Genomic DNA, 115,343 nt, shown 5'->3' on the forward strand with positions numbered 1-115,343 from the left:
CTCTTGATCAGGTCGGTGGCGGCCCGGCCGACGATCCGGTGCCAGCCGTCCGGGCCGACCGTCGCCACGTCGCCGGTGCGGAACCAGCCGTCGGCGGTCCGGGCGGCGGCGTCGGCGTCCGGCCGGTTGAGGTAGCCGTCGAAGAGCGTCTCCCCGCGCACCTGCAACTCGCCCATGGCGTCACCGTCGGCGGGCAGCGGGGCGCCGTGCTCGTCGACCACGCGGGTGCGCACGCCGGGTAGCGGCACACCCACCGTGCCCGGCCGGCGCGGACCGTCGGCGCGGGCGCTCACCGTGATCAGCGTCTCGGTCATCCCGTACCGCTCGACCGGCCGGTGCCCGGTCAGCCCGCCGAGCGCCGCGAAGACCGGCTCGGGCAGCGCGGCGCTCCCCGACACCAGCAGCCGGGCGCCGCGCAGCGCCCGCGCCGCCGCCGGTTCCGCCGCGATCCGCGACCAGATCGTGGGTACGCCGAAGTAGAGCGAGCCGCCGGCTGCCGCGTACCGGTCGGGGCGGGGCCGGCCGACGTGGCGCAGCCGGCTGCCGACGCGCAGCGGGCCGAGCACGCCGAGCACGAGCCCGTGCACGTGGAACAGCGGCAGCCCGTGCGCCAGCAGGTCGTCAGGTGTCCACGCCCAGGCGTCGGCGAGCCCGTCCAGGCAGGCGGCGACCGCGCGACGGGACAGCACCGCGCCCTTGGGCGCGCCCGTGGTGCCGCTGGTGTAGAGGATCAGCGCGGTGGCCGCAGCGTCCGGCTCGGGGTGCCGGGTGTCCGAGCGCCGGGTCAGGTCCACCGGCACGACCGGCAGGGGCGCGGAACCAGCGCCGGGCGGCGTCACCAGCGCCTCGGCCCCGGAGTCGCGCAGGATGTGGTCGCGTTCCACCGGCCCGGCGTCCGGCGGCACCGGCACCACCGCCGCACCGGCCAGCAGCCCGCCGACCACGCCGACCACGGTCTCCAGGCTGGTTGTGGCGGGCACCGCGACCCGCCGGGCCCCGCGTAGCTCGTCGGCGACGGCGGTGGCCGCCCGACGCAGCTCCACCCAGGACATCGACCGGTCGTCCACCCGGACCGCGTCCGGACGTTCGTCGGTGGACTCGGCGAGCCAGCTCAGCAGCGCCACGAATGCCCCTCTCCGGCCACCGCCGACGTCGGCTCCCGCGCCGGCCGTGGCGGCCGACCTCACACGCCCTGACCGTATCGGCCCCCCAAGCGGAACCACCACCCCTACGCGCTCCGCGCCCCCGGCTTTGGGTGCACCCGTTGTTGCTATGACGACAACGAGTGCACCCAAAGGGCGCCGGACCAGAGCGCTCCGCCGTGCGCGGTGGCAGCGGCCGGTTCGGCGGTACGGGCGGCCGGGCGATCACGCTCGTGGTGACCGTGCTGCGCTTCCCGCCGGGCGGGGCGGACGTGCGGGCCCGGTGGTTCGACCGAGCCGGGTCAGAGCGTCTCGACGAGCCGGAAGCGCTCCAGCACGGCCGGCGTGTCGTCGTCCACGGTGAACGCCGGGTCGCCGAGCCACCCCCGGTAGTCGCCGCCGTGCCAGTAGCGCTCGTGCCCGGCGCGCCAGTCGGCGACCGACTCGTACCCCTCGCCCTCGTCGCGGGCGTGGTCGAGGTCCACGTCGCCGACCCGGGCGACGCGGACCTCGACCACCTCGATCACCGCCACCGGCGCGCCGGCGGAGTCGACCACCGCGAACCGGGCGCCGACCTCCGGCAGCGCCTCGCCGTCGATCTCGTAGTCCTGGAGCAGCCCGGTGGTGCTGGTCTTGGTCCCGTCGAGCACGGCGGCGACCAGCTGGTCGCGCAGCGGGCCGGGGAAGGCGAACTCGGCGATCGGCAGCTCGGCGGCGGTCATGGCGGGCAGCCTAGCCACGGCGGCGGTCAGCGGCGAGGCGATTCCGGAGCCGGCAGTCGCCGGCCCAACCAGTCCAGCAGGACCGCCTCGTACTGCGCGCTGACACCGGCCAGGTCCTCGCGCTCGTCGAGCGTGGGCGCGTGGTCGCAGCCGGTCAGCCGCGCCACGGTCAGCTCGGCGTCGCGGGCCGCCCGCCGCCACACCGCGAGGCTCTCCTCGATCGGGACCCACGCGTCGGTCTCGCCGTTTGCCGGGCAGTCAACCACGCCGCCCGACGTCCGGCCGTCCCGCGCCGCCGGAGGACCGGCATGCTGCGTACCCTGGCCCGGTACGCCGAACCTCGACCGTGGAGCGCCGATGAACACCCGTACCGCCCGGCCCGCCGACGTGCCCGCCCTGGTCGACCTGATCGAGTCGGCGTACCGGGGGGACCGCGCCCGGACCGGCTGGACCCACGAGGCCGACCTGCTCGACGGGCAGCGCACCGACCCGGAGATGGTGGCCGCGGCGGTGGCCGGCCCGGACGGCGTGGTCCTGGTGGCGGAGCGTGACGGACGCCTGGTCGCCTGCTGCCAGCTGGAGCGGCGCGACGACCACGCCTACTTCGGCATGTTCGCGGTCGCGCCGGCCGAGCAGGGCGGCGGGCTGGGCCGTGAGCTGCTGGCCGGGGCCGAGCGGTTCGCCCGGGACCGCTGGCACGCCGGCGAGCTGCGGATGACCGTGATCGTGCAGCGCGAGGACCTGATCGCCTGGTACGAGCGGCGCGGCTACGTCCGCACCGGCGAGCTGAGCCCGTTCCCGTACGGCGACGAGCGGTTCGGTCTGCCGCGCCGCCCGGACCTGGCGTTCGAGACGCTGCGCAAGAAGCTCGGTTGAGCGGGGACGCTCAGGCGAAGGCGAAGTAGCGCAGCCACAGGTACGGCATCGCCAGCCCGACGGTGACCAGGGTGACCAGCAGGCCGTAGCGGGTGAACTGCCAGAAGGTGATCCGCTGTCCGGCGCGTTCGGCCAGGCCGAGCACGACGACGTTGGCCGAGGCGCCGACGGCGGTGGCGTTGCCGCCGAGGTCCGCGCCGAGCGCCAGCGCCCACCACAGCACCCGCGACTGCCCGCCGCCGCCCTGGGCGTGCACGAGATCCGCCACGACCGGGCTCATCGTCGCCACGTACGGGATGTTGTCGACGATCGCCGACAGCACCGCCGACCCCCACAGCAGCACCAGCGACGCCGGCAGCAGCCGGCCTTCGGTGGCGTTGATGGCGGCCTGCGAGATCTGCTCGACCACGCCGGTGTTGACCAGCGCGCCGACCATGATGAACAGGCCGGCGAAGAACACCAGGGTCGGCCACTCCACGTCCCGGCTGACCTCCCCGGCGTCGAGCCGGGAGAGCGCCAGCAGCAGCAGCCCGCCGAGCAGCGCGACCACCGCCGGTTCCAGGTCCAGCACGGTGTGCAGCACGAACGCCACGGTCACCGCCGCGAGCACGGCCAGTCCGAGGATCAGCAGCCGGCGGTCGCGGATGGCGTCGCGCTCGCGCAGGGCGGCGATCTGCGCGGCCCGCTCCGCGTCGTAGCGGAACGCGTCGCGGAACATCAGCCGGCACAACCCGAGGAAGACCACGAGCAGCAGCACCACCAGCGGCGCGAGGTGGACCAGGAAGTCGTTGTACGACAGCCCGCCCCGGCTGCCGATGATGATGTTCGGCGGGTCGCCCACCAGGGTGGCGGTGCCGCCGATGTTCGAGGCCATCGCCTCGGCGATGAGGAACGGCACCGCCGGCACCCCGAGCCGTTCGCAGACCAGGAACGTCACCGGGGCGATGAGCAGCACGGTGGTGACGTTGTCGAGCGCCGCCGACGCCACCGCCGTGATCAGCACGAGGATCACCATCACCCGGTACGGGCGGCCCCGCGCCCGCTTCGACGCCCAGACCGCCACGTACTCGAAACCGCCTGTGCGTTTGAGTACGGAGACGATGAGCATCATGCCGATCAGCAGGAAGATCACGTTCCAGTCGATGCCGGACTCTTCGGAGAAGAAGGCGTGCCCGGCGTCGGTGGCGCCGATCAGGAACATCACCGCCGCCCCGCCGAGCGCGGCGGCGACCCGGTGGATCTTCTCGGTGGCGATCAGGACGTACGCGACGGTGAAGACGGCAACCGAGGCCCAGGCCAGCCCGGTCATGCGGCCAGCATCCGGTCGAGCAGGGCGTCCAGGGTGATGCCGCCGATCATCGGCTCGCCGCGGGGCGCCACCGCCACCAGCGGGCTGAGCCGCTGCGCCATCACGGCGGCGACCTCCAGCACCGTCGCCTGCGGTTCGACCACCGGCGGCTCCGGCCGATCGCGGGGCAGCAGGTCCCGCACGGTCCGACCTTCCGCTCCCCGGAAGAACACGTCGGCGGTGGGTTCGTCGATCATCCGGGCCAGGGTGGGGTCCTCCCGGCAGTAGCCGGGGATCACCAGGCGCAGCACCTGCGCGCCGGGCAGGACGCTCACCGGGCGCTCCCGGTCGTCGACGACGATCAGCCCGGGCAGGTTGTTGTCCGCCAGCAACCGGGCCGCCTCCAGCACGGGCGAGGACAGCGTGATGGAGGGGAACGGGACAGCCAGGTCTCGGGCTCGCACGATGACTCCTGCCGCAGCTTCGGAACACGACGGTCAACTACCGGCCGGCTTGCCGGCACGCCGGTGCTCACCCTAGTCGCCCGTTCGGCGCCGCCTCGGCGTACCTCTGGTGATCCTGCCGGTGCTCAGGCCCGGGTGTCGGGATCGGTGTCGCCGGCCGTCGTGGTGCCGGTCGGCTCCGCCGCCTCGCCGTCGGGCCCGGTCGGTGGCGTCGTCGGCGGCTCGGTCGTCCCGGTGGGATCGGCGGTCGGTGGGGGCGGTGTCGCCGACTCCGACGGGGTGGCGGAGCGCGACGGGCTGGTGGACGGCGACGGCGTGGCGGAGTGCGACGGTTCGTCGCTCGCCGGGCCGGACGGCTGGGGATCGGCGGTGGGCTCGCTGTCGGGCATGGCGTCGGACGGCGGAGCGTCGGCCCGGACCGGCTCGGTGGTCGGGGGCGCCTCGGGTCGGGACGGGCCGGTCGCGGAGCGGGTGTCGCCGATGGTGACGATCGCGGACCGTCGGCACGGCACGCCGCCGACCGCGAACGAGTCGGCGGCGGTGCCGGTGCGGTCCGTCCAGGTGCCCCGCAGCGGGAGCCGCGTCGTGCCGGCCCGGTCCACCGTGACCGGCAGGCGCACCTGGCGACCCGACTGCCAGCGGTCGAGCGGCGCGGTGAGCCGCTGGCCGGGGGGAAGCCGGAAGGACAACACCGGCTCGCCGGCCGGTCGCGGCCCGCTCACCTCGACGGTGACGTCGGCACCGAACGTGCCGTCCGTCGCCCGGTCCGACGACCAGGCGACGGCACACCCGAACGGCGCGGCGGACGGCAGCTCCGCCGCGCCCTCGGCGGCGTCGCCGGTCGAGGAGAGCCCGGGCAACTGGGCGGCGAGCACCGCGCCCGCCAGGGCGACCGGCAGGCTGCCCACCAGCAGCGCCCGGCGGCGTCGCGAACGGGCGGTCCCGGTGGCCACCGTCGGAGGGGCGGCCGGGTGGCCGGCCACGGCGGGCCGCATCCGCGCCTGGGGGGCCGCGACGGTCGCGCCGAGCCGGCGGGCCACCTCGTCGGCCGTCGGCCGGTCCCCGGCCTGCGGCGCCAGGCAGGCCCGTCGGAGGCCGTCGACGGCGTCCGGGACGCCGTCGACCGGGAGGTCGGCGAGGTGGTCGTCGCGTTCCGGCTCGTCGGGGCGCACCGGGCGGCGCCCGGTCAGGCACTCGGTGAGCAGCAGGCCGAGGGCGTAGACATCGCTGGCGGGCACGGCGACCTCGCCGAGCAGTTGCTCCGGCGCCATGTAGGCGGGCGTGCCCCGGATCTCGCCCCGACCGTTCACGGTGTCGGCGCCGACCGCGAGCGCGATCCCGAGATCGACAAGCTTCGGCCCGGCGGGCGACAGCAGCACGTTGCCCGGCTTCAGGTCACGGTGCACCAGGCCGGCGGCGTGCACGGCGGCGACCCCGGCCGCGACCTCCGCGCAGACCCGGACAGCCCGCGGCCAGTCCAGGGCCCCGTCGCGGCGTAACGCGTCGGCGAGCGTCTCGCCCTCGACGTATTCCAGCACCAGGAAGGGCAGCCGGCGCAACCCGGCGGTGCGGGCCTCGCCGTAGTCGTAGACGGCGGCCACGTTCGCATGGTTCAGGCGGGCTGCCGCCCGCGCCTCGGCCCGTACCGCGGCCCGCCACCAGCGGTCGTCGGCGGCGTCGGAGTCGAGCAGCTTCACCGCTACGGTCCGCCCGAGGAGTTCGTCGACGGCGCGCCAGACGATCGCCGTTCCGCCCCGGCCGATCTGCTCGACCAGCCGGTAACGCCCTGCCAGCACCCGCACGCTCACCCCCCGGCGGTCTCGTCGGCCGCGTCGGTCGCTGCCCCCGGGACCTGCGCGGCGACGGGCCCGGGTTACGGCAGTGCTACCCCGGACACGGTAGCCGGAAACGGGGTGACGGCGGCACCCCCGGCGGGTCGGGTCACATCGGGCCGAACGGGCGCGTGACCCGTGCGACAAGCTTCTTCGGGGCGAGCACGCAGTAGCTCTCGGTGAGCAACTCGGCGACCTCGGCCCAGTCCGTCCGGCCGTCGAGTGCCATGCCGACCACGTCGGCGCCCCACCCCGGCTTGAAGAACGGCGGACCGGCGGCGATCAACCCGGCGATCTCGTCGCCGGGGGAGCGGAACGTCAGCGCGCAGATCGGCTCGCCGGTCGCCGCGGCCCGCGCGTACGCCGCCTGGTGGTCGGGGTCGACGGTGAGCACGTGGGCGAACGTGCGCGTGCGGACCCGCCAGCGCGTGCCGACCCAGGCCGGCTCCTCGTAGGTCTCCGGCAGGCCGAGGCAGACCGGCCGCAGCCGGTCGAGGTAGGCGGGGGGTACGTCTCCGGGCCCGGTCATGCGCGCAGGGTAACGACTCGCACCGACATTCCTCGGCGGCCGGCGTGGCGACCCCGCCGCCACCTGCGCCTACGCCGATTGTCGTACCCGGGGAGTACGACAGCGATGAGTTTCGGCGCGGCGCACGGTCGGACCTGGGGAACCATCGAATGGAGGACGAGACGTGACGACGACACGGGTACTTGTGGGCACGCGCAAGGGCGCGTTCATCCTGACGTCCGACGGGCGGCGCGGCGACTGGACGGTCGACGGGCCTCACTTCGGCGGCTGGGAGATCTACCACCTGACCGGTTCGCCGGTCGCACCGGAGCGGCTCTACGCGTCCCAGTCCGGCGGCTGGTTCGGGCAGCTCATCCAGCGCTCGGACGACGGCGGCCGGACCTGGACGCCGGTCGGCAACGACTTCGCCTACGCCGGCGAGGTCGGGGAACACCTCTGGTTCGACGGCACGCCCCGACCGTGGGAGTTCAAGCGGATCTGGCACCTCGAGCCGTCCCGCCACGACCCCGAGACGGTCTACGCGGGCGGCGAGGACGCCGCGCTCTACCTGTCCACCGACGGCGGTGAGAAGTGGTCGGAGCTGACCGCGCTGCGCCAGCACCCGACCGGCCCGTCCTGGCAGCCCGGCGCCGGCGGCATGTGCCTGCACACGATCATCCTCGACCCGACCGACCGCGACCGGATCTACGTCGCGATCTCCGCCGCCGGGGCGTTCCGCAGCGACGACGGCGGCGCGAGCTGGCTGCCGATCAACAAGGGGCTGCGCTCGGGGGAGATCCCCGACCAGGATTCCGAGGTCGGCCACTGCGTACACCGCCTCGCCCAGCACCCGTCCCGGCCGGACACACTGTTCATGCAGAAGCACTGGGACGTGATGCGCACCGATGACGCCGGCGCGAGCTGGCGGGAGGTCAGCGGCAACCTCCCGAGCGACTTCGGCTTCCCGATCGCGGTGCACGCGCACGAGCCGGAGACGGTCTACGTCGTGCCGATCACCAGCGACTCGCTGCACTACCCGCCGGAGGGCAAGCTGCGCGTCTACCGCAGCCGCACCGGCGGCGAGCGGTGGGAGCCGCTGACCGAGGGCCTGCCGCAGTCGCACTGCTACGTCAACGTGCTGCGCGACGCGATGGCGGTCGACACGCTCGACCCGTGCGGCATCTACTTCGGCACCACGGGTGGCCAGGTCTACCACTCGGCGGACGACGGCGACACCTGGGCGCCGATCGTGCGCGACCTGCCCGCGGTGCTCTCCGTCGAGGTTCAGGTGCTGCCGTGATCCGGGTCGTGCTGCCGGCCCACCTGAAGAACCTGGCGCACGTCGCCGGCGAGGTCCGCGTCGAGGTGGCCGGGCCGCCCACCCAGCGCGAGGTGCTCGACGCGCTGGAGGCGGCGTACCCGATGCTGCTGGGCACGATCCGGGACCGGCGCAGCGGCGAGCGCCGGCCGTTCGTCCGCTTCTACGCCTGCGAACTGGACCTGTCGAACGAGCCGCCGGACGCGCCGCTGCCCGAGGAGGTGGTCGCCGGCAAGGAGCCGTTCATCGTGCTCGGCGCGATGGCCGGCGGCTGAGCGCCGCGCGTCGGGGAACCAGGTCCGGCGCGGTCACGTCTGACGAACCATGACTGGCAGAACCCGGACCGTCGGATGGGCGATGGTCGCCGCGCTGACCCTCGCCGGATGCACCGCGCACCCGTCCGCCCCACCGCCCCGCGACCGGGGCGGGCCGGCGGGCGGGCTGCGACTGGTCGCCTTCGACTCGTGCGACGAGGCGCTGAAGCAGCTGCGGAGCGCCGCGAAGGCCGCGGTCGGCCCGTGGGGCTTCGGGCCGGACGGCGACGTCGCGCCGTTCGCCGCCGCGGAACGCGCCTCCGCGGCCGGCGCGGCGAAGGACGCCGCGGGCGCGTCCACGGGCGGCTTCTCCGGCACCACCGTGCACGAGGCCGGGGTGGACGAGCCGGACCTGGTCAAGACCGACGGGCGGCGGATCGTGACGGTCACCCGGGGCGTGCTGTCCGTGGTGGACCCGGTGAGCCGCAAGCTCACCGGGCGGCTGGCGATCGATCCGCCGTCCGCGCAGCGGTTCTCCGGCGGTGACGCCGGCCTGCTGCTGCACGGCGACCGGGCGCTGGTGCTGCTCCCCGCCCGGTGGGTGGCCAAGCCCGCCACGTCGAAGGGTCGACCGGCCCCGAGCGCACCCGAGGCCCGACTGGTCCTGGTGGACCTGGCCGGGCCGCCGAAGGTCGTCGGCGACTACCGGATCGACGGCAGCCTGGTCGACGCCCGGCAGGTCGGCGCCACCGCCCGGGTGGTGGTCCGCTCCACGCCCCGGCTGGCCTTCGCGCCGCCGCCCAACGGCACGGACGCCAGGCGTACCGCCGCCAACCGCGCCGTCATCGCCAGGGCGACGCTCGACGACTGGCTGCCCCGGTACGAGGTTCGCGAGGGTGGCCGCACGACCGGCGGGCGGGTCGGCTGCGACCGGGTCAGCCGGCCGGCCGGCTTCTCCGGCGCCTCGATGGTGACCGTGCTCAGCTTCGACCTCGCCGCGACCGTCCTCGGCACGGGCGACCCGGTGACCGTCGCGGCCGACGGCGACACCGTCTACAGCAGCGGCCCGCGGCTCTATCTCACCAACGACCGGCGTTGGTGGCGGGCGGGCACGTCGTCGGTCCGGCCGGCGGAAACCACCGAGATCTACCAGTTCGACACCCGCTCGGGCACGCCGCGCTACGTGGCCGCCGGCTCGGTGCCGGGCTGGCTGATCAACCAGTACGCGCTGTCCGAGTGGAACGGTCACCTGCGGGTGGCCACCACCACCGACGACGGCAGGCGTCGCGGGACCGACTCCACCTCCGGGGTGTACGTGCTGCGCACCGACGGCGCGAAACTCAAGCCGGTCGGCCAGGTCACCGGGCTGGGCCGCGGTGAGCGGATCTTCGCGGTGCGGTTCCTCGGCGAGAGCGGATACGTGGTGACGTTCCGGCAGACCGACCCGCTCTACACGGTGGACCTGCGCGATCCCGCCGCGCCCCGGGTGACCGGCGAGTTGAAGATCAACGGGTATTCCTCGTACCTGCACCCGGCCGGGGACGGCCGGTTGTTCGGCGTCGGGCAGGAGGCCACCGACCGGGGTCGGGTCCAGGGCACGCAGGTGTCGCTGTTCGACGTCGCCGACCCGGCCCGGCCGACCCGGGTCGCCCGGCACCACGTCGCGCAGGGCTGGTCCGACGCCGAGTCCGACCCGCACGCGTTCCTCTACTGGGCGCCGGAACACCTGCTGGTGATCCCGGTGACCCGGCCCGGCGTGGCCACTGACCGGGCCGGCGGCGGGGTGGGCGCGGGTGAACCGGGCACCGGGGCGCTGGCGCTGCGGGTCGGCGACGGCGGGTTCACCGTGGCCGGCACGGTCGAGCACCCACCGGCCCTGACCGACGGCGTGGACTGGACGCGGATCCGCCGGTCGCTCGTGGTCGGCGACGTGCTCTGGACGGTCTCCGACGCCGGCCTGAAGGCGACCGGCCTGGCCGGCATGACGACGCTGGCCTGGCTCCCCACAACCTGACCGCCGACCGACCCGACCGACCCGGCCCGGAAAGCTGTGTCGGGAGGCCGGGTCAGGGGGTCGGCGCCGGGCCGGTCGAGTCGCGGACGATGAGCGTGTGGCCGGTGGAGCGCCGGCGCGGCCGGGTGGCCCGGGGCTTCAGGGCGAGCTGCAACGCCGTCCGTCCCATCTCGGTCATCGGCAGCCGCACCGTGGTCAGGCTCGGCGCCAGGTCGGCGGCGACCGACACGTCGTCGAACCCGACCACGGAGATCCGCTCCGGCACCGGGATGCGCCGGGCCCGCAGCACGGAGAGCACCCCGATCGCCATCGCGTCGTTGAGCGCGACGATCGCGGTGCTCTCCGGGTGGGCGCCGAGGATCCGTTCGGCCGCCACCCGACCGCCGTCGCGGGTGAAGTCGGAGTGCACCACGGCCATCTCGTCGGGGGAGTGGCCGGCGGCGACCAGCGCGGCCGTCACCCCGGCTAGCCGGTCGGCGACGGTGGTCAGGCCGGGCGTGCCGGCCGCCACCGCGATCCGGCGGTGCCCGAGGGCGAGCAGGTGCGCGCCGAGGGCGTGGCCGCCGGCCTCGTTGTCCGGCACCACCGCGTCCACGCCGAGCGCGTGTCGCCCGACCACGGCGACCCGGCCGCCGCCGCGTTGGAAATCGGCCAACTCGTCGCGGGCCTGCGCCTCGACACCCGGGTCGTCGTAGCCGGAGCCGGCGATCAGGATGATGCCGACCCGCTGGGCGATCAGGTGCCGCAGTTGGCGCAGCTCGTTCTCCGGGTCGCGGCCGGAGTGGGCGATCTGGACGAGGAGCCCCTGCTCGGCGGCGACCTCGATGACTCCGCTGGCGATCTCGGAGAAGTAGGGGTCGTCGATCTGGTGCACGATCAGGCCGACCGTGGAGGTGGCGCCACCGGCCAGGGTGCGGGCGTACGGGTTGGCGACGTAGCCCAGCTCCCGGGAGACCTGCCGGACGTGCCGGGCGAGTTCCTCGCTCACGCCGTCGCGGCCGGCCAGGGCGCGGGAGGCGGTGGCGAGGGACACGCCGGCGCGTTCGGCGACGTCGGCGAGGCGCAGCCGGGGACCGGGTCGGGGCATCGACAAACTCCTGGAAGGCCATTGATCCGCGCCGCGCTCTTGCCTGGGGCGTGCCGACAAGCATAGGGTACGAAAGCGCTTACGTAAGCGCTTTCGCAGCTTGGTGATCCACCTTCGACACCACCTCACACCGACGAAGGGAGCACCACCACCATGAGAAGACCTCAGACGGCCGCCGCGGCGGCCACCACCGCGCTGGCGCTGGCACTCGTCGCCGCCGCGAGCCCGGCCACCGCCGACCGGCCCGGACCGCCCGACGTCCACCCCGCCCTGCGGTCACACCTGGTCGCCTACTACGACTTCGACCACCCGGTCCCCGGCGATCCCGCGCTGGAACGCGACCAAGGGCGCTCCGGCACTGAGATCGAGCTGGTCAACGGCGGCGCGGCGATGCGGGTGCCGGACCGCGCGTACCCGGGCAGCGGCCGGGCGTTGCAGACCCGGCAGATCGCGCCGGCGGCCACCGGCAACGACGACTGGAAGGCGGGCATCTGGTCCGCCAGCGGCGTACGCACGCTGCGCCTGTTCGCCGCGACCGGCGGCACCACCGTGATGGGCTGGTTCAAGCGCGAGATGGACGGCCCGGCGCTGAACTCCACCACCGCCGACCCGACGGACCGCTACAACGCCATCGGCCTGGCCGGCGTGCTCACCGGCGACTCCGACGGGCACGGCGTGCGCGCGCTGCTCGAACTCATCGACGTCAACGGTGAGCTGCGGCTGGTCGCGCTCGGCCGGCGCGTCGACGGCGGCGCCTCGCAGACGTTCGCCGCCCGGGAGGACTGGCGCACGCTGCTGCCCAAGGGCACGTGGGTGCACCTGGCCGCCACGTACGACTTCACCCGGGGCACGATGGCGCTCTACCGCGACGGCCGCCCGGTCGACGGCTTCTACACCACCGCCGGCGACCCCTGGCAGCTCGACGGCCCCGGCCCGCACGTCACGAGCGCCACCGACCCGCGTGGCATCAAGCTCGGCGGGAGCTTCCCGCAGGACACCCTCGAACGCAATCCCTGCGACTGCCGGATGGACGGGCTGATGTTCCTCGACACCGTCGTGCCGGCCCGCGACATCGCCGCGCAGTACCGGCTGATGAGCCGATGACGCGCCACCGCCCGACCGAGAAGGAGAACCGCGTGTCCCACCGCCGTGGCAGCGCCGGCCGGCTCCGCAGAGCCGTGTTGACCGCCGGCGTCACCGCCGCCACCCTCGTCCTGTCCACAGTGGTCGGCGCGCCCGCCCAGGCCGCCGGGGCGGTCTACGACCCGATCCCGGCCAGCCCCACCCAGTCCCGCCTCGGGCTGGTGCTCCAGGAGTACGCCAGCTTCCCGCAGTCCACCCCCAACCCGGCGCCCGTCGACGAGCGCCTGAACCGTAAGGCCCGGATCAACACCATCAGCGAGCTGCCGGACCGTTCCGGCCGCCGCGCGGTGCCCGACCTCAACGGCAACCTCTATCTCGTACGCGACGGGGTGCCGCACGTCTACCTCGACGTGGCCGCCACCTTCGCGCCGCAGTTCTTCTCCGGCCGCGGCCTCGGCCAGGGCTTCGGTTACGTGGCGTTCCACCCGGAGTTCGGCCGCAACGGTCGCTTTTACACCATCCACACCGAGCAGGCCACGCTCGCCACCCGGACGCCCGACTACGCCCAGCCGAACACCATCTACCAGGCCGTCATCACCGAGTGGACGGCGAGCGACCCGGCCGCCGACACGTTCGCCGGTACCCACCGGGAGCTGCTGCGCATCGGCTTCGCCGGCCAGATCCACGGCGTTCAGGAGATCAACTTCAACCCGACCGCGAAGCCGCGCGACCGGGACTACGGGATGCTCTACCTCGCCGTCGGCGACGGCGGCCAGGGCTACCGCAACGGCGACCCGCAGAACATGGGCCTGCCGCACGGCAAGCTGCTGCGCATCGACCCGCGCGGCGCCAACGCCCCCAACGGCCGCTACGGCATCCCCGCCGACAACCCGTTCGTCACGCGCGCCGGCGCGCTCGGCGAGATCTACGCCGTCGGCTTCCGCGACCCGCACCGGTTCTCCTGGGACCAGGCCACCGGAAAGATGTACCTGGGCCACATCGGCGAGCACGCGGTCGAGTCCATCTACGAGGTACGCGCCGGCGACAACTTCGGCTGGAGCGAGCGCGAGGGCAACTGGGTGTTCGACAAGACCGCCACGAACCCGTGCGACAAGCTCTACCCGCTGCCGGCCGACGACGCGACGTACGGCTACACGTACCCCGTCGCCGCGTACGACCACGACCCGGCCGCGGACTGGAACTGCACCTCGGACGTCGGGGTCGCGGTGGCCGGCGGGTTCGTCTACCGGGGCCGGACCCTGCCGGCGCTGACCGGCAAGTACGTCTTCGGCGACCTGGTCGACGGCCGCGTCCTCTACACCGAGGCGAGGGAGATGCGGCGCGGCCGGGGGCTCGCCGAGATCCACCGCCTCGCGCTGTACACGCCCGCCGGTGACCTGGTGCGCATGCAGGACCTGTCCGCGCCCGGCGCGCCCGGCGACCCCAACCGGGTCGACCTGCGCTTCGGCACCGACGCGGCCGGCGAGCTCTACCTGCTGGCCAAGGCCAATGGCACAATCTGGAAGGTGGTCGGCACGAAGAAGGTGGCGGACGGCGACGTGGGCCGGACCCGGGTGACCAACACCGGCGGCGCCGGGAACTGGGCGCCGCGGACGCCGTCGAAGTGGCGGTTCGAGGGCAACCAGGTGATCCTCGCCGAGGCCGGTGACGCGCCCGAGGGCCCGCGGCGTCCCTTCGAGTACGCGGTGCTGACCAAGGGCCCGGCCTGGACGTCGGTCCGGATCGACGCCAAGGTACGCCTCGACACCCCGGTCGAGGTGACCAACCGCGACGTGATCATCGTGTTCGGCTGGCAGTCGGACACGCAGTACTACTACGCGCACCTGTCCACCGACAACACGATCTATCCGCACAACGGCATCTTCAAGGTGGACAACGCCGACCGCGAGCGCATCGACCACCAGTGGAACGGCCGCTCCCGGGGCGCGAACCCGGCGGTCACCGACGCGAAGTGGCACGACGTGCGGGTGGTGCACCTGCCCGCCACCGGCGAGATCGCCGTCTACGTCGACGGGCACTCCGATCCGTTGATGACCGCGAGGGACACCACGTTCACCTCGGGTCGGGTGGGCTTCGGCTCGTTCGACAACGAGGGTCGCACGCGGAACCTCACCGTGACCGGCAAGCCGGCCTGACGCACCCCCTCCGCCGCGCTGATTCACGGAAACCGTGGCTATTCCGTGGGGGATGGCCACTGTTTCCGTGAATCGGCGGGGTCGGTGAACGCGCGTGGTAGGCAGGGTGGTGACGGAACGCGCGACGGGAGGAACTGCCATGCCGACGTTCATCACCATTGGGTACGGCGACCAGGCGGGCTACGACCGCACCGACCCCGCCGTACGCGACGCGGCGCACGCGCACGACGAGCGGCTGCGGGCGGCCGGGGTACGGATGGGCGTCGCCGGCTCGCCGGTGCAGGTGCGCAACCACGACGACGCGGGCACCGACATGCGCGACGGGTCGTTCCTGACCTCGGCGCTTCCGGTCGGCGGGTTCGCCGTCATCGAGGCCGCTTCGATGGAGGAGGCGATCGAGATGGTGTCGAGGACCCCGTGCGCGGTCGCGCACGGCGTGGTCGAGGTGTGGCCGCTGCGGGACACGCCCTAACCGAGCCGGCGCAGGGCGGCGTCCACGGTGTCGTCGGGCCTGCTGTTGAAGGCGATCGCCGCGCCCGGCGCGTGCCGGTGCACCAGGTTGATCACCTGCTCGAAGAACGCCAGCAGCGGCTCGTGCTTGCGGATGCCGCCGCCGATCACCACGCAGGCGTAGTCCCGCCGGGTCAACGCCGCCGCGATCTCCCGTTCGGCGTCCGCGTCGGTCGCGGTGAGACACAGGTCGGCCTCGATCCCGTGTTCGGCGAAGCGGGCGTGGCCGCGCGCGATCGCGGCCACCACCGGCTCCGGGTCCCAGCCGGGGATCCGGACCGGGTCGAGTCCGATGACGAGCACCGGGCCGTGCGCCATGGGTCCTCCTCGGGTGCGACGGTTCGTCCGACCATCACACCCCGTCGACGGTGGTCCGGCCAGCCCGCCACCCGGTTTGATTTTTCGTTGCCCCGGGCAATCAGTCGGTCGACTCGTACCCCCGTGGAAGGGCGGCAACCATGCACGTCGGCGGCATCGTCTCCGGCATCATCATCGGCCTGGTCATCGGCGCGGCGGGCCGGCTGGTCGTACCTGGCAAACAGAACATCCCGATCTGGCTCACCCTGGTCATCGGCGTGGTCGCCGCACTCCTCGGCACGGCCGTCGCCGGCGCGCTCGACGTGGCCGACACCAGCGGCGTCGACTGGATCGAGCTGCTGATCCAGGTGATCTTCGCCGCGGTCGGTGTGGCCATCGTCGCCGGCACGTACGGCCGACGGCGACTCTGACCCGACCGCACCCCCGGGCCCGCGTGACGGCGGGTCCGCGCCCGGACCCCGGCGTCATGCCGGGGTCCGCTCCGCGGTCGATACGGCATAGGCCGGACGTGATCGGCGCGGCGCCGGTTGCCGGCACTGTGTACGCTGCGGCTTCGGCGAGGACGCGCCGACGTCCCGGCCGCGGAGCCTGATCGGGAGGTACGCATGCCTCGACGTGCGGTCGTCGGCGTGACCGTGCCGCTGGTGATCCTGGCGGTGGCGCGGACCCTGCTCACCGAGGAGAGCCGACCCGATCCACGCGCGTTCCGCAGGTACGAGCCGCCGGGCGAGTTGAACAAGGCCGAGCGTGACTACGTGAGCTGGGCCCAGAGCCACATCGCGGCGGTGGTCGGCGTGGCACGGGTCCGCTCGATCCGTTACCAGTGCGTCGCCGTGGCGTCGGGCGTCTCGGCGCTCGCGGTTCCGTTCGCGCTGGCGGTCTCGGCGCCCACCTGGGTGCCGGCGGCACTCGGGCTCCTCGCCGCATCCGGCCAGCTCGTGCAGGGGATCGTCCGTGACCGCGAACAGTCCATGCTCGGTCACCAGCAGGCGGTCAGGCTGCAACGGACGTTGCGCGTGTTCCACAGCGAGTCGGACGAGTCGCAGTCCGCGCCGGAGGTCAAGCGGCGGTTCCGCGCCTTCCGCGACGCGTTCGAGACGGCCAAGGAGGAGTACGGCGCACCGATCCTCGACGTCCGCCGCCAGGAGCCACCCCCGATCGTGGGGACCCGCACTCCCTGACGGAGCCGGCCGGGACGCCGCGAGCGTTCCGCCCGGGCCGGTTTCTCAGGAAGGGACGGCGGCGAACGGGCCGCCCGGGCCGAACGCCAGCGCGGCGAAGCGCTCGCCGATCCGGCGGTCCGCGACCGGGTCGGGGTGCAGCTGGTCGGGCAGCGGCAGTTCGGCGAAGTCCGCCTCCCCATACAGCTCCAGCCCGTCCAGGTAGTGCAGGTGCGGGTCCTCGGCGGCCCGGGCGGCCACGATCCGGGCCAGTTCCGCGCGGATGACCCGCAGGGTGAGCTTGCCGGCGGCCTGGTCGGCCGGGTCACCCGTGGCACGGAACTGGAGCGTGCCGGTGCTGAGGTCGGCGGCGCCGGGGCCGGGCGTGTCCTCCTGCACCGGGCACAGGATCGACGAGACGACGAGCAGCGGGGTGTCCGGGTGCCCCTCGCGGAGGGTGTCGAGGAACCCGTGCACCGCCGGGGTGAACGCGCGCAGCCGCATCACGTCGCTGTTCACCAGGTTGATGCCGATCTTGACGCTGATCAGGTCCGCCGGGGTGTCCCGCATCGCCCGCGCGGTGAACGGGTCGAGCAGCGCGCTGCCGCTGAACCCGAGGTTGACCAGCTCGACTCCGGCGAGCCCGGCGGCGATGGCGGGCCACGTGCCGGTGGGGCTCTCCGCGTCCGAGCCGTGGCTGATCGAGCTGCCGTGGTGCAGCCACACCCGCCGGCCGCGGTCGCCGACGGTCTCCACCGGCGCGTCGGTGCGCAGTGCCACCAGTTCGGTGATCTCCCGCTGCGGCAGCCAGATCTCCACCTCCTTGTCGCCGGCGGGCAGGTCGGTGAAGCCGACCGTGGCGACCGGACCCGGCTCGTTGGTCACGGCGCCGGTGGTCAGGTCGATGGCGAGCACCTTGCCGCCGCCGGCCGTGCCCTGGCCGGCGAGGCGCCCGTCGACAAGCAGGTCGTAGCGGCCGTCCGGGCGCGGCGGCGCGCCCCGGTAGACCATCTTGGTGGCGAGCACGTCCAGCTCGACGACGGTGGCGCGGGTGCGGAACAGCAGCCGTACGCCGGACGGCATCGCCTCCGCCATCGCCACCTGCGGGTCGGTGTTCTGCGCCCGGGCCCGGGCGGGCAGCCGGTGCGGCAGCACGCCGTGCGCGGTGGTCTCCAGGTCGAGCGCGCCGCGCAGCAGCTCGGGGGTGATCGGCGTGGTGATCGAGGGGTGCGGGGAGGTCATGATCCGATCGTGGCGCAGCTACCCGCCGGACGGCCACCTGTTTTGCCCGACAGGCCGGACTTGTGCGGCGAGCCGGCCGCCCGCCTCGCGCAGCCAGCGGCCCGGGTCGGCCAGCGCCGACGCCGTCGACCCGGCCAGCTCGACGAGCGACACCGCCGCCGTCACCGGCTCCGGCGGCGCCGCGCCGAGCTGACCGGCGACCACCTGCACGGGTACGCTGGCGGCGGCGGCCGTGTCGAGCAGTGCGCCGACCACCTTGCCGCGCAGCGACGTCTCGTCGAACCGGCCCTCGCCGGTGACCACCAGGTCCGCCCCGGCCAGTGCCTCGGGCAGCCCGGCCAGCTCGGCGACCGCCGCCGCGCCGGGCACGATCCGCGCGCCCCAGAGCGCCGCCAGCCCGTACCCGGCGCCGCCGGCCGCACCCGCGCCGGGCTGGTCGGGATCGCCGCCGGCGGAGTCGGCGAGGCGGCGCAGCGCGGCGTCCAGCACGGCGACGTCGTCCGGGCCGGCGCCCTTCTGCGCCCCGAACACGACGGCGGCGCCGGCCGGCCCGGTCAGCGGCGCGGTCACGTCCACCAGCAGCCGCACCCCGCCCGGCGGTGGTGGACGCAGTCCGGCGCGGTCGAGGTATGCCAGCCCGGCCAGCGCGGCGCCGCCGAGCGGCAGGTCCCGGCCCTCGCGGTCCCGCAGCCGCAGCCCGAGGGCGCGCAGTGCGCCGGTGCCGCCGTCGGTGCTCGCGGACCCGCCGAGACCGATCACGAGCGCGGTGGCCCCGGCGTCGAGCGCGGCGGCGGCGACCGCGCCCAGGCCGTAGGTGTGCGCGTGCCGGGGGTCGGGGCCACGCAGCAGCGGCAACCCGCTGGCGCGGGCCAGCTCCAGCACGGCGGTGCACCCGCCGGCGGTGCCGACGCCCTGCCCGGCGACCTGGTCCTCCGGCAGCAGCAGCCAGCCGGCGTCGACCGGCCGCCCGTCCGGCCCGGGCACGGTGGTGGTGTGCCAGACCGCGTCGGGCCGGGCGGCGGCGAAGGCGTCGAGCGTGCCCTCGCCGCCGTCCGCGAGCGGCAGCAGCCGTACGTCGTCGTCGGGCCGGCGGGCCCGCCAACCGTCCGCGACGGCGCGGGCGGCGTCGGCGGCGGCGAGCGAGCCCTTGAACGAGTCGGGCGCGACGACGACCCGCATCAGTCGGCCAGCACCAGCTCGACGTAGCGGTCGGCCATGGTGGCGAGGACCTCGTCCGGGTCGGTCGCCCACACCTCGGCGTTGAAGATCTCCACCTCGGTGTCCCCGGTCCAGCCGGCCGCCTCGACGGCCCGGCGCAGCGGCGGGAAGTCGATGTGCCCGTCGCCCATCATGCCGCGACCCAACAGCACGTCGGCCGGCAGCGGGGTGAGGAAGTCGCAGACCTGGAAACTGGCGATCCGCACCCCGGCGCGGGCGATCTGCCGCCACACGTCCGGATCCCACCACACGTGGAACGTGTCCACCACGACGCCGACCTGCTCGGTCGGGAACGCCTCGGCCAGGTCCAGCGCCTGCCCGAGCGTGGACAGCACCGCCCGGTCGGCGCAGTACATCGGGTGCAGCGGCTCCAACGCCAGGCGCACGCCGCGCTCGCCCGCGTACGGGGCCAGCTCGGCGAGCGCGTCGGCGACCCGGTGCCGGGCCCCGAGCAGGTCACGGGAGCCGGGCGGCAGACCGCCGACGACGAGCACCAGGCAGTCGGTGCCGAGCCCGGCGGCCTCGTCGATGGCGCGCCGGTTGTCGACGAGCGCCTCGGCCCGCGCGCGTTCGTCGACGGCGGTGAGGAACCCGCCCCGGCACAGCGACGACACCCGCAGCCCGGCGTCCGCGACGAGCTTCGCCGCGGCCGGTACGCCGATCTCGGCGACCGGCTCACGCCACAGCCCGATCGCCGGGATGCCGGCGCGCACGCAGCCGTCGACCGCCTCCCGCACCGACCAGCGCTGCGTGGTGCGCTGGTTGAGCGACAGCTTCGCCAGTCGCGGGTCGGCGGTCATCCGGTCACCCCCGCTACGGTCAGGTAGCCGCGCATCCGGTCGGCCGCCAGCTCCGGGTCGAGCAGCAGCCCGGCGGCGTCGGCCAGCCGGAACGTCTCGACCAGGTGCGGGACGCTGCGCCCGCCGTGCAGGCCGCCGACCATGGTGAAGCCCGGTTGCCGCCCGTTCAGCCAGGACAGGAACGCGATGCCGGTCTTGTAGTACGGCGTGGGCGCGGCGAACACGTGCCGGGACAGCGGCACGGTCGGGTCGAGGACCGCCCGGAAGCCGGCCGGGTCGCCCGCGTCGAGCCGTTGCAACGCCGCCGACGCGGCCGGGGCGATGGCCGCGAACGCGCCGAGCAGCGCGTGGCTGGACCGGGCGCCGTCGCCTTCGATCAGCTCCGGGTAGTGGAAGTCGTCGCCGGTGTAGACCTTCACCGTCGGCGGCAGCAGCTCCCGCAGCCGCACCTCCCGCCCGGCGTCCAGCAGCGACACCTTCACCCCGTCGATCACGTCGGCGTGGGCGTGCACCAGCGCGACGAACGTCTTGGTGGCGTCGTCCAGGTCGGTCGAGCCCCAGTAGCCCGCGAGGGCCGGGTCGAACATGTCGCCGAGCCAGTGCAGCACCACGGGCGCGCCGGCGGACCGCAGCACCTGCTCGTAGACGCGCCGGTAGTCGTCCGGTCCGGTGGCGAGCGCGGCGAGGTGCCGGCTGGCCATCACCACCGCGACCGCGCCGCACTCCTGCACGTACGCGACCTGCTCGGCGTACGCGGTGACGACCTCGTCGAGCGTGTCGGGCACGGCGGTGAGCTGGTCGGTGGCCGCCCCGGCGACGATGCGCCCACCGCAGGCGGCGGCCTCGGCGGCGCTGCGCCGGATCAGCTCCTGGGTGGCCGCCCAGTCCAGCCCCATGCCGCGCTGCGCGGTGTCCATCGCCTCGGCCACGCCCAGCCCCCAGGACCAGAGGTCGCGCCGCACCGCGAGGGTGGCGTCCCAGTCCAGCCGGGCCGGGGCACCGGGGGCGTTGTCGGCGTACGGGTCGGCGACCACGTGCGCCGCCGCGTACGCGATCCGGCTGGCCGGCGGCGCGGCCGGCCGCTGCCAGCCGGCCGGTTCCCGCAGGGTGAGCGTCTCGACGCCGCCGCCCCGGGTGGGCAGGGTGATCCGCGCGGTCACCTGTCGATCTCCCCGATCTCGATCCGCCGGCCCTCGCGGGCGGAGCGCAGCCCGGCCTCGGCGAGCTGCACACCGCGCACGCCGGCGAGGAAGTCCCACGGGAACGGCTCGTTGTCGACGACGTGCCGCAGGAACGCCTCCCACTGCACCTTGAAACCGTTGTCGTAGTCGGCGTTGTCGGGCACGGTCTGCCACTGCGCGCGGAACGGCTCGGTGACCGGCAGGTCCGGGTTCCACACCGGCATCGGGGTGGCGCCGCGGTGCTGGATGCGGCAGTCGCGCAGCCCGGCGACCGCGCTGCCGTGGGTGCCGTCGACCTGGAACTCGACCAGTTCGTCCCGGTAGACCCGCACCGCCCAGGACGAGTTGATCTGGGCGATGATGCCGCCGGCCAGTTCGAAGATGCCGTACGCGGCGTCGTCGGCGGTGGCCGGGTAGGTGACGCCGTTCTCGTCGACGCGCTCCGGGATGTGCGTGGCGGTGACGGCGGTGACGGCGGTGACCTCGCCGAAGATCTGCTCCAGCACGTAGTGCCAGTGCGGGAACATGTCGACGGTGATGCCGCCGCCGTCCTCGGCGCGGTAGTTCCAGCTCGGGCGCTGCGCGTCCTGCCAGTCGCCCTCGAACACCCAGTAGCCGAACTCGCCGCGCACCGACAGGATCCGGCCGAAGAAGCCGCCGTCGACGAGCCGCTTGAGCTTGCGCAGGCCGGGCAGGAACAGCTTGTCCTGCACCACGCCGTTCTTGACGCCCCGGGCGGCGGCGAGCCGGGCCAGCTCCAGCGACCCGTCCAGCCCTTCGGCGAGCGGCTTCTCGGTGTAGATGTGCCTGCCGGCCTCGATCGCCGCCCGGATCGCCTTCTCCCGCTGGGCGGTCACCTGCGCGTCGAAGTAGATCTGGTGGCTGTCGTCGGCGAGCGCCGCGTCCAGATCGGTGGTGTACGAGGTGAGCCCGTGCCGGGCGGCGATCTCGGCGAGCCGGGCCTCGTTGCGGCCCACCAGGGTCAGCTCCGGCCAGATGCGGCTGCCGTCGCGGGCGGGCAGTCCGCCCTGCTCGCGGATCGCGAGCAGGGATCGGACGAGATGCTGCCGGTAGCCCATCCGTCCGGTCACGCCGTTGAGGATGATCCCGATAGACGTGCGCTCCACGTGTGTGTCCTTCCCAGTGCTCAGTCGGCCGACGTCGTCGCGCCCAGCAGATCGCGGATGCGTTCGGTGACCCGGGCGAAGACCGGGTCGGACATGGTCCGGCCGTAGTCGCGTTCCGCGGGCAGGTCGACGTCGATGACCTCGGCGACGGTGCCGGGTCGAGGGGTCATGACGATCACCCGGTCGGCGAGGTAGGCGGCCTCGGCGATGGAGTGGGTGACGAGCAGGACGGTGGTGCCGGTCTCCCGCCAGATGCGTCGCAGCTCGACGTTCATCTGTTCCCGGGTGAGCGCGTCGAGCGCCCCGAACGGCTCGTCCATCAGCAGCACCGGAGGGCGGTGCAGCAGCGCGCGGCACAGCGCCACGCGCTGCTGCATCCCACCGGACAGCTCGTTCGGGTACGCGTCCTCGAAGCCGGTCAGCCCGGTCATCGCGATCAGCTCGTCCACCCGGGCGCGGGCCTGCGCCTTGGGCATCCGGCGCATCTCCGCCTGGAGCAGGATGTTGCGCCGGGCCGAGCGCCAGTCCAGCAGCGCGGCGCGCTGGAAGACGTACCCGATGTCGCGGCGTGGCCCGCGGACGTCCTCGCCGTCCAGGCGGACCTGGCCGGACGTCGGACGCAGCAGCCCGGAGACCAGCTTCAGCAGCGTCGACTTGCCGCAGCCGGACGCGCCGACGATGGCCACGAACTCGCCGGGGGCGATCCGCAGCGTCACGTCGCGCAGCGCCGTGGTGTCCTTCTTCTTGGTGCGGAAACGGACCGCCACCTGGTCGATCTCGACCGCGGCGCCGGTCGCCGTGGCGTCCGCGGCGGCAGCGGCGGTGGGGTTGCCGACCGTCATCGCGTTCATCCCTTCGGGGCGAAGCTCGCGTCCCAGTAGGACGCGGGCGACTCCGCCTTGCTGATCACGCCGGAGTCGGCGAAGACGGAGATGGTCTTCTGCCAGTCGGCCTCGTCGTTGACACCCGGGGCCATGGACTTCGTGGCGTCGGTGTGCAGCAGTTGCAGGGTGGCGTTGAACTGGTCGGTGAGCACCTTCTCCGAGGGCAGTTGCTGGGACGCGCCGGCCATCGCCGCGACCGCGCCGGCCGGGTCGGACTGGGCCGCGGTCCACGCCTCGCTGCTCGCCGCCACCATCCGCTTCACCAGGTCCTGCTTGTTCTTGATGGTGTCGGTGGAGGCGATCAGCCCGTTGCTGTAGAAGTTGAGCCCGTGCTCGGCGAACTTCAGGTACGACACCTGCTTGCCGGCCTTCTCCTGCATGGTCGGGCCCTGGTCGCTGGCGAAGCCGAGCAGCGCGTCGGTCTTGCCCGACATGACCGCGGCCATCTTGCCGGCCGGGTCGGTGTTCTGGAGCGTGACGTCGCCGGCGGAGAGGCCGTTGGCCTTCAGGAACGCCGGGAACGTCTTGCTCAGCGCGTCGCCGGCGGTGGAGGCGATGGTCTTGCCCTTGAGGTCGGCCGGGGCGTTGATGTTCTTGTCGGTGAAGAACTGCACCGACGACGGGGTGGTCTGGAGGAAGACGCCGACGCTCCTGACGTCCATGCCCTGGCCGACCGCGGCGAGCAGCGCCGGGGTGTCGGCCCAGCCGAAGTCGGTCTGCCCGGCGGCGGTGGCCTGGACGGTCTTCTGCGAGCCCTGCCCGGCGTTGATGGTCAGGTCGATGCCGTGCTTGGCGAAGATGTCCTTCTTCTGGCCCAGGTAGAACGGGGCGTGCTCGCCGTACGGGTACCAGTTGAGCGTCAGGGTGACCTTGTCCTTGCCGTCGGCGCTCTTGGCCTGCTCGCCCCCGGAGGAGGAGCCGCAGGCGGTGACGGAGATGAGGAACGCCGGCAGCAGCGCGGCGGTGAGGAAACGCTTCTTCATCTGCGGATGACTCCGTTTCACATCGTTGTGGTGGTGGCGTCGGTGCGGCGGCTGGCGTGCCACGGCAGCAGGACGTGTTCGAGCAGTTCGACGACGACGAACAGGACGACGCCGAGCAACGACATGACGACCAGCCCGGCGAACAGCGTCGGGGTGTCGAGGTTGCCGTTGGCCTGCAGGATCACGTAACCGAGGCCCTCGTTCGCGCCGACGAACTCGCCGACCACGGCGCCGGTGACGGCCATCGTGGCGGCGACCTTGAGGCCGGCGAACAGGTGCGGCAGGGCGGCCGGGAACCGGATCTTCCGGAATGTCTGCGCGGGCCCGGCGCCCATGGTGGCGGAGAGTTGCAGCATCTCCGGGTCGATGGATTTCAGGCCGGTGACGGTGGAGATGACGATCGGGAAGAACGCCATCAGGACCGCGACGACCACCTTCGGCGACAGCCCGAAGCCGAGCCACACCACGAACAGCGGCGCGATCGCGATCTTCGGGATGACCTGGGCGAACAGCAGCAGCGGGTAGAGGCTCTTCTCGACCGTGGGGGAGTAGACCATCACCACGGCCGAGAACACGCCGACGGCGATCGCGATGACGAAGCCGAGCACCGTCTCGTAGGTGGTGATCCAGGTGTGGTGGGCGAAGTAGCCGGGTTGCGCCCGCACCACGTCGAGCGTGTCCGCGGGCGAGGGGACCAGGTACGGCTTGACCAGGTCGGCCGCGGTGACCACCCACCACAGGACGAGGATCGCCGCGAGGACCGCCGCCGGGCGCCAGGTGCGTGAGGCGAACCGGAGCGTGGCGGCGCCGGGCCGGCGCGTACGGCGGGCGGCCGGGGCGTCGCGTCCGGGCGGGCTGGTCCGTCCGGGCTGCTCGATGGTGCTCTGCGCGGCCATGACCCTCCGTTCTCGGTGGGGCCGAAACCCGGTGAGGTCGGGAATCGACACTGAATGCGCTTTCAGTAAGCGCTTTCAGGGTGTTACCGTAACCACGCCGAAACGAGCAGGTCAAGACGTACCGCAGGGGGAAAACGATGCAGCCACGGACGCACGTGACCCTGGAAGACGTGGCCAAGGCCGCCGACGTCTCGCTTGCCACGGCCTCCCGCGCGCTCAACGGCATGCGGGTCACCCCGCAACTGCGGGACCGGGTCCTCGCCGCCGCCGCGCACCTCGCCTACGCCCCCAACGCGCACGCCCGGGCGCTGGCCGGCGCCTCCCACCGCACCGTCGGCGTGATCTGCCACGACGTCACCGACCCCTACTTCGCCGCCATCGCCGGCGGCGTCATGCGCGTCGCCGGCGCCAACGACCTGCTGGTCATGCTCGCCAGCACCTTCCGCGACCCGGAACGCGAGATCGCGTACGTGTCGATGCTGCGCGCCGAACGCGCCCCGGCCATCCTGCTGGTCGGCTCCGGCTTCGAGGACGCCCGCTGGGAACGGGCCATGGAGGCCGAGCTGAAGCCCTACCTCGACGGCGGCGGCCGGGTCGCCGTGGTCAGCCGACACCGCAGCCTCAAGGTCGACAGCGTGCTGCCGGAGAACCGGGCCGGCGCCGCCGCCATGGCCCGCGCCCTGCTGGAACTCGGCCACCGCCGCTTCGCGGTGCTCTCCGGCCCTCGCGCGCTCACCACCGTCGCCGACCGGCTCGGCGGTTTCCGCGACGAACTGGCCGCCGCCGGCGTCCCGCTCGACCCGGCGCACGTCGTCGAGGGGCCGTTCACCCGCGACGGCGGCTACCAGGCGATGACCGAGCTGCTCACCCGCGGCCTCGACGCCACCTGCGTGTTCGCGCTCACCGACGTGATGGCCATCGGCGCGTACGCGGCGCTGCGCGACCACGGGCTGTCCGTGCCCGCCGACGTCTCCGTCGCCGGGTTCGACGACATCCCCATCGTCCGCGACCTCACCCCGCCCCTGACCACTGTCGCCCTGCCGCTGCGCGAGCTCGGCGAGAAAGTGATGGAGATGGCACTGACCGAGAACACCGGCCGCCGCCGGCGGATCCTGCGCATGACCGGCGAGGTCGTCCTCCGCGCCAGCACCGCCAAGGTGGGCGCGTGACCGCGCTCGCCGGCCTCACCGTCGACCGCGTCGACACGTACGCGGTCGCGCTGCCCACGATCCGCTCGTTCGGCGTCTCCGGCGGCGCCGTCGCCGTCGCCGGCACCCCGAGCATCCGCGTGCTGGTCAAGGTGAGCGCCGACGGCATCACCGGCTGGGGCGAGGCCACCCCGATCCCGGCCTGGACCTACGAGACCGCCGAGTCGATCGTCACCACCGTCGACCGTTACCTCGCCCCGGCGATCCTCGGCCGCCCCGCCTGGGACCTCGACGGCGTCACCACCGCCTTCGACCGGGCCGTCAACCGTGGCTTCACCATCGGCGCGCCGCTGGCCAAGGCCGCCGTCGACATCGCGCTGCACGACCTGCTCGGCCGCGCCCTGGGCGTCTCCGTCGGCGTGCTCTGGGGCCAGCGCCGCCGGCACACCGTCGACCTGGGCTGGATCGTCGCCGGGCAGGACGCCGCCGAAGTCGCCGACGCGGTCGCCGAGGGACGGGCCGCCGGCTACCGGGCGTTCAAGGTCAAGGTCGGCCTGCACACCGAGGCCGAGGACGCCGCAGTGGTCCGCGCCGTGCGCGACGCCGCCCCCGACGCCGCGCTCTGGGTCGACGCCAACCAGGCGTACACCTCCGACGCCGCGCTGCGGATGGCCCGCCGCCTGGCCGACCTCGACGTCACCGCGTTCGAGCAGCCGCTGCCGGCCAACGACGTCGCCGGGCTGCGCCGGCTGCGCGCCGCCTCACCGGTGCCGGTCGCCCTCGACGAGAGCCTGCGCCACCCCAGCGACCTGGCCACCTTCGTCAAGCTCGACGCCGTCGACGTGGCCATCGCCAAGGTGCAGCGCAGCGGCGGGCTGACACTGTCCCGGCGGCTGTGCGCGCTCGCCGAGGACGCCGGGGTGCGGCTGATGGGCTCCGGGCTCACCGACTCCGACCTCGGGCTGGCCGCCTCGCTGCACCTGTTCGCCGCGTACGGCATCGACACCCCGGTCGATCTCAACGGCCGGCAGTTCCTCACCTCCTCCTACGCCACCGGCGAGACGGTGCGGATCCACGACGGGGTGGCGACCGTGCCCACCGGGCCGGGCCTCGGCGTGGACGTCGACGAGTCGGTCGTGCGCGAGCTGGCCGTGGACGTGCTCGCCCGGCGCTGACACGGGCCGGTAGGGTGCCGCCATGATCGAGGACGCGGCGTGCCGTTGACCAATCCGTGGCTGGCCGGGCCGACGCCGACGAAGGAGCTCGACCGGGAGCGCCTCGAGGAACGCATCCTCAACCTGCTGTCCGCGCAGAACATGTGCGTCCTCGCCACCGCCGGGCCGGACGGGCCGCTGGCCACGCCGGTGCGCTACTACCCGCTCGACTTCACGTTGATGTTCACCGCCGCGCCGCGCTCGCCGAAGATGCGCAACATCGCCGCCGACCCGCCCGTGTCCGTCGGCGTCTTCGCGCCGCTGGTCGGGCTGGCCAGCAGTCGCGGCGCGCAGGTGTTCGGCGCCGCCCGGGTGCTCGCCCCGGACCATCCGGACCACGCCCACCACTGGTCGGCGTTCCGCTGGCAGAACGAGCACGCCGAGCGGGGCCGATCGCTGACCGAACCGCCTCAGGAGACGCTCGTGCTCGTCGAGGCGGAGCGGATCGTCTACACCGAGCACTGGCTGCGCCGCGAGGGCTACGCCCCGCGCCAGCACTGGCACCGCTGACCCCCTGCCCCGCTGCTCCTGGCTGCTCTCGCTGCCCTCGCCTCGCCTCGTCGCTGCCCTCGCCTCGTCAATCTTGGACTTGTGATGCCAATGTCTGCGGCTTGTGCACCTTGTGCGAGGTGCCACAACTCCTAGATCGACGGGCGCGTCCGCGACGCGGGGTTCGGTCGAGGGCTGCGCTGCCCCGGTGTAAGCGTCGCCGCCGGACTGACCGGGCTGACGGGCTGGCCGGCTGGACGCGGTGGGCCGCCGGCCGGGTCTGTGGCATGCTCGGGCGGTGGCCAGCTACGACGTCGCCCTCGTCCTGCTCGTCGACCCGTCCGGCGCGGTCCTCATGCAGCACCGCGACGGCAACGCGCCGGTCTCGCCCCACCAGTGGAGCCTGCCCGGCGGCGGCATCGAGCCCGGCGAGACACCCGAGCAGGCCGCCCGTCGCGAGCTACTTGAGGAGACCGGCCTGACCGCCGGGGAGCTGCACCTGTTCTGGAGCGGTCCGCGCCCACACGAGGAGGGCTTCCCGCACACCGTCACCGTGTACGTGTTCCGGGGCGCCACCGACGCACGGCAGGAGGACGTGGTGCTCGGCGAGGGCCAGGCCATGGTCTTCATCCCCCGCGACCAGGTGCTCGATCGGGAGCTGGCGGTCAGCGCCGCGAAGGTCCTGCCGCTGCACCTGGCCGACGGCCGGTAGCCGGCGACCCGCCGCGACTCGGTCCGCCGGTGGCCCCGGTCCTGAGGACGGCAGGGGCCGAGGGTGCCGATTCCTGTCCTACAAACTTGATGGCGTGAATGACTCAGGCGACGCCGGACCACACGCGGGCGCGCTGAGTCACCCGTGCCGTCACGTTTTCAGGCATCGGGAAGCAGCCGGTGGTGGGCGCGTACGCCGCGGCTGCGCCTGCGCCACGGCTGATCACCTGGGGTGGCGGCGGCGCTGCGGATCACCTGGGGTGGCGGGCGGTGCTGCGGATCAACGCGCCACCAGCAGGTCCAGCGCGTCGGTCATCGGGCCGGCGTCCACCCGCGCGGCCTCGCGCAGGCGCACCACGCCCGCGGCGTACTCGTCGTCGGTGATCAACTGGAGCGGGGTGTGCGCCTCCCGGCGCAGCATGCCCGCCGCCTCCCACAGCGACGCGGCGGTGACCTGCGGGACCGGCACCACGGACGCCGCGGCGAAACCGGCGTCGGCGAAGGCCGCCTCGACCTCGGCGACGCTCGGGTAGGTGTCGAGCACGCGCACCGCCTCCGGGAAGAAGCGGAACAGCGTGATCGCCTCGTGCCGGCCGGCGAACGCCGACCGGATGAGTACCGGCCCGCCCGGCCGCACCACCCGCCGTAGTTCCCGGGCCGCGGCGGCCAGGTCGGGCACGTGGTGGATGACCGTGGAGAGCCACGCGGAGTCCACGCTGGCGTCGTCGAGCGGGAGGTGCGCCGCGTCCCCGGCCAGCACCGGACGGACCACGCAGCGGGCCCGCATCGCCGCCGACGGTTCCACGGCGACGACCTCCAGCCCGGGGAACCAGGTGGTGAAGCGTCGCGCCCAGCTCCCGGTGCCGGCGCCCAGGTCGAGCAGCCGCAGACCCGGCCGTGGGGCGAGGTGCCGGGTGACGGCGTCCCGCCAGGCGGTGAGCCCGTCGTCGCTGAGGTGGCGGGTCGCCGCGAAGGCTTCCGCGTCGGTGTCGTCGTACGCGATGCGCGCCATGCCGCAAGCCAACTATCCGGCCCGGACGCGCGGCAAGCGTTGTGACGAACGGCGCAGACCCGGTGTGGTCCACCGCGCGTACGGTCGAATCCATGAGCACCGACGTCGATGTGCGGGCGTGGCTGCGCGACCGGGGAGCCGAGACGATCGAGCATCCCGGCGGCACCCTGTACGCCCACCTGTGCCGCGTGCGGGACCGCCTCGCCGAGCTGGGGCAGGAACCCGCGGTGCAAACGGCCGGCCTGGCGCACGCCGTGTACGGCACCGACGGTTTCGACGTGGCGTTGCTCGACCGCACCGACCGGGACGCGTTGCGCGACCTCGTCGGGGCCGACGCCGAAGCCCTCGTCTACCTCTACGGCGCGTGCGACCGGAAGCGCTCCTGGCCGCGGCTCGCGACCACCGGGACGGTCCACGACCGCTTCACCGGGGAGACGACGACGGTCCGGGGCGACCAGTTGACCCCGCTGATCGACCTGAGCATCGTCAACGAGTTGGACGTGCTCGACCACTTGCCCCGCGTGTCCGACCGGCATGTGGCGTACCTGCGGGGGTTGTTCGCCGCATGGGCGCCGGCCGCGTCCGCGGCCGTCCGTGGGGAGGTGGCGCGGGTCCTCGGCCCGGAGGTCAGCGGGTGAGGCTGGCGTGCCAGTCCCGCAGGAACGCCTCGGCCAGCGCCCGCGCCCGGGGCCGTACGTCGAAGGTCTCCTCGACCCGGCGGCGGGCCATGTGCGACAGACCGTCCGCAGCCTCGTTCAGCGCGTGCCCGCTGTGGCCCTTGACGTGGCGGAAGGCCAGGTCCGGCCGGTGGCTCACCCGGTCGGCGAGGCGCACAAGTGTTGGCCGGTCGGCCCACCGGCGCTGCCGCACGCTGTAGCCGGCCGGCATGGCCGCCACCTCACCGTCCTGCCAGCGGCCCAGCCAGCGCAGCGCGGCGAGACTGTCCACCAGCACCGTCATCCCGGCCGGCGGTTCCGGGTACGCGGTGAGCAGGAAGTCCACCGCCCGCAGCTCGTTGACAAGCACCCGGGACGCGCCGGTCGGGTCGAGGCGACCCGTGCCCCGGCTGCGGAGGCCGTACCGGCCGTCGCTCGCCACGTACCCGATGCCGCCGGCACGGCCCTTCCAGCTGGCGTCGGTCGCGGCGACGACCGGCGCGGACGTCGCCGCCCAGCGTCCGACCTGGCCGCGTCCCCGTTCCTGGTCCGGTTGCGGCCGGCAGGCGGTGCCGTGTTCCTCGGCCAGCCGGGTGGCGTTGTCGAGGAGCTGACCGGCGGAGGTGAGCTGGTCGTAGTGGGCCGCGGTGAGCGCCAGCGTGACCGCGTCGCCGATGCGTTGGCACTGCGGGCAGTTGGTGCGGAAGACGTAGCGGCGCAGCGGGAGGACGCGGTCGTGCAGGGCGGCGGGGAGCAGGTTCAGGGCCTGGCGGAACTCGTCGGGTCGCACGGGTGCCTCCTGACGTCTCGGAGCGGCTGAGGTCGAACGGGGAGGGGTGCGGGGCGGACGGCGTGGCCCGCCCCGCGTGGGCGGCCGGTCAGGCGAGGGAGACGGTGACGCCGCCGGAGAACGGCGAGTCGTGCAGTTCGAGCCGCGCGAGCTTGACGTTCTTCGGGATGTCGAAGACGACCACGCCGGTGACCTTGTTGCCGGGGTTGATGTCGTTGAGGAACGTCTCGGCGTCCTGGTTGGCGTAGAGCGCGGCCGTGCCGTCGGCGGAGTATTCGGTGCCGTTGGCGGCGTACGCCTTCTGGCTGCTGCCGTCGAACATCTGCGACTCCTTGCCGATGTTCTTCACGTTGACGGTGACCAGGCAGAACTGGCCCTGCGCCTTGGCGCCCAGCATCGACGAGCCGACCTTGGCGACGCCGCACCTGGCCGACTTCACGGTGAACTCGAACTTGCCGTCGCGGGCCGGCTTGCCGATGGTCGCGGTCTTTGGCTTGTCGTCGCCCTTGGCGGCGTCGGCACCGGCACCGGTGCCCGCGCCGGCCTTGCTGCTGCTGGTGGTGTCGTCGGTGGAGCCGGCGCCGCAGCCCAGCGCGACGAGGGCACCGGCGATCAGAGCGAGCATCGTGGTCTTGCGCATCGTTTTCCTCCTGCTGTGAACGTGGCGGCGTCAATGAGAGTATCATCTGTGAACGCTGTCAACGGACATGATGCTTGACGGGTGTGACACACTCCGAACGTGCAGGAGACACCGACCATCACCGCAGCGGAGATCGCCCGGCTCGCCGGTGTCGGCCGCGCCGCCGTCAGCAACTGGCGCAAACGGCACGACGACTTCCCCGCGCCGGTCGGCGGCAGCGCCACCAGCCCCGAGTTCGACCTCGCCCAGGTCGAGCGGTGGCTGCACGCCCAGGGCAAGCTCCCCGAAGTCGCCACCGCCGACCGGCTCTGGCGACACCTCGCCGCCACCAGCGCCTCCCCGGCCGCCGGCCTCGCCGCCGTCGGCGCCCGTCTGCTCGCCCGGCAACGTTTGTTAAGCGGGGGCCCCGCCTATACCGAAAGCGTTAAGCGGGGCCCCCGCCTTAACCTCACCCCGCTGCTGCCCGACGTCGACGCGCTCGCTGGCGAACTCGGCCCGCAGGGCGCGTTCGACGCGCTGTGGCAACGCTTCTCCGCCCCCGGACCCGGCCGCCCCTTCGCCACCCCCGACGACCTCGCCGACCTGATGGTCGGGCTGGCCGGCGTCGGCGGCGGCTCCGTCTTCGACCCCGCCGCCGGCTCCGGCGCCACGTTGCGCGCCGCCGTCCGCGCCGGCTGCACCTCCGCGTACGGGCAGGAACTCGACCCCGACCTCGCCCGCCTCGCCGAACTGTGGCTGGCTCTGCGCGACGTGCGAGGGGAGGTCAGCACCGGCGACTCGCTGCGCGCCGACGCCCACCCCGGCCGCACGTTCGACGCCGTCGTCTGCCACCCGCCGTTCGGCGCCAGCAACTGGGGCGACGACGAACTCGGCCACGACCCCCGCTGGATCGTCGGCACCACCCCGCGTACCGAACCGGAGCTGGCCTGGGTGCAACACGCCCTCGCGCACCTACGCCCCGGCGGCCACGCCGTACTCCTGATGCCTCCCACCGTCGCCGGCCGCCGCGCCGGCCGCCGCATCCGCGCCGAGCTGCTCCGCCGAGGCGCGTTGCGCGCCGTCGTCGCGCTGCCGCCGGGGGCGGCGGCGCCGCACGGCGTACCCCTGCATCTGTGGGTGCTGCGACGCCCGCCCGCCGACGCGCCGCCACCGGCGCGGACGCTGCTCGTGGACGCCGCCGACCTCGCGCGCGTCCTGGACACCTGGCGGGCTTTCACCGCGGGTGCGGACGTCGAGGAACCCGGCTACGCCCGCGCCGTGCCGGTCATCGAGCTGCTCGACGAGGAGGTCGACCTCACCCCCGCCCGCCGCCAACCCGCCGTCGTGGGCGAGGCGACCGGAGAGCAGTTGGTACGCACGCGCGAACGTCTCGCCGCCGTCGTCGCGGACCTGCCGGCGCTGATGCCGCAGGTCACGCCCGCACCCGACGGGGTCGACGGGGAGTTCCTCACCGTCGGCGAGCTGGCCCGGGCCGGGGCGCTCCAGCTCCTCGGGCCGATCCGGGGCGCGGCTGGTGACGGTGGTGAGCCGGCCGGCGACGGGCGGCCGGTGCTGACCGTGCCGGACGTGCTGGGCGGCGTGGCGGCGTCCGGGCGCGACGACGGGCGGCTCGGGCAGGAGATTCCGCTGGCCGTGGGCGACGTGGTGGTGCCGATGATCGCGCGGCAGCTCACCGCGCGGGTGGTGACCGTCGACGGGGTGTTGTTGGGGCGCAACCTCTATCTGCTGCGGCCCGATCCGGCGGCGTTGGACCCGTGGTTCCTGGCCGGGCAACTGCGGACGTCGACGAATGAGCGGCAGGCGTCGAGTTTGTCGGGGACGCTGCGGTTCGACGTGCGGCGGGCGCAGGTGCGGCGGGTGTCGCGGGAGGCGCAGGGGGCGTACGGGGAGGCGTTCCGGCGGCTGGACGCGTTCGAGTCGGCGTTGCGGCAGGCGGCGACGCTCGGGGCTGACCTGGTGCAGCTCACCGCTGACGGGTTGGCGCGCGGCGCGGTCCGCCCCGAGGGGGAGCGGCGATGACATCCCGTCAGATATCCGACGGTGGCGCGGCGCTCCGACGACACATGCGGAAGCCTGCGGGCCGGTGGCCGGGCGTGCTTCCTCTGCCAGCGACAACACGCTGACAGTCGGTTGATCAACTCGGCCGAGTGGGCGAGTACGACGATGCAGGGCGGCAGGCATACTGCTCGCCTTAAGGCAATCGAAAGGAACCTGGTGAGCACCAAGCACCAAGAGTTGGCCAACTTCATCTGGTCGGTGGCCGACCTGCTCCGCGGCGATTACAAGCAGTCCGAGTACGGCCGGGTGATTCTCCCGTTGACCGTGCTCCGCCGGTTGGACTGCGTGCTCGAACCGACCAAGGACGCGGTGCTCGCCCGGCACCAGCAGCTCAAGGACGCGGGCGTGCAGAACGTTGACCCGGTGCTGCGGAGGGCCGCCGGGCTGTCGTTCTACAACACGAGCGAGATGTCGTTCCGCAAGCTGCTCGGCGACCAGGACAACGTGGCGCTCAATCTGCGCGCCTACATCGGCGCCTTCTCACCCGGCGCGGTCGACGTGCTGGAGAAGTACGGCTTTGACGCCCAGATCAACAGGCTCGCCGAGGCGGGGCTGCTCTACCAGGTGGTCGCCAAGTTCGCCGACATCGACCTGCACCCGGACGTGGTCACCAACCACCAGATGGGTTACGTCTTCGAGGAACTCATCCGCCGCTTCTCGGAAATCAGCAACGAGACCGCCGGTGAGCACTTCACCCCGCGCGAGGTCATCCGGCTGATGGTCAACCTGCTGCTCGCCCCCGACGAGGACGACCTGGTCACGCCCGGCATCGTCCGCAAGGTCTACGACCCGGCCTGCGGCACCGGCGGCATGCTCACCGAGGCGCAGGAGCACATCCAGGCGCACAACCCGCACGCCACCGTCGAGGTGTACGGGCAGGAACTCAACGGCGAGACGTACGCGATCTGCCGCTCGGACATGATGCTCAAGGGCGGCGACCCGACGAAGATCACCTTCGGGAACTCGTTCAACCAGGACGGCCACGAGGGCGAGCGGTTCGACTACATGCTCGCCAACCCGCCGTTCGGGGTGGAGTGGAAGAAGGTCGAGAAGTTCGTCAAGGACGAGGCGGCCCGTGGCTACGCCGGCCGGTTCGGCGCGGGGCTGCCCCGGATCAACGACGGCTCGCTGCTCTTCCTCCAGCACATGATTTCAAAAATGAAGCGTCCCGAGGACGGCGGTAGCCGCCTCGCCATCGTCTTCAACGGCTCGCCGCTGTTCACCGGCGCGGCCGGCTCGGGGGAGTCGGAGATCCGCCGCTGGATCCTGGAGAACGACCTCCTGGAGGGCATCGTCGCGCTGCCCGACCAGCTCTTCTACAACACCGGCATCTCCACGTACTTCTGGATCCTCACCAACCGCAAGGACCCGGCGCGGGCCCGCAAGGTGGTGCTGCTCGACGGCCGCGAATTCTGGACCAAGATGCGCAAGAGCCTCGGCGACAAGCGCAAGATGCTCACCGATGAGCACATCACGGACCTGACCCGGGCATACGTGGATGCGCTGACCATCGCGGACGACCCGGAGCACCCGCAGCACGCCAAGGTGAAGGTCTTCAAGACCACCGACTTCGGCTACCAGCGGATCACCGTCGAGCGCCCACTGCGGCTGCGCTTCGAGGTCACCGAGGAGACGGTGGCGCTGCTCGCGGAGGCTCGCGCGGTCCTCAAGTACGCGGAGCGGGAGTCCCTGCTGGCGGCGGCGAAATCACTTGTCGGCACGTCGTCCGCGACGCGGGCCGAGTTCGCAATGAGGCTGAACGGGCTGGGGAAGCTGCCGGCGGCGGTGGAGAAGGCGGTGTGGGAGGCGTTCTCGGTCAGCGACCCGGAGGGGGAGGTGCAGACCGACCGCAAGGGCAACCCGCTGCCGGACGCCGACCTGCGCGACAACGAGAACGTGCCGCTGGACGAGGACATCCGCGATTATCTTAAGCGCGAGGTGCTGCCGCACGTCCCTAGCGCCTGGATCGATGAAACCAAGACGAAGATCGGGTACGAGATTCCCTTCACTCGCCAGTTTTATGTATACACGCCCCCAAGGGCGCTCGCCCAGATTGACGCTGATATCAAGGCGCTGGAGTCGGAAATTCAAGCTCTCCTCAACGAGGTTATGAAATGATCGACTCATACGCTCATATTCCAGCTCACTGGAAGTTGTCGCGGGTCGATCGCGTTGCCACTGTCAGTGCCCGCATTGGATGGAAGGCTCTGACGGCGGCTGAGTACCAGCCGGACGGTTTTGCATTTCTGGCCACTCCAAATATCAAGTCCCGAACAATAGATTTCGAAAACGTCAATTTCATATCTGGGTTCCGATACCATGAATCGCCGGAACTGAAGCTCGCTGTTGGTGACGTCCTGCTCGCAAAGGATGGGAACACTCTGGGAATCGTCAATCTTGTCCGCAGTCTGCCTCGCCCTGCGACGGTCAATGGATCTATCGCTGTTTTGCGGCCATTCGCTGTCCATCCCGCATACTTGCTGTACGTCCTTGCAGGCGATGCGACTCAGCAGTCCATCGCTCTCCTTAAGGGCGGCATGGGTGTGCCTCACCTCTTCCAATGGGACATAAGGAGACTGCGCATTCCGCTTCCGCCCATGGATGAGCAGCGCAGGATCGCCAGTTTTCTAGACGCGCAAACCGATCGCCTAAATTCGCTTATTGCCGGCTACAGGAGGAAGCGTCGGCTGCTCGACGAGCAGTTAGAGGCGATGCGGGACAAGTTGTTTGTCGATCATGCTGGCGTGCGAATGACGCCGCTTATGCATCTGACAGACCCAAGGCGGCCGATTGTCTATGGGATCGTTCAGGCGGGCCCTGAGGTGCCAGGGGGAGTACCTTACATCAAGACCGGAGACCTGCCCTCTATTGACGTGTCGGTGCTTAGTACGACCTCTCCGGAGATTCATGCTCAATATCGCCGGGCGAGCGTTGTGCCGGGAGATATCATCATGGCGATGAGAGCCTCTATTGGCGCAGTTGGAGTGGTTCCAGGAAATTTGTCCGAAGCTAACTTGACGCAGGGGACCGCGCGCATTGCCGGACGAAAGGGTGTCGACAAGCGTTGGCTATTCCATGCCCTGCAAACTCGCGCAGTCCGTGACCAGTGTGACATCCGGGCGGTGGGTTCAACGTTTCGAACGCTTAATATCTGGGACCTTCGACGGATTTGTCTGCCCCTTGTTTCAAGCGTCGAGCAAGCCAGAATGGCTGAAAAGTTCGATGAAGTTTTGTATCGACATGGGGTAATAGCGTCAAAGCTTGAACGTCAGATCGCATTACTTCAAGAAAGAACGCGATCGCTGATTGCGGCTGCGGTTCAAGGGCAAATTGATGTGACGACGGCTCAGGAGGTCGACCTATGAGCCTTATTCATCAGGAGCAGTCGTTCGAGAAGGGTATCGACGAGACGCTGCTTATGTCAGGCTGGTTCGCTGGGGCTCCCCTCCATTTCGACCGGAAGATTGGCCTGGACACCTCTGAGCTGTTTATCTTCATCGGAGCGACGCAGAAGCTTGCCTGGGACAAGCTGTGCGCGTACCACGGAGGACAGCCCGAGGCGCAGCGGCAGTTCGCCCAGTACCTCGCCAAGCAGATCGACGAGCGCGGCCCCCTCGATGTCCTCCGCCGTGGCGTCAGGGACAAGGGCGTCCCGATCCGCCTCGCCTACTTCAAGCCCGCCCACTCCATCACCGACGACGCCCTCAAGCTCTACCGCGCCAACCGCCTCACCGTCACCCGCCAGCTCGCCTACTCGACGAGCAACAACAACACCCTGGACCTGGTCCTCTTCGTCAACGGCATCCCCCTCGCCACTGCCGAGCTGAAGAATCCGCTCACCGGGCAGACCGTCGAGGACGCCAAGGAGCAGTACCGCAAGACGCGCGACCCGAAGGAACTGCTCTTCGCCCGGCGTACCCTCGTGCATTTCGCCGTTGATCCCGACCTGGTCTTCGTCACGACGAAGCTGGCGGGGGAGAAGACGCGGTTCCTGCCGTTCAATACCGGGTCGAACGGGCCGGGCGTGTCCGGCGGTGCCGGCAACCCGCCAGCCACCGGCACCGGCTACCGCAGCTCCTACCTGTGGGAGCAGATCTGGCATCCAGACGTCTTCATGGACCTGGTCCGGCGGTTCCTGCACTACGACAAGGAATCCAAGGCGCTGATCTTCCCGCGCTACCACCAGTGGCACGCGGTCACCCAGCTCACCGACCACGCGGCACGCCACGGTTCCGGCCACAACTACCTGGTCATGCACTCCGCCGGATCGGGCAAGTCGAACACCATCGCCTGGCTGGCGCACCGGCTGTCGAGCCTGCACACCGCACCCGACGTCGCCACGGAGGGGATGCGCCCCAACGAGCCGGTCTTCGACAAGGTCATCATCATCACCGACCGGGTGGTGCTGGACCGGCAGTTGCAGGACACGGTGTTCCAGTTCGAGCACGTGCCCGGCGTGGTGCAGCGCATCGACAAGGACTCGGCCCAGCTCGCCGCCGCGCTCCAGGGTGAGACGGCAAAGGTCGTCATCACCACGATGCAGAAGTTCCCCTACGTGCTCAACCAGGTGCAGGGGCTCAAGGGCAAGCGGTTCGCGGTCGTCGTCGACGAGGCGCACTCGTCGCAGTCCGGCGACTCTGCCGCCGCGTTGAAGAAGGTCCTGCTCAAGCTCGGCAGCGACGACGTCGACGAGTCGGGTGACCTGCTCACCGCGTCGGCGCTGGCGCGCGGCCGGCACGAGACGCTGTCGTACTTCGCGTTCACCGCCACCCCGAAGGCGAAGACGCTCGAACTCTTCGGCACGCCGCACCCGGTGACCGGGGACGCGCAGCCGTTCCACACCTACTCGATGCGGCAGGCCATCGAGGAGGGGTTCATCCTCGACGTGCTGCGCAACTACCTGACCTACAAGTCGTACTGGAAGCTGGCCAACGCCAACCCCGACGACCCGGAGGTCGACCCGAAGAAGGCTGGCTCCCAGCTCGCCCGCTTCGCCAGCCTGCACCCCACCATGCAGGCGCAAAAGGCGGAAATCATCGTCGAGCACTTCCGCCGGCACGCCGCGCCGCGCCTCGGCGGTCGCGCCAAGGCCATGGTGGTCACCGGCTCCCGCGAGGCCGCCGTCCGCCTGCACACGGCCATCAGGAAGTACGTCGACATGCAGGGCTACGTCGGCTGCGACTCCCTGGTCGCGTTCTCCGGTGACCTGGAGGTCGACGGCGTCGAGCACACCGAGGCGCGGACCAACGGCTTCGGCGAGGGCGAGCTGCCCGAGAAGTTCGCCTACGCCGCCGCCGACGACAAGCACGCCGGCACGCCGAGGGCCAAGCAGGACACCGAATACAAGATCCTGGTCGTCGCCGAGAAGTACCAGACCGGTTTCGACCAGCCGCTGCTCACCACGATGTACGTCGACAAGCTGCTCAAGAACGTCGCGGCGGTGCAGACCCTGTCCCGGCTCAACCGCACCCACCAGCTGAAGAACCAGGGTGACGTGTTCGTCCTCGACTTCGTCAACGAGGCCGGGGACATCGCCGCGCACTTCAAGCCGTACTTCGAAACCGCCGCCACCACCCCCACCGACCCGAACCTGCTCTACACCGCGCAGAACGCGGTCACCGGCTACCCGGTGCTGGTGCGATCCGAGATGCAGGCGTACGCCGAGGCGCTGCTCGCCGCGGAACGGAAGGCCACCACCGAGACGGGCCTCCAGCGGGCCCACGCCTCCCTCTACCGCCTCACCGAACCGGCGGTGCAGCGCTTCACGGCCCTCGCCGCCGACGACCCGGAGGCCGCGGACGGCTTCCGGTCCGCGCTGCGCGACTACACCCGGATGTACGCGTTCCTCAGCCAGGTCGTGCCCTACCACGACGAGGACCTGGAACGGCTCTACCTGTACGGGCGGGCGCTGCTCAACCGGCTGCCACGCCGGCAGGACCCGTCCGTCGACATCGGCGAGGTGCAACTGACGCACCTGCGGGTCAGCAAGACCGGCGAGCACGACGCGTCGCTGTCGCCCGAGGGAGAGCAGATGCTGCCCGGCTTCGTCGGGGGCGGCGCGGGCTCCCAGCACGACCCGGAGAAGGTCGCGCTCTCGGAGCTGATCGACGCCTTCAACGACCGGTTCGGCATCGGGCTCGGCGAGGCCGACAAGGTCTGGGTCGAACAGCAGATCGTCGCCCTGGCCGAGGACGGCACCCTCGAAGCCGCCGCGCTGGTCAACGACGAGAGCAACTTCGGCGTCGTCTGCGACCGGCGGATCGAGGACGTGATCCTGTCCCGGCACGACGACAACGGCAAGCTGATGCAGCGTTACCTCGACGACGAGAGCCTGCGGTCACAGCTCAACCAGTTCGCGCGCCGGCAGGCGTACCAGATGATCCGCCGCCGCAAGGGCATCGCCTAACTGAATACCCGCCGAGAGGAGGACGGTTGTCCCCGTCCGAACCCACCTTCCACCTCTGGATCGCCGTGGACCCGTCGCGGGTCATGACCGCGCTCGCGCCGCTCAAGGTGACCAGTTCGCCCCTCAGGCACGAGTGGGGCAGCATCACCGACCTGCGAGCGGCTCCTGTCGGCCCGGAGCCGTCGAAGACGCCCGCCGTGATCGTGCTCTGCACCGTCGCGCTGCTCGTCTCCGCCGGGCTCTGCGCCTCCGGCGCCCCTCTGCTCGTCACACTGTTGCTCGTGGGGCTTCTGCTGGCCCTCGGGTCCGCCGGCATCACGTCGAAGAAGCCACCGCCCCGGGTGGAGGCGCCCGACCAGGCCGCCTACCCCAACCTGCATCACACCCTGACCGGTGGCGAGGAGCGGGAGGACTTCCTCGACCTGGTCGAGCTGGCGGAACGCGCCGGCCGCGCCCTGCCCGAGGTCAGCCACGTCATCGACAACGTGGAAGGTGCCGAACTCTTGGCGCAGGTGCTGTGGGAGGCGAGCGACGTGCTGAGCCGTCGACAACAGTTGCGCGGCCAGGTGCGCCGCCAGCAGCAGGCCGCCACGGCCGGCGATGCGGGCAGCCGCGTCTCCCAGGCGCTTACCGAGCAGCGGCGACGCGCATCAAGCCTCTGGGACGAGACCGAGGCGGAACTGACCCGCATCCGTGACGCTCTCGAACTCGCGGCCGTCGCCGCCGAGAACGCGGCTCACGACCCGAGCGTCGGCGAGGCCGTCCGCGAGGCGTACCGGGAGCTGGCCGATGTCTACGGCGAGCGGTATTAGTCGGCGGCTTGCCGAAAGTAGCTGACGGGGCGCCGAGGGGAGAGGCATTGCAGGCCCAGGAGCGGGTAGCCGATCGGTATGAGCTGACGTATCCGGTCGGGCACGGTGGCATGGGGGAGGTGTGGGCCGGCTTCGACGAGAAACTGGACCGACCGGTCGCGATCAAGTTCCTGCGCAAGCTCGCCGTGGCGGAAGGCGACCGGGACACCGCGATTGACCGGTTCGTCCGCGAGGCCCGGGTGACCGCGCGGCTCGACCACCCCGGCGTGCCGAGCGTGCACGACGTCGGTCACCACGGCGACGACCTCTACATCGTCATGCAGCTCGTGCCGGGCGTACTCCTGTCCGACCTGATCGCCGAGCGCGGCTGGCTCGCGGTGCCCTGGGCCGCCGCGATCGGTACGCAGATCTGTTCGGTGCTGGCGGTGGCGCACGCCGCGTCGCTTGTGCACCGTGACCTGAAGCCGCAGAACGTGATGGTCACCCCCACCGGCGCCGTCAAGGTCCTCGACTTCGGCGTGGCCGCCCTGCTCGGGCCGGACGTCCCCCGGCTGACCGCCACGGGGCACACGCTCGGCACGCCGACGTACATGGCTCCGGAGCAGGCACTCAACAGCGTCGTCGGCCCCCGCGCCGACCTCTACGCGCTCGGCTGCGTGTTGTTCGAGCTACTCACCGGCCAGACGCCCTACCGGGCCGACAACCCGCTCGGGATGCTGCACCGGCACATGAACGACCCGGTACCGTCGGTCACCGACCACCGCGCGGGTGTGCCGGACGTCCTGGTGCAACTCCTCGTCCGGCTGCTGGCCAAGGATCCGCAGCACCGGCCGGAGTCGGCCGTCGAGGTGTACGAACTGCTCGCGCCGTTCGGCGCGGTCGCCACCGACGCGGCGGCCGACCTCGCCCTGACGGTGGCGGACGGGCAGCGGGTCGACCCGACCATGCCGTACCGCTATCCGTTCGGACCGTTGCCGCCCCGGTCTCCGCTGCCGCCGACCCGCGTCGACATCGCCCGGCCGCGAGTCGCGGCAGAGATCGTCGAGCCGCTGTCGCTGGCCCAGCTCGCCGAGGTGGAGGACCGCGTCTGGGCGCTCGCCGAGGAAGAGCGGTTTACCCAGGCCGCCGACCTGCTCGAATCGGCTTTGCGGCCGGTCGGCAGAGGACACGGGTCCAAGCAACCTCGAATTCTGGAGCTGCGGCTCAACCTGGCCAACCTGTACGTTCTCGCGGGCGCGTTCCGGCAGGCGCTCCCCGAGTTCCAGCGGCTCGTCGTCGATCTCGCCGAGCGTCCGGTGCCCGACGAGGAGCTGATCTGGCAGTGCCGGCAGCAGGCGGCAAGCTGCCAGGCCGAGCTGGGCGAAGCAACCGAGGCGCTGCGGGAGCTACGGGCGCTCCTCGCCGAGGAACAGCAGGCGATGCGGGCGGACTCGCCGGAACTGTTCCCCCTGCGGCAACAGATCGCCATGCTCGTCGCCGGCCTCGGTGACGTGCCGGATGCCCGGCGCCAACTGGAGGGGCTGCTGCGCGACGTCGGTGGGCTGCACGGCCCACGATCCGCCCCGGCCGCCGAGGTCGAGGCGTTGCTGAACCACCTGGATCGGCTGGGGGAATAAGGCTCCGGCGCGTCCGAGGGTAGACCGGCACGCTGGAGCGCCTACTTGGAGCTGTCCTGCAAATCGGGGCGGTGATCCCGGATCCACCGTTCCACGTCCTCGGTCAGCCAGATGCGGCCGACGGACAGCACTGCTACCGGGTCGGGAAACGTCTTCGAGTTGGTGATCTGGTAGGCGCGCGTACGCGAGACGCCGAGCAGGTCCCGCACCTCTCGGCTCGCCACTAGCCGAAGTGTCCCCATGAGGAGCGGCCTACAACCTATGTCCCGGACTGCCGGCGACGAAGACGCCGATGCCCTGTCGGCCCTCCAGGACGCCCGACTCGATCAGGATGTCGATGGCCTTTCTGACGGTCACGCCCGAGGTGTCGTACTGCTCCGCAAGCTCTCTGGTCGTCGGCAGTTTGTCGCCGGGCTTGAGGAGCCCGGCATCGATTCGGTCCAGGATGTCCTGCCGGATTCTTCGCCACAGCGGCACGTACGGCACCATGCGCCGACTTCACCACAGCCAGCAGGAGGTCATGGAAGCTATGCCTTGTTTAAAGTCTATAGCTTGTTTGACTTGTTTGGTTGTAAAGTGAACCGACGTGGATGGTCGTGGAAGGGAGCGGCATGGGTTGGCGGTGGACGTGGTTCGTGCGGTCGAGGAAGGGTGCCGTCGAGGCGGCGGGGCCTGCCGTACCGGATGACGACGTACCGGGGCGCTGGCGGCAGCCGAGCGCGCCGCCCGGCGTACCCGAAGAGATCGTGACCTCGCGGTGCGACGGCGCGGAGGTCTACCAGCGGGCCGAGCGGTGCCCGGCGGCTGCGGCGCGCAACCAGCGCCCGGACCGCTACCGCCCGAGGGCGTCCGGCAGGCGGCCCGGCGGGCCGTGCCGGGAGACCGGTCCGGCCGAGGGGAGGCGCGCGGATGGCTGAGCTGGCGGGGTCGTCGGTGCCGCGCCGGGCGCTCGGGCGGGTGTTGCGGGAGCTGCGCACCGAGGCGCGGATGACGCTCGACGGCGCGGCGGCGGCGTTGGAGTGCAGCCGGCAGAAGGTGTGGCGGATCGAGAGTGGCGTCGGCGTGGTGCGCGGGGTCGACGTGTGGGCGATGTGCGAGCTGTACGGCGCACGGCGCGAGCTGACCGCAGCGCTCGTCGCCCTGGCCGGCGAGACGCGGGGGAGGGGCTGGTGGCACGCGTACGGCGATCCCGTACCCGACTGGTTCGACCTCTACGGCGGCCTGGAGTCCGCCGCGTGCCGGCTGCGCGAGCACGCCGGGGCACTGGTCCCCGTGCTGTTGCAGACCCGGGGGTACGCTGCCGCGACCTGCCGGTCCCGCCTCGGCACGACGGAGGGGGATCGGGAACGGTTGCTCGATGCGCGGTTGCGCCGGCAGGGCCTGCTCCGGCGGCGTCTGCCCCGACCGCCCCGGATCGAGGTGATGCTCTGCGAGGCGGTGCTGCTGCGGCAGGTGGGCGGCGCCGCGACCATGGCCGGGCAACTCCGGTATCTGGCGGACGCGGGCCGGCTGCCACACGTGTCGATCCGGGTGCTGCCGCTCGCCGCGGGCCCGCACGTAGGGGCGATCGCCGGCCCGTTCGTGCTGCTGGACTTCCCGCCGGGGCTGCGCGCCGACCCCGACCCGCCGGTGGTCTACCGCGAATCGTTGACCGGGGCGCTCTACCTCGACCGGCCGGCGGAGTGGGCCGCGTACGAGCGGGCCTGGTCGGGGCTGGACGCGCTGGCCCTGAGCGAAGACGAGTCGCGTCGGCTGATCGTCAAGACGGGCGAGGAGATGGACCCCGGCTGAGGGCCGGTGGGCGGCGTCCGGGTGTCGCCAGGTGTTTCAGTGGGCCATCGACGCGAGCGCCAACCAGCTAACGTGATCCCATCGGGGATCATCGCTGGGAGGATCGGTGCGGCCGAGTCGACGTCCACCTATCGTCCTGCAACTGTCACTTCTGATCGTCGCGGTTCTGCTGGAGATCGCGGCGAACTTCTTCGCCAACGCCGACACCTCGCCGTTGAACGCCGGAATCCGCGGGGTCGCCGGGCCTGCGCTGATCGTCCTGCTGGTGGTGCTGATCGTGGGCAACGGCCTGGTGCTGTGGTGGGAGGCGCCACGCACCGCCCGGCCCGTGTGGCAGTCGGATCGGAGCCCCTACCCTGGGCTTTCCGCCTTCACCGAGCAGGACGCGTCGGTGTTCTTCGGGCGGGACGAGCAGGCCACCGAGCTGGTGCGACGGCTGCACGAGCTGGGCCTGGACGGGGCCGATCGATTCGTCTGTGTCACCGGCGCGTCCGGCAGCGGCAAGTCGTCGCTGGTCCACGCGGGCGTCGTTCCCCGATTGCGACGCGGACGGTGGCAGGTGTTGCCGGCGGTGACACCAGGGGGCGAACCCCTTGCCGGGCTCGCTGATCTGGCAGTCACGTTGGGCGCTGGCGACCGTGCCCGTGCGCTGCGGGACGTGCGGTCCCGTCCGGACAGTCTTGCCCGTAGCCTGGCGGCCTGGCGGACCCGAACGGGTCATCGGCACGGGCGCGTCCTGCTGATTCTCGACCAGCTTGAGGAACTGGTCACGCTGTCGAGCGCCGCCGAGCAGGCCACGTTCCTGGCGCAGGTCGCGACCGCGCTCGACACCGATCGGAGGCTCTGGGTTGTCGCGACGCTCCGCGTCGAGTTCCTTGTCGGCCTGCTCGCGGGTCCACGTCCGGACCTGTTCGCAAATCCGGTGACGCTGGGCACCATGCGGCCGGCGGACCTCGTCGCGGTGGTGGAGCAGCCCGCACAGCTCGCCGGGATGCGCTTCGAGGACGGCCTCGTCGAGGAGATCATCGCCGACGCGGCCACGCAGGACGCGTTGCCGCTACTGGCGTACCTGCTTCAGGAGCTACACCGGGCGGCCGGGCCGGGCCGGACGGCCACCCGCCAGGCATACCGGGCGGTCGGCGGCGTCGCGGGTGCGCTGGGCCGCCAGGCAGACAGTGTGATGGCAGATTTGCGCGGCGACACGAGCACCGACGAGGTGTTGGCGATTCTGCTACGTCTGGTGGCGATGGAGGGCATCGAACCGACCCGGCGTCGGGTGACGTTGCGTGAGTTCTCCGCCGACCGGCGGCGGGTGATCGTCGCCTTCACCGACGCGAGGCTGCTCACCACCGATGTGCTCGACGGTGAACCGTACGTGCAGGTGGCCCACGAGGCGTTGTTCCGCCGGTGGGCGCCGCTGCGGCAGCAGGTGGAGGCGCGTTCGGAGCAGCTCCGGCGGCGTACGGAGTTGGAACGGTGGGCGGCGGACTGGGTGCACGCCGGGCGCAATGCCGACTACCTGCTCACCGGAGAACGGCTTCAACTGGCCGGGCAGTGGCTGGAGGCGATGGAGTCGGCCGGTCAGGACAGCCCCGCCGCCCGTGCCCTGGTGACCGCGTCCCGCAGCCGGGACATCGCGTTCCTGCACCGGGTCTCCGAAGCGATCGGCCAGTTCGCGCTCGGCAACGTGGACCGATATCCGGAGCTGGCGGTGCTGCTGACGTCAGCAGCCCTGCGCGAATGTCCGCCCACACCGGTCGCCCGACAGGCGTTGATGGCGTCGCTGGCGTTCAGCCACGCCGAGGCGGTGCTCGCGGGTCACACCGACGCCGTACGTGGGGTCGCCTGGTCACCGGACGGCACGCAGTTGGCGACGGGCTCCCGGGACGGCACCGCACGGATCTGGCACGCCGACACCGGAACGGTCGTCCGGGCGCTGCGCGGGCACACCGGGATGGTGGAGGCTGTCGACTGGTCCCCCGACGCCACCCGGCTCGCCACCGCCTCCCGGGACGGCACCATCCGGGTGTGGGAGGCCACGACGGGTACGACGGTCGCAGTGCTGCCCTGCGGCGACGTGGCACGCGGCGTCGCCTGGTCACCAGATGGCCGCTGCCTTGCCGGATCAAGCCGGGATCGAACCGTGCGGGTGTGGGACACCTCGGCCTGGCAGCTCACCACCCACCTGGTCGGCCACGAGGGCGACGTGTGGGGCCTGCGCTTCGCCCCCGATTCCCGAACGCTTGCCTCGGCTTCGCACGATCGGTCCGTCATCGTCTGGGACCTGGCCGCCGGCCGTCCCGAGCGGAGGCTGACCGGCCACGGTGACTTCGTCGAGGCCGTCGCCTGGTCACCGGACGGCCGGCGAATCGTCACCGGGTCCGGCGACCAGACCGTCCGCATCTGGGACGTGGCGACCGGCGAGACTCGGCACGTGATCGGCGGTCACGGGGCACCGGTGTGGTCGGTCGCCTGGTCCCCGGACGGTCGCACGGTCGTCTTCGCCAGTGGCGACGGCAGCATCCGCGCCTGGAACGTCCAGCGGTTGCGTGAGGTGGCCGAGCTGCGCGGACACAGCCAGGTCGCCTGGTCCGTCGCGATGTCGCCATCTGGACGACGGGTGGTCAGCGGCTCCGGTGACGGCACCGCCCGGGTCTGGGCGGTGCAGCCACGCGGGGCCGAAAGCCGGCTGCTCACCGGGCACGAGGGGCCCGTCACCGCTCTCGCGCTGGATCGGACCGCGAAGATCGTGACCGGCGGCGCTGACGGCAGCGTACGGCGGTGGCAGCCGGACGGAACGGCCGCCGTGACGACGTGGCCCGAACCGGTCGTGGCGCTTGCCTGCTCACCGGTGACTGACGTGCTGGCTGTGGCACTGCGAGATGGCTCGGTCCACTTGGTCGGTGCCGGCGGAGAGGTGCACTTCGGCGAGGAGGCGGAGTCGCTCGCCTGGTCACCGGACGGCTCCCGGCTGGCGGCCGGCTGCAAGGACAACTCGATACGGTTGTGGGACGTCCGTACGCGCAGCGCCGCCGGAGTCCTGCGCGGACACGCGGACTGGGTGGGCGCGCTCGCCTGGTCGCCGAGCGGTCGCTATCTCGCCTCAGGATCCGACGATCGCACCGTCCGGGTCTGGGACATCGAGCACCCGGGTGACTCCACGGTCCACCCCGGCCATCAGAACTACGTGGACGGGCTCAGTTGGGCGCCGGACGAACGCCGACTCGCCTCCTGCTCAGCCGACTGGACCATCCGCGTGTGGGACCTCACCGGCGCCGACCGGCCGAGGGTGCTGACCGGCCACGAAAAGCGGGTGCGTGTGGTTGCCTGGGCACCCGGCGGCCAGCGCCTCGCCTCCGGTTCCGACGACCGGACCGTGCGGCTCTGGAGCCCCGACGACGAGCAGGGCGAGGTGATCGGCGTGCACCGCGATGGCGTGACCAGCATGGTATGGCTGCCGGACGGGCGACAGGTCGCCACCGGCTCGGCTGACGGCACCGCCCGCGTCTGGGCGGACTCCGTCGACGTGGACGAGTTGACGGCAGCGGCACGTTCGCGGGTGTTCCGTGCGCTCACCGAGGACGAGCGGCGGGCCCACCTGCTACCGGCCGATCCGGGCTCATAGCGTCTGCTCGACCTCGCGGGTCTCCTCACCCACCAGGTAGTCGCCCGGGTCCAGGCCGAGCGTCTTGCGGCGCTCGGATGCCCAGTAGGCGGCGTTCGCCTCTTCGAACGACTCGGGCCCGTCGTAGGAGATCACCCAGATGTGCTGGCTGCGCGCGTGGTCCTTCCACGAGCCGTGGACCTCGAAGCCCAGATCACGGCGCAACGGCACGACCAGGCGCTGCCACTTGTCCACCCACTCGTCCAACAGCCCAGCCCGCACGGTGTAAACGCGGATCTGCACGGTTCTTGGCATGCCCGCCACCCTCACCGAGCCGTGTCTGATTACGCCATCGACCCTAGCCCCACCGCGCGTCGGTGCCGGCGGCGGTGGCCCCCGTGCCGGTCGTCCCGCGCGTGTCCGTCGCCGCCGGGGATGTGGTCCAGGTCGCCGACACCGACTGCCGCTACGCCGAGGGCTCCGTTGCGGCTGCGGGTCGTGCGGGTCCGGCCGGACCTGAGCGAGTGGTACGACGGCGAGTGGGTGTGGCTCGACGGCGTCGAGATCGGCCCGGACGGCGAGGACGGCCCGTTCCGGCCGATGCTGGCCCGCGTCGCCGCCCTGCGACCGGATAGCTGAGGGGGCAACGTCGGCGTGCGCCGGGTTACCGGGACCTGCCCTGCGCCGGAGCGCTGATCACCGAGTGCACTTCGGAGCTGATGTCCCTGACGGGGACCACCGCGTCGACCAGTGCTCGGAGGGCGAACTCCGTCGGCTGCTCGGAGAACAACACCGTCTTGCCCTGCCCCACGGCGTAGCCGACCTCGATGCACACGCTTACGCCCGCGTACCCACCGGTGGCCACGACGAAGATCGCATCCGACTTCGCGATCTTCGCGAGGAAGTCCCGGGTGAGCCGGATCTTGTCCGGCTCGTCGACCTGCACGTGCTGCTCGCTGAAGTCGTAGCGCGGGGTGTAGACGGTCAAGCCCAGGGCGCGGAACGACGCCTCCGCACGCTGAGCGGTGTCGTAGAACTTGGAGCTGCTGCAAATCGTGATCGCCTCGATGGCCGGCATCGGTCCTCCAGATGTGCGCGGTCGATGGTTGTGCTCAGGTGAGCGTTATCAGATGCCGAGGCTCGTCGCGGTACCCGACACCGGCGTGCCGCCGCAGAATCCTCTCCCACGCGGTCGTTGCTTCGACCCGTCGGGAGCGTCCATCAGGCGAGCATCTCCATGACCGCGGCTTCGATCTCCGCGGTGGTCGGATGGCCGGCGAGTGCGGCTCGGACCCGCCGACGCAGGGTCACGAAGTACCGCCCCTCCTCAAGGTCCAGTCCAGCCACGAACTGACACTGGTCCTGGCCGAGTTCGGCGAGCCGTCGGTGTGTCCGGTCCGCGTCGTCGTACCGGGGAATGGGTAGTTTCCAGACGTGTTTGTCGATGTGCCGTTCGTCCTTGCTGTAGGACATCAGGGGGCGGGCGAGCGTGGTGAGAGCCGGGCTGTTCAGGATCGCGCTGAGATAGTGACCCTCCGCCCGGCTGTCGATCGCGCAGTAGTAGAGCGCGTGCTCGATGATCGCGGCCGGGTCGTCGACGATGGCAGCGGCGACGTGCATCCCGGAGGCCGCGTAGGCCAACCGAAGGGGCGGTGCGGGGAGCTGCGAGGTCAGCTTGCGTCGGAAGTCGAGTTGCTCACCCAGGGTGAGACGTGGGCTGTTGCGATGCGCTTCCCAGGTGGCTTCCGCCGTCCGCCACCATTCGGCCAGACCGAAGTAGTAGTCGAGTCGAGAGTCAGGCCCGGTCATCAGCGTGGCACCGTCGAGCGGCAGCACCGCCTGCTTTGCCGGCAAGATCCGGTACGGTAGCAGCGTCTCGCCGAGCAGCACCGGTCGGATGAACTCGCTCTCGACGACGCCTTCGAGAGCGGGCAGATCCTTCCACGGGGGATTCTCCATGATGCTGCGGGCCGAGCGAACGGCGTGACGGCCCACGCCGAGACCCAGTCGCCCACCGGAATCTGTCTCGACGAAGAACAGAATCTTGGGAAAGATCGTCGCGCCGTTGTGCACATGTGGTTTGTACGGTGACTCGGCGATGGGCGACCTTCCCAGCGGGGCAGGTTCCCGGTGAATGGACGGTGCGGCCTGTGCCCAGCTCCTGGCGTCGTTGCCGAGGTGTCCCGTCCACAGCTCGGTGACCGAGGGAAGGCCGCGCGGGCTGCCCGTGGCCGCCTTGTTGCCGAAGACGACACCGGCTCCGCGCGGGAATGGGTGGGGACGCAGGCGGCGCAGGTCCCAGGAACCGGTGAAGGCAACATCTGTCGGCTCGGCCTCGTCCGTGTACCGCCCGTTGCGGAAGGCCTCGAAGTGCTCGCGGTCCAGCACGGCGTTGGGCAGGACGAAGGCGAACGCGCCACCGTCACGGAGATATTGCTGGACGGTTCGGGCGACGAAGAGGGTGGAGAGGTCCTGCTGCGTCGCGAACTGACTCCCACGCCACAGCCCGCGATCACAACAGAGCTTCTTGAACATCACCTGCATACCGGCAGGCATGTGACGGTACGAGAGCCACGGCGGGTTGCCGATGAGGACGTCCACCCGGTTGTTCCTCATGGCCAGCCAGACCGGCCGGGCCAGGTTGCGCAGGTAGTAGCTCCAAATGTGGTCGCGGCCCTCGTCGTGCAGCCGGCACATCGCCTCGAAGGTGCCACGGATCATCGGCTGGTCGTCCGGCTCGATCTTGAGGTGATGGAAGAAGGCCGCCAGCGACGGCGGGTTGTCCGGGTCCCGCGGCTTGGCCGCGATGCCGGCGAGTCCGGAGACGATCTGGTCGAAACGGCTCGGCTCGTTGAGCAGCCTGTTCGGAAACCGGAGCCACTCCTCGGCGTCGTTCGCGTTGTAGCCCGCGCTGATTCGTACGTGCTCCTCCGTGAAGAGATCGAGGCGCTCCCGCCACTGCATGCTGTCGCCGAGATAGACCGGAATGGTGATGGCACCCCGCTGGTCGGTCAGCCGTCGGTGGCCGATGGCGAGCAGATAAGTCACGCGGGCGAGCGCCACGGCGACCGGGTGCAGGTCGACACCGATCACCTGATGGGTGAGCTGCGTCAGTGCGGCATCCAGCGGCAGGTCCGCCGCCTCGGCGGCGGCGAGATACCGGCGGACCGCGTGGAAGAGGAAGGTGCCGGAGCCGCAGGCGGGATCCAGCACACGTTGCCGCAGCGGATCGGTGACGACGGTGTCGACGAGGTGCTCGGCGAGCCAGTCTGGGGTGTAGTACTCGCCCATCCGCTTACGTGTCTCCGGGCCGATCATCGACTCGTACAGCACCTTGAGGATGTCGTGGTCGGCCCGCAACCAGTCGAATCGCGCCAGTCGCCGGGTGAGCCCCTGGATGAACTCGCGACCGCCGGGCACCTCGGTGGTCCAGCCGAAGAAGTCGTGCTCGACCACGCCCAGGATGCGGGCCTGGTCGAACCGTTGCCCGGTGATGAGATCCTGCGGCTGCAACTCCAGGGCGTCGATGCCGACAACCAGGTGCGCGATGATGTATGCGCTGTTCATCAGCAGGGTGTGCTCGACGAACAGGTCCGGGTCGTCGACGAACTGGGTGCCCAGGGCGCTGTCCAGCAGCTCAGCCCACAGCTTCCGCTTCAACTCCACGGTCGGCAGGTGCTCGTGCTCGGCGTAGAGGGCGGCGAGCGCGGCACGATCCAGCTTGTGGGAGGTGCTCTGCGCGCCCAGGCGGCGAGCCACCTCGGCGGGAGCCGGGCGTACCCGCCGGCTCGTCGCCAGCACGCCTTCCAGCCAGTAGAAGAGGGCCAGACCGTCGGGGCGGGTGGCAGCGACCGCGTGGGTGTCGATGAGGGTCAGCGCGTCGCCGGCCAACTGGTACGCCCGCCAGGTGGTGCCGTCGGTGAGGATGCCGACGTACCGCTGGCCGCTCACCATGCTCCGCGAGCGCACGTAGCCGCCAAGCTGGCGCTCAGCCGCCAGCAGGGGGCGACCGGCCTGTAGCCTTCGCTTGACCTCGATGATGGTGTAGCCGACTTCGATGTCGATGCGCCGGCCACCGCCGGCAGGGGTCTCGAGGTCGACCTCGTCGAGGTGGGAGTCGCAGAGCCCGAAGTCGCCGGCCAGCAGCAGTTGGCGGATGTCAGCCTGCAGGGTCGCCTCGCTGCGGGCGGCACGCCGGTCGGCGATCCGCGCCAGCAGGGGCTGCAGTGATGGGGGGAAGCCGTCGGGCGCGCGTACCTGTGGCCGGGGCGACGGGCGGCGGCTTCCGTTTACGTCTGGCGTACCGTCCGAGCGGGCCATACATCAGTGTGGATATTGGGACTCGCCGAAGCCAAGCGATTACGAATGACTGTCGGATGAAGGACAGCTCACAGTCCGTGACCCTATATGGTCCAGTCCGACGGATCCGGCAGCCGGTAGGGTCGCACCCACCGCCTCGATCGAACGTGCAGGAGGCCGCTTCGTGCCGCAGCTCGCCCTGGCCAACAGCTTCTGGCAGAGCTACGACGTCCTGGGAAAGCCAGTGAAGTCCGGCGTACGCAAGGCGATGGAGAAGTTCCAGCAGCTCACCATCGCCGAGCTGTACGCCAACAAGGGCCTGCACCTGGAGTCGGTGAACAACGCGCGTCACCCCCGCATGCGGACCATCCGGATCACCGACTTCTGGCGCGGGGTGGTGCTGGCGACCGACGACGACAGCGACACGTTCCTGCTGCTGCTACCGGCCGATCCGGGCTCATAGCGTCTGCTCGACCTCACGGGTCTCCTCACCCACCAGGTAGTCGCCCGGGTCCAGGCCGAGCGTCTTGCGGCGCTCCGAGGCCCAGTAGGCGGCGTTCGCCTCTTCGAACGACTCGGGTCCGTCGTAGGAGATCACCCAGATGTGCTGGCTGCGCGCGTGGTCCTTCCATGAGCCGTAGACCTCGAAGCCCAGATCACGGCGCAACGGCACGACCAGGCGCTGCCACTTGTTCACCCACTCGTCCAATAGCCCAGCCCGCACGGTGTAAACGCGGATCTGCACGGTTCTTGCCATGCCCGGCACCCTCAACGAGCTGTCAGCCGAGGCGGCTGCAGGGGTGCCACCGCGCGGGCGAAGAACACGTCGAGCGGCTCACCGTCGTGGTAGAGCGACTCGATGAACGCCTGGCCGTGCGCTATCAATTGCGGGTCGAGCCAGCGCCAGCCCTCGCCCAAGGCTCCTTGAAGCTCTGCTGCGAGCATCGAAAATGCGCTGGCCGACTCCCCACGTCGTCCACTCACCTCGGCCTCCGGACGGGAATTGCTCGGCGCTCGTCGTAGGACACAACGAGTGAATTGAACGCCGCCCGGCTGGCTGTCGACTATCCGACGGGGCAACTCTCGCTGCGTGTTGCCCCGGGCCGCATTGATCTGGTTGTCTTGCCGGCTCAGGGGCGGGTCCGAAGGGGACGGGTGCGGAATGGTCACGGCGCAGGAAACCACGTTGCAGGCTCTGTTGGAGGGGGCGAAGCAGTATCACGTTCCGCTCTACCAGCGGACCTACTCGTGGACCGAGCTACAACTCAAACGGATCTGGGATGACGTCTGCCAGCTCGCCAGGGACCGGGCCGAGCACCCGTCCGCCACTCACTTCATCGGCTCGCTGGTGCTCGCGCCGAGCCCGGCCATGGGCCCGGTCGGTGTCGCCGAATACCTCGTGGTGGACGGTCAGCAGCGGCTCACCACGCTGACCATCCTGCTCTGCGTCATCCGCGACCACCGGGCCCAGCACGAAAGCGAGAAACACCGGCTGCGGCTCGACCAGCAGTACCTGACCAACCCGTTCGAGGAGCAGCGCTGGCTGAAGCTGGTCCCCACCCAGGCAGACCGGGACGCGTACGTGGCTTGCGTGCGGTCGACGCCGCAGGCCGGCGGTGACAACGCGGTGGGTCGGGCGTACCGGTTCTTCGCCAAGGCGCTGGAGGCGCTCGGCACCGCCGAGGAGCCGATCGCCGTCCAGCAGATCGAGAGCGCCGTGATCACCGGGCTCGCGCTGGTGGCGATCACCGCCAAGCCCGGCGACAACGTCTACCGGATCTTCGAATCGCTGAACAACACCGGGCTGACGCTCACCCAGGCCGACCTGCTGCGCAACTACATCTTCATGCGACTGCCCAACCGGGGACAGACCGTCTACGAGTCGCTCTGGCTACCGCTGCAGCAGCGGTTCACCCCGACGGAGCTGGTCCTGCTTTTCTGGCTCGACCTGGTCCACCGCGACCCGAAGGTCAAACAAACCGACACGTACGCGAGTCAGCAGGCCCGCCTCGAGAAGCTGCGGACGGAAGCGGAGGTGGAAGCCGAGGTGCAGCGGTTCAGCCGACTCGGCGCGCTGCTGCGGGTGATCCTGCACCCCGCCGAGGAGCAGGACCCGGCCGTACGGCAGCGGCTGGAGCGGCTCAGCGCGTGGGGCACCACCACCGTCTATCCGGTGCTGCTGCACCTGCTCGACCGGCGGGACCGGGGCACGGCAACGTCCGAGCAGATCGCCGCCGCGATGCTGTTCCTGGAGAGCTTCTTCGTCCGGCGGCTGCTGATCGGCCGTAGCACGATGAACATCAACCGGATCCTGCTCGCCGTGGTCACCGAGATGGACCGGGACCTGCCGGTCCACGAGGCGGTGCGGAGATACCTGTCGACGGGCCGCAAACACTGGGCCACCGACGCGAGCCTGCGTGTCCTGGTACGGACCATCCCGTTCTATCTCAACGGCCGGGCCAGTCAGCGCAACCTGGTGCTGCGTTGGCTGGAGGAGTCTTACGGCAGCAAGGAGCCGGTGGCGCTGGAGAAGCTGACCATCGAGCACGTGCTGCCGCAGACCCTCAACGACGAGTGGCGGCAGATGCTCGCCACCAACCTCGACACCGACGAGAACCCCGACGAGGCCCACGACGCGCTCGTGCACACGCTCGGGAACCTGACGCTCACCGGCTACAACTCGGAGCTGAGCAACAAGCCGTTCGCTGCCAAGCGGAACGCCCTGGCGAAGAGCGGCGTCCAGTTGAGCCGGGACATTGCCGACCAGCAGCGGTGGAGCCGCTCGGAGATCCTGGCGCGGGCCGACGCCCTCGCCGACCGGATCGTCACCATCTGGCCCGGCCCCACCGAGGAAATCGGCAACCAGTCCGACGTCCCCTGGGACGTGCTGGCGAAGGCCCTCGCCGAGCTGCCGACCGGCTCGTGGACCACCTACGGTGACCTGGCCGCCCTCATCGGCACGGCCCCGCAGCCGGTGGGTAACCGGCTGGCCAACCACCCGACCCTGAACGCCCACCGGGTGCTCCAAGCCGGCGGGATCGTCGCGGGTAACTTCAAGTGGCTCGAGCCCGACCGCACCGACGACCCGCGCGACGTGCTGCGCGGCGAGGGCGTGACGTTCGACAAGAACGGCCGCGCCGACCAGGCCCAGCGCATCACCGTCGAGGAACTGGCGCAGCTGGCCGGGGTGACGCCGCCCGACCTGCCCGCGCCGCGACTCCGCGCCACCGGCGATGTCGACCGCGCCGCACGGTTCATGGAACAGCTCACCGCCTCGCAAGGACCTGCGGTCGCCACGGCCGTCGCCGTCGTGCTCGACGCGTGGACCACCATGGGCGGGATCCTGGGCTACGGCGACGGCGACTACACCTCGTGCTTCCTCCTGGCTCGGGGGAAGGAACACGAGTACGGCAGCATCTGGCCGGTGGCGCTCTACCCCAGCGGGAAGTGCGAGGTCGTCTTCCAGCACCTCAGCATCCGTACGCCGTTCGACGCGGTGGCCCTGCGGGAGGAACTGCGGCAGCGGCTGAATGAGTTGCCAGGTGTCCAGATTCCCGCCGCGAAGCTCGCCCTGCGCCCCGGCTTCCCGCTGGCGGTCATCGCCGACGCCGACGCCCGCGAGGCGTTGCTCGACCACCTCCGCTGGTTCTACGACCAGGCGCAGGCACCCGCCTCGGACGAACTGATCGACGACTGACCGTCCACCACCCCGAAAGGTCCGCCCGTGCCGCAGCTCGCCTTCGCCAACACCTTCTGGCAGAGCTTCGACGTCCTGGAGAAACCGGTGAAGGCGGGCGTACGCAAGGCGATGGAGAAGTTCCAGCAGCTCACCATCGCCGAGCTGTACGCCGACAAGGGCCTGCACCTCGAGTCGGTGCACAACGCCCGCGACCCGCGTATGCGGACCATCCGCGTCACCGACTTCTGGCGTGGGGTGGTGCTCGCGCCCGACGACGGCAGCGACACGTTCCTGCTGCTGAAGGTCGTGCCGCACGACGACGCGTACACCTGGGCGACGAAGCTGCTCTACACCGTCAACACGGCCACGCGGGCGTTGGAGGTGCGCAATGTCGTGGCCATCGAGCAGCTCACGCCGGCGCTCGAGAAGGCGGCGGCGCAGGCGCCGAGCCTGCTGTTCGCGAAGCACTCCGACACCGCGCTGCGTCACCTCGGCATCGACGACCAGGTGCTGCGAGCCGTACGCACGATCACCGACAAGCCGCAACTGGAGGCGTTCGGCACCCTGCTGCCCGAGGACCAGTTCGAGGTGCTGCAACACCTGGCGGAAGGGTTCACGCCCGACGACGTCTACCGGGATCTGGTGACCGAGCGGCGGCCGGCCGACGCCACGCCCGAACCGAGCGAGAGCCTGGCCGTCGCGATCGCCAACACGCGCAGCCGCATCATGCTTGTCACCCGCCCCGACGAGCTGGCGGAGATCCTCGACAAGCCGTTCGCGGCCTGGCGAGTGTTCCTGCACCCCTCGCAACGGCGCGTCGCATACCGGGTGTCCTACCGGGGGCCCGCTCAGGTCAGCGGCGGGCCGGGCACCGGGAAGACGGTGGCGGCGCTGCACCGGGTCAAGCACCTGCTGTCTCGTACGCCCGACCAGCGGGTGCTGCTCACCACGTACACCAATGCCCTGGCCGCGACGCTGCGCGAGCACCTGGCCCTGCTGCTCGACGACGAGAAGCAGCTCTCCCGGGTGGAGGTGACCACGGTCAACGCGTTCGCCAACCGCGCGGTTCGCGCCCTCGCCGGCCGCGTGCCGACCCCCGTCGGCGACGTCGACGAACGGCAGGTCTGGCGACGGGTGTGCCGGTGGCTCACGCTGCCCTGGCCGGAGCAGTTCCTCGCCCAGGAATACCGGCACGTCATCCTCGCCCACGACGTGCGCAGCCGGGAGGACTACCGGGCGGTCAGCCGGCGTGGCCGCGGCTCGGTGCTGGGCGCACGGCAGCGCGACCGGCTGTGGGACGCCGTCGAGATGTTCCACGCCGAGCTGTCCGCTGCCGGCTCGGCCACGTACCTGCAGATCTGCGCCCGCGCCGCGGACCTGCTCGCCGACGCGGACCTCGCCGCGCACGGCTTCGGTCACGTGGTGGTCGACGAGGCGCAGGACCTGCACCCGGCGCAGTGGCGGGTGCTGCGCGCAGCCGTGGCACCCGGCCCCGACGACCTCTTCATCACCGGCGACCCGCACCAGCGCATCTACGACTCACGGGTGTCGCTGGCCTCGCTCGGCATCTCGGTGACCGGGCGCAGCAGCCGATTGCGCGTCAACTACCGCAGCACCGAGGAGATCCTCACCTGGGCGACCCAGGTGCTCGTTGGCGCGCGGGTCGAGCAACTCGGTGGCGACGGCGAGGACAACCTCGCTGGCTACCGGTCGCTGCTGCACGGCCGCAAACCCCAGGCTCACGGGTACGCGTCGCCGCAGGCCGAGGTCGCGGCGTTGGTCGAGCAGGTGCGGGAATGGGTGGCGCAGAGCGTCGGGCCGAGCGAGATCGCCGTCTGCGCCCGGTTCACCACCACCCTGCGCAGCGTGCACGACGCTCTGACCGCCGCCGGCATCCCGACCGCCTGGGTACGGGACCAGCCGGGCACCGATGTCGACGGGGTGCGGCTGGCCACCATGCACGCCATGAAGGGGCTGGAGTTCCGCTGCGTGGCGTTGGCCGGCGCGACGGCAAAGACGATCCCGTTCGCCAAGGAGGTCACGCCGGCGGAGGTGGACCAGGTGCAGCACGACAACGACTTGCTCCGGGAGCGGTGCCTGCTGTTCGTCGCCGCCACCCGTGCCCGTGAGGCACTGTACGCGTCCTGGAGCGGCGCACCCAGCCCGTATCTGTCGTTCGCCGCCGGTAACCGATTCTGACGGGAGACACATGAGCCAACCCCTCACCCTCGTCGACATGCTGGCCGTCCTGGACGGCGCCGGCTCCGTCGACGATCTCCGGCGTTATTTCCACGGGACCGGCGATGCCGCCTACACCGGCGGCCAGTTCGACGTGCTGGGCGGCGGCGGATCCCGGCCCGAAGTCGCGGACACGGTCACCGCCGAGGATCTGATCGCGGTGGAACTGCTAAGCGTGCGCATCCCTCCACGGCAGCGGCTCGAACTGCTCCAGGGCCGGCTCGGCCGCGAGGTCTCCGAGGAACTGGCCAAGATCCCAGCCGACGTGAAGATGGGCGACAACGACGCGTTGCCGTACATCGTCGATGGCGGGCCTGCGGACACCGCATGGCACCTGCTTTGTGCCGCCACCGGCATCGACTGGGTGATCGCCGGCAAGCTGCTGGCCCGCAAGCGGCCGAGGCTCGTGCCGGTCTACGACGGCGTGGTGTCCTGCGCCTACGGCACCCGGGGCGGCTTCTGGACATGGCTGCACGGCAAGCTCGGCGAGGACGGCGGCACCTTGGCGGAGCGCCTCGACGCCCTGCACCGGGAAGCAGAGCTGCCGGCGGCGGTCAGCCGGCTGCGGGTGCTCGACGTGGTGGTCTGGATGCGGCACCGCAGAGGTCACCTCCCCAGCGGCTGCCCCGGCCTGCGGCTGCCCGACATCCTGGAGCGATCAAATGCGTGAGATCACGATCTGCTTCGACTGCCGGAACGACCCCGACAAGTACGCAGACGTCGCCAACGCCGTCTGGGCGATGATGAACGCGACCGGCTGCGATTTTACCGTCGCGGTCGACGACCAGGCCGATGCGGTGGCGATCGACAAGCGGTGGGACGACTACAGCACGGTGTCGTGGGAGGCCGGCGGTCGACGCGGCACCCCGCAGGCGATCGCGGCCGCGGCGGCCCGGACGGGCACCGCGAACGAATGACGGGCCGCCGAGAAAGAGCTGATCGACCCAGCCGGGTGATCTGCGTCAACTGCGGCGATGCCGTCCACGGCCGGGCGAATTCGCGCGGGCGCGGCCCCGACATCGCGTGGTACGCCCACTGCCACCCGTGCGCCGCCCTGGTGGCGGATCAGATGGAGCGGCTCGACGCGCTGCCGGAGGGTAGCGGCGTCGCCCTCTACCGGTGCCGTACCTGTGGCGACCACCGGATCTGCCGCACCTCCTGGCGTACCCGATGCCATGTCTGCCTGGACGAGCGCGCCGCTGGCTATGCTCTCGCGGCCGGAGTGCGCCTGCTCGGCCGCATCCCACACGATCTCGCCCTCGGCGCACAGATGCGCCGGTTCGCCGGCCTTACGCCAACAGACGCCATCTCCGTGCGTGCCGCTGCGGAGTTTCAAGCGGCGGTCGCTCTCGGCGCCGAGCTCGATCGGCGTCGCCGTGACGGCTGGACCGACGTAACCGGTGACGTCCACGGCCTGCCGTGGTGCGGCGAACGGACCGGGAATTCCTCCCACGGCACATGGGGTGTCCACGAGCGGTGTGGGGCGTGGCAGCGGCTCCGGGACCGGGCCTGTCCCCAGTGTCTGCCCGAGCCGGGCGACCGGTCTTTCGCTGCTCTCCAGGACACGTCCTATCTGCTCTACCTGGTCCGGCACCGCGGTCTGCTCAAGTTCGGAGTCGGTGGCGCGCGTCGGGTACGGCAGCACCTGCTGGCAGGTGCGGAGCTGGTGGAGGTTGTCGAGGGCCGGCACGCCGATGTGATCGCCGCCGAGGCGATCCTCAAGCGGCAGAAGAGGGAAGCGGCGGTACCGCTACGCACGTGGCGCACCTGGCGGATGCCGGCATCGTTCGGGGTCGGCACCGAGGTGGTGCGGGCGGGTGTCCCGATCAGGCTCGCCAACGTGCTGACCAACGGCCGTGACGTCACCGCACGTTTCGCGACGGGAGAGCGCCTGACCGGCACCTGACATTGATGGATGTCGTCGGCTTCCGTAACGTGGCAATCACATTCAACCTAACGGGGAGGAAGAATGATGGTGCAGCGTGCACTGGTGCGGACCCTGTCCGCCGTCCTGCTGGCCCTCGTGGCCGTCGTCGTCGCTCCGGCTGCCGGCGCCTCGGCAGCCGTTTCCTGTGTCAGCCCTCCGCACCCCTACAACGGTGAGGGCGGAGGCGTGATGACCAAGACCGCCAACTTGAAGGTCGCGCCGTACTCCGAGTGCGGCAATGTGCGGACCCTCTACGCCGGCGACGTCGTCTACTGGCACTGCTTCCACCGGAATGGCTACGGAAACCTGTGGTGGTGGGTCCGGGTCGAGGGCACGTCGACGTACGGCTGGATGTCCGACGACAATATGCGCGAGATCTGGACCGACGAGGACCACGACGGTTACCAGTACCACGCCGGCTGCATGGTCGGCTGAGCCGGCCGAAGTCCGAACGCCGACGCGGGGGCCTGCGACACGGGTACACGGCACGTAGGCTGGGTTCGGCCATCTCCCTGTCACCGGAGCGCGCCTTGACCCTCACGTACTACCTCTACCTGTCGCACCTGAAGCTCGGCCTCCTCGCGGCCCAGCTCACCTCCGACGCGCAGCACGAGACCGAAGTCGCCGTGGATCTGAAGTTCGTTCGCTACAGCCGCAAGGCGGTCCGGCCGGAGCGCCACGACCTCGACAAGCTGGCGAAGGTGGTCCGGCACCTGCAGGACGCCGACCAGATCGGCGCCGCCGGCGACTCCCGCCCCTACTTCCAGGCCGGTATGAGGATGCGCTGGCAGGTCTTCCCGACCGCCGGCATCGTGGTCTTCGCCGGGATGCTCGACGGCCAAGTCGTCGTCCTCGGCGGCTCGGCGTCGCACGTGGTCGGCGGCGGTGCCGCCGAGCCGGTCGGGTCGGTCCCGCCGTACCTGTTCCGCAAGCTTCAGGAGCTGCGACCGGACCCGGGCGAGTTCGACGACGAGCGTTTCCACGAGGCGTTGTCGCAGATCGGTGCCGGCCTTCCGGGGCCGGCGCAGCGGGTCGAGTTCATCGCCAAGCGGCTGACCGAGGGGCCCGGACCGGGCGGCGCGCTGCTGGGCAGCCCGATCTACGTGGCGCTCGCCGACTAGGGCCCGACGTGGACGCGGGGGAGGTCATCCGGTGGCGGCCGGGGGAGACCGTCCTCGACACGTACCGCATCGACGAGGTGGTCGAGACCGGCGGCATGGGTTTCGTGTACCGCGCCCACCATCTCACCTGGAATGTCGACCTGGCCGTGAAGACGCCGCGCCCCGACCTGGCCGCGGCGCCCGGGATCCTTGATCTGCTCGCCCAGGAGGCACAGTCCTGGACCGACCTCGGCCCGCACCCGAACGTGGTCGGGTGCGCCTACGTGCGGCGCGTCGGCGCGTACCCGGTGGTCTTCGCGGAATGGATCGCGGGCGGTGACCTGACCGCGGCGGTGCGGGAGGGTCGCTGCCGCGACCTCCCGGCGGCCCTCGACGTCGCGATCCAGACGCTGCGCGGCATCGGGCACGCCCACGCCGCGGGCCTGGTCCATCAGGACATCAAACCCTCCAACATCATGTACGACGGCGAGACGGCGCGGGTGACCGACTTCGGCACCGCCAAGGCGAAGGCGTACGCCTCGGAGCCTGCGCCCGGTGATGCCGGGACCGCCTACGCGACCCTCGGCGGGTTCACGCCGCAGTACTGCTCTCCGGAGCAGGTCGACCCGGACGGCCGGATCGGTCGGGCCAGCGACATGTGGTCGTGGGCGTTGACGGTGATCGAGCTGCTGCACGGGCGTCGGCTCTGGGAGTGGGGCCACGAGGGCGCGGACGCGCTCGCCGCGCTGCGCGCCGATCTCCCGCAGGCGCTGCGCGACCTGCTGGCCGGTTGCCTCGCGCGCGATCCCCGGTCGCGGATCAGCGACACCGCCGAGGCGGAGGCCGTCCTTGCCGGCCTGTACGCGGACTGCGCGGGCGGCACCTACCCGCGTTCCGACCGGGTCCCGCCGGCGTTGAAGGCCGACGGCCTGTCGAACAAGGCGTTGTCGCTGTGGGACCTTGGCGAGCAGACCCGGGCGGTCGAGCTGTTCGAGCAGGCGAGGGCGATCGACCCGCACAACGTCCACGCGGTCTACAACCACGGGCTCCTCAGGTGGGCCGACGGCCTCGTCACCGACGAGACCCTGCTGTCGGAGCTGCGCGCCACCGGCGACTCCTGGGAGGCGGACCACCTGGCCGCGATGGTCCACCTGGAACGCGGCGACGGCGTCCTCGCGGCGCGGCACCTGGCCGAGGCGGACCGGAAGCACCCGGGGGCACCCGAGATCACGACCGCGCGCGACCGCTGCGCGCAGTTGGCGCCCCGGGGCACGCTTGAGGTGTTCGGGCAGTTCACCGGCGAGGCCGCGGCGATGGCCAGCGACGCCGACGCGACGCACGTGGTGGTGGCCGAGACGTCGGGCCGGATGCGAATCTGGGACGCCTTCGCGGGGCGCGTGGTCACCGAACTCACCGGTTCCGGCCGGGCGCCCGTCGACGTCGCGATCGACCACGCTGCCGCGCGGGTGCTCGTCTGCCGTCAGGACTCGACGGTCGAGCGGTGGTGCCTCACCGACGGGACCGCCGAACTCGAAGGCCGGCTGGCCGGGGGAACGGCCGTGGCGCTCAGCCCCGACGGCGGCTTCGCGGCGGTGGGCACGGCAGACGGCCACGTCCTGGTCTTCCGCACCGGCGGGTGGGAGCCCGTCGTCGACATCCGGCCCCACGAGGGGCGTGTCACGCGGGTGATCCTCGCCCCGGAGGCGGAGGTGTGCGTCTCCGCCTCGCTGGGGCATCCCGACGCGGATGACCGGGTGGAGCAGTGGTGGCCCCTGCGTCGTACCAGGATGCGGGGTCTGCACCTGCCGCCCGACGGGTTGAACCCGGAGCGGCGGACCGCCCTGGCGACGGACGGGTCGATCGTCCTGCGGCTCGGCGTCCGGTCGATGATGACCGTGGACATGCGGGTGTGGGACGAGCCGCGACGGTGGGAGATCCCCTGGCTCCTCGGCTACGACGTGCTCGGCGTCTCCGGCCGGGCCGGTTGGGCCCTGCTCGACCCGGGCAGCGGTGACCTCCAGGTCCTCGAACTGGCCATCCGCCGCTGCGTCCGCACCTTCCCCAAGGACTGGAACCGCGGCTCCCATCGCGACGCGACGGCGTTCAGCGGCGACTGCGGATACGCCGTGGTCGCCGAGCGGGACGGTTTCCGCGACCGGACCTCGCTGTCGCGCCTCCCCATGCCGCTACCCGGACATCTCGCCCCCTGGTCGTACGCGCCACCCCGCCCGGTCGGCGCCCTCGCGCACGAGGAACGAGCGTTCGACCAGGTCATGGCGCGCATCGACGGGATGATCGCGGCCGGTGAGGGGCAGCGCGCCACCGAGACCATCCGCGAGGCCAGGGCGATCCCCGGCTTCGAACGCCACCCGCGACTGCGCCGGGCCGCCCGGGCCGCGGGCCGGGACCTGGAGCGCACCGGCCTGCACGGCATCTGGCTGGAGCAGGAGCTGTCCGATGTGATGCTCACCCGCGGGGCCTTCGACGTCAGCGACTCCGGGCGGCAGTTCGCCTTTCCTACCGACATCGACCAGGTGGACATCGTCGACCTGGAGACACTCCAGAAGGTGGGTTCCGTGGTCGAGAAACGGAACCCCGCCACCAGCCTGCGTTTCGCCCGGGGCGGACGCGACCTGATCATCGGCTACTCGGACGGGTCGGTCGCGTGCCACGACACCGCGACGGCCGAGCCGCGGTTCAAGGTCGCCGGCGCCCAGCCCCACGACGAGGGGAAGACGACACTCGACGTCTCCGGCGACCTGGTCACGGTCGGATTCGGGTACGGGCTGGCGACGGTGTGGTCACTCGACGCCGCGGCCCGCGTCGCGACGATCCGCACCGGGCGGGGGACGATCGGCGGCGTCACGGCCGACGAGACGTCCCGCGCGATCGCCGTGAAACTGCACACCGGCGACAGCGCCACCGTGGAGGTCCGGTCGATCGACACCGGAAAGTTGCTGCGGACCTTTGCGAACCTCAGTCCCCACACCGAGATCCGCTTCGCCTCCGGCGTGCTGCTGGTGGCCGAGATGAGCCACCTCACCGCGTGGCGGCCGGGCCGCAGGCGTCCGCTCTACCGTCTCGACGGCGTCAAACACAGCTCGTCGGCGGACCTGGCGTTCGCCGACTCGCGTCGCCTCGCCGCCATCGCCGGAATGACAGGCTTCGTCGTCTGGCACGCCGGGACCGGCGCTCTGGTGTACGACGGGCGGGCCGGTGCGGAGCATCCCCTGCACGGGATCGAGGAGATGGCGGTGTCGCCCGACGGGCGGTTCGCCGTGACGGGAGCCGGCGGCGACGAAACCGTCGACGTCTGGGACCTCCGCGCCGGGCGCCGGATCCGGTCGCTGCGCGGCCACCCCGTCCGGGTGAACGCGATCCGCGCCGACGCCTCCTTCCGCACCATCGTCACCGGGGACCACCAGGGCAACGTCCGGGTCTGGGGCCTCGACTGGGACCACGGGAGTGAACAATGACGTCCAGAGACGAGTCGCCGGCGACGTTCCTGGCCAACCGGGAACGCGTCCGGTCCTGGCTTGATGCGTGGGAGATCCCGGAGATCGTCTGGACCGACGAGTTCAGCGAGATCCCCCGGCCCTGGGTCGTGGCGGAGCGGGACCGGAAGAGGTGGCTCAGGGACCACGCGCCCCACCTGGACGCGTACCAGTGGATGTTCGTCGGACGGCCGCTGACCCCCGGCGTTCGCAAGGTGCGGGCGCTGTGGCACTTCGGGGCGGGACACCGGTTCGACAAACTCGAACTGACGATCATCAGCGTCTGCGATCCCGCCTACCTGGCCGAGAAGTTGACCCTGGCCGTCCACCACGCCGCGCTGAAGGGATGGCAGGAGGAGGACGCGCAGCCGGTCTACCAGTGGCTCGTCGAAGGCGTGAACACCAGGCCGCTCGACAACGCCGTCCGGGGAAACAAACGACTGGGCTTCGTCCTACTGCACTTCACCCGCTTCCCGACCTCGGACGGCGACGTGACCGTGTCGCTGACCGCCGTCGAGACGGACCGCGCGATGGACGGTTCGTTACTCGACGCCAACGGAGTCTCCATTCCGCCCGCGCAGTGATCCGACCCGCAGGTCAGCCGGGAAGCCTCCGTCGTCCGCCGCGCGCGTCCTGACCTCGCCGCCCGAACGGTGTTCGGTAGAACGCTATGGGTGCCGAACGAGGCCGGAGGCATCCGTGGCGTACCACCCATTCCGCCAACTAACTCGCGAAGATCATCCTCGGGGGAAAGTCACCGCCGGTGCGCCAGGAATTGACGATCTTGGCGGTGATAGCGCTGGCGGCGGCATTGAAATCGCCGTCCTCGACGCGGACGTCGAGGGTCTGCGGATCGATGACGAGAAGGCGATCGAACCTGTCCTCGAACCCGAACTCGTAACGCACCTCGTTCGCCGGAGCATCCACCCGACGTGCGACCACCATCATGCCCATGCCACTATTCTCCGAACCTTGAGTAGTCCTCGTAGGTGGGGCCGGGAACCGACTCCTCCCAGTTAGCGATGCGATTCGCGGCGAGATGAGCTTCCCGGTAGCTCGCCTGCGGATTTGTTGTGTAGTACCTCGACTCTGCCAGTTCATGTTCCAGAAGCGTGAAGTCCTCCGGCAGGGGTTCACCGCGTCGCAGGCGCAGCCACGCCTCGGCCATCGGTGCGCTCGGGTCGTACCTCTGGTGAACGATCCCGCCGGCGTAATCATCCATCGGATGCTCTTCGAAGAAGATGTGCCGACGAATCTGCTCGACCTCTGCCAGGGAGAAGCCACGGGATCCGTCGAGCCGGGGTGCCTCGGCGAGGTTGCGCGTGATGGGGGTGGCATCCTCCTGCTGGCGGATTGCCGTGTAGGCGTCCTTGGCCCAAGTCTCCTGACGTTCGTAGTCAGTCAGGTTGCGCGGGCGGGTGGTGTGCCCGCCGTGAACCCTGTCCGCCGGTCTCGTCGGCGAATGCGGGGTAGGCCCGACGAGCCGGCTCAGCGCCTGCTTCAGCTTCTCGATCAGGTCGCCGAGCCGTCGCACCTCCGGCATCAGCCGCCGCAGGCTCGCCAGCAATCCCCGCAACAACCGCACGATCCGCGCGCCCCACGACGCCACCGTGGTGGTGACCTGCTCCACGACCAGCGGCGTCGCGAGCCCGGCGCTGGCGACGAGTTCCGCCGCGTACACGATCAGGCGGGAGACGCACGCGGCGACGGCGTCGCGGACCAGCAGCCGGACGGCGGCGACCAGGCCGGCGGCGCCCTCGGTGATCGCGGCCATCGCCTCGGCGCCCTGGGCGAGCCCGGCGACGGCCTGCTGCTGCTCGCTGGCCCACCGCCGGTAGCCGGTGCCGGCGGCGCCGGTCCAGCCGGCGGCCTCGGCGCGTACCGCGTGGGCCAGGTCGGCGGCGTCCTCGCGCAGCGAGACGGCGACGTTGCGCCAGGTCTGCGCGTGCGCGGTGATCTCGGCGGGGTCGCCGGCGAGCCAGTCCAGGGCCTCGCTGAGCGGTTTGACGTGTTCGATCAGCCAGGCGATGCCGTATTGCAGCAGCGCGCTGGCCGGGTCGGAGACGAGGGCGAGCGCGTCCAGGCCGGCGCTGACCACGCCGAGGCTGCCGTCGATCCAACTGCCGGCGCGGACGCCCTGGGCGATGAGTTCGATGTCCTCGCAGATCCAGATGCCCGCCCAGGCGCTGGGGCCGGTGTCCGCCGCGCCGGCGACGAGCGGGTTGGTGGTCATCGCCGGTTGCGCACCTGGTCGAGCAGGTGTGCGGCCTGGACGTCGGAGGAGCGGTAGCGCTCGGCGCTGCCGCGCACCTTGCCGGCGGTGTCGCGCACCGAGGTGCCCGCGGCGGCGACGCCGTCGACCATGGCGCGCTGGAGATCGCCCAGCAGGACCGGCATCACCGCGCAGAGCTGCCCGTACGCATCGGCGCCGAGCCGGACATGCTGACCGGCCCGACCGGCGGTGTCGATGCTGTCGGCGCAGCGGTCGAGGTGGGCGGCGTGGGCGGTCAGGTCGTCCGGGTCGACCCGGAGGATCTCACCGGCGCTCATCCGGCGCGCCCTGGTCGGGGTCGAGCCGTCGCCGGTGGGAGTCGACGATCGCCAGCCCGGCGGGGTCGTCCACGCCGAGGGTCTCGGTGGTCGCCTCGGTGAGCCGGCGCAGCAGGTCGACGCGGGCGGCGCGGGTGGTGGCCACGACCTGCCGGGCGGTGTGGGCGGCGGAGTGCTGCCGGGTGCGTTCGTCGAGCCGCAGGTCGGCGAGCAACCCGGACGCGTCGACTGTCACCTCGACCAGGCCGTCGTCACTGCGGGCGGCGCCGGTCAGCGTCTGCGCCCGGGCGGACAGGGCCTGCGCCCGTGCGGCGCGGTCGGCCAGGCCGGAATCCCACTCGTCGAGTCGGCGCCCCGCCGCGTCCAGCGCGGCCTCGTCCGCCCACATGGCCACCCTCCCCAGAGGACATCGGTGACGGCGACGATACCAACCGGTCGCGCTCCGTGGTGCCCGGTCAGGAGGCGGCCGACGCCAGCCGGGTGATGGCCGCCACCGACCTGTCGACGTCCGCCTCCGTGGTGGTGGCGTTCGACACCGAGATCCGCATCAGTCGCCGGCCCCGCCACGTCGTACCGCCCACCCAGCACGTCCCGTCGGCCTGCACCGCGGCCACCGTCCGGTCGGTGAGCGCGTCGTCGCCGAAGCCGACGAGCACCTGGTTGAGGACGACGTCGTTGACCACCTCGAACCCGGCCGCGGTCAGCCCGGCGGCGAACCTGCGGGCCAGCGCGCAGCACCGCTCGACAAGCGCGGCGACGCCGTCGCGGCCCAGCTCCCGCAGGCCGGCCCAGGCCGCGAAGCCACGGGCGCGGCGCGAGGACTCCGCGGTCAGGTCCGCGCCCGCCGGCACGCCACCGGAGCCCACGAGGTACGCGGCCGCGTACGACATGGCCGCCGCGTGCACGTCGGGCCGGGCGCAGAACGCGAACGCGGTGTCGTACGGCAGGTTCAGCCACTTGTGGCCGTCGCAGGCCCACGAGTCGGCGGCCTCGATGCCGTTCACCAGGTGCCGGGTGGTCGGGCTGGCGGCGGCCCACAGCCCGAACGCGCCGTCCACGTGCACCCAGCCGCCGTGCCGGTGGACCAGGTCGCACGCGGCGCGCAGCTCGTCGCAGGCGCCGGTGTTCACGTTGCCGGCCTGGAGGCAGACGATCGTCGGGCCGGGGCCGGCGTCCCGCAGCGCCGCCGCCAGCGCGGCCGGGTCGACCGCGCCCTGCGGGCCGGCGGGCACCTCCCGCAGCGCGTCGGTGCCGAGCCCGAGCAGGCGCAACGACCGGTCGACGGTGGCGTGCCGTTCCGCGCCGGCGAGCACCCGCACCGGCGGTGCGCCGGTCAGGCCGCGCCGCTCCACGTCCCAGCCGGCGTCGGCGAGCACCTGGTGCCGGGCCGCGGCGAGGCCGGCGGTGTTGGCGGCCTGGCCGCCGGTGACGAATCCGACCGACGCCGACGCCGGGATGCCCAGCAGTTCCTTGAGCCAGGTGCCGGCGGCCGTCTCGGCGGCCCCGGCGGCCGGCGAGGTGACGGCGTTGAACGCGATCTGGTCCCAGCCGGCGGCGAGCATGTCGGCGGCGGTGGCGGCCGGGGACGCGCCGCCGACCACGAAACCGAAGTAGCGCGGCCCGGCGGTGGCGACCAGTCCCGGTTCGGCGGCGGCGACCAGGTCCGCGAGCACCTGCTCGGGCGGCGTGGGGGCGGCCGGCAGTCCGGTGGCGAACGCCCGGTTCAGCGCGGCCTGGTCGACCGGCACCCCGACCGGCCGTTCCGGCAGCGACCGCCGGTAGTCGGCCGCGTGGTCGGCGGCCCGCCGGAACAGGTCCCTCAGCTCGTCCATTGCCGCACCCTAGCCCCCTGCTCCCCGGTCGCGCCGCCCCGAGGGCGGCGGCGACCGTCGGTCAGTCGGGACCGAGGGCGGCGTCGAACCGGTCGAGGTGCGTCGCGACCGGGCCGGCGGTGAGCATGCCGCTGCCGGCGCCGGCCAGCTCGTGCGCCGCCGGGGCGAGTGCCGCCCGGGCCCGCCGGATCGCGTCCCGGTCGCCGAGCGCCATAGCGGCGTGGCCGGTGAGCGTCCACAGCGCTTCCTGCAGCAGGTCGCGCGGCGGCGCCGGGGTCCGGCGCAGCGCGGCGGTCGCGTCGGCGCGGCGACCGGCGGCGAGCAGGGTCAGCGGGCGGGCCCAGGGGGCGTACGGTCCCCAGTCGGTGTCGTCGGGGAAGTCGGCGGGCCGGTCGTGCCACACCCGCAGGCAGAGCAGCGCCAGCGGGAGCAGGCCGAGTTCCACGCCGGGCATGCCGCAGCCGGCCAGTCGGGTCGCCGCCGACCGGTAGGCGGCCTCCGCCTCCGGGTGGGGCGCGCCGGTGGCCGCGGTGCGCATGGCCCGGTACCAGGTGGTGAAGACGCCGGTGAGCGGGGACTCGTGGCGCGCGGCCAGCCGGTCGGCGGCGTCGGCGTGCGTGTCGGCCGTGGCGAAGTCGGCGAGCGCGCCGCGCGCCTGCACCCGGATCAGGTGCCCGAGGATCTCCACCGGGGCGAGGCCGTGCCGCGCGGCAAGCGTGACCAGCTCCGCGCCGACCGCGTCCCGTTCGGCGGCCAGCCCGGCCCGGTGGAACGTCTGCATGAACACGCCGTTGAGCGCCTGGGCCAGCAGCGCCGGGTCGGCCAGCCGCCGGGCGATCGCCTCGGCCTGCCGGGCCGCCTCCGGGCCGCGCGTCGACGGCAGGCCGCGCGACTCGACCGCGACGGTGGCGAGCAGCCGGGCCCGGGTCGCCTCCGGCGCGTCCGGACCCAGTCGGGCAAGGGCCCGTTCCGCCGCGGCCACCACCCGGGCCGCCTGCTCCGGGTCGTCCGCGCGGGTCCAGATCGCGGGCACGTCGTACCCGCCGATCACCCGCGCGGTGAGGTCCGGGTCGCCGAGCTGCTCGGCCGCGTCGATGGCCGCGACCCGCTGGTGCCGGGCCGCCTCCAGGCCGCCCGGCCCGGTCACCGCGAGGCTGCGCAGCAGGCCGACTGTCGATTCCAGCCGGGCCCGCGAGCCGGGCACCACGCTGCGCTCGTACGCCGCCGCGGCGTCGGCCCACACCCGGGCCGGGCCGGTCGGCTCCGCGTCGGCCTGGCGTCGCAGGTCGTCCTCCAGCCCGCGCAGCCGCGGGCCGGGGTCCAGGCCGAGCTGGTCGCGCAGCAGCTCGCGGGCGCGGCGCAGCACGGCGAGCGCGTCGGCCTGCCGCCCGGCCCGGTAGAGCGCCAGCGCGAGCAGCCGCCAGCCGTCCTCCCGCCAGGGATGGTCCGCGACGTGGGCGTCCAGGTCGGGTACGGCGTCGGCGGCCCGCCCGAGCGCCAGCAGCGCCTCGGCCCGCCGTTCCACCGCCGTCAGGCGTAGCTGGTCGAGGCGGTGGCGGTCGGCGCGCGCCCACGGCCTGTCGAAGTCGGCGTACGCGGGCCCGCGCCACAGGCCCAGCGCCGCGTCGAGCCGGTGCAGCGTCGACCCGGGGAGTGCGTCGGCGGCGCCGGTGACCGCCTCGGCGAACCGCCAGGCGTCGACGGCGTCCGGGGCGGCGCGCAGCGCGTACCCCGGTCCGTCGGTGATCAGCAGCCGCGCCGGCTCGCGGGGCGGGCGGTGCGGTTCCAGCCGGCGGCGCAGCGCCGCGACGAACGTGCGGACCGCACCGACCGCGCCCGGCGGCGGGTCGTCCCACAGGTCCTCGACGAGGTGGCCGACGGGCACCACCCGGCCCCGGGCCACGATCAGCCGGGCCAGCACCGCGCGGTGCCGGGGGCCCTTCAGGTCGACCGGCGCGCCGGCGCCGTCCCAGGCCGTGACCGGCCCGAGCACCCCGAAGCTGACAGGCACCGACCCCTCCTCGACCGGGTCACCGTACCGCGCTCATCGGTTGCTCATCCGACGCCGCCACGCTTGGCCGGTACGACGGAGAAGAGAGGCACCGAGATGACCACAGGCATCACCGGATTCGACCACAAGCGTGTCACCGTCGCCGACGGTGTGGCGCTGAACGTGGCGGTGGGCGGCGCGGGCCGCCCGATCATGCTGCTGCACGGCTTTCCGCAGACCCACCTGATGTGGCGGCACGTCGCCGCCGACCTGGCCGCCGACCACACCGTGATCTGCCCGGACCTGCGCGGCTACGGCGCCAGCGACAAGCCGCCCGCGCGCACCGAACAGACGTACGCGAAGCGGACCATGGCCGCGGACGTGGTGGCCCTGGCCCGGGCGCTCGGGCACGACCGGTTCGCGCTGGCCGGGCACGACCGGGGCGCCCTGGTGGCGGTCCGCGCCGGCCTCGACCACCCGGACGCGGTCACCCACCTGGCGTCGCTGGACGTGCTGCCCACCCTCGACATGTGGGACGTGCTGCACGGCGTGTCCGCGTCGGTGGCGTTCCACCTCTACCTGATGGCGCAGCCACCCGGCCTGCCGGAGCGGATGATCTCGGCGAGCGCGGACGACTTCTTCGGTCACTTCCTCGACGCCTGGACCAGCGACCCGGCGGCTGTTCCGGCGGACGTGCGGGCCGAGTACCTGCGGGCCTCCCGGGAGGCGGTCGACTCGATCGTCGCCGACTACCGCGCCTCGGCCGGGATCGACGTGGCGCACGACCGGGCGGACCGGGACGCGGGCCGGCGGCTGACCATGCCGGTCACGGTGGTCCAGCAGGACTGGGGCGCGGCGCTCGGCTACGACGCGGCGGCGGTGTGGCGGGCCTGGGCGCCGGACCTGGACCACCGCACCACCACGGCCGGGCACTTCATGGCCGAGGAGGCGCCGGCCGAGATCAGCAAGGCGCTGCGGGAGCTGCTCACCCGGTAGCGCGACCGGCGGGGGCGGCGGGACCGCCCCCGCCGGCGAGGACGACCAGTTCGCGGGTGGCCCGGGTCATCGCCACGTAGCGGTCCACCGCCCCGGAGATCCCGTCGCCGAACGCCTCCGGGGCGACCAGCACGACCAGGTCGAACTCCAGGCCCTTGGCCAGCTCCGGGGTCAGCGACCGGACCCGGTCCGACGCCGGGAACTCCGGGTCACCGATCACGCAGGCGATCCCCTCGGCGTGGGCGGCGAGCCACGCCGCCACCACCGCGTGCAGGTCCGCGCGGGCGCCGTGCCGCACCGGCACGTCGCCGGTACGGACGGACGTCGGCACGTTGGCGTCCGGCAGCACCGTCCGGATGACCGGTTCGGCCTCCGCCATCACCTGTGCCGGGGTGCGGTAGTTGACGGTGAGTGAGGCCAGCTCGATCCGGTCGAGACCGACCCGTTCCAGCCGTTCCCGCCACGACTCGGTGAACCCGTGCCGGGCCTGGGCCCGGTCGCCGACCACGGTGAAGCTGCGCGACGGGCAGCGCGCCAGCAGCATCTGCCACTCGGCGTCGGTCAGCTCCTGCGCCTCGTCCACCACCACGTGCGCGAACGGCCCGGCCAACAGGTCCGGGTCGGCGACGGCCAGCACGCTGTCGTCGACCAGGCTGGTCCGCATGTCCGCGCCGGCCAGCATGGTCATCAGCCCCTCGCCGTCGTCGTAGGCGTGCGAGGCGATCAGCGCGTCCACGACCGTGTCCATCCGCTCCCGCTGCGCGTGGAGAGCCGCGTCGTTGCGGCGCCGCCGCCGGGACGCCTCCGGGTCACCGACCCGCCGCCGCGCCGCGTCCAGCAGCGGCAGGTCGGCCACCGTCCAGGCCCGGGCGTCGGCCCGCCGCAGCGTACGGATCTCGTCCACGCTCAGGTCGGGAGCGCACCGGCGCAGGTAGGCCGGCACCGACCACAGGTCCGCGACGACGTCGGCCGGGTCGAGCAGCGGCCACGCCCGGCCGAACGCGGTGACCAGCTCGCGGTTGCCGGCCAGCGACCGGCGGACCGCCTGCTCCGGCGCGTCGCCGTCGTACCGCTCCAGCAGGATCGTGACCAGTTCCTCCCACACGTCGTCGCGGGCCTCGTTGTGTGGCGCGCCGGGCCCGGCCGCCGCGAACGCCTCCGCCCAGTCGCCGGCGGTCAACCGCAGCTCGGCGTCCTCGACGACGACCGTCAACGACGTCGTGGGCGGCTCCTCGTAGAACCGCACCGCCTCCTCGACCGCGTCGACCAGCCGCGCGGACGACTTCAGCCGGGCCACCTCCGGGTCCGTCTCGGCGCCCGCCGCCGCGCCCTCGGGCACCAGGTCACGCAGCGTGCAGATCTGCACGTCCTCCTCGCCGAGGCTCGGCAGCACGTCGGAGACGTAGCTCAGGTACGGCTGGTGCGGCCCGACGACGAGCACCCCGCCGCGCCGTTCGCCCAGCCGTGGGTCGGCGTGCAGCAGGTACGCGGTGCGGTGCAACGCGACGACGGTCTTGCCGGTGCCCGGCCCGCCGTCGACGACGAGCGCACCCCGGGAACCGGCCCGGATGATGGCGTCCTGATCGGCCTGGATGGTGCCGAGCACGTCGCGCATCCGCGCCGACCGGGTGTCGCCCAGGCTGGCGATGAACGCGGACTGGTCGTCGAGGGCGGCGTGCCCGGTGAGCCCGTCGGCGGTGAACACCTCGTCCCAGTAGTCGGTGATCCGGCCCAGGGTCCAGCGGTAGCGGCGGCGGCTGGCCAGCCCCATCGGGTCGGCGTGGGTGGCGCCGAAGAACGGTTCGGCGGCGGGGGAGCGCCAGTCCAGCAGCAGCCGGCCGCCCGCGCCGTCGGTGAGGCCCAGCCGTCCCACGTACACCGGTTCGGCGCCGTCCGCGCCGACCATCCGGCCCAGGCACAGGTCCAGGCCGTAGCGGCGCAGGGTACGCAGGCGCGCGGTCAGCCGGCGGATCTCCTGGTCCCGGTCGACGGCCTGCCGGCCCTTGCCGCCGGCGGCCCGGCGTGCGGTGCCGAGCCGGTCGGACAGCTCCGCGACCGACCGGCGCAGACTGTCCGCGATGGTCGCGAAGTGCCGTTCGTCGTCGGCGACCAGGGCTGGATCGGCCTTCGCCGAGAGGCGGTCGGGAAGATCGAAGACGCTTGTGGTGGACGGGTTCACGGGCGTGGGCTCCGATCTGCGGGCACGCGAGGGCCTCCGCTCTTCACGGCTTTCTCAGGTGCGGGGAAATGGGCTTCGGCCGGCAATTCTGCGCCGTCACCGGGGGCTTGCCGCAAGACCGGGGGTGCGCTATATGTTGGTAATGGCGGGAGATCCCGCCATTCTTTCTGCGCCTGTCCCGTCGGCCGCGTGCGGATTCCGCGGTCGGTAGGATGACGGCACCATGTCGACCGACCGCAGGCGCAAGGCCGACCCCGCCCGCAGCCTGGCCCTTCTCTGGCGTACGCGGGAGCCGACCAGCCGCGGCGCCGGGCCCGGCCTCAGCGTCGACCGGATCGTGCGGACGGCCGTCGAGATCGCCGACGCCGAGGGCATCGACGCGCTCACCATGCGCCGGGTCAGCGACGCGCTCGGCGTCGGCACCATGTCCGTCTACACCTACGTGCCGGGCAAGGCCGAGCTGCTCGACGTCATGGTCGACGCCGTCCTCGGCGACCTGCCCCGCCCGACCGACGTGCCGGGCGGCTGGCGTGGCCGGCTGGAGCGCATCGCCCGGGACAATCTGGCGCTCTACCGCGCCCACCCGTGGCTGCTGCGCGCCGAGACCACCCGGCCGGTCCTCGGCCCCAACGTGCTCGCCAAATACGATCACGAGCTGCGGGCGGTCGCCGACATCGGGCTCGACGACGTGGAGATGGACGCCGTGCTGACCCTCGTGCTCGGGCACGCCAAGAGCGCGGCCCGCGCCGCCCTCGACGTGGTCGAGCTGGAGCGCGAGACCGGGATGACCGACGACCAGTGGTGGCAGACGCACGCGCCCTGGTTGGAGAAGTTCATGACCGCCGGCACGTTCCCGCTCGCCGCCCGGGTCGGCACCGCCGCCGGCATGGCCCACGGCGCGGCGTACGGGCCGGACCACGCGTTCGAGTTCGGTCTCCAGCGGGTCCTCGACGGCATCTCCGTGGTGGTCGCCGAACGGTCGACGGCCGACTGACCGGCCCTATCCGCCGTCCGGGCGGCGCGCGGCGGCGGCGTAACGCCGGGCCAGGTGGGCGAAGGCGGCCCGCAGCTCCGGTGGCCCGACCACCTCGATGTCGGCGTCGTAGCGGCCCAGCACGGCCGCCAGGCCCGGCCAGGACCAGGCGCCCAGCACCAGCCGGCAACGGTCCGGGCCGATCTCCTCGACCAGGCCGTCGCGGGTCCACGTGGAGACCGTCCGGGCGGGCAGGTCGAGGATCACCTCGCCCTGGCACGGCCAGTCGCCGGGGCCGCCGGCGCCACGGAACCGCCCGGCGACAAACGCGGCCACGTCCCCGCCGGGCAGTTCACGCGGGGTGAACCGGGGGCCCGTGGGGGTACGCGGGCGGAGCCGGTCGACGCGGAACGTGCGCCAGTCGTCGCGGTCCAGGTCCCAGGCGACCAGGTACCAGCGCCCGCCCCAGGTGACCAGGTGGTGCGGCTGCACCCGCCGGGGGAGCGGCGGGCCGTCGGTCGGGTCGGCCGTCGGCGCGGGTGGATAGTCGAAGCGCAGCACCTCCCGGGCGTGCACGGCGGCGCTGAGCGTCATCAGCAGGGCCGGCTCGACCCGGGGCTTCGCCGGCGCGCCGGCGCGCTCCACGGCGACGACCCGCAGGGCGTCGACCCGGTGGCGCAGCCGCGCCGGCATCACCTGCCGGACCGTGGTCAGCGCCCGCGCGGCGGCCTCCTCGATGCCGGTGACCGTGGTCGCGGCGGTCTGCAACGCCACGGTGAGCGCGACGGCCTGCTCGTCGTCGAAGAGCAACGGCGGCAGGGCCGAGCCGGCACCCAGCCGGTAGCCGCCGTCCGGCCCCTTGGCGCCGGCGATGGGGTAGCCCAGCTCGCGCAGCCGGTCGACGTCCCGGCGCACGGTGCGCGGGCTGACCCCGAGCCGTTCGGCAAGCACCGCCCCCGGCCAGTCGCGGCGGGCCTGGAGCAGGGACAGCAGGGAGAGCAGCCGGGCGGAGGTCGTCGACATGGTCCGCATTCTGCCGGCAGTAGCGGACACAACCTGTCCGCTACGGCTGGGACGGTGGGACCGTACCCGATCAGGACCGGAAGGAACCGATGACCATGACCGTCCCGACCACGACCCCTGCCGCGCTCGACGCCGAGCGGGCCGACCTGCTCCGCGCGCTCGCCGCCGCCCGCGCCGCGCTCACCGCCACCGTGCGCGGCCTGACCGACGCGCAGGCCGGCGAGCGTCCCACCGTCAGCGCGCTCTGCCTGGGCGGCGTGCTCAAGCACGTCGCGTCCGGCGAGGAGGACTGGCTGCGGTTCGTCACCGAAGGGCCGGACGTGATGGCCTTCACCCTGCCTGACGGCGTGACCTGGGCGGACTTCATGGCCGGCACGGCCCGCGAGTTGCCGACGTGGGCGATCGACCGGGAGCGGACGTTCCAGATGCTGCCCGAGGACACGCTGCCGGCCATCCTCGACCGGTACGCCCGGGTGGCCGCCCGCACCGAGGAGATCATCGCCGCCGTCGACGACCTGTCCGCGACGCAGCCGGTGCCGGACGTGCCCTGGCAGGAGCCGGGCACCGTGCTGAGCGTGCGCGAGGTGCTGATGCACGTCATCGCCGAAACCCGGCAGCACACCGGGCACGCGGAGATCCTGCGCGAGACGCTCGACCGGCGGAGCGCCGGCTGAACCCGGCGGGGGCCGGTCAGGCGGCGGCCGGCCCCACCGCCCGGCCCATCCGGGTCACCGCCTCGGTCAGCACGGCGGGTGAGGTGGCGAAGTTGAGGCGCACGAAGCCGGCGCCGCCGGCGCCGAAGACGTGCCCGGAGCTGAGCGCCACCCGGGCCTCGTCGAGGAACATCCGCGCCGGGCCGGCCAGGTCGCTTGCCACCCCCGGCCCGTCACCCGGCGACTCGGTGGGCACGCCGAGGCGGGTGCAGTCCAGCCAGGCGAGGAACGTGCCCTCGGGCCGGTGCCAGGTGACCTCGGGCAGATGCTCGGCGAGCAACGTCCCGAGCAACGCGCGGTTGGCGTCGAGGCCGTCGAGCAGCAGGTCCAGCCAGGGCCCGCCGGCGCGGAACGCGGCGGTGTGCGCGAGCACGCCGAGGTGGCTGGGGCCGTGGCTGACCTCCTCCGGCATTCGGGCCAGGTCGGCGGCGGCGGCCGGGCCGGCGACCGCCACCGCCGCCTTGAGGCCGGCGAGGTTCCACGCCTTCGACGCCGAGAGCAGGGCGAACGCGTCCTCCGCGCCGGGAACCATGAGGTACGGGGTGAACCGCGCGCCGGCAAGCGCCAGCGGCGCGTGGATCTCGTCGGAGAGCACCCGCACGCCGTGCCGCGCGGCCAGCTCGGCGACGGCCGCCAGCTCGTCGGCGCGATGCACCACCCCGGTCGGGTTGTGCGGGTTGCAGAGCAGGAACGCCGGCCGGTCGCCGAGGGCCCGCGCCCGGCGGAACGACTCGTCCAGCGCGGTGAGGTCCAGCCGCAGGTCCGGCCCGAGCGGAGCCTCGACCACCCGCCGGTCGGCGTGCGTGACGAACGCGTAGAACGGCGGATAGACGGGGGGACAGACCACCACCGCGTCACCCCGCCCGGTGACCAGACGCAACACCTCGACCACGCCCGTCATCACGTCGGCCACAAGCGCGCTGCGCCCGACCGGGAAGTCGGCCCAGCCCCAGCGTTGCGCGGCGAACCCGGCGAGCGCCTCCGCGAACGCCGTCCCGTACGCGTAGCCGGTGTCGCCCAGGTCGATCGCGCGGCGCAGCGCGTCGGCCACCGGCGGGGCCAGCGGCACGTCCTGCTCCGCCACCCACAGCGGCAGCACGTCCGGCGGGTGCAGCCGCCACTTGACGCTTGTGCGCTGCCGGAGCTGGTCGAGCGTGAGCCGGGTGAGCGGATTGCCGTCGTCGGCGGAAACACGCATGGGGCCACCCTAGGCTTCTGCCTACCATCGCCCGATGGCCCACCCGACGTACCCGCTGAACACCCCGCGGCTGCTGCTGCGCCCGGTCACCGTGGATGACCTCGACGACGTGCACGCCTGGCAGCGCCGCCCGGACGTGGTCCGCTGGATGCGCGACGCGGAGCCGCGTACCCGGGCGCAGTCCCTCGCGTCGGTGGCCGCGATGGCCGGCGAGGACGCGCTGCGCGCGGAGGGTGACTGCCTGACCCTGGGCGCGGTCGCCGAGGGCCGGGTGGTCGGGGCGGTGGAGCTGGTCTGGCGCAGCGCGGCGGACCGCACCGCCGAGCTCGGCTGGGTCTTCCACCCCGACCACGGCGGCCGGGGCCTGGCCACCGAGGCGGCCGGGGCGCTGCTCGACTGGGGTTTCGGTGCGTTCGGGCTGCACCGGGTGATCGCCCGGTGCCACGCCGACAACGAGCCGTCCGCCCGCCTGGCCACCCGGCTCGGCATGCGGCGGGAGGCCCGGCACGTGCGCAGCTACCGGTTCCGGGGCGGGTGGGCCGACCAGTTCGTCTACGCGGTCCTGGCCGACGAGTGGCGGACGCGCCCGAGCTGAGCCGGGGTCAGCCGGCGACGACCGGGTCACCGACCCGGATCTCGCCGGTGGTCACCGGGATCAGCCACACGCCGAACCAGACCTTGCCGTCCTGCCGGCGGTGCCGCGCCAGCGTGCGGATCGGTTCCTTGCCGCGGGTGAACGTCACCGGGTCGATCAGCGTCAGCTCGCAGCGGTCGCAGCGGTCGGCGACCCGGAAGTCGACCGCGCCGATCCGCAACCGCGTCCAGCCGTCCTCGGCGAACGGCTCGGCCGGCCCGTCCAGCACCACCGTGGGGCGGAACCGTGTCATCGGCAGCGGATCGGGCGCCGGCTCGCCCCGCTCCAGCGCGCCCTCGACGATCCAGTCGCGCAGCCGGCGCAGCGACGGCAGCGTGGCGACGAGCAGCGGACCGGCGTCGGAGAGGTTGAGCGGGTCACCGGGACGGCCGCCGTACGCGGTGGAGACCGGCCGGCGGCGCGGGTCGTCCAGCCAGCCCAGCCGCACCGGACGGTCCAGCCGCTCGGAGAGCCAGTCGTGCGCCTCGCCGGCCGCGAGCCGCACCGTGTCCAACCGGGACAGCGTGATGGCGGCCGGCGGCCCGTGCACCGGCTCGGCGACGGTGAGCGACGCGCCGCCGGAGTCGGTGAGCGTGACCGACCCGGGGCCGGGCACGGCGGTCAGGCCGAGCATCCGGGGCGCGGCGCGGGCGGTCAGCACCCCGCCGTCGGGTTGCAGGAGCACCCAGCGCCGGTCGTGGCGCAGCCCCCACGGCTCCACCGTGGCCCGGTCCACGTCGACGCCGGCCAGCGACTTCACCGGGTGGATGTGCGTCGAGACGAGCCGCACGGCTCAGCCGACCTTCGGGGTGGCCCGGTCGATGATCCCGGCGAGATCGAGCCCGCCGGGCAGCGTCCCGTACGCCTGGCCGTGGTCGCCGTCCAGGCGGGACGCGCAGAACGCGTCCGCGACCGCCGGGTGGCCGTGGCGCACCAGCAGCGCGCCCTGGAGCACCAGCGCCAGCCGCTCGACCACCCGGCGGGCCCGCGACTCCAGGTCGGTCCGGTCGGACAACTCGTCGCGCACCCGGCGGACCGCGGCGTCCAGGCGCGCGTCCGCGCCGGCCGCCGCCGCCACCTCCGTCTCGTACGCGGCCAGCACCTGCGGCTCGCGGGTGAGCGCGCGCAGCACGTCGAGCGCGGCGACGTTGCCGGACCCCTCCCAGATCGAGTTCAGCGGCGACTCGCGGAACAGCCGCGGCATGCCGGACTCCTCGACGTAGCCGTTGCCGCCCAGGCACTCCAGCGCCTCGGCGGCGTGCCCCGGCCACCGTTTGCACACCCAGTACTTCCCGACCGCGAGCGCCAGGCGCTTGAACGCGGTCTCACCGGCGTCGCCGCGGGCCGACCGGTCCGTCGCGCCGGCCAGCCGCATCATCAGCACGGTGGCGGCCTCCGACTCCACCGTCAGGTCGGCCAGGACGTTACGCATCAGCGGCTGGTCGGCCAGATAGCCGCCGAACGCCCGCCGGTGCGTGGCGTGGTGCACGGCCGTGGTGACGCCCTGGCGCATCCCGGCCGCCGCGCCGATCACGCAGTCCAGCCGGGTCAGGTTGACCATGTCGATGATGGTACGTACGCCCCGACCCTCGTCGCCGACCCGCCACGCCACCGCGTGGTCGTACTCGATCTCGGCGGAGGCGTTGGAGCGGTTGCCGAGCTTGTCCTTCAGCCGCATCAGCCGCATCGGGTTGCGGCTGCCGTCGGGCAGCACGCGGGGGACCAGGAAGCAGGTCAGCCCGTCCGGCGCCTGGGCGAGGGTGAGGAACAGGTCGCACATCGGCGCCGAGGTGAACCACTTGTGCCCGACCAGCCGGTAGCTGCCGTCCGGCTGGGGTCGGGCGGTGGTGGTGTTGGCGCGTACGTCCGAGCCGCCCTGCTTCTCGGTCATCGACATGCCGGCGAGCAGGCCGCGCTTACCGAGCGGCGGGCGGAGCCCGAAGTCGTACTCGGTGGTGGTGAGCAGCGGCTCGTAGCGGGCCGCCAACTCGGGGCTGTGCCGCAGCGCCGGGATCGCCGCGTACGTCATCGAGATCGGGCAGCCGTGCCCGGCGTCGGGCCGCCACACGTAGAAGCCGGCGGCCCGGGCCACGTGCGCGCCCGGCCGGTCGTCGGCCCACGGCGCCGCGTGCAGGCCGTGCCCGACCGCGGTGCGCATCAGCTCGTGCCAGGACGGGTGGAACTCCACCTCGTCGACGCGGTGGCCGTACCGGTCGTGGGTGCGCAGCACCGGCGGGTGCTCGTTGGCCAGCCGGCCGTGTTCGGCGGCCGGCTCGTCGCCGGCCAGCCGGCCGAGGTCGTGCAGCCCGGCGGCGGCCCAGTCGGCGCCCTCGCGGGCCAGCCCGTCGAGCAGCGCCGGGTCGTCGGCGGTGTCGTATCCGACGAGCGGTGGGACCTGGTTGACGACCTCGTGTGTGGTCACGGTGACACTCCCGGCGCACGGTGGCGGAAGCTGGATTGAACCACCGTTCAATCCCGGCCGGCAACCGCGCGTGGACCAGTCAGTTTGGCTCGATTCGTTTGACATCATCCCGCCCGGCGAGAAGACTCGCCGAAACTTTCTTTTGTTCGGAAAGCGGCAGGGGGGCCAATGTCCAGGAACAAGATCGGCGTGATCGGCGCGGCACTCACCCTCGCGGTCGGCGTCCTGTCCGGATGCACCGGCGGTGAGAGCGTCGACGTCGGCGACGACGGGGGGAACGCCGGCGGCGCCGGGGGTGTCCTCAACGCCGCGATCGGCGGCGAACCGGACCAGCTCGACCCGCACAAGACCTCGGCCTACTACAGCTTCCAGGTCCTGGAGAACGTCTACGACACCCTGGTCGAGCCGGACGCCGACCTGAAGATGGTGCCCGCGCTCGCCACCAAGTGGACCACGAGCGAGGACCAGCTGACCTGGACGTTCACCCTCCGCGACGGCGTCACGTTCTCCGACGGCTCGCCGCTGACCTCGGAGGACGTCGTCTACTCCTATGAGCGGATCATCAAGGAGAAGCTCAACAACGCCTACAAGTTCGACACCGTCAAGTCGGTGACCGGGCCCGACCCGGCGACCGTCGTGGTGACGCTGAAGGCGCCCACGCCGAACCTGCTGGCCAACCTCGGTGGGTTCAAGGGCGTGGCGATCGTCGAGAAGGAGAACGTCGAGTCCGGCAAGGCGAAGACCGCCCCGGTCGGCAGCGGCCCGTTCAAGGTGGCGAGCTACACCTCCGGCGACAGCATCAAGCTGGTCCGCAACGACGCCTACTGGGGGGACAAGCCGAAGCTGGACGGGGTCACCTTCACCTTCGTCAAGGACCCCACGGTGGCGTTGCAGAACCTGCGCAGCGGTCAGGTCCAGTGGACCGACAACCTGCCGCCGCAGCAGGTGAAGTCGTTGCAGGACGGGGACGACCCGGTGGTCGAGTCGGCGCCCTCCACCGACTACTGGTACGTGGCGCTCAACGAGGCCCGCAAGCCGTTCGACAACCCCGAGGTCCGGCGCGCGATCGGCTACGCCCTGGACCGCGAGGCGATCACCAAGGCGGCCAAGTTCGGCCTCGCCACGGTCAACCAGACCGCCATCCCGAAGAACAGCGCGTTCTTCTACGACTACGCGCCCTACTCGCACGACCCGGGCAAGGCGAAGCAGATGCTCGGCCAGGCCGGCGTCAGCAACCTCACCATGGACCTGATGGTCACGAGCGAGTACCCGGAGACGGTCACCGCCGCCCAGGTCATCGCCGCGCAGCTCAAGGACGTCGGGATCACCGTGAAGATCCGGACGCTGGACTTCGCCCAATGGCTCGACGAGCAGGCCAAGGGCAACTTCGACGGGTTCATGCTGGGCTGGCTGGGCAACGTCGACCCGGACGAGTTCTACTACGCCCAGCACCACACCGGCGGCGCGTTCAACTTCCACAAGTACAGCAACCCGGCCGTGGACAAGCTGCTGGACCAGGCCCGCACCGAGACCGACCAGGACGCCCGCAAGCAGGCGTACGACCAGGCGGCGAAGCAGATCGTCGACGACGCCAGCTACCTCTACCTCTACAACCCGGACGTGGTGCAGGCGTGGTCGAAGAAGGTCTCCGGCTACGACGTCCGCAGCGACCGGGCGATCCGGTTCCGCACGGTCGCCCTCGGCAAGTGAGATGACCCGCTTCGTCCTGCGGCGGCTCCTGCAGTCCGCCGTCGTGCTGCTCGGGGTGACCCTGGTGGTCTTCCTGCTGCTGCAGCTGGTGCCGGGCGACCCCGTCCGGGTGGCGCTCGGCACCCGCTTCGACCCGCAGACGTACGAGGCGCTGCGCTCCCGCGCCGGCCTGGACCAGCCGCTGCCGGTGCAGTACGTCAGCTATCTCGGTCACGCGCTCACCGGTGACCTCGGGGTCAGCTTCCGCACCGGCCAGCCGGTCAGCCGAATCGTGCTGGAACGGCTGCCGGCGACGCTGTCGCTCGCCGTCACCGCCGTGGTGTTCGCCCTGCTCGTCGCGTTCCCGCTGGGCATCGTGGCGGCGGTGCGCAGCGGCTCGGCGGTCGACCACGCGGCCCGCGTGTTCAGCCAGTTCGGTGTCTCGGTGCCCGACTTCTGGATGGGCATCATGGGGATCATCCTCTTCGCCGGCGTGCTGGGGTGGCTGCCGCCGTCGGGTTACGTGGCGCTCACCGAGGATCCGGGCCGGTGGGCCTCGCACGTGGCCCTGCCGGCGGTCACCGTCGGCCTGGTCACCGCGTCGATCCTGACCCGGTTCATCCGCTCGTCGGTGCTGGAGGTGCTCTCCGCCGACTACGTGCGCACCGCCGAGGCGAAGGGGCTGCGCAACCGGGTGGTGATCCTGCGGCACGTGCTGCGCAACGCGCTGATCCCGGTCGTCACCGTGGTCGCGGTGCAACTGGCGAGCCTGCTCGGCGGCGTGATCGTGATCGAGGTGCTGTTCGCCTGGCCCGGCATCGGCCGGCTCACCTTCGACGCCGTGCAGGCCCGCGACTACCCGGTCCTGCAGGGGGCCGTGCTGCTCGTCGCCGCGCTGTTCCTGCTGGTCAACCTGTTGGTGGACATTCTCTACGCCCGCCTCGACCCGAGGATCACGGTCAAGTGAGCGCCGCATCCGAGAGCACCGGACGCCGGGTCCTGGACGCGCTGCGCCGCGACCCGCTCGCCGTCGGCGGCACGGTCGTCCTGCTGCTGCTGGTCGTGGTGGGCGTCGCCGGCCCGTGGCTGGCCCCGGCCGGCGTCAACGACGTCGACGTGGACCACATGCTGCGACCACCGAGCGGGTCGCACCTGTTCGGCACCGACGAACTGGGCCGGGACGTGCTCAGCCGGGTGCTGGTCGCGGCCCGCGTCTCGCTCGAGGTGGGCGCGGTGAGCGTCGGCATCGCGCTGGTGGCCGGCGTGACGCTCGGGCTGTTCGCCGGCTACTACCGGGGCTGGCTGGACAGCGTGCTGATGCGCTGCATGGACGTGCTGTTCGCGTTCCCGGTGCTGCTGCTCGCGGTGGCCATCGTGGCGGTGCTGGGCCCCGGCCTGCTCACCGCCATGGTCGCCATCGGCGTGGTCTACACGCCGATCTTCGCCCGGATCACCCGGGCCGGCGTCCTCTCCGTCCGCGAGCAGGTCTTCGTCCGGGCGGCCGTCTCCATCGGCGCGTCGGACCTGCGCATCATGCGCCGGCACGTGCTGCCGAACATCGCCGCGCCGCTGATCGTGCAGACGTCGCTGTCGCTGGCGTTCGCGATCCTCTCCGAGGCGGCGCTGTCCTTCCTCGGCCTCGGCATCCAACCGCCGGCCCCGGCCTGGGGGCGGATGCTCTTCGACGGGCGCGGGTTCGTCACCGACGCCTGGTGGCTGGGCGTGTTCCCGGGCGCGGCGATCTTCCTGACCGTGCTCGCGTTCAACCTGGTCGGCGACGCGCTGCGGGACGTGCTCGACCCGCGCCAGCTCACCGTCAGCGAAGCCCGGAGGGGTACCACCGCATGAGCGAGCGCACCGAGCGGAGCGAGGGCCACGAGCGCATGCCCAGCCAGCACCGCATGAGCGAGCGCACCGAGCGGAGCGAGGGCCACGAGCGCATGCCCAGCCAGCACAGCAGCGAGAAGGCCGTGTTCTCGGTCGAGGACCTCACCGTCACCGTCGGCACCCGGCGCGGGCCGGCCAGGGCGGTGGCCGGGGTGTCCTGGCAGGTCCGCGCCGGGGAGACGTTCGCGCTCGTCGGCGAGTCCGGCAGCGGCAAGAGCATGACGCTGCTCGCGGCCACCGGCCTGGCGCCGCGCGCCGCGACGGTCACCGGCCGGGTGCGGCTGCTCGACACCGAGCTGAGCGCGCTGCCCGACGACCGCCGCCGCAAGCTGCGCGGCCGGCACGTCGGGTTCGTGTTCCAGGACCCGATGACGTCGCTCAACCCGGTGCTGCCGGTGGGCCGGCAGGTCACCGAGGCGGCCGAGGAACACCTGGGGCTGACCCGCCGTGCCGCCCGCGCCCGGGCGGTGGAGCTGCTCGACCTGGTGGGCATCCCGTCCGCCGCGCAGCGGGTGGACGCCTTCCCGCACCAGTTCTCCGGCGGCATGCGCCAGCGCGTCGTCATCGCCATGGCGCTCGCGTGCGAGCCGGACCTGCTGATCGCCGATGAGCCGACCACCGCGCTCGACGTGACCACCCAGGCGCAGATCGTCGAGCTGGTCGCCGACCTGCAACGGCGGCTCGGCACCGCGGTCGTCTGGGTCACCCACGACCTGGGCGTGGTCGCCGGCATCGCGGACACCGTCGCGGTGATGTACGGCGGACGGATCGTCGAGCAGGGGCCGGTCGACGACGTGTTCGACGCGCCGGGCCACCCGTACACCCGGGCCCTGCTCGCGGCCCGGCCGGACCCGGACCGGCGGGGCGAGGATCTGGTGGCGATCCCGGGCGCCCCGCCGAGCCCGCTCGACCTGCCGCCCGGTTGCGCGTTCTGGCCGCGCTGCCCGGTGCGCGCCGACCCCCGGTGCGAGCACGAGCTGCCCCCGCTGACGCCGGTCGGGGCCGGGCACACCGTCCGCACCTTCTACCCGGGAGAGACGTCATGACTGCCGCGGACGTGGTCGCCGAGCTGGACGACCTGGCGGTGCACTTCCCGACCCCGGCGGGCCTGGTCCGCGCCGTGGACGGCGTCACCCTGGCGGTACGCCGGGGCGAGACGCTCGGTCTGGTGGGCGAGTCGGGCAGCGGCAAGTCCACCGCCGGTCTGGCGTTGATGCGACTTGTCGATCCGACCGCCGGGCGGGTCCGGGTGGCCGGCGCGGACGTGACCCGCCTGTCCCGGCGTCGCCTGCGCGGCATGCGCCGGCACGTGGCCATGGTCTTCCAGGACCCGCAGGCGTCGCTGGACCCGCGTCGCACGGTCGGGGACAGCATCGCCGAGCCGCTGACCGTGCACCGGCTGGCCGGGTCCGCCGCCGCCCGCCGGGACCGGGTGGCCGAGCTGCTGGACCTGGTCGGCCTGCGCGCCGACACCGCCGGCCGGCACCCGCACGAGCTGTCCGGTGGCCAGCGCCAACGGGTCGGGGTGGCCCGCGCGCTGGCCGGCGAGCCGGACCTGATCGTCCTGGACGAGCCGATCGCCTCGCTCGACCTGAGCGTGCAGGCGCAGATCATGAACCTGCTCCGGCACCTGCAACGCGACCTCGGGCTGACCTACCTGTTCATCGCGCACGACCTGTCCGCCGTGGAGCACATGAGCGACCGGATCGCGGTGATGTACCTCGGTCGCATCGTCGAGACCGGGCCGCCGGAGCGGATCTACCGGCGGCCGGCCCACCCGTACACGGCCGCGTTGCTGTCGGCGGTGCCGGTGGCCGATCCGCGGGTCGAGCGGGAACGCCGCCGCATCGTTCTCTCCGGCGACATCCCCAGCCCGGTGGACCCGCCGAGCGGCTGCCGCTTCCGGACCCGCTGCCCGCAGGCCCGCCCGGAGTGCGCCGAGACCGACCCGGCGCTGGCCGAGGTCGGCGCCGACCACCACGCGGCCTGCCTGTTCCCGCTCGACGGCGAGCGGCACCCGGCCGCCGGGCCGGCGGCCCGTGCCACCGGCGAGGCCCGCGACGCGGGCGAGTCCGGCGGCGGCACGGCGTAGGCTCGGCGGGCCGCCGACCCACCCCAGGAGCCGCGATGACGTTCACCACCCGGCCGACGCTGCGGGGCACGTTCGGCATGGTCTCCTCGACGCACTGGCTGGCCAGCCAGTCCGCGATGGGCGTGCTGGAGCGGGGCGGGAACGCCTTCGACGCCGCGGTCGCCGCCGGGTTCGTGCTGCACGTGGTCGAGCCGCACCTCAACGGTCCCGGCGGCGAGGTGCCGGCCGTGCTGGCCACCGCCGGCGATCCCACCCCGAGGGTGCTCTGCGGCCAGGGTCCGGCCCCGGCCGGCGCCACCGTCGCGCACTTCCGCGCGCTCGGTCTGGATCTGGTGCCCGGCTCCGGCCCGCTGGCCGCGGTGGTGCCCGGCGCGGTGGACGCCTGGCTGCTGTTGCTGCGGGACCACGGCACCCGTTCCCTCGACGAGGTGCTGGCACCGGCGATCGGCTACGCCGCCGCCGGCCATCCGCTCGTCGGGGCCGCCGGGCAGACCATCGACCGGGTCCGGGCGCTGTTCACCGAGCACTGGCCGACCTCCGCGCATCTCTGGCTGCGCCACGGCCGGCCACCGGCGTCGGGGGAGATGGTCACCAACCCGGCGTACGCGGAGACGCTGCGCCGGCTCGTCGACGCCGGCCGGGCGGCGGGGGCGGACCGGACCGCGCAGATCGAGGCGGCCCGGCGCGCCTGGCGGGAGGGTTTCGTCGCCGAGGCGGTCGACAGCTTCAGCCGTCTTCCGTTCCGCGACTCCAGCGGCCGGCCGCACGCCGGGCTGGTCACCGGCGACGACCTGGCCGGCTGGTCGGCCACCTGGGAGGAGCCGGTCACGCTCGACTGGCGTGGGCACACGGTGGCGAAAACCGGTTTCTGGGGCCAGGGTCCGGTGCTGCTGCAGACGCTCGCGACGCTCGACGCGCTCGACGATCCCGCCGTGCTCGATCCGTCCACCGTGGACGGGATGCACGCCCAGGCCGAGGCGCTCAAGCTCGCCTTCGCCGACCGGGAGGCGTGGTACGGCGACACCGACGTGCCGGGCGGGGCGCTGCTGTCGCCCGGATACGCGCGGGAGCGGGCCGCGCTGATCGGTGACCGTGCCTCGACCGCGTTGCGCCCGGGCCGCCCGGCGGGCGCGTCGCCGCGACTGCCGGCGCACCTGCACGCCGACGCCGCCCGGCGGGCCGGCCCGCCGGATCCCACCACGGGCGAGCCCACGGTCCGGGCCGACGGGGTGACCCGCGGCGACACCTGTCACGTCGACGTGGTCGACCGGTGGGGCAACATCATCTCGGCCACGCCGAGCGGCGGGTGGTTGCAGAGTTCGCCGGTCATCCCGGAGCTGGGCTTCCCCCTGGGCAGCCGGTTGCAGATGTGCTGGCTGGAGGAGGGGCTCGCCTCGACGCTGCGGCCGGGCCGGCGTCCGCGTACCACGTTGAGCCCGACGCTCGTGCTGCGCGACGGCGAGCCGGTGCTGGCCTGCGGCACGCCCGGCGGTGACCAGCAGGACCAGTGGCAGCTGTTGTTCCTGCTGCGCCACCTGGCCGGCGGCGTGGAGTTGCAGGAGGCGATCGACGCCCCGGCGTGGCACACCACGAGCCTGCCGGCGTCGTTCCACCCCCGCGAGATCGAGCCGGGCGTGCTGGTGGTGGAGGACCGGATCGACCCGGACGTGCTGGCCGCGCTGGGCGCGCGGGGGCACACCGTCCGCCGTTCCGGCCCGTGGAGCCTGGGCCGGCTGTGCGCGGTCACCCGGGACCCGCGCACCGGCGTCCTGTCCGCCGCCGCCAACCCCCGCGGCGCCCAGGGCTACGCCACCGGCCGCTGACCCCGCCCCCGCTCAGCCGTCGATCCGGGTGATGTTGCGGATCTTGTTGGCGGCGTCAAGCGCCGCCACCTTGTACGCCTCGGCGAGCGTCGGATAGTTGAACACCGCGTCGAGCAGATAGTCGACGGTGCCGCCGCAACCCATGACGGCCTGCCCGATGTGGACGATCTCGGTGGCGCCGGTGCCGAACACGTGCACCCCGAGCAGTCGCCCGTCGTCCGGGGAGACGAGCAGTTTGAGCATGCCGTACGAGTCGCCGACGATCTGCCCCCGGGCGAGTTCCCGGTAGCGGGCGATGCCCACCTCGAACGGGGTGGATGCCTCGGTCAGCTCGTCCTCGGTCTTCCCGACGAAGCTGATCTCCGGGATGGTGTAGATGCCGATCGGTTGCAGCTCCGACATGGTGCGGGCCGGTTCGCCGCAGGCGTGCTGCGCGGCCAGCCGGCCCTGTTCCATCGAGGTGGACGCGAGCGCCGGGAACCCGATGACGTCGCCGACGGCGTAGATGGTGTCGACCGCGGTGCGGTAGTTGGCGTCGACCTCGATCCGGCCACGGTGGTCGGCGGTGAGCCCGGCCGCCTCCAGCGCGAGGTCGTCGGTCTGCCCCTGCCGGCCGGCGGAGTACATCACCGTGTCGGCGACGATCTTCTTGCCGCTGCGCAGCACGCAGAGCGCGGCGGTGCGGTGCTTCTCCACCGCGGCCACCTCCTCGCCGAAGCGGAAGGTCACCGACAGGTCCCGCAGGTGGTACTTGAGGGACTCGACGATCTCGTCGTCGCAGAAGTCGAGCATCCCGTCGCGGCGCTCGACCACCGTCACCTTCGTGCCGAGGGCGGCGAACATCGACGCGTACTCCATCCCGATCACGCCGGCCCCGACGACCACCATGCTGCGGGGCACGGCCTGGAGGTTGATGACGCCGTCGGAGTCGACGATGGTCCGGTCGTCGAAGTCGACGCTGTCCGGGCGGGCGGGTCGGGTGCCGGCGGCGATGACCGCCTTGTCGAAGCTGACCCGGGTCTCCCGGCCGGAGCCGGCGTCGACCCAGACCGCGTGCGGGTCGGCGAACCGCCCGGTGCCGGTGATCATCGCGATCCGGTTGCGGGCCAGTTGGTTGCGGATGACGTCGGTCTGCCGGGTGATCACGTGCTGGGTGCGGGCGGCCAGGTCGGCGACCGTGATGTCCTCCTTGACCCGGTAGCTGCTGCCGTAGAGGTCACGCTGGCTCAGCCCGGTCAGGTAGAGGACGGCCTCGCGCAGCGTCTTGGACGGCACGGTGCCGGTGTTGATGCACACCCCGCCGAGCATGTCGCGGCGGTCGACGATGGCCACCCGTCGTCCCAGTTTGGCCGCGGCGATGGCCGCCTTCTGTCCACTCGGTCCTGATCCCAGCACCAGTAGGTCGTAGTCGTACACGAGAGTCAGCCTCGCAGGATGTGCGGCCCGACGCCAGCCGTGGGGCCCCGCGTGGTGCGCGGGGCCCCACGGTGTCAGCGGCCCTGGAGCGCGCGGACGTTGTCGCCGAACGTCCAACCCTTCGACCCGTCCCAGTTGATCGACCAGGTCATCAGCCCCTTGAGGCCGGGGACGGAGCGGTACGCCTGGCCCACCGACGACGGGTTCAGGTATCCGCCGCCCGCGCCGGGCTGTGCCGGCAGGCCGGGGACCTGCTTGTCGTAGGGGACGCGGATCGTGGTGCCCTGGACGCTGAGCCCGTTGTTCAGGCACTGCGTCTGCACCGTGAAGCCCTGCACCGTGCCGGCCGGGTACGAGTCGCCGGCGCAGCCGTACATCGAGCCGTTGTAGTACTGCATGTTCAGCCACCAGAGCCGGCCGTTGTCCGCGTACTTCTTGACGATCGGCAGGTAGGCGCCCCAGATCGAGCCGTAGGTGACGCTGCCGCCGGTGACGTACGCGGTCTCCGGCGCCATGGTGAGCCCGAAACCGGCCGGCATCTGGGCCAGCACCCCGTCGATGATCCGGATCAGGTTGGCCTGCGACGGCGAGAGCTGGTTGATGTTCCCGCTGCCGGTGAGCCCGGTCTCGATGTCGATGTCGATGCCGTCGAAGTTGTGCCGCTTGAGGATCGGCACGACGGTGGCGACGAACCGGTCGGCGACCGTGGCGGAGCTGAGGTCGATGCCGGCGGCGGCGCCGCCGATGGACAGGAGCACGGTCAGCCCGGCGGCCTTGGCCTGGCACACCTGCGCCGGGGTGGGCACCGTGACGCCGGCGTCCATGCCGTCCTCCCACAGCACGGTGCCGTCGGCGCGGATGACCGGGAACGCGGCGGTGACGACGTTGTAGCCGTGCCCGGTGATCCGGGCGTCGGTGATCGGGATCCAACCGAGCCCGGGGTGCACGCCGTTGGCCGCGCCGTCCCAGTTCTCCCAGTAGCCCTGGAGCACCTTCCCGCCGGGCCGGGACTTCAGCGCGCAGGTGCCACCGCCGGTGGCGGTCGGGGTCGGCGTGGGCGTCCGGGTGGGGGAGGGGGACGCGGTGGGGGTGGGTGACGGCGGCCGGGTGGTGGGGCTGGGTGACGGCGTGCCGCCGCCGGTGCAGGCGCCGAGGTCGGTCCAGAGCGCCGGTACGGCGGCCGGGTTCCAGCCCGCGCCGGGCGGCGGGGTGTGCGTCACCAACGCCTGGTAGAGCCGGCCGGCGTAGCTGGCCCGGCTGCCGGCGGTCCAGGTGACGCCCTCGGCCCAGGCCGGCGCGTCGCACGCCACGAGCGCGCCGCGCGCGGTCGCCCCGCCGCTGGCGGCCGGCAGGGCGACGGTGGCGGCGAGCAGCGCGCCGCCACCGAGCACAGCGGTGATCAGACGTCCGAGTCGCATGACATACCTCCTCGTCGATGCGCCGCAGGCTATCAGTTAACTTTGTTAAATGTAAATGCGCAGTAGTCTGTCACCACTTGGTTCACGACGTGAAAGCAGGTCGCCGGCGGGCGGCCGGGGGAAGGACGGCGGCGGACGTGGACGCCAGACGCACCACGGTGCGCGACATGCGCCGGGCCAACCGGTCGGTCCTGCTCACCCGGATCTGGCTGGACGGCCCGCTCAGCCGGCACGAGCTGGGGCAGTCGACCGCGCTGAGCCTGGCCAGCGTGAGCAACCTGGTCGGCGAGATGATCGCCGAAGGGCTGGTCGAGGAGGCCGGCTCGGTCGAGTCCGACGGCGGGCGCCCCCGGGTGCTGCTGCGCGTCGCCCCCGGCTACGGCTACCTGGTCGGCGCCGACGTGGGCGAGACCCGGGTGCAGGTCGAGCTGTTCGACCTGAGCATGACCGCGTTGGCAAAGGCGGAATACCCGATCGCCGCCGCCGAGCCCGACCCGGCGCGGGTCGCCGACCACCTGCGGCACGGCCTCGCCGCGGTGACCGAGCAGTCCGGCGTCGACCCGGCCGCGGTGCTCGGCTTCGGCGTCGCCGTCGCCGGCACGGTCGAGCGCACCGCCGACGCCGTCGTGCACGCCCAGACCCTCGGCTGGGACGGCGTCCCGCTCGGCGCGATGCTGCGCGCCGGCACCGACGTCCCGGTGCACGTCGACAACGGCGCCAAGACGCTCGGCCAGGCCGAGATGTGGTTCGGCGCCGGTCGGGGCGTCCGGCACGCGGTGGTCGCCCTGGTCGGCTCCGGCGTGGGCGCCTCCGTGGTCGCCGACGGCGTCGGCTACCGCGGCGCGCACAGCAGCGCCGGCGAGTGGGGTCACACCACCATCGTGTACGGGGGGCGGCGCTGTCGCTGCGGCAACCACGGCTGCCTCGAGGCGTACGTCGGGGCGGAGGGGGTGCTCGACCGGTTCCGGCAGGCCAACCGGGGTCGACCGGCGGCCGGCGGGGACGAGGAGACCGCGTTCGGCGAGCTGCTGCGCGCCACCGGCCGCACCGCCGCGAAGGTGATCGACGAGACGGTCGGCTACCTGGGCGCCGGCGTCGCGAACCTGGTGAACCTGTTCAACCCCGAGCGGGTGGTGCTCGGCGGCTGGGCCGGGCTGGCGCTCGGCGAGCGCCACCTGCCGGCGATCCGCGCGGCCACCGCGCGGCACGCGCTGCGCCAGCCGTACGCGCAGACCTCGATCGAGCTGTGCCGGCTCGGACCGGACGCGGTCGCGATGGGCGCGGCCACCCTGCCGATGACCCGGCTGCTGCGCGACGGCGGCGTGCCCCGCGAACCGGCGTTCCGCCCGGCACCACCGGCGCGACGGCCGCGCGGACGCTGACGGGCCGGGCCGGCGTTTCCGCCGACCCGGCCACGCTGGTCAGGACGGCAGCGTCCACTTCTGGTTGGCGCCGCCGGTGCAACTCCACACCTGCGTCTTCGTCCCGTCGGCGGAGGTGTTGCCGGTGACGTCGAGGCACTTGTTCGCCTGCGGGTTGACCAGGTCCCGCCCGGCGGTCCAGGTCCACTGCTGGGCGGCGGTGCCGTTGCAGGTCCAGAGCTGCACCTTCGTGCCGTCGGCGGTGCCGCCACCGGCCACGTCCAGGCACTTGCCGAGCGCCCGGAGCGTGCCGTCGGCGGCCCGGGTCCACTGCTGGTTGGTCCCGCCGGTGCAGCTCCAGATCTGCGCCGGCGTGCCGTCGGCGCTGGCGTTGTCGGTGACGTCCAGGCACTTGCCGCCGATGCCGGTGACCGGGCCGGTCGGCGTCGGGCCGCCGCCGGACGGGGCACCGGACCAGGTGAACGTGGCGGTGGTGCGGGCCGGCAGCGTGTAGGTGAAGGACTGCCCGCCCCACACCACCCGCACCGACTGCGCCGAGGTGCCGCCGTTGTGCGCGAGCAGCGCCTTGGAGCCGTCCGGGTTGCGGTAGGCGACGTTCGGCACGGCGCCGTCGGCGGTGGAGTCGATCCGGGTCGCGCCGGGCCGGACGAACTTGGTCAGGTGCCCGGTGGTGTAGTACTCGATGGTGTAGTCGACCTGGCCGGCCCGGGCGCCGCCCTCCTGCACGGTGATCAGGCCGGTGCAGGTGCCGCAGCCGCCGTTGTGCGGGCCCATGTTCTGGTTGACCGCGAGGCTCCACTTCACCACGCTGCGGCTCCAGTTCCGGGCGTAGGTGACGATGTCGGCCATGTCCTCGTTGTGCTGGTTGGTGATCCAGGTGCCGCCGGAGTGCTCGGTGCTGAACTGCGGCACCGCCGGATACTGCCCGCGGACCTGGCTGCCGACCGCCGGGTCGCCGAAGTAGCCGTGCCAGGCGATGCCGCCGAAGAGCGGGTCGTCACGCACGCCTGAGTCGCCGAGCAACCCGGTGCCCATGGTGGCGTAGTCGCCGTAGTTCCAGTCGTGCACGAGCACCTTGGTGGTGAGGCCGGCGGCCCGGAACGCCGGGTAGACGAAGTTCTTGGTCAGTTCGACCAGGCCGGAGGCGTTCCAGCTCATGCCCGGGTAGTCCATCGCGGTGGGGTTGCCGGACTGGCAGCAGTTCGGCTCGTTCTGCACCGACAGGTAGTCGACCTTCACGCCGCGCGCCGCGTACGCCTGGATGGTCTTGACCAGGTATTGGGCGTAGGTGGCGTAGTGCTCCCACTTCAGCCAGCCCATCTGGTCCATCCGGCCGTTGTCCTTCATCCAGCCGGGGGCGCTCCACGGCACCACCATCACCCGCAGCGCCGGGTTGAGCTGCCGGGCCTGCGCGGTGAGCAGCTCGACGTTCGTGTCGTAGCCGTTCGCCCCGAAGTCGTTGAGGTCGCAGCAGGTGTCGTCGAGGGAGACGTTGCCGGGGCGGGACAGGTCGGACGCGCCGATCGGGTTGCGCACGAACGACAGCCCGATGCCGTCGGTGGGGCTGAACAGCTTGCGCATCACCGCGTCCCGGGTGGTGGCGCTGACCGCGCCGCCGCGCAGCAGGTGGGCGGTGGTGTCGGTGATGGACGCGCCGGCGCCCTCGAACGGCTGGTACCGGGTGTTCTCGTCGACGGTGATGGTGTGGGTGGCGCCGGCGCTGGTGGGGGCGAAGCTCGTCGGGCTCTGCTGTTGCAGCCCCCGGGTGACGGTCCGGCCGCCGGCGTCGGAGGTGGTGGTGAGCCAGATGTTGACGGTCTCGCCGGCGGCGTGGGCCGCGGTGGTGGGGACGAGGGCGCCGGCGGTGAGGCAGAGCGACAGGGCGACGCGGCCGGCGAGGCGGGGAACGGTGGTGGGAGACACGGATGCTCCTTCCGGTGAATCGACATCCGCAAATGAGAAAACCGCTCATCCCGCCTTATGTCAAGGCATGAAAAAAGTGGCCCGGGGCGCGCCGGGGCGGCCACCCGGGAAGCTCCCGCGCGGCCACCCCGGACAGGTCGGGTCAGCGCTGCCCGCGCACCCGCCGAACGGTGTCGCGGTACCACAACGCGCTGCGCTTCGGGGTGCGGCGCTGCGAGTCGTAGTCGACCCGGATGATGCCGAACCGCTTGTCGTAGCCGTACGCCCACTCGAAGTTGTCCAGCAGCGACCACGCGAAGTAGCCGCGCACGTCCGCGCCGGCCGCCCGGGCCCGCGCCACCGCCCGCAGGTGCTCGGTCAGGTACGCCACCCGGTCGTCGTCGGCCACGAACCCGTCGGCGTCCGCCCGGTCGTCGAACGCCGCCCCGTTCTCGGTGATCACCATGGGCACGCCCGGGTAGTCGCGGTGCAGCCGCACCAGCAGGTCGGTGAAGGACTCCGGCACGATCTCCCAGTCCATCGCGGTGCGCGGCAGGTCCCGGCGGACCACCCGGCGCACCGGCCTGCCGTTGTCGTCGCGCTCCCGGCCCTGCTCGTCCACCCCGGAGTGCAACTGCCCGAAGTAGTAGTTCACCCCGAGGACGTCGATCGGGGTGGCGATCACCGCCAGGTCACCGTCCTCAACCGGGATCCGCACCCCCTCGGCGGCCAGGTCCGCGACCACGTCCTGCGGGTACGTGCCGCGCAGCACCGGATCGAGGTAGAGCCGGTTGCCCAGCCCGTCCGCCGCCCGGGCCGCGTCCCGGTCCGCCGCGCTGTCGGTGGCCGGGTCGGCGGTGGTCAGGTTGAGCGTCAGACCCAGCTCGACCGGACCCGGCGCCGCCGCGCGCAGCCGTTGGGTGGCCAGGCCGTGCCCGAGCAGCAGGTGGTGCGCGGCGGCGATGCCGTCACCCAGGTTCCGCCGGCCCGGGGCGTGGTCGCCGTAGGCGTACCCGAGCATCGCCGAGCACCACGGTTCGTTGAGCGTGGTCCAGGTGCGGACCCGGTCGCCGAGCGCGGCGAAGACCAGCTCCGCGTAGTCGGCGAAGCGGTAGGCGGTGTCCCGGTTCGGCCAGCCGCCCGCGTCCTCCAGCTCCTGCGGCAGGTCCCAGTGGTAGAGCGTCACCCACGGGTCGACGCCCCGGCCGAGCAGCTCGTCCACCAGCCGGTCGTAGAAGCCCAGCCCGGCCGCGTTGGCCGGGCCGCGCCCACCCGGCTGCACCCGTGGCCAGGCCACCGAGAACCGGTAGGTGTCCAGCCCCAGGTCGGCGATGAGCGCCACGTCCTGCGGCATCCGGTGGTAGTGGTCGCAGGCCACGTCGCCGTGGTCGCCGTTGGCCACCGCCCCCGGGACCCGGCAGAAGGTGTCCCAGATCGACGCGGTGCGGCCGTCCTCGGCCACCGCGCCCTCGATCTGGTACGACGACGTCGCCACCCCCCACCGGAAGGTCGGCGGCAGCGTGTCGATCGGGTCGGCCTGACCCACACTCGGGCGGTTGAGGTCGGTGTCCATGGTTCTCCTCGCGGTAGCGGTGGGCTCGGGCGGGTCAGCGGGGCAGGGGTGCGACGGCCGGGTGCAGCCAGCACGCGACGGCCCGCGTCGGATCGTCGACGCCGGGCGGCCCCAGCACCGGCACCCGCTCGTCGCACCCGTCGAACGCCTTCGGGCAGCGCGGGTGGAACGCGCAGCCGGCCGGCATGGCACGCAGGTCCGGCGGGGAGCCGGGGATGCCGGTCAACTCGCGGCGCGGCCCGTGCAGCGCCGGGAACGAGTGCAGCAACCCCTCGGTGTACGGGTGCAGCGGCTCGGCGTACAGCCGGGCGGCGGGCGCCTCCTCGACGATCCGACCGCCGTACATGATGGCGATCCGGTCGGAGAACTCCACGAGCAGCGACAGGTCGTGGGTGATGAACAGCACCGCGAAGCCGAGCCGTTCGCGCAGTTCGGCGAGCTGGCTGAGGATCTGCCGTTGCATCACCACGTCCAGCGCGGTGGTCGGTTCGTCCATGATGACCAGTTGTGGCTCCAGCGCCAGCGCCATCGCGATCATGACCCGTTGCCGCATGCCGCCGGAGAGCTGGTGCGGATAGCTGTCCAGCCGGTCGCCGGCGATGCCGACCAGCCGCAGCAGGTCCTTGGCGCGGGCCAGCCGGCCGGACGCGGTGCTCCCCGGCTCGTGCGCCTTGATCACGTCGAGGAGCTGGGTGGAGACCTTGTGCACCGGGTTGAGCGAGTTCATCGCGCCCTGGAACACGATCGACGTCTCCGCCCAGCGGAACTCGCGCAGCCGGGCCGGGCTGAGCGTCAGCACGTCCACCGGCGGGCCGTCGACCGGGTGGTAGATCACCTGGCCGCCGCTGACCACGCCGGGCGGGGGCAGCAGCCGGGTCAGCCCGTACGCCAGGGTGGACTTGCCGCTGCCGCTCTCCCCGGCCAGGCCGAGCACCTCGCCCCGGTGCAGCGTCAGGTCGACGTCACGGACCGCGTGCACCGCGTCCGCGCCGACACCGTAGTCGACGCACAGCCCACGGATCTCCAGCACCTGGTCGCTCATCGGGCCCTCCTTTCGTTCGCGACTGCGGGGCTCCGCTGCGCTGCGCTCCTCGCGCTCACGGCTCAACGTCCTTCCGGCTGTCCTGCATCGGCACGGCGGCGGCCTTCGGGGCCAGCACCGGGGTGAAGCCCACCCGCATCCGCACGGTGCGGCCGTCGGCGGTGCGGATCCGGGTCCGGCCGCCGGTGCGCAGCCGGGGGCTGACGAACTCGTCGATGCCGAAGTTGATCAGCGCGAGCGCGGTGCCGAGCAGCGCGATGGCCAGCCCGGCCGGCACGAACCACCACCAGGCGCCCTGCGCGAGCGCCTGCTGGCCCTGCGCCCAGAACAGGATGGTGCCCCAGTTCCACGACGACACCGAGGAGATGCCGATGAACGCCAGGGTGATCTCCGACATCACCGCGAAGATCACCGTGCCGACGAAGCCGGAGGCGATGATCGCGGTCAGGTTGGGCAGGATCTCGAAGCCGATGATCCGCCAGGTCCGCTCGCCGGTGGCGCGGGCGGCCTCGACGTAGTCGCGGCGGCGCAACGACAGCGTCTGTGCCCGCAGCACCCGGGCGCCCCAGGCCCACGAGGTGAGCCCGATGATCAGCGCGACCAGCAGCTCGCCGGCCTGGTCGACGAGCGACGCCACGATGATGATCAGCGGCAGCGCGGGGATCACCAGGAACACGTTGGACAGCGCCGACAGGCTCTCGTCGGCCGCGCCGCCCAGGTAGCCGGCGGTCACCCCGATCAGGATGGACAGGACGGTGGCCAGCACGCCGGCGATCAGCCCCACCACCATCACGCTGCGCGCGCCGACCAGGATCTGACTGAAGATGTCCTGGCCGAGGTGGGTGGTGCCGAACCAGTGCCGGGCCGAGGGCGCCTGCAGCACGTCGGCGCCGCGCGCGTCCGGGTCGTACGGCGCGATCCACGGCCCGATCACCGCCAGCAGCGCGTACACCCCGAGGATGGCCAGGCCGGTGGCGGCCTTGGGGTTGGCGACGAAGCGGAACCGGCGGCGTCGGGGCCGGGCCGACGGTTGGGCCACCGCCCCCTGGCCGGGAGTGACCTGGTCGATGCTGGACGGGGAAAGTGTCATCGCTCAGCTCTTTCGGGTCCGCGGGTCGAGGAGCAGGTAGGCGACGTCGGCGAGCAGGTTCGCCACCAGGACCGAGATCGTGATGATCAGGAAGATGCCCTGCATGAGCGGGTAGTCCTTGTAGCCGACGGCCTGGAAGAGCTGGAATCCCAGACCCGGATAGGAGAAGACGATCTCCACGAGCAGCGTTCCGCCGACGATGAGGCCCAGCGACAGCGCGAAGCCGGAGACGTTCGGCAGCAGCGCGTTGCGGGCGGCGTAGCTCAGCGCCACCCGCCGTTCGGAGAGCCCCTTGGCGTGCGCGACGGTGATGTAGTCCTCGCTGGCGACGGTGACCATCATGTTGCGCATGCTGAGGATCCAGCCGCTCATCGAGGAGACCAGGATGGTCGCCGCCGGCAGCAGACTGTGCTGGATCGCGCTCGGGATGAAGTAGGCGTCGAACGCCGGCACCAGTCCCGGCTCGTAGCCGCCGGAGGAGGGGAAGAAGCTGCCCGGCCCGGCGAACAACGCGATCGCCACCAGCCCCAGCCAGAAGTAGGGGATCGAGGAGAGGAACGTGGTGGCCGGCAGCAGCCCGTCGACCCACGAGCCGCGCCGCCAGCCGGCGCCCACGCCGAGCGCGGTGCCGAGCAGGAAACTGATGATCGTGGTGACACCGACCAGGCCGACGGTCCACGGCAGGCTGCTCCCGATCACCTCGGACACCGGCGCCGGGAAGAACGTGAACGACAAACCGAGGTCGCCGTGCAGGAGTTGGCCCCAGTAGGCGACGTACTGCTGCCACAGGTTGCGGTCGGAGTCCAGCCCGAACAGCACCCGCAGCGACGCGATCGAGTCGGCGCTGATCCGGCCCTGGTTGCGGGAGATCAGCGCCTGCACCGGGTCGCCCGGCACGATCCGCGGGATGAAGAAGTTGAGGGTGATCGCCGCCCAGGCGGTGAACAGGTAGAAGGCCATCCGTTGCAGCAGGAACCTCATCGGCTCGCCTCCCGTCCGGTGGCGTCGGCGCTCCCGGCCGTGGCGGTGGGGTCGGCGCTCCCGGCCGTGGCGGTGGGGTCGGCCTTCCCGGCCGTGGCGGTGGGGTCGGCCTTCCCGGCCGTGGCGGTGGCGTCGGCCTTCCCGGCCGTGGCGGTGGCCGGGTCGAACAGCCAGCAGGCGGCCCAGTGCCCGGGCCGGTCGTCGATCGGGATCGGCGGCGGCAGTTCCGCGCTGCACCGGGGCATCGCGTGCGGGCAGCGCGGGTGGAACCGGCAGCCGCCGGGCGGGCGGATCAGGCTCGGCGGTTCCCCGTGACCGCGCTCGCCCGCCGCGTCGGCGTCGGTGACCGCGCCGGTGATCCGCTCCGGGTCCGGCGCCGAGTCGATCAACAACCTGGTGTACGGGTGGGCCGGCCGCTGGGTGACCGTCTCGCTGTCGCCGCCCTCGACCATCCGCCCGGCGTACATCACGATCGTCTCGTCGGCGAAGTAGCGGGCCGAGGCGATGTCGTGGGTGATGTAGAGGATGGCCAGGTCGAGCCGGTCCTTCAGGTCCTGGAGCAGGTTGAGCACGCCGAGGCGGATCGAGACGTCGAGCATGGAGACCGGCTCGTCGGCGAGCAGCACGTCGGGGTCGGCGCCGAGCGCCCGGGCGATCGCGACGCGCTGGCGCTGGCCGCCGGAGAGTTCGTGCGGGAACGCGTCGAGGTAGCGCTCCGGCGGGGTGAGGCTGACCCGGGTGAGCAGGTCGGCCAGGGCCTTCTCCAACTCGTCCGGGCCGGACCCGGCGTTGCCGTGGATGCGCAGCGACCGGGTGAGGTGGTAGCGCACGGTGTGCACCGGGTTCAGCGAGGCGAACGGGTCCTGGAGGATCAACTGCACCTGGCGCACGTACGCCCGGAACCGGCGTCCGCCGCGGACCCGGGTCGAGACGCCGTGCAGCCGGATGTCGCCAGCGGTGCGCGGGTAGAGCTGGGCCAGCAGCCGGGCCACCGTGGACTTGCCGGAGCCGGACTCCCCGACCAGCGCGGTCACCCGGCCGCGGCGCAGCGCGATCGAGACGTCGTCGACGGCGTGCACCGCCGCCGGGGTCCGGGAGAGGAGGTCGCGCAGCCGCCGGCGGACCGGGAAGTGCTTGGTCAGGCCGACGGCCTCCAGCACCACCTCGTCGGCCGGCGCCGGGGCGCTCTCGGTCGTCGTCATGCCGAATTCCTGTCTGGGGTTGCCGGGGTGAGGGACGGGGGCCGCCTCCCCGGCCGGCGCGGGCCGGCCGGAGAGGCGACGCCGGGTCAGCCGGCGGTCGGCGTGAGGTGCAGCACCACGTCCAGCGCGTTGGGCTGGGTGGGCTGGAGCGCGCCGTACGGGTTCGAGTCGTCCGGCCAGCCGGTCCAGTTCTTCGCGCTGTACGCGCCGCCGATGTTGTCCGCGCCGACCGGGATCATCGGCGTCTCCTCGACGAAGATCTTCTGCAGCGTGGCGAGCGCCGTGGTGCGGGTGGCGTCGTCGGTCGCGTTGGCGTACGAGACGAGCGCGTCGGTCGCCGTCTTGTTGTCGAAGCGGCCGAAGTTGCCGGCGGGGGAGGCGGTGCCGATCGGCTTGAGCACCCGACCGTCCATGATCGTCCGGTAGATGTCGTACGGCGTCGCGCCGCTCTCGGTCCACCGGAACGTGGCGTCGAAGTTGCCCTGCTCCACGTTGCGGAACCAGGCGTCCTGGTTGGCCTTGTCGATGGTCGCCGCGATGCCGATCTTCGACAGGTTGTCCTTCACGATCTCCAGGCTGGTCTGGTAGTCGGACCAGCCGGCCGGGTCGGTCAGCTTGATCGTGACCGGCTTGCCGGTCTTGTCCTTCAGCGTGGTGCCGTCGAGCTTGTAGCCGGCGCCGGTGAGCAGCGTCTTGGCGCCCTCGACGTCGACCTTGTGCTCCTGCCCCTGGTACTCCGGCGCGATGAACGAGTCACCGGCCGGGCTGGGCAGGCCGGTGACGCTCTTGACCTCGGGGTGGAAGTAGGCGGCCTCGGCGGTGGTGAAGATGTCCGCCCGGTCGACGACCATGTTCATCGCCTTGCGCAGCGTCGGGTCGTCGAACGGCTTCTTCGTGGTGTTCAGGTAGAGGCCGTGGATACCAAGCACCGCCGGCGCCCACACCTTGTGGTTCTTCTCGTCCTTGGCCACGAACACGGTCTGGTAGTTGGGGATGAAGACGAAGCTCCACTCCGACTCGCCGTTCGCGAGCGCCGTGGTCTGCGCGCTGTTGTCGGTGTACGAGGTGAAGCGCAGTTCCTTCACCTTCGGCGCGTCCTGCCAGTAGCCGCTGTCGCGCACGGTGAGCGTGGTAGTGGCCGGCGTGAACGACTTGAGCGTGTAGGGGCCACTGCCGACCGGCTGCTTCACCGGGTCGGTGGTCGGGTCGGCGATCTTCTCCCAGAGGTGCTTGGGCACGATCGGCACCCGCCACAGCACCTTCTGCTGGTTGACGAACTGCGGGCTGGACATGGTGATCGTGACGTCGTTGCCGCTCGCGGTCGCGCCGGTGTACGGCACACCCTGGTCGTTGAGCGCCGGGAACTTCTGGACCAGGTTGTAGGTGAACGCCACGTCCTCGGCGGTGACCTTCTGCCCGTCGGACCAGGTGGCGTCGTCCCGGACGGTCACCTTGACCGACTTGTAGTCCGCCGACCACTCGGCCTTGGTGGCCAGCCACGGCTTGAACGGCTCGGCCGGCTTGACCGGGTTCCACATCATCAGCGGCTCGTAGATCTGCCAGCGGTAGCCGAGCGACGCCGCGGCCGAGGTGGTGAGGAACGGGTTGTTGTTCTCGGCCTGCGGACCGTTGGGCATGCCGACGTTCAGCACGGTCGCGGCCTGGCCGTTCTTCTTCTCCGCGTTGGGGCTGTCGCCGCAGGCGGCGACCGTGGTGGTGACCATCGCGCCGGCGAGCGCGACGGCGAGGAGTTGCCTTCTTCTCATGGAGGTCTCCCTCGGTGGTCCCGCGTGTCTCGGGCGGGATGTGGTGGATGAAGGGTGTGCGGTGGTGCCACCGGCGGGCGGGTGCCCGCCGGCGTGGTCGCCGGGTTCGGCGGTATCGGGGTCAGGTGACGCCGGTGGAGGCGCGGGCGGCGAAGCGGGTCGGGATGACGGTCGGGGCGTCGGGTAGCGGGGTGCCGGTGAGGTGGGCGATGAGGAGCCGGGCGGCGGCGGCGCCCATCTCCCGCATGGGCTGGTGCACCGAGCTGAGCGGCGGGTGGGTGTGCCCGGCCAGCGGCAGGTCGTCGAAGCCGACCACCGCCACGTCCTCCGGGACGCGCCGGCCGGCGTCGCGTAGCGCCTGGAGCGCGCCGGCGGCGGAGAGGTCGTTGTGCGCGAAGACGGCGTCGAACGGCGCGTCGTCGGCGAGCAGCCGTCGCACCGCCGCGCGCCCGCACTCGAAGGTGAAGTCGCCCTCCACCACCCGGATCGCCTCCACGGGTACGCCGGCTTCGGCGTAGGCGTGGGCGAAGCCGGCGAGCCGTTCCCGGGTGCAGCCGAAGCGGCGCAGGCCGGTGACGACGAGCGGCCGGCGGCGTCCGAGCGCCAGCAGGTGCACGGCGGCGGCCCGGGCCCCGGCTTCGTTCGTGGTGCGCACCGAGGGGAAGCCGGGCTGGTGGCCGCGGTCGTCGATGAGGATGACCGGCAGGCCGCGCCGGTGCAGCCCGGTGATGTAGTCGAGCGTGCCCTCCGGTTCGACCACGAGCAGGCCGTCGAAGGACTTGGCCGAGACCTGGGAGGCGAACCGCCGCATCGACTCGTCGCCGTGGGTGCAGGTGAACAGCAGCATGCCGTAGCCGGCGGCCTCGACCGCGTCCACCGCGCCCTGGAGCACCTCGCCCATCCAGGGCCAGGTCAGCGCCGGCACCAGCATGCCCACCACCCGGGTACGCCCGCGGGCCAGGCCGACCGCGCGGGCGCTGGGCACGTACCCGAGGTCGCTGATGACGGCGCGGACCCGGTCGGCGGTGCGGATGTGCACCTCGCCCTTGCCGTTGAGCACCCGGGACACGGTCGTCTTGCTCACCCCGGCGCGGGTGGCGACGTCGGCGATGGTGATCGGCACGTGACGCTCCCGGGTCGCGGGGATGAGGGGGGTGTTTCGGAACCGGTTGCGGTAGCGGTTCCGTGGCAGTCAACCGAAGTGGCGCCGGTCACGTCAATAACGGCCAGGTAACGAAACACGGCTAAGTTCGACGCCTGAAAAAAGCGGTCGGGCAGCGGATGTGCCGATCAGGGCGGTGAGCAGGGTCGATGTGGTGCCGAAGATGCTGTCCGAAGTGGACCGAGGTCAGATCCGCGCGTACACGTCGCCCGAGTTGGCCTCGTGCGGCAGCGCGCGCAGGTACGCCGCCACCTCGGCGGCCGACCGCCAGCCCGGCGCGGCGAACGCCATCTCGTCGCCGAGCGCCACGGCGAACCCGGTGAAGCCGAGCGCGGTGAGCCGATCCAGGCAGCGTTCGGCCAGGTCGCGGGCGATGGTGGTGAACTCGAACGACAACGCCGGCACCGGACGGCTCAACCCGGCCAGCACGGCGTCCTCGAAGCCCTCCACGTCCACCTTCACGAACGCCGGGACGCCGTGAGCGGCGACGAGCGCGTCAAGCGTGGTGCCGGCCACCTCGATCTCGCCGTCCCACGTCTCGCCCTCCCAGCCGGCGGCCCGGCCGGCGGCGCGGACGAAACTCCGGGAGGCGGTGGAGACGGTCGGGTTGGCGGAGTTCACGTGCAGCCGCACCGGTCCGGCGGCCCGCCCGCAGGCCGCCTCCACCACCGTCACCGCGCCGTCGCCGGAGTGCAGGGCCCGCAGCGCCCGGGCGCAGAGCGGCTGCGGCTCCACGGCGACCACCCGGGCGCCGAGGCGGCGGAAGCTGTCCAGCCGGTCGCCGACGTGCGCGCCGACGTCGAAGACCAGGTCACCGGCTCCGACCAGGGGTGCGTAGAACGCGTCGAGCGCCGCCTCCCGCGCCGGATCACCGTGGTAGAACTCCAGCGACCGGCGCAGGCCCGACATCGCCGGATCGGCCTTGAGCGCCGCGATCACCTCGTTGCGATCTTCCACACCACCGACCGTAGCCCGCCCTTGATCGTCACGGGCGGACCGACGCGTTCCCGCCCGTCCGCCACCACCCCACCCTCCTAGGACGCCCGAGCGGTGGTGACCTGGCTCGCCGGAGTTCCCGCCGAGGGCATTTTCAAGGTCCTCCCGTTGAGCGAGAACACGCCCTTGATCGACTCCAGTCCGCCGAAGTGGTGGCATCACGGCGTCGGGATGCCACCACTTCGCCGAGGTGGAGTCGATCAAGGGACGGGAGATGCCGCCACCTCAGGGACATGGCGTCGGTGCGCCACGCCGAGGCGAGAGCGGGGCAACCAGACGTCGTTCCGGATCATGAACTCAGGGGGTTTCGACGACCTCCTGGCCCAGCGGCCAGAGCGCCGCCGGGACCAGCTTGAAGTTGGCCACCCCGAACGGGATGCCGATGATCGTCACGCACAGCGCCACCCCGGCGAGGATGTGCGACAGGGCCAGCCACCAGCCGGCCAGCAGCACCCAGAGCACGTTCGCCAGGCCGGAGGGCACGCCGGCGCCCGGCTTGGGCACGATCGTGCGCCCGAACGGCCACAGCGCGTACGAGGCGAGGCGCAGCGAGGCGACGCCGAACGGGATGGTGACGACCAGGACGAAGCAGATCAGGGCGGCCACGCCGTAGCCGAGGGCGAGGACGAGGCCGCCACCGAACACGAGCCACAGCAGGTTCAGCAGGAAGCGGATCACCACCCCATGGTGCCCGTCGCCCGCAACTACCCCGCCGAGCCGGTGCTGATCCACGCCGGGCTTCGGACCTGACGCCCGCCACGGCGCCGACGTCGAGGTCCTCGAAGCTCTCGTGTGGACGCCGGTCACCCCGTGCCGACCGCGGTGCGGTCCGGCGTGGTCAACAGGGCCGCCACGGCGTGCGCGGAGGCCGGGTCACCAGGGCCGCCACGGCGTGCGCGGTGGCCGGATGCGCGGTGAGCAGCGCCGCCGCGGCGCCCGCCACCGGGGCCCCGCCAGCGCCGCCGGATATCTGGGCCGCGTCGGTGGGGGAACGCCACGGTGCGTCGCAGCCGAGCAGCGCGGCGATCGCGTCGACCGCCTCCGGGTGGGCGGTCAGCAGGTCGTGCGCCGGCCCCGCCTGGACGGTCGGCGTCGGCACGGCGGGCGCGCCCGGGTCGGCGGCCCACGGCGGGGTCCAGCCGTCGAGCGCGGGCAGCGTTGCGGGGAAGGTGCGTTCCGCCTCGCGGACCAGCAGCGGTACCAACTCGGGACCGTGCTCGCGGAGCGTGGTGATCAGGGTGGGCAGCCAGGGCAGCAGCACCGGGTCGGGCAGCCCGGCGAACGCGGCGGACATGGTCTCGACCACGAACGGCGCGAGCCCGGGCACCGGGTCGAGCGCGTGCACGAAGCCGGACAGGTACTGCGGGAACGCCGGCACCACGAGCGGGTTGGCCAGCAGCTCGGCGCAGCGCTCGCGCAGGCGCGCCAGGGGCAGCAGGCCGAGCTGGTGGCGGGCGGCCCAGAGCAGCGCCAGCTTGGCCGGCGCCTCGGGGTGGGCCTGGGCGACGGCCAGTTCGAGCTGGGACCGGTCGCAGCCCAGCGACAACGCGAGGCTCTCCATGCTGAACAGGAAGCCGAGCATCGCGCCGACCTGCCGTACGCCGGTGGCCTCGTCGACGAACGCGGTGGGCAGCAGGGTGCAGTAGTGGGCGTAGCCGGTGGTGACGAACGCCCGGCACCAGGCGGGCAGCGCCGGCGCGGTGGTGCGGTGATGGGCGAGCAACCGGCGGATGCGGCGCAGCACCTCCGGGGCGTCGTCGACGGTGCGTTCGGCGGCGAGCAGCTCCACCGCCCGCGTGCCGAGTTCGTCGATCAGGCGGGGGCTGCCGAGCAGGCGGATGGCGTCCTCGACGGCGGCGAGCGCGCGGGCGGCGGTGGCGTCCGGGCCGCGGACGGCTCGGCGGAGTCGCTGTTCCAGCACCTGCTCGACGGTGACGCCCTCGTAGCCCAGCTCGATCAGGGCGCGCTGGTTGCGGCCGAGGGCGAGGTCCCAGCTCTCCTGGGTGGAGCGGTGGCCGAGGCGGTGCTCCCCCATGATCGGGCGGACCGCGTCGGCGGGCAGCAGGTGCCGCAGCATCCAGAGCAGGTCGGAGCAGGGCGCCAGCGTCGGGTCCGCACGCAGGTCGAGCAGGGCGCGCTGCACGGTGCGCCGCTGCAGGTCGAGGCCGAGCGGGGCGAGCCGGTCGAGGACGTCGCGGGCCAGCGGCGGCAGGGAGTCGTATCCGACCTGGCCGATCCGGTCGCCGCCGAGCAGGATCTCGCAGAGCCGGCGGACGTCGCGCCGCCCGGGCACCACGTCCTTCTCGATGCAGGTGACCGCGGCGTCGGCGAAGTCGTACGGTGTGGGTCGGGCCCGGTTGCGCAGGTTGGCCAGCAGGATCGAGGTCTCGAACACGGCGATCGCGTCGGCGGTGCTGGCCAGGTAGCCGTTGCGGCGGGCGAGCCGGACGATGTCGACGCACCAGCCGCGCAGCTGCGCCTCGTCGAGGTCGTCGAGCGCGGGTGGCGCGGCGAGGAAGCCGGTGAGGCGGTCGGCGGCGTCCTCGGGCGTGGCGGGCGCGGTGCCCGCGCGGGTCCGCCGGCCCTTCTTCCCGCTTGGTTGCCCGGTCAGCCGGTAGGGGGTGAGCTTGCTGCGGCTGAGCGCGGTGGTCCAGTTGGCGGCGGCGATGGAGACGGTGCCGGGGGCGAGCCCGAACTGCGCCTCGATGGCCGAGTGGCTGGACGGGATGAGACCGTAGCGCCAGCGGGTGCCGGTGCGGGGGCTGATCGGGAAGTCCGGCGCGGTGGCGTCGAGGCCGAACTGCTCGACGTGGCTGGCGGCGTGGTAGGCGCCGCACACGTAGAGGCAGTCGTTCGGGTCGGCGCCGGTTGCGGTGAGGTGTTGGCGCATCCGGGTCCACATGTGGCGTTCGCGGTCCTCGTCGCGGTCGTCGTGGGCGGCCCGGGTCGGGCGCAGCCGCCGGAACAGGCTGCCGATGAGCACCATGACCTGCCGGTAGGTGTCGTGGTCGGCGTCGGCGAGGGGTCGTTCGACGTACTGCTCCCACCATTCCGACCAGTGCCGGACCTTGCCGTGGTGCAGCAGGTGCGCCTCCAGCTCGGCGAACCGGGGGCGCAGGTCGCCGATCTCCACGCCGATCGCCTCGCCGTGCAGCGCGGCGTCCTCGTCGGACGTCGGGGCCGCGTCGGCGCCGTCGGGGCCGTCGGGGCCGTCCGCGCGGGGGGTCCACTGGTAGACGTGGTCGGTGGAGCGGTCCACGAGGACCAGCTCCACGCCGGGGGTGTCCAGGGCGTACGCGATGGCCTGGTATTCCGCGGAGGCCTCGGTGATCGGGGCGATGACGCTCAGCGGGCTCCACTCGACGGGGAAGCCGTCGAGCTCGGTGGCGAACGCCTGGACGGCCACCGGCAGGCGGCAGTTGCGCAGCTCGTCGAGGAGGGGCCGCAGGTCCTCGCAGAGTTCGAGGTAGATGACCTTGGGTGGGCGGGCGCGCAGCCGGCGGGCCATGGCCAGCGCGGACGCGGGGGAGTGGTGGCAGACCGGGAAGATCTCCAACCGTTCGCGCAGGGCCCGGTCGACGTCGTCGACCATGCCGGCGAGGATGTCGGCGAGCGCGTCGGGGGAGTCGGCGAACGCGGCGGCGGCGTCGGTGAGCTGTTCGCGCAGCGCGCCGAACAGGCCGGTCGGGGCGGGCGCGGTCACGACAGGGACGCGATCGCCTGGCGGCCGCCGTCGAGGAAGCCGTCCCAGTCGCCGCCGTCGGCCTTGGCGCGGGGCTCGACGACGCCGTGCAGGTATTTGTTGAGGATGGCGAGGTCTTCCGGGCTGCGGCGGGCCAGCGACCCGACGAGGGATCCGGCGAGGGTCTGCGCGCGCAGGACGCGGTCGCCGAAGAACTGGCTGTGCAGGACGGCGTCCTCCAGCACGCCGATCTGCTCGGCGGTGGACAGCGCCGACTCGAGCTTCTCGTCGTCGCTGGTGGCGGCGGACGCGGCGGCGCGCAGGTCGGCGAAGCTCTGCAACAGGATGTCGAGCAGGGTCGGGGGGACCTCCAGCTCGATGCGGTGCCGGCGCAGCAGTTCCTCGGTGCGGAAGCGGACGATCTCCGCCTCGCTGCGCTTGTTGGTGACGACCGGGATGCGGACGAAGTTGAACCGGCGCTTGAGCGCGGAGGAGAGGTCGTTGACGCCCCGGTCGCGGCTGTTGGCGGTGGCGATGATCGAGAAGCCGGGCTGGGCGAAGACGATGTTGTCATGGTCCAGCTCGGGGATGGAGACGTATTTCTCGGACAGGATCGAGATGAGCGCGTCCTGCACGTCGCTCGTGGAGCGGGTCAGCTCCTCGAAGCGGCCGATGACGCCCTGTTCCATCGCGTTCATGATCGGCGAGGGGATCATCGACTCGCGGGACTGGCCGCGGGCGATGACCATGGAGACGTTCCAGGAGTATTTGATGTGGTCCTCGGTGGTGCCGGCGGTGCCCTGCACGACCAGGGTGGAGTTGCGGCAGATCGCGGCGGAGAGCAGCTCGGCGAGCCAGCTCTTGCCGGTGCCGGGGTCACCGATGAGCAGCAGGCCCCGGTCGGAGGCGAGCGTGACGATGCTGCGTTCGACGAAGCTGCGATCGCCGAACCACTTCTGCGGGATCTCCCGGTCGAGGCCGTCGGCGCGTTCGGAGCCGAGGATGAACAGGCGGACCATGCGGGGGCTGAGGCGCCAGGAGAACGGCTTCGGCCCGGTGTCGACCGATTCGAGCCAGGCCAGCTCGTCGGCGTACTTGACCTCGGCGGGGGCGCGGAGCATGTCGGACATCAGGGGTGCTCTCCTAGGTGAGGAAGTTCTTCAGCTCGGTGACGAGCTTGCGGATGTGGCCGGAGATGACGGGCGTGCCGAGGTCCTTGAAGCGTTGCCGGAACCAGGGGTTGACGCTCTGGTGGCCGGAGCTGTTGACGGAGCCGACGGGGATGAACTTCACCCCGGAGCGGTGCACCGCCTCGATGCCGTCGAACAGCGGTTGGGAGCGGTCGAACTCGTAGAAGTCGGAGATCCAGACCAGCACGGTGTTTCGCGGCTCGACGATTTTGGGGCGGGCCAGGGCCATGGCGACCGGGCCGTCGTTGCCGCCGCCGAGGTTGGTGCGCAGCAGCACCTCGAACGGGTCGTGCACCCACGGGGTGAGGTCCAGCGCCCGGGTGTCGTAGGCGATCAGGTGCACGTCGACCTTGGGCAGGCCGGCGAAGATGGACGCGAGGATGGTGCAGTTGACCATGGAGTCGACCATCGAGCCGGACTGGTCGACGACCACGATGAGCCGGGCCGGGGTGGTGCGGCGGGCGGTCTGCCGGTAATAGAGCCGGTCGACGTAGAGGCGTTCGTCCTCCGGGCTCCAGTTGGTCAGGTTCTGCCAGATGGTGCGGTCCAGGTCGAGGTTGCGGAAGACCCGCTTGGGCGGCACCGACCTGTCGACGGCGCCGACGGTGGCCTGCGCCACCTGGGTGCGTAGCACCTCGGCGACCTGGTCGACGTAGCGGCGGATCAGCGACTTGGCGTTCGCCAGCGCCACCCCGGACAGGTTCGACTTGTCGCGCAGGAGCTGCTCGATCAGGGACATGCTCGGGGTCAGCCGGGCGGCGAGCACCGGGTCGGCGAGGACCTCCCGCAGGCGCATCCGGCGGACCAGGTCGCCCTCCAGGCCGGCGAGCGTGGCGCCCAGGCCGGTGCCGTCGCGGCGCAACTCGCCGGGCGGGACGCCGCACGCCTGCTCGAACCAGCCGGCGTCGGCCTGCCAGCGGGCGAGCTGCCCGGCGCTGACCTCGCCGGCGCCGGTGGCGAACACGTTGAGCAGCAGTTTGGCGGCGAGCGCGGCCCGGCGTACCTCGGTCTCGCCCGCCTGGAACGGCCCGGTGCCGCCCGGGGTGTCGTCGGCGGTGAGCAGGCCGCGCAGCTCGTCGGCGAGCGCCGGGAAGCGCTGGACGACGGTGTCCACCGAGACGGCCGGGTCGAGCAGCGCGGGCGGCAGGCCGAGGTCGTCGACCACGGCGACGCTCGCGGACTCGAGCGTGGGCTGCTCGTCGGGGTGGAACAGGCGGGCGAGCAGCCGCCAGTAGAGCACCTGGCGGCGGTTGGCGTGGTCGGCGGTCATCGGCGCAGCAACCTTCCGGCGCGTTCGCGCAGCACGGCCACGGCGTCGCCGGCCCTGGCCTCGGCCTTGGCGACCTTGGCGTCGGTGACGCCGCACGCCCAGTCGCCGTTGTGCGCCTCGACGGTCTGCTTCTTGACGGTGGCCCGGACCGCGAGGGGTTGCAGCAGCCAGCGGCCGTCGTCCCAGCGCAGCAGGCCGAGGCAGGCGGTGGTGGTGGCGAGCAGGGCCGGGGTGAGCGGCCCGGCCGCGGGCAGCCGGTCGGTCGCCAGCGGGATCGCCCGGCCGCCGAGGTCGACGAGCAGGGCGCCGTCGCCGTCGCGGGTGACCCGGCCCTCGGCCAGGACCGGCTCGGCGATCGCGGCGGGGTGGCGTTGCAGCGGCGGGGTCGCGGCGGCGGTGGCGTCGGCGAGCAGCACCCGGGCCGTGGCGAACGGGTCGGCCGGGTCGCCGAGCGCGGCGCGTTCGTCGACCCAGCGCAAGTCGCCGCCGTGCGCGGGCATGTCGGTGACGGTCACGCTCCGTCGTTCGGCCAGGGCCTTGAGCAGCACCGGGTACGCCTCCAGCAGCCGCCAGCCGGCCGGGCCGACGATGGTGGCGACCTTCGCCGCGGCCACGCTGACCCGGACCAGCCGGACGGTGCCGCCGCCGGCCGGTTCGAACACGGCGTGCACCTGGGCCTGGAAGGCGGTGTCGTGCTCGTGCACGTCGACGCCGAGCGGCAGCAGCCGGCCGGAGACCGGCTCCGGCGGCGCGGTCTCGTCGGCGGCGCCGGCGGCGAGCAGCACGGCCCGGGCCCACAGATCGGCCCAGCGGCGGGCGGGCACCCGCGCCGGGTCGGCCGCCGTGCCCGTGCGCAGCTCGGCGGCGAGACCGTCGAGCAGCACCGCGAGGCGGCGCAGCGCCGGCACGGCGAGCGCGGCCTCCACCGGCGCGGCGACGCCGGAGAGCAGCTCGTGGTCGGCGCCGCGCCATCCGGCGAGCGCCAGTTCGTGCAGCCAGGCGCGCGCCCCGGCCCGCCCGGGGGAGTCGTCCGGCGCGGCGTCCGGCGGCGCCCCGGACGGCGCGGTGTCCGACGAGGATCCGGACGGCTCGGTGTCCGACGAGGATCCGGACGGCGCGGCGTCCGACCGGGAGCCGGCGGCGGAGTCGGGCGGGGCGGCGGCCCACGGGGAGCGGGAGCGGTGCAGCGCCTCGTCGAGCCGGTTCAGCAGGGCGTCGTGCGCGGCGCCGAGCAGCGCGGCGCGGGCGCCGGCGAGCACGGCCAGGTGCGCGTCGGTGAGCGCGCCGGTGGTCGCCGCGCGGACCGCCTCGGCGGCGGGTTCGGCCAGCGGGGTGCCGCCGACCGCGGCGGCCAGCGCGGCCCATGCGGCGGCGTCCGGCTCGCCGGGGCGGGCCAGGCCGCGGGTGAGCGTGTCGTCGACGCCGTCGACCACGGTGAGGGCCTCGGCCATCCCGGGTGGCAGGCCGTCGTCGAGTTGGGTGAGGTGCGCGGCGAGCATCAGCGCACCCCCGCCGTGGCCGGGAACCAGTGCAGTTCGGGCACGGGCGCGCCGCTCGGCGGGACCTCCAGGTAGGCCAGGTGGCGCAGGAACCGGCTGAACACCACCGCCGCCGGGCCGGGTTCGTGCCGCGCGTCGGTGCGGGCCAGCAGCTCGGCGCCGCCGGAGACGCCGTCGCCGACGTCGACGCGCAGGTAGCCGGCGACCTGCGCGACGCCGTACTGGAGCACGGCCTCGTCGGCGAGCGCGTGCAGGTGTTTGCAGAGCATGCTGCCGCGCAGGCCGCCGCAGGGCCGGTTGTTGTTGGTGCTGCAGTTGACCGCGTGGCTGCCTGCGGTCACCGAGGAGACGTAGACCCGCTCCACGTCGGAGCCGCTCGACACCACCCCCTGCAGCCGCCCGTCGGCCAGCTCCACGAAGGGCACCTTGGCGAGCTTGCGGGCCCGCGCGGGTGGCGCCACCCGCAGCACGCTCCGCCGTCGCCACGAGGCGTCCTGGGCCTCCGTCATTGTCCCGACCTCCCCGCCGGCGGCCGGCGCCGGGCACGCCGGACCGCCGTCGCCGGCCCGTGATCCGTGCCGCTGTGACGACAAGGATCATGGATCACGGGTACGACAGGAGCGCGCGTGCACCACCTCGACCAAACGAACGTTAAGCTTCAGGGGTCCACACCACGGATGCCGCACCGGCTCACTTACCCCACGGAGCTCAACCCGCCATGGACGTCGACCGGATCCTGCCCACCGACGAGGCCCACGACCTGCTGGACCTCGCCACCGAGCTCGCCGACCGGGAGTTGGCCGGACGGGCCGCCGACTTCGAGCAGCGCGGCGAGTTCCCCCGCGACGTGCTGCGCACCCTGGGCCGGGCCGGCCTGCTCGGGCTGCCGTACGCCGAGGAGCACGGCGGCGCCGCCCAGCCGTACGAGGTCTACCTCCAGGTGCTGGAGATCCTCGCCAGCCGCTGGCTGGCCGTGGCCGAGGCCGTCAGCGTGCACACGCTGTCCTGCCACCCGCTGGCCGCGTTCGGCACCGACGAGCAGCGCAAGCGGCTGCCCGACCTGATCGGTGGGGAGTTGCTCGGGGCGTACTGCCTCTCCGAGCCGCAGGGCGGGTCGGACGCGGCGTCGCTCACCACCCGGGCGGTCCGCGACGGCGACGACTACGTGGTGACCGGCACCAAGGCGTGGATCACCCACGCCCGGGTCGCCGACTTCTACGACATCTTCTGCCGCACCGGCGGGCCCGGCGCGAAGGGCATCTCCTGCCTGCTGGCCGACCGGGACACGCCCGGCATCCACCCGCAGGCCGCCGAGCGCACCATGGGCCTGCACGCCTCCCCGGTGGCCCAGATCGCCTTCGACGACGCCCGGGTGCCGGCGGAGCGGCTGATCGGCGGCGAGGGCGCCGGTTTCGCCATCGCGATGTCCGCGCTGGACTCCGGGCGTCTCGGCATCGCCGCCTGCGCGGTGGGTCTGGCGCAGGCGGCGCTCGACTACGCGGTCGGCTACGCCCGGGAGCGCCGGCAGTTCGGCCGCGCGATCATCGACTTCCAGGGGCTGGGGTTCAACCTGGCCGACCACGCCACCGGCATCTCGGCCGCCCGCGCGCTCATGCTCGCCGCCGCGCGGCTGCGCGACGCCGGCCGGCCGTACTCGATCGAGGCGGCGAAGGCGAAGCTGTTCGCCACCGACCTGGCCATGCGGGTGACCACCGACGCGGTGCAGGTGCTCGGCGGCGCCGGCTACGTCGCCGACCACCCGGTCGAGCGGTACATGCGCGAGGCGAAGGTGCTCCAGATCGTCGAGGGCACCAACCAGATCCAGCGCCTGGTGATCTCCCGCGCCCTGGCCAAGGGCTAACCTGTCGCGGTGACCTTCCCCCGGATCACCGTCGACCCCGACGTCATGGGTGGCGCGCCGTGCGTGCGGCAGTCGCGCATCCCGGTGGCCACGCTGCTGGCCATGATGGCCGAGGGCATGTCCGTCACGGACATCCTCACCGATCTGCCGTTCCTCGACGAGGAGGACATGGCGGAGGTGTTGAACTACGCCGCGGACGCGGTCCGCGACCGCGCGGCGCGCTGAGCGTCACCACGGCGGGGCGGGGACGGCGTGGGAGCGCTGTCTCCGGTAGGTTTCAGCGCGTGGAGGAGATCGACCGCGCGATCGTGGCGGCGTTGACCGGGGACGGCCGCCTGTCGTACACGGACCTGGCCGAGCGGGTGGGCCTGTCCGTGTCCGCCGTGCACCAGCGGGTCCGCCGGCTGGAGCAACGCGGCGTGCTCAAGGGGTACGCCGCGCGGGTGTCGTTCGAGGCGCTGGACCTGCCGCTGACGGCGTTCGTGGCGATCCGGCCGTTCGATCCGTCGCAGCCCGACGACGCGCCGGAGCGGCTGGCGCACCTGCCGGAGATCGATTCCTGCTACTCGGTCGCGGGGGAGGACTTCTATCTCCTGCTCGTGCGGGTGGCCGGCCCGGCCGACCTGGAGCGGCTGCTGCAGGAGATCCGCACCTCCGCGAACGTCACCACCCGCACCACTGTCGTGCTCTCCACACCCTATGAGCACCGGCCGCCGCGGATCAGTGCCGAGCTGCCTGGTCGGGTCCGTTCCCGGTCGGCGTCGGAGCCGGCAGGTTCCAGCGCTTGACGACCCGCCGGCCGTGTTCGTGACCGAGCACGCTGAGCGTGGCGGTGTCCAGCCGCAGCAGCCCGCCGGCCGCCGGCGGCAGCCCGATCCAGCGTGCCCCGAGCACCCGCAGGCTGTGCCCGTGCCCGACGAGCGCGACGCTGCCGTGTTCCAGCAGCGGGGCGATCCGGTCGAGGACCCGGTCGAGGCGTGCGCCGACCTGGTCCGGTGACTCGCCGTCGGGGCCGCCGTCGGCCCAGATCGTCCAGCCCGGTCGTTCCTCGGTGATGGCGGCGGTGGTGCGGCCCTCGTACTCGCCGTAGTTCCACTCGGCCAGGTCGGGGTCGGTGGCGTCGACGGTGAGCCCGGCCAGGAGCGCGGTGCGGGTGGCGCGCT

At 72.4% G+C, this 115,343-nt stretch carries 103 protein-coding genes (2 of these 103 running past the window's edge); 47 read left to right on the forward strand and 56 right to left on the reverse strand.

Annotated features, from left to right (window positions below; translation table 11 throughout):
• From O7613_RS09300 to O7613_RS09310, 3 genes are all read right to left on the reverse strand, one after another.
• Positions 1–1,124, reverse strand: the 5' portion of a protein-coding gene (locus O7613_RS09300; protein WP_281589623.1) for an acyl-CoA synthetase. Its footprint begins 274 nt before the window's first position; 1,124 of the gene's 1,398 nt are visible here — the first part of the coding sequence; the start codon lies at positions 1,122–1,124; its stop codon lies off the left edge, out of view.
• Positions 1,125–1,444: 320 nt separating this feature from the next.
• Positions 1,445–1,864, reverse strand: coding sequence for an ASCH domain-containing protein (locus tag O7613_RS09305; RefSeq protein WP_281589622.1), 420 nt, complete (start codon positions 1,862–1,864; stop codon positions 1,445–1,447).
• A 26-nt stretch (positions 1,865–1,890) separates the two neighbouring features.
• On the reverse strand, positions 1,891–2,130 hold the full coding sequence (locus O7613_RS09310) for a hypothetical protein (RefSeq protein ID WP_282293279.1): 240 nt from the start codon (positions 2,128–2,130) through the stop codon (positions 1,891–1,893).
• A 91-nt stretch (positions 2,131–2,221) separates the two neighbouring features.
• Between O7613_RS09310 and O7613_RS09315 the strand changes: the two genes are divergently transcribed.
• Positions 2,222–2,740: a GNAT family N-acetyltransferase gene (locus tag O7613_RS09315; protein ID WP_282293282.1), complete on the forward strand. Its 519-nt coding sequence runs from the start codon at positions 2,222–2,224 to the stop codon at positions 2,738–2,740.
• A gap of 10 nt (positions 2,741–2,750) precedes the next feature.
• Here O7613_RS09315 and O7613_RS09320 read toward each other — a convergent pair whose 3' ends face one another.
• The 4 genes from O7613_RS09320 to O7613_RS09335 all read right to left on the reverse strand — a co-directional run bounded on the left by O7613_RS09320 (position 2,751) and on the right by O7613_RS09335 (position 6,853).
• Positions 2,751–4,049 carry an ArsB/NhaD family transporter gene (locus O7613_RS09320; RefSeq protein ID WP_281589618.1) on the reverse strand — a complete coding sequence of 433 codons (1,299 nt, stop codon included), beginning with the start codon at positions 4,047–4,049 and terminating at the stop codon, positions 2,751–2,753.
• Positions 4,046–4,492 carry a CBS domain-containing protein gene (locus O7613_RS09325; protein ID WP_281589616.1) on the reverse strand — a complete coding sequence of 149 codons (447 nt, stop codon included), beginning with the start codon at positions 4,490–4,492 and terminating at the stop codon, positions 4,046–4,048. The genes O7613_RS09320 and O7613_RS09325 overlap by 4 nt, the downstream gene beginning before the upstream one ends.
• Positions 4,493–4,617: 125 nt before the next feature.
• Positions 4,618–6,294, reverse strand: coding sequence for a serine/threonine-protein kinase (locus tag O7613_RS09330; protein WP_281589614.1), 1,677 nt, complete (start codon positions 6,292–6,294; stop codon positions 4,618–4,620).
• 139 nt (positions 6,295–6,433) lie between these two features.
• Entirely contained in the window at positions 6,434–6,853 is a 420-nt protein-coding gene (locus O7613_RS09335) for an MmcQ/YjbR family DNA-binding protein (RefSeq protein WP_281589612.1), read from the reverse strand.
• A gap of 163 nt (positions 6,854–7,016) precedes the next feature.
• Between O7613_RS09335 and O7613_RS09340 the strand changes: the two genes are divergently transcribed.
• From O7613_RS09340 to O7613_RS09350, 3 genes are read left to right on the forward strand one after another with little or no spacing between them, the layout of a single operon-like run.
• Positions 7,017–8,132 carry an exo-alpha-sialidase gene (locus O7613_RS09340; protein ID WP_282293285.1) on the forward strand — a complete coding sequence of 372 codons (1,116 nt, stop codon included), beginning with the start codon at positions 7,017–7,019 and terminating at the stop codon, positions 8,130–8,132.
• A complete protein-coding gene (locus tag O7613_RS09345) occupies positions 8,129–8,425 on the forward strand; it encodes a MoaD/ThiS family protein (protein ID WP_281589610.1) in 297 nt (98 codons plus the stop codon). Before O7613_RS09340 ends, O7613_RS09345 begins: the two co-directional genes overlap by 4 nt.
• A gap of 49 nt (positions 8,426–8,474) precedes the next feature.
• Positions 8,475–10,418 (forward strand): beta-propeller domain-containing protein, encoded by a 1,944-nt coding sequence (locus O7613_RS09350; RefSeq protein ID WP_282293287.1) that lies wholly within the window; start codon positions 8,475–8,477, stop codon positions 10,416–10,418.
• A gap of 52 nt (positions 10,419–10,470) precedes the next feature.
• Here the strand turns inward: O7613_RS09350 and O7613_RS09355 are convergent, their stop codons facing one another.
• Positions 10,471–11,505 carry a LacI family DNA-binding transcriptional regulator gene (locus O7613_RS09355; RefSeq protein WP_282293289.1) on the reverse strand — a complete coding sequence of 345 codons (1,035 nt, stop codon included), beginning with the start codon at positions 11,503–11,505 and terminating at the stop codon, positions 10,471–10,473.
• Positions 11,506–11,658: 153 nt separating this feature from the next.
• On the opposite strand from O7613_RS09355, the gene O7613_RS09360 reads away from it, so the two are divergent.
• From O7613_RS09360 to O7613_RS09370, 3 genes are all read left to right on the forward strand, one after another.
• A complete protein-coding gene (locus O7613_RS09360) occupies positions 11,659–12,609 on the forward strand; it encodes a LamG-like jellyroll fold domain-containing protein (protein ID WP_282293291.1) in 951 nt (316 codons plus the stop codon).
• A 32-nt stretch (positions 12,610–12,641) separates the two neighbouring features.
• Positions 12,642–14,744: a PQQ-dependent sugar dehydrogenase gene (locus O7613_RS09365; RefSeq protein WP_282293292.1), complete on the forward strand. Its 2,103-nt coding sequence runs from the start codon at positions 12,642–12,644 to the stop codon at positions 14,742–14,744.
• 139 nt (positions 14,745–14,883) lie between these two features.
• Positions 14,884–15,216, forward strand: a complete 333-nt coding sequence (locus O7613_RS09370) for a YciI family protein (RefSeq protein ID WP_282293294.1) — start codon at positions 14,884–14,886, stop codon at positions 15,214–15,216.
• On the opposite strand, the gene O7613_RS09375 is transcribed toward O7613_RS09370, so the two are convergent.
• A complete protein-coding gene (locus tag O7613_RS09375) occupies positions 15,213–15,572 on the reverse strand; it encodes a hypothetical protein (protein ID WP_282293295.1) in 360 nt (119 codons plus the stop codon). The two genes, O7613_RS09370 and O7613_RS09375, sit on opposite strands and share 4 nt — an antisense overlap.
• A gap of 140 nt (positions 15,573–15,712) precedes the next feature.
• Here O7613_RS09375 and O7613_RS09380 point away from each other — a divergent pair, with 140 nt between their 5' ends.
• Positions 15,713–15,982, forward strand: a complete 270-nt coding sequence (locus O7613_RS09380; RefSeq protein WP_282293296.1) for a GlsB/YeaQ/YmgE family stress response membrane protein — start codon at positions 15,713–15,715, stop codon at positions 15,980–15,982.
• 195 nt (positions 15,983–16,177) lie between these two features.
• Positions 16,178–16,753, forward strand: a complete 576-nt coding sequence (locus O7613_RS09385; RefSeq protein ID WP_282293297.1) for a hypothetical protein — start codon at positions 16,178–16,180, stop codon at positions 16,751–16,753.
• 45 nt (positions 16,754–16,798) lie between these two features.
• Here O7613_RS09385 and O7613_RS09390 read toward each other — a convergent pair whose 3' ends face one another.
• From O7613_RS09390 to O7613_RS09425, 8 genes are read right to left on the reverse strand one after another with little or no spacing between them, the layout of a single operon-like run.
• The gene (locus O7613_RS09390) at positions 16,799–17,974 is read right to left on the reverse strand and encodes an SGNH/GDSL hydrolase family protein (protein WP_282293299.1); all 1,176 of its coding nucleotides are present in this window, start codon (positions 17,972–17,974) and stop codon (positions 16,799–16,801) included.
• Between the two features lie 18 nt (positions 17,975–17,992).
• Entirely contained in the window at positions 17,993–19,153 is a 1,161-nt protein-coding gene (locus O7613_RS09395; RefSeq protein ID WP_282293301.1) for a glycerate kinase, read from the reverse strand.
• Positions 19,153–19,992, reverse strand: coding sequence for a sugar phosphate isomerase/epimerase family protein (locus O7613_RS09400; protein WP_282293303.1), 840 nt, complete (start codon positions 19,990–19,992; stop codon positions 19,153–19,155). Before O7613_RS09400 ends, O7613_RS09395 begins: the two co-directional genes overlap by 1 nt.
• Positions 19,989–21,152, reverse strand: a complete 1,164-nt coding sequence (locus O7613_RS09405) for a dihydrodipicolinate synthase family protein (protein ID WP_282293304.1) — start codon at positions 21,150–21,152, stop codon at positions 19,989–19,991. The genes O7613_RS09400 and O7613_RS09405 overlap by 4 nt, the downstream gene beginning before the upstream one ends.
• Entirely contained in the window at positions 21,149–22,300 is a 1,152-nt protein-coding gene (locus tag O7613_RS09410) for a Gfo/Idh/MocA family oxidoreductase (protein ID WP_282293305.1), read from the reverse strand. The genes O7613_RS09405 and O7613_RS09410 overlap by 4 nt, the downstream gene beginning before the upstream one ends.
• 20 nt (positions 22,301–22,320) lie before the next feature.
• Positions 22,321–23,142, reverse strand: coding sequence for an ABC transporter ATP-binding protein (locus tag O7613_RS09415; RefSeq protein ID WP_281589584.1), 822 nt, complete (start codon positions 23,140–23,142; stop codon positions 22,321–22,323).
• 5 nt (positions 23,143–23,147) lie between these two features.
• Positions 23,148–24,167: an ABC transporter substrate-binding protein gene (locus O7613_RS09420; RefSeq protein WP_282293307.1), complete on the reverse strand. Its 1,020-nt coding sequence runs from the start codon at positions 24,165–24,167 to the stop codon at positions 23,148–23,150.
• A 17-nt stretch (positions 24,168–24,184) separates the two neighbouring features.
• Positions 24,185–25,063 (reverse strand): ABC transporter permease subunit, encoded by an 879-nt coding sequence (locus tag O7613_RS09425; RefSeq protein ID WP_282293309.1) that lies wholly within the window; start codon positions 25,061–25,063, stop codon positions 24,185–24,187.
• Between the two features lie 137 nt (positions 25,064–25,200).
• Here O7613_RS09425 and O7613_RS09430 point away from each other — a divergent pair, with 137 nt between their 5' ends.
• From O7613_RS09430 to O7613_RS09445, 4 genes are all read left to right on the forward strand, one after another.
• Positions 25,201–26,232: a LacI family DNA-binding transcriptional regulator gene (locus O7613_RS09430; RefSeq protein ID WP_282293311.1), complete on the forward strand. Its 1,032-nt coding sequence runs from the start codon at positions 25,201–25,203 to the stop codon at positions 26,230–26,232.
• Positions 26,229–27,386, forward strand: a complete 1,158-nt coding sequence (locus O7613_RS09435) for an enolase C-terminal domain-like protein (RefSeq protein WP_282293313.1) — start codon at positions 26,229–26,231, stop codon at positions 27,384–27,386. Before O7613_RS09430 ends, O7613_RS09435 begins: the two co-directional genes overlap by 4 nt.
• 39 nt (positions 27,387–27,425) lie before the next feature.
• Positions 27,426–27,935, forward strand: coding sequence for a pyridoxamine 5'-phosphate oxidase family protein (locus O7613_RS09440; RefSeq protein WP_282293314.1), 510 nt, complete (start codon positions 27,426–27,428; stop codon positions 27,933–27,935).
• Positions 27,936–28,212: 277 nt separating this feature from the next.
• Entirely contained in the window at positions 28,213–28,626 is a 414-nt protein-coding gene (locus O7613_RS09445) for an NUDIX domain-containing protein (protein WP_282293315.1), read from the forward strand.
• Positions 28,627–28,905: 279 nt separating this feature from the next.
• Here the strand turns inward: O7613_RS09445 and O7613_RS09450 are convergent, their stop codons facing one another.
• Positions 28,906–29,637, reverse strand: a complete 732-nt coding sequence (locus O7613_RS09450; protein WP_282293316.1) for a methyltransferase domain-containing protein — start codon at positions 29,635–29,637, stop codon at positions 28,906–28,908.
• 92 nt (positions 29,638–29,729) lie between these two features.
• On the opposite strand from O7613_RS09450, the gene O7613_RS09455 reads away from it, so the two are divergent.
• Positions 29,730–30,275 (forward strand): DUF6817 domain-containing protein, encoded by a 546-nt coding sequence (locus O7613_RS09455; protein ID WP_282293318.1) that lies wholly within the window; start codon positions 29,730–29,732, stop codon positions 30,273–30,275.
• Here the strand turns inward: O7613_RS09455 and O7613_RS09460 are convergent.
• Positions 30,265–31,083, reverse strand: a complete 819-nt coding sequence (locus O7613_RS09460) for an RNase H family protein (protein ID WP_282293319.1) — start codon at positions 31,081–31,083, stop codon at positions 30,265–30,267. The genes O7613_RS09455 and O7613_RS09460 overlap by 11 nt on opposite strands.
• Positions 31,084–31,171: 88 nt before the next feature.
• Positions 31,172–31,723 carry a DUF4352 domain-containing protein gene (locus tag O7613_RS09465; RefSeq protein WP_282293320.1) on the reverse strand — a complete coding sequence of 184 codons (552 nt, stop codon included), beginning with the start codon at positions 31,721–31,723 and terminating at the stop codon, positions 31,172–31,174.
• Positions 31,724–31,822: 99 nt separating this feature from the next.
• On the opposite strand from O7613_RS09465, the gene O7613_RS09470 reads away from it, so the two are divergent.
• The 6 genes from O7613_RS09470 to O7613_RS09495 all read left to right on the forward strand — a co-directional run bounded on the left by O7613_RS09470 (position 31,823) and on the right by O7613_RS09495 (position 42,615).
• Complete coding sequence (locus O7613_RS09470) at positions 31,823–33,742, forward strand: N-6 DNA methylase (RefSeq protein WP_282293323.1); 1,920 nt, start codon at positions 31,823–31,825, stop codon at positions 33,740–33,742.
• A gap of 195 nt (positions 33,743–33,937) precedes the next feature.
• A complete protein-coding gene (locus O7613_RS09475; RefSeq protein WP_282293325.1) occupies positions 33,938–35,899 on the forward strand; it encodes a class I SAM-dependent DNA methyltransferase in 1,962 nt (653 codons plus the stop codon).
• Complete coding sequence (locus tag O7613_RS09480) at positions 35,896–37,146, forward strand: restriction endonuclease subunit S (RefSeq protein WP_282293326.1); 1,251 nt, start codon at positions 35,896–35,898, stop codon at positions 37,144–37,146. Before O7613_RS09475 ends, O7613_RS09480 begins: the two co-directional genes overlap by 4 nt.
• Positions 37,143–40,187, forward strand: a complete 3,045-nt coding sequence (locus O7613_RS09485; protein ID WP_282293328.1) for a type I restriction endonuclease — start codon at positions 37,143–37,145, stop codon at positions 40,185–40,187. Before O7613_RS09480 ends, O7613_RS09485 begins: the two co-directional genes overlap by 4 nt.
• Before the next feature lie 26 nt (positions 40,188–40,213).
• Complete coding sequence (locus O7613_RS09490; RefSeq protein WP_282293330.1) at positions 40,214–40,999, forward strand: hypothetical protein; 786 nt, start codon at positions 40,214–40,216, stop codon at positions 40,997–40,999.
• A gap of 47 nt (positions 41,000–41,046) precedes the next feature.
• A complete protein-coding gene (locus O7613_RS09495; RefSeq protein ID WP_282293331.1) occupies positions 41,047–42,615 on the forward strand; it encodes a serine/threonine-protein kinase in 1,569 nt (522 codons plus the stop codon).
• 41 nt (positions 42,616–42,656) lie between these two features.
• Here O7613_RS09495 and O7613_RS09500 read toward each other — a convergent pair whose 3' ends face one another.
• The gene (locus O7613_RS09500) at positions 42,657–42,839 is read right to left on the reverse strand and encodes an AlpA family phage regulatory protein (protein WP_282293332.1); all 183 of its coding nucleotides are present in this window, start codon (positions 42,837–42,839) and stop codon (positions 42,657–42,659) included.
• Positions 42,840–42,867: 28 nt separating this feature from the next.
• A complete protein-coding gene (locus O7613_RS09505) occupies positions 42,868–43,104 on the reverse strand; it encodes a GntR family transcriptional regulator (RefSeq protein WP_282293333.1) in 237 nt (78 codons plus the stop codon).
• Positions 43,105–43,524: 420 nt separating this feature from the next.
• Between O7613_RS09505 and O7613_RS09510 the strand changes: the two genes are divergently transcribed.
• Positions 43,525–44,406: a helix-turn-helix transcriptional regulator gene (locus tag O7613_RS09510; protein WP_282293335.1), complete on the forward strand. Its 882-nt coding sequence runs from the start codon at positions 43,525–43,527 to the stop codon at positions 44,404–44,406.
• 106 nt (positions 44,407–44,512) lie between these two features.
• Positions 44,513–48,031, forward strand: a complete 3,519-nt coding sequence (locus O7613_RS09515; RefSeq protein ID WP_282293336.1) for a hypothetical protein — start codon at positions 44,513–44,515, stop codon at positions 48,029–48,031.
• On the opposite strand, the gene O7613_RS09520 is transcribed toward O7613_RS09515, so the two are convergent.
• Entirely contained in the window at positions 48,026–48,325 is a 300-nt protein-coding gene (locus O7613_RS09520) for an NIPSNAP family protein (protein WP_282293339.1), read from the reverse strand. The two genes, O7613_RS09515 and O7613_RS09520, sit on opposite strands and share 6 nt — an antisense overlap.
• A 168-nt stretch (positions 48,326–48,493) precedes the next feature.
• On the opposite strand from O7613_RS09520, the gene O7613_RS09525 reads away from it, so the two are divergent.
• Entirely contained in the window at positions 48,494–48,649 is a 156-nt protein-coding gene (locus O7613_RS09525; protein ID WP_282293340.1) for a hypothetical protein, read from the forward strand.
• 25 nt (positions 48,650–48,674) lie between these two features.
• On the opposite strand, the gene O7613_RS09530 is transcribed toward O7613_RS09525, so the two are convergent.
• Both O7613_RS09530 and O7613_RS09535 read right to left on the reverse strand, forming a co-directional pair.
• Complete coding sequence (locus O7613_RS09530; RefSeq protein ID WP_281589537.1) at positions 48,675–49,088, reverse strand: hypothetical protein; 414 nt, start codon at positions 49,086–49,088, stop codon at positions 48,675–48,677.
• 143 nt (positions 49,089–49,231) lie between these two features.
• A complete protein-coding gene (locus tag O7613_RS09535) occupies positions 49,232–52,330 on the reverse strand; it encodes an N-6 DNA methylase (protein WP_282293341.1) in 3,099 nt (1,032 codons plus the stop codon).
• A 163-nt stretch (positions 52,331–52,493) separates the two neighbouring features.
• Here O7613_RS09535 and O7613_RS09540 point away from each other — a divergent pair, with 163 nt between their 5' ends.
• The gene (locus O7613_RS09540; protein ID WP_282293342.1) at positions 52,494–52,772 is read left to right on the forward strand and encodes a hypothetical protein; all 279 of its coding nucleotides are present in this window, start codon (positions 52,494–52,496) and stop codon (positions 52,770–52,772) included.
• On the opposite strand, the gene O7613_RS09545 is transcribed toward O7613_RS09540, so the two are convergent.
• Positions 52,767–53,066, reverse strand: coding sequence for an NIPSNAP family protein (locus O7613_RS09545; protein WP_282293343.1), 300 nt, complete (start codon positions 53,064–53,066; stop codon positions 52,767–52,769). The genes O7613_RS09540 and O7613_RS09545 overlap by 6 nt on opposite strands.
• Positions 53,067–53,077: 11 nt before the next feature.
• The gene (locus tag O7613_RS09550) at positions 53,078–53,254 is read right to left on the reverse strand and encodes a hypothetical protein (protein WP_282293344.1); all 177 of its coding nucleotides are present in this window, start codon (positions 53,252–53,254) and stop codon (positions 53,078–53,080) included.
• Positions 53,255–53,495: 241 nt separating this feature from the next.
• Between O7613_RS09550 and O7613_RS09555 the strand changes: the two genes are divergently transcribed.
• From O7613_RS09555 to O7613_RS09595, 9 genes are all read left to right on the forward strand, one after another.
• Entirely contained in the window at positions 53,496–56,006 is a 2,511-nt protein-coding gene (locus O7613_RS09555) for a DUF262 domain-containing protein (protein ID WP_282293345.1), read from the forward strand.
• A 27-nt stretch (positions 56,007–56,033) separates the two neighbouring features.
• Positions 56,034–58,187 carry a UvrD-helicase domain-containing protein gene (locus O7613_RS09560; RefSeq protein ID WP_282293347.1) on the forward strand — a complete coding sequence of 718 codons (2,154 nt, stop codon included), beginning with the start codon at positions 56,034–56,036 and terminating at the stop codon, positions 58,185–58,187.
• Positions 58,188–58,224: 37 nt separating this feature from the next.
• A complete protein-coding gene (locus tag O7613_RS09565) occupies positions 58,225–58,896 on the forward strand; it encodes a DUF6308 family protein (protein ID WP_282293348.1) in 672 nt (223 codons plus the stop codon).
• Positions 58,889–59,143: a hypothetical protein gene (locus tag O7613_RS09570; RefSeq protein WP_282293349.1), complete on the forward strand. Its 255-nt coding sequence runs from the start codon at positions 58,889–58,891 to the stop codon at positions 59,141–59,143. Before O7613_RS09565 ends, O7613_RS09570 begins: the two co-directional genes overlap by 8 nt.
• 35 nt (positions 59,144–59,178) lie before the next feature.
• Positions 59,179–60,132, forward strand: a complete 954-nt coding sequence (locus O7613_RS09575; RefSeq protein ID WP_282293351.1) for a hypothetical protein — start codon at positions 59,179–59,181, stop codon at positions 60,130–60,132.
• Positions 60,133–60,198: 66 nt separating this feature from the next.
• A complete protein-coding gene (locus O7613_RS09580) occupies positions 60,199–60,588 on the forward strand; it encodes a hypothetical protein (protein ID WP_282293352.1) in 390 nt (129 codons plus the stop codon).
• Positions 60,589–60,683: 95 nt separating this feature from the next.
• Complete coding sequence (locus O7613_RS09585; RefSeq protein ID WP_282293353.1) at positions 60,684–61,274, forward strand: SAVMC3_10250 family protein; 591 nt, start codon at positions 60,684–60,686, stop codon at positions 61,272–61,274.
• Positions 61,275–61,282: 8 nt separating this feature from the next.
• The gene (locus tag O7613_RS09590; RefSeq protein ID WP_282293354.1) at positions 61,283–64,729 is read left to right on the forward strand and encodes a serine/threonine-protein kinase; all 3,447 of its coding nucleotides are present in this window, start codon (positions 61,283–61,285) and stop codon (positions 64,727–64,729) included.
• Positions 64,726–65,331 (forward strand): hypothetical protein, encoded by a 606-nt coding sequence (locus tag O7613_RS09595; RefSeq protein ID WP_282293356.1) that lies wholly within the window; start codon positions 64,726–64,728, stop codon positions 65,329–65,331. The genes O7613_RS09590 and O7613_RS09595 overlap by 4 nt, the downstream gene beginning before the upstream one ends.
• Before the next feature lie 139 nt (positions 65,332–65,470).
• Here O7613_RS09595 and O7613_RS09600 read toward each other — a convergent pair whose 3' ends face one another.
• The 6 genes from O7613_RS09600 to O7613_RS09625 all read right to left on the reverse strand — a co-directional run bounded on the left by O7613_RS09600 (position 65,471) and on the right by O7613_RS09625 (position 71,140).
• Positions 65,471–65,701 (reverse strand): hypothetical protein, encoded by a 231-nt coding sequence (locus tag O7613_RS09600; RefSeq protein ID WP_282293358.1) that lies wholly within the window; start codon positions 65,699–65,701, stop codon positions 65,471–65,473.
• A gap of 4 nt (positions 65,702–65,705) precedes the next feature.
• Positions 65,706–66,980: a WXG100 family type VII secretion target gene (locus O7613_RS09605; protein WP_282293360.1), complete on the reverse strand. Its 1,275-nt coding sequence runs from the start codon at positions 66,978–66,980 to the stop codon at positions 65,706–65,708.
• Positions 66,977–67,297 carry a type VII secretion target gene (locus tag O7613_RS09610; protein WP_282293361.1) on the reverse strand — a complete coding sequence of 107 codons (321 nt, stop codon included), beginning with the start codon at positions 67,295–67,297 and terminating at the stop codon, positions 66,977–66,979. Before O7613_RS09610 ends, O7613_RS09605 begins: the two co-directional genes overlap by 4 nt.
• Complete coding sequence (locus tag O7613_RS09615) at positions 67,284–67,685, reverse strand: YbaB/EbfC family nucleoid-associated protein (protein ID WP_282293363.1); 402 nt, start codon at positions 67,683–67,685, stop codon at positions 67,284–67,286. Before O7613_RS09615 ends, O7613_RS09610 begins: the two co-directional genes overlap by 14 nt.
• A gap of 67 nt (positions 67,686–67,752) precedes the next feature.
• Positions 67,753–69,129 (reverse strand): pyridoxal-dependent decarboxylase, encoded by a 1,377-nt coding sequence (locus O7613_RS09620; RefSeq protein ID WP_282293365.1) that lies wholly within the window; start codon positions 69,127–69,129, stop codon positions 67,753–67,755.
• 61 nt (positions 69,130–69,190) lie between these two features.
• Positions 69,191–71,140, reverse strand: coding sequence for a BTAD domain-containing putative transcriptional regulator (locus O7613_RS09625; RefSeq protein WP_282293367.1), 1,950 nt, complete (start codon positions 71,138–71,140; stop codon positions 69,191–69,193).
• A gap of 96 nt (positions 71,141–71,236) precedes the next feature.
• Between O7613_RS09625 and O7613_RS09630 the strand changes: the two genes are divergently transcribed.
• A complete protein-coding gene (locus tag O7613_RS09630; protein WP_282293369.1) occupies positions 71,237–72,115 on the forward strand; it encodes an alpha/beta hydrolase in 879 nt (292 codons plus the stop codon).
• Here the strand turns inward: O7613_RS09630 and helR are convergent.
• A complete protein-coding gene (gene helR / locus O7613_RS09635) occupies positions 72,105–74,294 on the reverse strand; it encodes an RNA polymerase recycling motor ATPase HelR (RefSeq protein WP_282293370.1) in 2,190 nt (729 codons plus the stop codon). The two genes, O7613_RS09630 and helR, sit on opposite strands and share 11 nt — an antisense overlap.
• Before the next feature lie 223 nt (positions 74,295–74,517).
• On the opposite strand from helR, the gene O7613_RS09640 reads away from it, so the two are divergent.
• On the forward strand, positions 74,518–75,288 hold the full coding sequence (locus O7613_RS09640) for a TetR/AcrR family transcriptional regulator (protein WP_281589504.1): 771 nt from the start codon (positions 74,518–74,520) through the stop codon (positions 75,286–75,288).
• Between the two features lie 6 nt (positions 75,289–75,294).
• Here the strand turns inward: O7613_RS09640 and O7613_RS09645 are convergent, their stop codons facing one another.
• Positions 75,295–76,290 carry a WYL domain-containing protein gene (locus tag O7613_RS09645; protein ID WP_348775402.1) on the reverse strand — a complete coding sequence of 332 codons (996 nt, stop codon included), beginning with the start codon at positions 76,288–76,290 and terminating at the stop codon, positions 75,295–75,297.
• Between the two features lie 89 nt (positions 76,291–76,379).
• Here O7613_RS09645 and O7613_RS09650 point away from each other — a divergent pair, with 89 nt between their 5' ends.
• A complete protein-coding gene (locus tag O7613_RS09650; protein ID WP_281589501.1) occupies positions 76,380–76,964 on the forward strand; it encodes a DinB family protein in 585 nt (194 codons plus the stop codon).
• Positions 76,965–76,980: 16 nt separating this feature from the next.
• On the opposite strand, the gene O7613_RS09655 is transcribed toward O7613_RS09650, so the two are convergent.
• Positions 76,981–78,201, reverse strand: coding sequence for an aminotransferase class I/II-fold pyridoxal phosphate-dependent enzyme (locus O7613_RS09655; RefSeq protein WP_282293376.1), 1,221 nt, complete (start codon positions 78,199–78,201; stop codon positions 76,981–76,983).
• 34 nt (positions 78,202–78,235) lie between these two features.
• On the opposite strand from O7613_RS09655, the gene O7613_RS09660 reads away from it, so the two are divergent.
• The gene (locus O7613_RS09660) at positions 78,236–78,796 is read left to right on the forward strand and encodes a GNAT family protein (protein WP_282293378.1); all 561 of its coding nucleotides are present in this window, start codon (positions 78,236–78,238) and stop codon (positions 78,794–78,796) included.
• A 7-nt stretch (positions 78,797–78,803) separates the two neighbouring features.
• On the opposite strand, the gene O7613_RS09665 is transcribed toward O7613_RS09660, so the two are convergent.
• Entirely contained in the window at positions 78,804–79,625 is an 822-nt protein-coding gene (locus O7613_RS09665; RefSeq protein ID WP_282293379.1) for an MOSC N-terminal beta barrel domain-containing protein, read from the reverse strand.
• A 3-nt stretch (positions 79,626–79,628) separates the two neighbouring features.
• A complete protein-coding gene (locus O7613_RS09670) occupies positions 79,629–81,257 on the reverse strand; it encodes an acyl-CoA dehydrogenase family protein (protein WP_282293380.1) in 1,629 nt (542 codons plus the stop codon).
• A gap of 168 nt (positions 81,258–81,425) precedes the next feature.
• Here O7613_RS09670 and O7613_RS09675 point away from each other — a divergent pair, with 168 nt between their 5' ends.
• From O7613_RS09675 to O7613_RS09700, 6 genes are read left to right on the forward strand one after another with little or no spacing between them, the layout of a single operon-like run.
• On the forward strand, positions 81,426–82,967 hold the full coding sequence (locus O7613_RS09675; protein ID WP_282293381.1) for an ABC transporter substrate-binding protein: 1,542 nt from the start codon (positions 81,426–81,428) through the stop codon (positions 82,965–82,967).
• Position 82,968: 1 nt separating this feature from the next.
• Positions 82,969–83,913, forward strand: coding sequence for an ABC transporter permease (locus tag O7613_RS09680; protein WP_282293382.1), 945 nt, complete (start codon positions 82,969–82,971; stop codon positions 83,911–83,913).
• The gene (locus O7613_RS09685) at positions 83,910–84,794 is read left to right on the forward strand and encodes an ABC transporter permease (RefSeq protein WP_282293384.1); all 885 of its coding nucleotides are present in this window, start codon (positions 83,910–83,912) and stop codon (positions 84,792–84,794) included. Before O7613_RS09680 ends, O7613_RS09685 begins: the two co-directional genes overlap by 4 nt.
• 53 nt (positions 84,795–84,847) lie before the next feature.
• Positions 84,848–85,879, forward strand: a complete 1,032-nt coding sequence (locus O7613_RS09690; RefSeq protein ID WP_281590302.1) for an ABC transporter ATP-binding protein — start codon at positions 84,848–84,850, stop codon at positions 85,877–85,879.
• A complete protein-coding gene (locus tag O7613_RS09695; protein ID WP_282293386.1) occupies positions 85,876–86,925 on the forward strand; it encodes an ABC transporter ATP-binding protein in 1,050 nt (349 codons plus the stop codon). The genes O7613_RS09690 and O7613_RS09695 overlap by 4 nt, the downstream gene beginning before the upstream one ends.
• 35 nt (positions 86,926–86,960) lie before the next feature.
• Positions 86,961–88,748 (forward strand): gamma-glutamyltransferase family protein, encoded by a 1,788-nt coding sequence (locus tag O7613_RS09700; RefSeq protein WP_282293388.1) that lies wholly within the window; start codon positions 86,961–86,963, stop codon positions 88,746–88,748.
• Between the two features lie 12 nt (positions 88,749–88,760).
• Here the strand turns inward: O7613_RS09700 and sthA are convergent, their stop codons facing one another.
• Both sthA and O7613_RS09710 read right to left on the reverse strand, forming a co-directional pair.
• Entirely contained in the window at positions 88,761–90,164 is a 1,404-nt protein-coding gene (gene sthA, locus O7613_RS09705; protein ID WP_281589483.1) for a Si-specific NAD(P)(+) transhydrogenase, read from the reverse strand.
• Between the two features lie 74 nt (positions 90,165–90,238).
• Positions 90,239–91,582 (reverse strand): glycosyl hydrolase family 18 protein, encoded by a 1,344-nt coding sequence (locus O7613_RS09710; RefSeq protein ID WP_282293393.1) that lies wholly within the window; start codon positions 91,580–91,582, stop codon positions 90,239–90,241.
• 137 nt (positions 91,583–91,719) lie between these two features.
• Here O7613_RS09710 and O7613_RS09715 point away from each other — a divergent pair, with 137 nt between their 5' ends.
• The gene (locus tag O7613_RS09715; protein WP_282293395.1) at positions 91,720–92,964 is read left to right on the forward strand and encodes an ROK family transcriptional regulator; all 1,245 of its coding nucleotides are present in this window, start codon (positions 91,720–91,722) and stop codon (positions 92,962–92,964) included.
• A gap of 39 nt (positions 92,965–93,003) precedes the next feature.
• On the opposite strand, the gene O7613_RS09720 is transcribed toward O7613_RS09715, so the two are convergent.
• From O7613_RS09720 to O7613_RS09790, 15 genes are all read right to left on the reverse strand, one after another.
• Positions 93,004–94,887: a ricin-type beta-trefoil lectin domain protein gene (locus O7613_RS09720; RefSeq protein WP_282293396.1), complete on the reverse strand. Its 1,884-nt coding sequence runs from the start codon at positions 94,885–94,887 to the stop codon at positions 93,004–93,006.
• A 142-nt stretch (positions 94,888–95,029) separates the two neighbouring features.
• On the reverse strand, positions 95,030–96,439 hold the full coding sequence (locus O7613_RS09725; RefSeq protein WP_282293397.1) for a GH1 family beta-glucosidase: 1,410 nt from the start codon (positions 96,437–96,439) through the stop codon (positions 95,030–95,032).
• Positions 96,440–96,473: 34 nt separating this feature from the next.
• Positions 96,474–97,481 (reverse strand): ABC transporter ATP-binding protein, encoded by a 1,008-nt coding sequence (locus O7613_RS09730; protein WP_282293398.1) that lies wholly within the window; start codon positions 97,479–97,481, stop codon positions 96,474–96,476.
• A 55-nt stretch (positions 97,482–97,536) separates the two neighbouring features.
• Positions 97,537–98,571, reverse strand: coding sequence for an ABC transporter permease (locus O7613_RS09735; protein ID WP_281589473.1), 1,035 nt, complete (start codon positions 98,569–98,571; stop codon positions 97,537–97,539).
• A gap of 3 nt (positions 98,572–98,574) precedes the next feature.
• The gene (locus O7613_RS09740) at positions 98,575–99,552 is read right to left on the reverse strand and encodes an ABC transporter permease (RefSeq protein WP_282293400.1); all 978 of its coding nucleotides are present in this window, start codon (positions 99,550–99,552) and stop codon (positions 98,575–98,577) included.
• Positions 99,549–100,754 (reverse strand): ABC transporter ATP-binding protein, encoded by a 1,206-nt coding sequence (locus O7613_RS09745; protein WP_282293402.1) that lies wholly within the window; start codon positions 100,752–100,754, stop codon positions 99,549–99,551. The genes O7613_RS09740 and O7613_RS09745 overlap by 4 nt, the downstream gene beginning before the upstream one ends.
• Positions 100,755–100,840: 86 nt before the next feature.
• Positions 100,841–102,520 (reverse strand): ABC transporter substrate-binding protein, encoded by a 1,680-nt coding sequence (locus O7613_RS09750; RefSeq protein WP_282293405.1) that lies wholly within the window; start codon positions 102,518–102,520, stop codon positions 100,841–100,843.
• Positions 102,521–102,641: 121 nt separating this feature from the next.
• Positions 102,642–103,643 (reverse strand): LacI family DNA-binding transcriptional regulator, encoded by a 1,002-nt coding sequence (locus tag O7613_RS09755; RefSeq protein ID WP_281589466.1) that lies wholly within the window; start codon positions 103,641–103,643, stop codon positions 102,642–102,644.
• A gap of 225 nt (positions 103,644–103,868) precedes the next feature.
• A complete protein-coding gene (locus O7613_RS09760; protein WP_282294513.1) occupies positions 103,869–104,591 on the reverse strand; it encodes an FkbM family methyltransferase in 723 nt (240 codons plus the stop codon).
• 384 nt (positions 104,592–104,975) lie between these two features.
• Positions 104,976–105,356 (reverse strand): YccF domain-containing protein, encoded by a 381-nt coding sequence (locus O7613_RS09765; RefSeq protein ID WP_281590298.1) that lies wholly within the window; start codon positions 105,354–105,356, stop codon positions 104,976–104,978.
• A 160-nt stretch (positions 105,357–105,516) separates the two neighbouring features.
• On the reverse strand, positions 105,517–108,381 hold the full coding sequence (locus O7613_RS09770) for a DUF5682 family protein (protein ID WP_282293406.1): 2,865 nt from the start codon (positions 108,379–108,381) through the stop codon (positions 105,517–105,519).
• Positions 108,378–109,490, reverse strand: a complete 1,113-nt coding sequence (locus tag O7613_RS09775; protein ID WP_282293407.1) for an AAA family ATPase — start codon at positions 109,488–109,490, stop codon at positions 108,378–108,380. Before O7613_RS09775 ends, O7613_RS09770 begins: the two co-directional genes overlap by 4 nt.
• 13 nt (positions 109,491–109,503) lie before the next feature.
• Complete coding sequence (locus O7613_RS09780) at positions 109,504–110,820, reverse strand: VWA domain-containing protein (RefSeq protein ID WP_282293408.1); 1,317 nt, start codon at positions 110,818–110,820, stop codon at positions 109,504–109,506.
• Positions 110,817–112,319 carry a hypothetical protein gene (locus O7613_RS09785; protein ID WP_282293409.1) on the reverse strand — a complete coding sequence of 501 codons (1,503 nt, stop codon included), beginning with the start codon at positions 112,317–112,319 and terminating at the stop codon, positions 110,817–110,819. Before O7613_RS09785 ends, O7613_RS09780 begins: the two co-directional genes overlap by 4 nt.
• On the reverse strand, positions 112,319–112,789 hold the full coding sequence (locus O7613_RS09790) for a hypothetical protein (RefSeq protein WP_282294514.1): 471 nt from the start codon (positions 112,787–112,789) through the stop codon (positions 112,319–112,321). The genes O7613_RS09785 and O7613_RS09790 overlap by 1 nt, the downstream gene beginning before the upstream one ends.
• A 248-nt stretch (positions 112,790–113,037) precedes the next feature.
• Between O7613_RS09790 and O7613_RS09795 the strand changes: the two genes are divergently transcribed.
• The 3 genes from O7613_RS09795 to O7613_RS09805 are packed head-to-tail and all read left to right on the forward strand — an operon-like array spanning position 113,038 to position 114,968.
• Positions 113,038–114,180, forward strand: a complete 1,143-nt coding sequence (locus O7613_RS09795) for an acyl-CoA dehydrogenase family protein (RefSeq protein ID WP_282293410.1) — start codon at positions 113,038–113,040, stop codon at positions 114,178–114,180.
• A 9-nt stretch (positions 114,181–114,189) separates the two neighbouring features.
• Complete coding sequence (locus tag O7613_RS09800; protein ID WP_282293412.1) at positions 114,190–114,405, forward strand: DUF433 domain-containing protein; 216 nt, start codon at positions 114,190–114,192, stop codon at positions 114,403–114,405.
• Positions 114,406–114,464: 59 nt separating this feature from the next.
• The gene (locus tag O7613_RS09805; protein WP_281589453.1) at positions 114,465–114,968 is read left to right on the forward strand and encodes an Lrp/AsnC family transcriptional regulator; all 504 of its coding nucleotides are present in this window, start codon (positions 114,465–114,467) and stop codon (positions 114,966–114,968) included.
• On the opposite strand, the gene O7613_RS09810 is transcribed toward O7613_RS09805, so the two are convergent.
• Positions 114,901–115,343, reverse strand: partial view of a histidine phosphatase family protein gene (locus tag O7613_RS09810; RefSeq protein ID WP_282293414.1) — the 3' portion only. Its footprint extends 169 nt past the window's final position; the window shows 443 of its 612 coding nt (coding positions 170–612); its start codon lies off the right edge, out of view; it ends in the stop codon at positions 114,901–114,903. The genes O7613_RS09805 and O7613_RS09810 overlap by 68 nt on opposite strands.

Source organism: Micromonospora sp. WMMD975 (assembly GCF_029581215.1).
Taxonomy (GTDB): Bacteria; Actinomycetota; Actinomycetes; order Mycobacteriales; family Micromonosporaceae; genus Micromonospora.

Coding starts and splice junctions, on each gene's coding strand:
- O7613_RS09305 (WP_281589622.1), bottom strand. CDS start 1,864: ATGACCGCCGCCGAGCTGCCGATCGCCGAGTTCGCCTTCCCCGGCCCG.
- O7613_RS09315 (WP_282293282.1), top strand. CDS start 2,222: ATGAACACCCGTACCGCCCGGCCCGCCGACGTGCCCGCCCTGGTCGAC.
- O7613_RS09320 (WP_281589618.1), bottom strand. CDS start 4,049: ATGACCGGGCTGGCCTGGGCCTCGGTTGCCGTCTTCACCGTCGCGTAC.
- O7613_RS09335 (WP_281589612.1), bottom strand. CDS start 6,853: ATGACCGGGCCCGGAGACGTACCCCCCGCCTACCTCGACCGGCTGCGG.
- O7613_RS09350 (WP_282293287.1), top strand. CDS start 8,475: ATGACTGGCAGAACCCGGACCGTCGGATGGGCGATGGTCGCCGCGCTG.
- O7613_RS09355 (WP_282293289.1), bottom strand. CDS start 11,505: ATGCCCCGACCCGGTCCCCGGCTGCGCCTCGCCGACGTCGCCGAACGC.
- O7613_RS09360 (WP_282293291.1), top strand. CDS start 11,659: ATGAGAAGACCTCAGACGGCCGCCGCGGCGGCCACCACCGCGCTGGCG.
- O7613_RS09370 (WP_282293294.1), top strand. CDS start 14,884: ATGCCGACGTTCATCACCATTGGGTACGGCGACCAGGCGGGCTACGAC.
- O7613_RS09375 (WP_282293295.1), bottom strand. CDS start 15,572: ATGGCGCACGGCCCGGTGCTCGTCATCGGACTCGACCCGGTCCGGATC.
- O7613_RS09380 (WP_282293296.1), top strand. CDS start 15,713: ATGCACGTCGGCGGCATCGTCTCCGGCATCATCATCGGCCTGGTCATC.
- O7613_RS09385 (WP_282293297.1), top strand. CDS start 16,178: ATGCCTCGACGTGCGGTCGTCGGCGTGACCGTGCCGCTGGTGATCCTG.
- O7613_RS09390 (WP_282293299.1), bottom strand. CDS start 17,974: ATGACCTCCCCGCACCCCTCGATCACCACGCCGATCACCCCCGAGCTG.
- O7613_RS09395 (WP_282293301.1), bottom strand. CDS start 19,153: ATGCGGGTCGTCGTCGCGCCCGACTCGTTCAAGGGCTCGCTCGCCGCC.
- O7613_RS09400 (WP_282293303.1), bottom strand. CDS start 19,992: ATGACCGCCGACCCGCGACTGGCGAAGCTGTCGCTCAACCAGCGCACC.
- O7613_RS09415 (WP_281589584.1), bottom strand. CDS start 23,142: ATGACGGTCGGCAACCCCACCGCCGCTGCCGCCGCGGACGCCACGGCG.
- O7613_RS09420 (WP_282293307.1), bottom strand. CDS start 24,167: ATGAAGAAGCGTTTCCTCACCGCCGCGCTGCTGCCGGCGTTCCTCATC.
- O7613_RS09425 (WP_282293309.1), bottom strand. CDS start 25,063: ATGGCCGCGCAGAGCACCATCGAGCAGCCCGGACGGACCAGCCCGCCC.
- O7613_RS09430 (WP_282293311.1), top strand. CDS start 25,201: ATGCAGCCACGGACGCACGTGACCCTGGAAGACGTGGCCAAGGCCGCC.
- O7613_RS09450 (WP_282293316.1), bottom strand. CDS start 29,637: ATGGCGCGCATCGCGTACGACGACACCGACGCGGAAGCCTTCGCGGCG.
- O7613_RS09455 (WP_282293318.1), top strand. CDS start 29,730: ATGAGCACCGACGTCGATGTGCGGGCGTGGCTGCGCGACCGGGGAGCC.
- O7613_RS09465 (WP_282293320.1), bottom strand. CDS start 31,723: ATGCGCAAGACCACGATGCTCGCTCTGATCGCCGGTGCCCTCGTCGCG.
- O7613_RS09480 (WP_282293326.1), top strand. CDS start 35,896: ATGATCGACTCATACGCTCATATTCCAGCTCACTGGAAGTTGTCGCGG.
- O7613_RS09485 (WP_282293328.1), top strand. CDS start 37,143: ATGAGCCTTATTCATCAGGAGCAGTCGTTCGAGAAGGGTATCGACGAG.
- O7613_RS09505 (WP_282293333.1), bottom strand. CDS start 43,104: ATGGTGCCGTACGTGCCGCTGTGGCGAAGAATCCGGCAGGACATCCTG.
- O7613_RS09510 (WP_282293335.1), top strand. CDS start 43,525: ATGGCTGAGCTGGCGGGGTCGTCGGTGCCGCGCCGGGCGCTCGGGCGG.
- O7613_RS09520 (WP_282293339.1), bottom strand. CDS start 48,325: ATGCCAAGAACCGTGCAGATCCGCGTTTACACCGTGCGGGCTGGGCTG.
- O7613_RS09530 (WP_281589537.1), bottom strand. CDS start 49,088: ATGCCGGCCATCGAGGCGATCACGATTTGCAGCAGCTCCAAGTTCTAC.
- O7613_RS09535 (WP_282293341.1), bottom strand. CDS start 52,330: ATGGCCCGCTCGGACGGTACGCCAGACGTAAACGGAAGCCGCCGCCCG.
- O7613_RS09545 (WP_282293343.1), bottom strand. CDS start 53,066: ATGGCAAGAACCGTGCAGATCCGCGTTTACACCGTGCGGGCTGGGCTA.
- O7613_RS09550 (WP_282293344.1), bottom strand. CDS start 53,254: ATGCTCGCAGCAGAGCTTCAAGGAGCCTTGGGCGAGGGCTGGCGCTGG.
- O7613_RS09565 (WP_282293348.1), top strand. CDS start 58,225: ATGCTGGCCGTCCTGGACGGCGCCGGCTCCGTCGACGATCTCCGGCGT.
- O7613_RS09570 (WP_282293349.1), top strand. CDS start 58,889: ATGCGTGAGATCACGATCTGCTTCGACTGCCGGAACGACCCCGACAAG.
- O7613_RS09580 (WP_282293352.1), top strand. CDS start 60,199: ATGGTGCAGCGTGCACTGGTGCGGACCCTGTCCGCCGTCCTGCTGGCC.
- O7613_RS09595 (WP_282293356.1), top strand. CDS start 64,726: ATGACGTCCAGAGACGAGTCGCCGGCGACGTTCCTGGCCAACCGGGAA.
- O7613_RS09600 (WP_282293358.1), bottom strand. CDS start 65,701: ATGGGCATGATGGTGGTCGCACGTCGGGTGGATGCTCCGGCGAACGAG.
- O7613_RS09605 (WP_282293360.1), bottom strand. CDS start 66,980: ATGACCACCAACCCGCTCGTCGCCGGCGCGGCGGACACCGGCCCCAGC.
- O7613_RS09610 (WP_282293361.1), bottom strand. CDS start 67,297: ATGAGCGCCGGTGAGATCCTCCGGGTCGACCCGGACGACCTGACCGCC.
- O7613_RS09615 (WP_282293363.1), bottom strand. CDS start 67,685: ATGTGGGCGGACGAGGCCGCGCTGGACGCGGCGGGGCGCCGACTCGAC.
- O7613_RS09620 (WP_282293365.1), bottom strand. CDS start 69,129: ATGGACGAGCTGAGGGACCTGTTCCGGCGGGCCGCCGACCACGCGGCC.
- O7613_RS09630 (WP_282293369.1), top strand. CDS start 71,237: ATGACCACAGGCATCACCGGATTCGACCACAAGCGTGTCACCGTCGCC.
- O7613_RS09640 (WP_281589504.1), top strand. CDS start 74,518: ATGTCGACCGACCGCAGGCGCAAGGCCGACCCCGCCCGCAGCCTGGCC.
- O7613_RS09645 (WP_348775402.1), bottom strand. CDS start 76,290: ATGTCGACGACCTCCGCCCGGCTGCTCTCCCTGCTGTCCCTGCTCCAG.
- O7613_RS09650 (WP_281589501.1), top strand. CDS start 76,380: ATGACCATGACCGTCCCGACCACGACCCCTGCCGCGCTCGACGCCGAG.
- O7613_RS09655 (WP_282293376.1), bottom strand. CDS start 78,201: ATGCGTGTTTCCGCCGACGACGGCAATCCGCTCACCCGGCTCACGCTC.
- O7613_RS09660 (WP_282293378.1), top strand. CDS start 78,236: ATGGCCCACCCGACGTACCCGCTGAACACCCCGCGGCTGCTGCTGCGC.
- O7613_RS09675 (WP_282293381.1), top strand. CDS start 81,426: ATGTCCAGGAACAAGATCGGCGTGATCGGCGCGGCACTCACCCTCGCG.
- O7613_RS09680 (WP_282293382.1), top strand. CDS start 82,969: ATGACCCGCTTCGTCCTGCGGCGGCTCCTGCAGTCCGCCGTCGTGCTG.
- O7613_RS09690 (WP_281590302.1), top strand. CDS start 84,848: ATGAGCGAGCGCACCGAGCGGAGCGAGGGCCACGAGCGCATGCCCAGC.
- O7613_RS09695 (WP_282293386.1), top strand. CDS start 85,876: ATGACTGCCGCGGACGTGGTCGCCGAGCTGGACGACCTGGCGGTGCAC.
- O7613_RS09700 (WP_282293388.1), top strand. CDS start 86,961: ATGACGTTCACCACCCGGCCGACGCTGCGGGGCACGTTCGGCATGGTC.
- O7613_RS09710 (WP_282293393.1), bottom strand. CDS start 91,582: ATGCGACTCGGACGTCTGATCACCGCTGTGCTCGGTGGCGGCGCGCTG.
- O7613_RS09725 (WP_282293397.1), bottom strand. CDS start 96,439: ATGGACACCGACCTCAACCGCCCGAGTGTGGGTCAGGCCGACCCGATC.
- O7613_RS09730 (WP_282293398.1), bottom strand. CDS start 97,481: ATGAGCGACCAGGTGCTGGAGATCCGTGGGCTGTGCGTCGACTACGGT.
- O7613_RS09735 (WP_281589473.1), bottom strand. CDS start 98,571: ATGACACTTTCCCCGTCCAGCATCGACCAGGTCACTCCCGGCCAGGGG.
- O7613_RS09740 (WP_282293400.1), bottom strand. CDS start 99,552: ATGAGGTTCCTGCTGCAACGGATGGCCTTCTACCTGTTCACCGCCTGG.
- O7613_RS09745 (WP_282293402.1), bottom strand. CDS start 100,754: ATGACGACGACCGAGAGCGCCCCGGCGCCGGCCGACGAGGTGGTGCTG.
- O7613_RS09750 (WP_282293405.1), bottom strand. CDS start 102,520: ATGAGAAGAAGGCAACTCCTCGCCGTCGCGCTCGCCGGCGCGATGGTC.
- O7613_RS09760 (WP_282294513.1), bottom strand. CDS start 104,591: ATGTCGGGCCTGCGCCGGTCGCTGGAGTTCTACCACGGTGATCCGGCG.
- O7613_RS09775 (WP_282293407.1), bottom strand. CDS start 109,490: ATGTCCGACATGCTCCGCGCCCCCGCCGAGGTCAAGTACGCCGACGAG.
- O7613_RS09780 (WP_282293408.1), bottom strand. CDS start 110,820: ATGACCGCCGACCACGCCAACCGCCGCCAGGTGCTCTACTGGCGGCTG.
- O7613_RS09785 (WP_282293409.1), bottom strand. CDS start 112,319: ATGCTCGCCGCGCACCTCACCCAACTCGACGACGGCCTGCCACCCGGG.
- O7613_RS09795 (WP_282293410.1), top strand. CDS start 113,038: ATGGACGTCGACCGGATCCTGCCCACCGACGAGGCCCACGACCTGCTG.